The sequence below is a fragment of the Vagococcus xieshaowenii genome (genome assembly GCF_004792515.1).
GTDB lineage: Bacteria > Bacillota > Bacilli > Lactobacillales > Vagococcaceae > Vagococcus_A > Vagococcus_A xieshaowenii.
Genome location: NZ_CP038865.1, coordinates 843,914 through 959,256, shown reverse-complemented (window position 1 = coordinate 959,256; position 115,343 = coordinate 843,914). Strand labels below are relative to the sequence as shown.

Here is a 115,343-nt window from a genome sequence, read left to right as displayed (position 1 = left end):
TAATGTTATAGAATTAGTTAATGTCAGTTCACTATTGTACATGTAAGTTGCTCCTCTCAGTAGTATTAATTTATACCTTAACATTTCATAATTATTTTGTCAAAATAATTATAAGTGTTCAATAAGTTGCTTTAATTCACTACTAGATGTTATTTCATAATTGGCTTGTCGTAATTTTGACGTATCTAAACGATATTTGTTTAAGAAAACTGTTTTCCAACCAGCGCCACTTGCTCCCATCACGTCATTTTCAAAATTATCCCCTACTAAGCATAATTCACTAGCAGGTAAACCTATTTGTTTTTCAACGTAGTCAAAAATACGTCTATCTGGCTTATCATATCCGATGGCACCTGAAACAAAAATATGCTCTTTTTTAAACCATTTTTCTAAATTTAAATGTTTAATCTTTTTCCATTGGTGAAGATCTTCTCCGTTACTTAGTATTCCTATCGGTAACTGATTCATCACACATTCATCTAATACTTTAACCATTTCTTCGTCTAATTCAATGGTTTCTTGAAATCCTTGATAGGCTTCTTGAAAATCTAGCGCTTGTTTCTCTGTAATTTCAATTCCCATCGCTTCAAACGAGCGACATAAGCGGTAACTAAACATTTCTAATTTTGTTATCTCGCCTCTTGTAAACATTGAATACGCCTCGATACTAAACCCTTGACGATGCTCAAATAATTCGATTAAATCAATTGTTTGAAACTTTTCTTCATAAAAAACTTCTTCAAACGCTTGTCTAAATGGTGACATTTGGTCATACAGTGTGTCATCTAAATCAAAAAAAATCATTAGTTAAAAACTACCCTTCATCAAATATTTCTGAAAATAACATGAATCTCTAGTGAAAGTATACATTATTTTTCATAAACATAAAAGTAAACCGTTTAAGCTAGGAACCGCTCCTATTTTTTGCTATAATGAAGTGATTGTAGATTAATGAGGTGATCGTACTGAAGACAAGAAGAAAAAACAAAAGAAGTAAAACAGTCAAAGACAAACTGATTTTTGGTGGAATTATTTCAATGGAAGTCATTAAATCCACCTTGTATCTATTCCTTGGACTCCTTTTATTAGGTGGCTCTTTAGGTGCCGGTATTGTCTTAGGCTATTTTACTAACTTAACGGAACATACTAAAATACCTGAAAAGAAAGAATTGAAAAAAGCCATTAATAATATCGAACTAGTTTCACATATTAATTACGCTGATGGTCAAAAAATTGCCGATTTACGTTCAGATATCGTGCGAACGAGAGTAAGCAGCGATCAAATATCGCCATTAATAAAAAATGCGTTAATTGCCACTGAAGATGAGTATTTTAATATTCATAAAGGCATCGTTCCCAAAGCATTAATTCGTGCAATGATTTCTGACGTCACAGGTCTTGGTGGACAATCTGGCGGTTCAACGATTACCCAGCAGTTAGTTAAACAACAGCTATTAACGAATGAACTAAGTTTTTCACGTAAAGCTAATGAAATTTTATATGCGGTAAAAGTTGAAGAGGAATTAAGCAAAGAAGAAATTTTAACGGCTTATTTAAATGTCTCGCCTTTTGGCCGTAATAATAAGGGCGAAAATATTGCTGGCGTTGAAGAAGCATCAGAAGGTATATTTGGTGTTAAAGCTAGTGAGGTTAATCTGCCACAAGCTGCTTATATTGCTGGCTTACCTCAAAGTCCCATCGTTTATAGTCCTTACACAAATACCGGTGAATTAAAAGACGATAATACAATTGGAATAGACAGACAGCAACAAGTCTTAGCGAATATGTATCGTGAGAAATTAATCAGTAAAAAAGAATATGAAGAAGCAAAAGCTTATGACATTTCAAAAGATTTCCGTAAACAAGAAAAAAACATACAAGATGATAAAGGTTACTTATATTACTTAGTTGAATCAGAAGCTATTAAAACGTTAATGAAGATGTACTATACCGCAGATAAATTAACAGATGCAGATATAGAAAAAGACGATAATCTTTATTCTAAATATTATACGCTTGCCGAACGAGATATACGTCTTAAAGGCTATACAATAGAAACGACAATCGACAAAGATGTCTACTATGCCATGAACAATGCAGTCAAAAATAATGAATGGCTTATTAATGATTGGTCAGGTAATCAAATTCAAAATGGTAGTGTTCTGATGGAAAATAGTACCGGTAAAGTACTCGGGTTTGTTGGTGGTCTAGATTATTCAGAAAACCAAAATAACCACGCATTCCAAACAAAACGCTCACCAGGTTCTACTATGAAACCAATATTAGCCTATGCACCTGCAATTGATGTCGGCTTAATTGGAAGTGAAACAATGTTACCAGATTTCAAGCGTAACTATAAAGGTAATTCAAGTGATGTCGAATTAACAAACTATGGAAAAACTTCTAGTGAATCATTCATTTCCGTTAGAAATGCATTGAAAAAATCTGGAAATATCACGGTAGTTAACCTTTATCAAGAGCTACTCAATGTAACCAATCCTGAAAGCTATTTTGACAAAATGAAGATAGATATGGGATCTGATGAATTTTTAAGAGAATCTATTCCACTTGGTGCGATGGATTATGGGATGAGTGTTTTCGAACAAACAAATGCGTATCAAACGTTAGCAAATGGTGGTACCTACCAAGAAGGTCATGTTATTCAAAAAATTACTGATTCAGAAGGCAATGTAGTTTTTGAGCATAAAAATGAGCCTGTTCAAGTGTACAAAAAATCAACAGCTTCAATCATGAATAATTTAATGAGAGATGTTTTAACAAGCGGTACTGGAACAACTGCGAAGAATTATTTATACGGAGATGTTGCATATGCAGATTGGGTAGGAAAAACTGGGACATCTGAAAGCGATCGTGATTTTTGGTTTACAGCATCCACACCTGGTGTCACGTTAAGCTCATGGATTGGTAAGTCAAATACTGATAATCCGAACAATGTTAACATGCCACAAACCTTTGGACAAAACAACATGCAGCTATGGGCGGCTATAGCTAATGCTGCCTATCAAGTAAAACCTGATGCGTTTGAAACAAATAAAAAATTTACACTTGATAGTTCTGTTAAATCTTATCAAGTCTCTGATAAAACTGGGACAACTATCGGATCATTCCAATATAACTCTCGTAACTACTATACACCTGGTAAAAACGTTACAGCCTATTACGCTGAAGGTAACAGTCCATCGGCTCCAACTTATCAATTTGGTGTAGGAGGAACAACAGAAAATTATGATAAGTTTTGGAATCAAGTAGCAAAAGATAATCAAAAGAAGAAAAATAATACAACTACCAAAAAAACAAATCAAAAAACAGAAAAGAAAAACGAGAAAAAAGATAAAGATGATGACTAAAAAACACTTCCTTTCGGAAGTGTTTTTTAGTCATCATTAATAGTCAGAAATAAAATCCTTCGTCCTCTAAATAACTTTCTGCTGCTTCTTTAGTTTTAAAAATAGCTTCAATTGTTTCAGTTTGCATAACAACTGCCCATACTGGATTGACATAGCGTAAACGTAAGACATCTCCACGTTCATCTTGCCACTCTTCTTCATAACCTTCTTCAAACCCATCAACAGTCTTTTTAAGCTCTTCAATTCCTAATTGAATGAAGCGTCTTAATTCACTTTCAGAAGCATCTCTAACGGAAACATACCCATCATTTGTCTCATCTGCTGGCAAATAACCTGCATAAACAAATGCATTATGGCTTTTGGGATGTAAATATTTTACAACGACCGTATGATCAACTGCACTTTCTGGATAGTGATAATTAATTCTATTCATTGAAACAGGTTGTGCTTGAAGTTCAGCAAATTCCTCAATAATTTTTTTCTTTTCATCAAATGTAAGCATCTTTCGTTCCTTTCAAAAAAAGCAATGAACCAGAAAAGACTTATTTCTAGCCCATTGCTACACTTTTTATATCCAACCAACCATTTTTGCAAAAAGGATAACCGCGATGATTAGCCCTAAAGAAAAAATAATTTTCACTCGTTGACGATTTTCTTTATGTCCTAAAATAATCATGGCAAGGGCACCACCTAAGCCACCCCCGCATAAACCAATCGTCATCATTTGCCATTCAGATACTGGCCATTCTTTTTTTCCTGTTTTTTGTTGATAATAATCTAACCACATCAACAGAAAAACATATACATTTGCTACAATCAGATAAACTAGAATTCCAGTACTCATTTATTGATTAAGCCTTTTGTTCGTTTAATTTAATAATACCTACGATAACATCAGTCGCTTTTTGCATGCTTTCAACAGCGACAAATTCAAAACGTCCATGCATATTTTCGCCTCCAGCAAAAATATTAGGTGTAGGTAAGCCCATATATGAAATCTTAGAACCATCTGTTCCACCACGTACAGGCTCAACTTTTGGTTCAATCCCAGCTTCAACCATTGCTTCTTTAGCTAATTCAATAATACTCATATCTTTTTCAATAACTTCGCCCATATTGTAATATTGATCATACATGTCAATTACAATACGTTCTTCATCAAAACGTGCATTCATGTTTGTTTGAATTTCAGTTATTAACGCTTTACGAGCTTCAAACGCTTCACGTTTATGATCACGAATAATATAACCCATTTTTGCTTCTTCTTCATTACCTGATAATTCCATTAAGTGGAAGAAACCTTCGTAACCTTCTGTAAATTGTGGACGTTCTTTGGCTGGTAATTGATTATCAAATTCAATCGCTAAAGATAACGCATTAATCATCGTATTTTTAGCTGTTCCTGGATGAACATTTTTACCATGAATGGTAATATTGGCTTGAGCAGCACTAAATGTTTCATAGTTCAATTCGCCAACTGGACCCCCATCCATTGTATAAGCAAAATCAACATCGAAATCTTCAACATCAAAGCGATCAGCGCCGACACCAATTTCTTCATCTGGACCAAAGGCCACTTTGATTTTACCATGTTTAATATCAGGTTGACTAATTAAGATTTCCATTGCAGTCATAATTTCAGCAATACCAGATTTATCATCTGCGCCTAATAATGTTGTACCATCTGTTGTAATAAGTGTTTGACCTGCATAATTAGCTAAGTTAGGGAAATCTTTCACTGTTAATTTATATTGACTATCACCTAATGTAATGTCTGATTGCCCATCATAGTTCTCAACAAATTGAGGATTAACTCCAACGGCATTAAAATCAGCTGTATCCATATGAGCAATAAATCCAATGCTGCGAACGCCTTCTTTGTCAGTATTACTTGGCAACTCAGCTGTTACAAATCCATTTGCTTCATTGTATTTCACATCAGACATGCCTAGTTCTTTTAGTTCTTCCACTAACATATGAGCGAATTCTACTTGTGTTGGTGTTGATGGAACTGTTTGGCTAGAATGATCTGAGCGTGTTTCTTTCTTTACATAATTAATAAAACGTGGCACTAAATTTTTGTACATTTGACGACAACTCCTTTAATTTTAATAATAAGAAAATGGATTAGTATTTTCCATTGACTCAACAATCTCTATATCCCAATTATACGCCTTTTTCCATTCATTACATAGAGAAACTATTTTTTCTTTACATAAAGATTCGATGTAATGACCCGCATCAATGACAGAAAAATCATCGGCTATCATATCATGACCTGTATGATAATAAACATCACCAGTTATATAGACATCGGCTCCAGCTTTTTGGGCATCTCGGTAAAACTTTTCCCCGCTTCCGCCACATATAGCCACACGTTTCACTATGTTTTGTGGTGAACGGCTAATCAATCTTAGACCATCTAATTTAAATGTATCTTTTACCTGATAAACTAATTCTTCTAGTGTCATTGCTTGTTTAATATCACCAACCCGACCAATACCGTATGATTGATTATTTATTTCGTGTGTTTTGGTAATATAGGTTGTCTCTTCTATTCCTAATAATTCACAGAACCAGTCATTTAAGCCGTTTGGCACAATATCCATATTTGTGTGTGCCGCATACACAGCTATATCATGACGTAATAAATCTGCAAACATTTGTTGCTGTGGATGATCTGTAATTAAATCTTTAACTGGGCGAAAAATAGGGGGATGTTTGGCAATTAATAGATCTATTTTCTTCTCAATTGCTTCGGCCACAACTTCTGGTCTAACATCCAACGTAATCATCACGCGTTTGATTTCTTTATTTAATGTCCCAATATGTAAACCAACTGGGTCTCCTGGCTCAGCCAGTTCAAGTGGGAAATACTCTTCAAATCTTTCGATAAATGCTGATGCTAGCATTTACATCACCTCTTCAATCCAACTGATTTTTTCTTTCACTTCGATTAATTTATTTGGTTCAACATGTGTAGCCTGTTCCATACTAGATAAAATATAGTGGTATTTTTCTAATTGATACTGCCATTTTTTGATAAAAATCTCATCATGATTTTTTAGTAAAAACGGACCAAAAAATAAAGTCTTATCGTCATAGTCTGTTTTATTACCTGTTTTTTCAGCAACGATTATTTCATAAATTTTTTGATCTTCTTCTAGAATATCTTCTAAAAGAATTTCATAGCCCTCTTGTTGTAACCAACGTCTTAATGTAGGTTCACCAACATTCGGTTGCAAAATAAGACGCTCTGTCCCAACCAGGTGACCTTTATGTTTCCCACGAGATAAAATGTCTCTAATCAGTGAGCCACCCATTCCGCAAATAGTGATAGCTGTAACATTATCTTCTTTAGAAAGAACTTCCAACCCATCTGCTAATCTTACAGAAATTTTATCTTCTAGTCCTAAAGAAGCTACTAAAGACTTCGCCGAATTAAAAGGTCCCTCTACAACCTCTCCAGCAATCGCACGCGTAATTTTATTATTTAAATATAACCAAGCAGGTAAATAAGCATGATCTGATCCAATGTCTGCCACTACAGCATCTTTTGGTACAAAACTTGCCACTCTTTCTAACCGTTTGGATAATTTTTGTTCATTCATTTTTTCACTACTTTCTAAATAATCTAGTTTAATTATATCATAATAATGATTGGCGTCTTGTATTTTTTATCATTTAAATTGTGATAGCAACTCTTTAGCTTGTTCAATTGTCATCTGACCTGGTGCAGACAAAGCGTCTAGACTTACAAATGTTAGCCAGCTGTTAAGCTGCTTCGTTAACACACGAGTAACCTTACCTAGTTCCCCCATTGCAATCATAATCACTGTTTCTTCTTTGCCTACTTCATATGAAACAGACATCACATTTAAGACATCCTCAAAATCTCGTGGCATCTGGGCTAGTTTGTATACAGAAGATGGATAGTAATGTTGCATCTCTTTCAAAAGCTTCATCATCTCTTCTTTTGATAATGTCTTTGTAAAGTCATGATAACTAATAACAAGAATAATCTGTTGATGCTTCAGTAACGTCAACAACCCTTCATGATTTTTGACAGAATGAAATTGAATGTCAAGAAAATCTATGATTAAATGCGTTGCATATTGTTCAATCAATTGAACGTATAAGCTGTCTGAAATATCAGCTTTACCACCTTCTCTTTTTGTTCGTAAGGTTACTAACAGTGGAATATTATTAAGTTTAGGGGTTATTTTATTTACTAAATCAGTCATCAAATCAATCGTTTCAAAGTCATCAAAATAGTCAACGCGCCACTCAATAATGTCCGGCTTTGCGTTCACAAGTTTATCTACTTCAACTAACAAGTCCGCTTCATTTCTTGCCATTAAAGGTAAACAAATATTGCTATGCGTTTTAAATGGCTTATTTGCTCTTGTCATCATCTTAACAATACCTCCTCTACAAAAAAAGAGTGTAACGGAAAGTTCGTCACACTCTTATAATGGTTATGTTTATTCTAAGAAATCTTTTAATTGTTTAGAACGTGATGGATGACGTAATTTTCTCAATGCTTTAGCTTCAATCTGACGAATACGTTCACGAGTAACACCGAATACTTTTCCGACTTCTTCTAACGTGCGCGTACGACCATCATCTAGACCAAAACGTAAACGTAAAACATTCTCTTCACGATCTGTTAGTTGATCTAACACATTTTCTAATTGTTCTTTTAACATTTCGTATGCAGCATGTTCAGCTGGACTTGTTGCATCTTGATCCTCAATAAAGTCCCCAAGGTGCGAATCGTCCTCTTCACCAATTGGCGTTTCTAATGAAACAGGTTCTTGTGAGATTTTTAAGATTTCACGTACTTTTTCAGTTGGTAAATCCATTTCTGCACCAATTTCTTCAGGTGTTGGTTCGCGTCCTAAATCTTGTAATAATTGACGTTGAATACGAATCAATTTATTAATTGTTTCGACCATATGAACTGGAATACGAATCGTTCTTGCTTGATCGGCAATCGCACGCGTAATAGCTTGACGAATCCACCATGTTGCATAAGTAGAGAACTTGAAACCTTTTGTATGGTCAAATTTTTCAACAGCTTTCATTAATCCCATATTACCTTCTTGGATTAAATCTAGAAACTGCATTCCACGACCAACATAACGTTTAGCAATACTAACAACTAAACGTAAGTTAGCTTCAGCTAATTTTTGTTTAGCTTCTTGATCGCCATCTACAATACGTAAAGCCAAATCAATCTCTTCTTGTGCTGTTAATAAATCTACACGACCGATTTCTTTTAAATACATACGAACTGGGTCATTGATTTTAACTCCAGCTGGGGCAGACAAATCTTCATCTTTTTGATCAATTTCATCTTCTGTTTGTAAACTTCTTTTTGCTGGTTCACCATCTTCATCAACTACGCTGATTCCTTGATCTTCGACACGTTGAATCAAGCTATCCATCCCTTTATCACCTAATTCATAAGGTGTTGCGATTTTATCAGTTAATTCATCATATAAAATGGAACCTTTTACTTTGTGTTCTTTAATCAGTGCAGTAACTGCTTGATTATAAGTCACCTTATTTGTTTCTTTTTGGTTTGCCATGGACCATGCCCCCTAATATATTCTAATCCTTAAGTAACTTTTGGATATTAATTATCTCAATTGTTAATTGAAGTTCTAATTCTTTGTTTCCAATACGTGATGCTTCTTTTTGTTGCATCAATTTTTCTTGTTTCAATTGTTCAAGGTTAGCTTTATTAATTGTGCGAATGTAATCATTAATTTCTTGTTGACTACTTTCTTCTGACATATCTAAATAGCTAATTTGAATTAATTTATTTTTTAATCGTTCGTCTGTTAACGCATTTAAAAAATCTGCTTCTAAAAATTCATCATGCAACATCTTGTATTCAGAATATATCTGAAAGATTTCTTGATACTCTTCATGAATAAAGTTGAAGTCTGGAATATTTTTTATCATTGACGCCGTACTACTTTCATGCAATATGCGATACATTAACATTTGTTCTGTTTTTTCAGCTAGTGACATTTTGGAAACTTGTTGTACTTGTGGTATCACAATCTCTGGCTGATAAACATCACGACGTTTGGATTGTCGTTCTTGCGTTTGATTAGATAATCCTTTTTGAATTTCTGCTTGAATTGCTTCAACCGAGACATCAAAATTATCTGCTAGTTGTTTAATGTACACTTCACGTTCAATGACAGAATTGACCGATAATAATTCTGTTACCATCGTGTTCAAATAGTCAAAGCGGTCGTGTTCGTTTTCTAAATTTTTATTCTGCTTATAATAATCTAATTTAAAAGTAAACGGAGATTCACGTTGATTTCTCAATAGATGGATGAAACGTTCAGATCCATACTTTTGAATAAATTCATCTGGATCCATCTTTTCTGGTAATAAGACAAGGCTTATATCTAGTGCTGACTGCTCACTAATTGTTTTTAATGCGCGAAAGCTTGCTTCTTTACCGGCATTATCCCCATCATAACAAATTAATAGTTGACCTACCGTTCGTTGTAATGTATTGATTTGTTCTCCCGTTAAGCTCGTCCCCATTGAAGCAACACCATTGGTAATTCCTGCATTATGTGCCGCAATGACATCCATAAATCCTTCAAACAACACTAATTCATTTTCTTTACGTCCTGTTTTTCTAGCTTCATAGAAATTATACAATACTTGTCGTTTGTTAAAAATTTCAGTTTCAGGACTGTTTAAGTATTTCGGACTCTTCTTTTGATCCAATAAATATTGATCAAATAATCTTCCCGAAAAAGCGACTAGTTTCCCTTGATTATTGCGTATTGGAAACATGATACGTCCAAAAAAACGATCAACGAATTCACCATTGTCACGTAACGACATTAGGCCAGATGCTTCTAATAGTTCTTCACTATAACCTTCATTTTCAAATACTTTTCGTAACAAGCTATTTTCAGATGGTGCAAAACCTATACCAAAGTGCTCAATTTGTTCATCTGTTAAACCACGCTGATAAAGATATTCTAATGCAGGCTCACCTACTTTGGTTTTTAACAGAACGTGTTGAAATAAGGTTGCTGCTTTTTCATGCATTTCGATTAGTGTATCAATTTTTCTTTTTTGTCCTGTTTCATTAACAGACATCTCTGGTTGGAATTGATAATTAATCTCAACATGGCTTGTTTGTGCAACTTTTTCAACAGATTCTACAAAGGATAAGCCATCAACTTCTTGAAGAAATTGAAAAACATTCCCACCTTTGCCACAACCGAAGCAATGAAAAATCTGCTTATCTTCCGCAACTGAAAACGACGGGGATTTTTCATCATGGAATGGACATAATCCAAAGTAATTTTTTCCTGATTTTTTCAGTTGAACATATTGGCCAACAACATCGACGATATTCACTTGATGCCTTATGTCATCAAGAACTTCTTGTGGTATCCTGCTCAACTTTCATCACCCTTAGTCACTTATTAAAATTCATTCGATTAAAAATCGCCCTAAGCTACCCTAGCGCGAAGTTTTTCGAACATAAATTTACATAATCTATTATAGCACAATTCGTTGGTATAACAAAAGATTTCTATTCAAAAATGATATTTATCTAAAAAAGAGTGAGCCAAACTTTGGCTCACTCTTCTTCCTATTTAGTTCTTTAGTTTGCAATATCTTCTAAGCTGTCTTTTGTTTCAGGTAATTCCTTATCTAGCTCATCCTCTTGGTATTTGGGTACCTCAGATGCTTTACTTCCATCACTTATGCCGATTGAAACATGATAGTCTGTTGAAACAAATTCATTATATAAACTCATTTTGACCACTGTTCCTTTTGGCTCACTTGATGGTGTTCGGTATGTGGTATACGTAATATTTGCTCCTTTAGATTGATAATCATTAAAGAAACGTTCAGCTAAATCCCCCTCTAGCTCTCCTATATAGGAACGTAAATAAGGTTGTCCAACCGAGTACTCCACAGTAATAGTGGGAAGTGGCTCACCTTCATAATATTTTTTCCCAGCTTCAACTGATTGTGAAAGAAGCCCCCCAAACGACACGCTATCAGAAAACTTTTCGTTAACTTGCACTGTTAAACCAGTAATTTCTTCCACAGTATTCTTGTTATAAAGAGAAAAATCCGGCACAATAATTGGCTTGCCTTTAGAAATAGTAAAAGATAAACACTCACGTTTAGCTACCTTCACAGTTGGTTCCACACTCTGAGTGAGGACCTTCCCTTTTTCCTCATCAGAATCGACCCACTTAACTGTCGCTTTTATTTCATTGGCTTTCACCCATTCATCTAACTTGCCTTTATCTTTTTTCTTAAAATCAGGCATCGCAATATTTTTTTCAAATACTTCTTTTCCTTTTGAATAGGTTAAAATCATCTGGTCTTCACGTTTATATTTTTTCTTATCGAAATCTTTTTGAGAAAATTCTTGTTTGATTAATTTTTTAGCCGCTACTTTATCATTATACTCTTCAGAAATTGTAACGTTTTCTGCTTTATTACTTTCTATCCATTCTTGAGCTTGGGTAATGGTCATCTCTTCAAACGTTGGCAAAGCGATAAGCTCTTTGGGGTCAGGACCTAAACTTGTTTGCACGATCAATTTGTCTTTTTTCTTCATTCGCTTGCCCGCTGTTTGATTTTGTTTAACTACAGCATTAATTTTTTCATCAAAATCATATACTTGTTCTGGTGAAATCTTCACGCCGGAATCGACGCCCCATTCTCTTACTTCACTCACATTTTTACCCACAAAATCTGGTACCTTAACAGTAGAAAATTGATAATAAGCAAACAAACATCCCATCAACACAATAATGGCAGATACTGCTATCAGTAACTTTTTTCTTATTTGTTTTTTTCGATAAGTTGGATCTGTTATCGTCTGTGTGTCTTCATCAAATATAGGTTGACTAGAAGCGGACGTTTTATGTTGATCCTTTTTTTCAGTTGGGTTATTCAACTGAGATTTTTGTTCATTCTCTTTTCCATTTAATTCAACTGAATCATTTGTTCTTTCTTCCGTAGATGTTTCTTCTAGAGGAGATTTATCAGAATGACGTTCTTTTTTTCTCGGTTGTTTATTTCCATAATTATCATTGGTGAAGTTTGATAAAAAATCACTCATTAAACAGTAACCCTCCCTTACGAAGCGTAATTGATGCATCTGCTTGTTCCGCAATTTCGCCAGAATGGGTTACGACAATTACACATTTTCCATGCTTATGTGCTAACTCCTTAAAGATTTCAATAATCTCTTCTTCTTTTCCCTCATCTAAATTACCGGTGGGTTCATCGGCTAAAATGACATCAACGTTTGTAGAAAGTGAACGTGCAATCGCTACACGCTGTTGTTCTCCACCTGATAGCTGATTAACTTGACGATCAGCTTTTGCTTTATCTAGTCCTATGTAATCCAATAAATTATACGCAATCTCACGCTCATTACCTGGCAACTCATTGTCGGTAATAGACATATTAACTAATACATTTTCAACAGCTGTTAGATATGGAATTAAATTATAGCTTTGAAAAATAATACTAATATTATCTCTTCGGAACTGTTCATATCCAATTTCTTTGATATCTTTCCCTTCAAAATAAATCGTGCCTTCTTTAGGTGTTTCTAACGCACTTAATAACGAAAGAAAGGTTGTTTTTCCTGAACCAGATTGCCCCACAATCGCATAAAATTTACCTTTTTCAAAACTAATAGAAGTATCTTTTAAAATATATCTCATTTGATCGCCATCTTGATAATAGTAATTAATATTTTTCGCTTCTAGTATCGCCATTACTCTTCGCTCCTTACATTAGTATTTTCTTAGGATTTAGTCTGACAATGTACAATAACGGTACTAGGACCGATAATATAATCACACCTAAACCTGCAGCATAAAATAATCCAATAAATTTAGGTGTTAATTTCACCTCATACGCATCCAACACGTCCTCTTGACTAACGCTCTTGCCGCCCAAATATTGATATTCAAATTCTGATTTATAATCATCCTGTGCTGTTTCATTTTCTTTCTTAACATTGGCTGCAATCATTGAATTGGAGACTGATTTAGCCACAAAATTACCACTAACAACAGACGCGCTTAATGCGACAAAACCAATTAACATCACTTCAATTATTATTTGACCGATTACTTTGCGACGTTTCTCACCCATTGATAAGTAAACGCCTAATTCATGTTTACGATCACGCAAGAATAGCAACACAACTAAAGTAACAATGATAATTGAAGCACCAATTGCTACCCACAGTACAATATTAGCTAACTTCGACATTTGATTTAATGGTCCTGCAACTTCATTATACTGGTCAGTTGAAAGTAAGACTTTCTCGTATTTCGTTAACAATGCCTGTGCATCTTCTCTAAACGATTCGGCATCTTCTGGTGATTTCAACATATAAAACGGTTGACCAAATGAATACTCCTTTTCAATCTCATCAAGAGATAAATCTCCATACATATTGTCATAAAAAGATGGATTTGCTTTTTTGACTGCTTCAGCAATTTGACGTGTATTCTTGACGATCGTCTTATTGGGCATATACACGGTATTTTGTAACTCAATTTTTTGCATTTCTGAAGCAAATTTGTCTTCTTCATTATCAGATTTACTTGCTTCTTTTGACTTGTCAACTAAATCAAAAAAGCCAATTATCTCAATCGATAAATTAACTGTTACACTATTATCTTTAGTTAGTACTGGTTCTTCAACCATTCCTTCGCTCTCAGATTCAGCGCTATCATCAATCCAAGAAAAATCTTGTATTTGATCTATCACCATTTTATCCCCTATTTTCAGATGATTGGCTTTTGCCAATTCTGTAGAAATTAACCCCACTTGCTTCCCTTCATTAATATCACTTTCTGAAAAGACACGACCATCTTTTAGTTGGATGATTCCTTTTTTAATATCACTAATTTCGGGTTGGTTACCTCCCGAATAATTAAGACCTGACATACCACCCATATTATCAGACGTAATCGTTTTTATTTTTTTCGTTTGTTCATATGCGTTCATTGTGTAATCCATATATTCAACTTGAGGTAATTCACCAATCTGATTGACCACTTTAATATCTTGCGATTTCAAATCATTATAATCAAAATCTTCTGAAACCTTTTCTAATTTATCATAGTCAACCGTTAATGTAGCGGTTGCATTTAATGACTTTTTAATATTTTTTTCAACGTTCCCTGTGGCTTGCTGAATGGCAATAGCTCCTGCAATCACGTTTCCTAAAATAAAAATAACTGCAAATAAAATCAATGACTTGCCTTTCTTGCGTGCGACACTTGCCCAAGCTCTTTGTATGTAATTCATAAAATCCCCCCTTTATTCATTATAATATACCAATTAACGTTAAATAAATCTACTTTTAATATACAAATTGCGAAAAAAAAGTACGAATATTTAATTCGTACTTTTCATATTAGTTATTTATTAATTATTATGATCTACTTTGCTTCATTTTAAATGGCAGCTCACGATAAATAAGTAAATGAAATACAACATATATCAAAATCATTGACACTAGCATCATAGCGATCATGATAACTAGGGTGCTCATTTTTTCATAGATAATACCACCGTATAAATCCACTGAAAAAACACTGAAGAAAATATAAATCATCGCCGTTATTAAAACAGGTTTTTTCAAGAAATCAAAGGCTAAATATTGATGCGCATTATCTGTGCTTAATTGTTGGAACAACCAATAGCTCACACCGATACATCCCACTATAATGATAACCATGCTTATCCATTGTGATATTGGGACACTATTATTGCTATAGTCACTTACCCAATTGTCTAAGGAGTAACGCGTATAATCAATCCCAGTGCCATTTGTATAATCATCATACTCACCATTAAATATAATCATCCAATCAACTATACTACTTTTAAAATAATCTATCGATAAGAAAAAGGCCATCACGGTTGGAGCTGCAAATAACCATTGTCCCATAATAATACCTGCCAAAACTGATACGTAAAAGAAACATGCACCCAGCAACAAACACGCCACTACGCTTGGTATTAATTCTCCCACAGAAACAGCTAGATTTTCTTTGGGTATTGACTTAAATATACCCAGCAAGTAAATAATCGTTCCTATAATATGACTAGTAAAAAAAGCTAAGCTAAACATTCCTAATTTACTATTAAAAATTTGTTTCCTTGTAAAACGTGAAGAAAACAACGCTTGATTAAAGTTAGCATTATTATCATATAGAAAGACTGCTAACCCTAAGAAAATAGTTAATAACGAAACGAGAGTAAAAAAGTTACTACCATAGTAGTTTATACCATAATAATCTTGACTAAACACCTTGTTGTTTTCAATACTCTGTTCTTGATACTCTTTGAAATTATTAGTAAACTGCTCTTCTCCTTCATCCGTTATAGAAGACATTACGCCATCTATGCCAGCTTTTTTGTTTTCTTTCATTTCTTCATAAAAATTTTCTTTAAATACCTTCGAATGATAATAGTCATCCTGATCTTTCCAACTATTGTATTGAGATACAGTTGATTGTATATAACTTCCAATAATAACCGCTACTGCAACAAGTAAGATTAATTTATGGCGTTGCCAAATGATTTTTAGTAAAGAATTATTCATCAGCATTCCCTCCTTTTTTAGCTATTACTAACTCTGTATCATCTAAAACTTGTGATGCTACAACATCTTCAAGACTAACTGGTAATTCTTCAAATAATATAGGTTCATGGCTTGAAATTTCAGTTATTAATTCTGGCGAAAGTTGATGGAAAAGCGCTACTGTCACTTTACCACGAGATTCTAAAATAGTTGCATTTTCAGTTACTAACCGTGGCAACTCATTATTTGGGAATATCATTTGAATCTTCTTAATCGATTCCTTCACTTCGTTTAATTGATAATTTTTAACTAGGCGACCTTTTTTAATAATTAATGCTCGGTCTATAATGTACTCTAACTCCAGTAAATTATGTGAGCTAATCAGCAATGTTTTTTTAGCCTCGGCTACTTCTTCTAACATCAATTGTAGTGCTTGCTTCTTCACATAAAAATCTAACCCATCTAATGGCTCATCTAATAAAATATACGTTGCATTAGTACAAATAGCCAAAATAATAAGCAATAACCCTTGCATACCTTTTGAGTATGTTCGGTAAGATTTATTTATAGGCAATTGATAGGCATCAACTAATCCTAAAAAACGATGCGTATCAAACGATGGATATAGCTCTTGATACTGTTTAGCTATAGTCTTTGGTGTCATGCCACTTAAACTATGATACTGACTGTCTATATAAAAAATTTGGCTATAAAGCTCACGATGACGATCGATGTTTTCTTCATTAATAAATATATGTCCCTTTGTTTTGTTATAGTGATTAGCAATCAAGCGAAAAATAGTGGTTTTCCCTTCACCATTTCGACCAATCAGACCAACTATTTCTCCTTTTTTTAATTCAAAATTTACATCATCAATAATTAAACGTTGTTCTATTTCTTTACTTAAATGTTCAACTTTCATTTTTCATTCCTCCGTTTGACTTTACAGCTTCCTTAATCCAAGCCAATAATTCCCCTTCACCAACCTGTTGATAATTTGCTTCAACCACTAACTCAATTAGTTTTTCTTTAATTGCTTGAACTTTGCGTTCATCACGTGCTGTATTGACCTGTTCTGCCACGAAAGTTCCTTTCCCACGAATGGTCATAATAATCCCTTCCGATTCAAGTTGCTTATAAGCCTTACTGATTGTATTTGGATTAATCAACAATTGGCTAGCTAATTCTCTAACAGAAGGTAATTTTTCATTCACCTCAAGAATTCCTAACATAATATCTTGTTTTATTCCATAAACCACTTGCTCATAGAGCGGCTTGCGACTCCTTTTATCAAGTTGCAATGTTATTCCTCCTTCCATCTAACTGTTCTATGTGTACTATACTAACCAACACACTTAAGACTGTCAAGTAGAAAAAAATTTAAATAACTACTAACTATTTCCCCATAAAAAAAGAGCCCTATAAAAGGACTCTTACATTAACTGTTATTCTATGGGTAAATTCTGTGTAACATACGTGGGAATGGGCTAGCTTCACGGATATGTTCAATACCTGAAATCCATGTAACTGCACGTTCTAAACCTAAACCAAATCCTGAATGTGGAACTGGACCGTATTTATTTAAATCTAAATACCAACCGTATTCATCAAGGCTCAAGTTGTTTTCTTCTAAACGTTGTTTCATATTATCATAACCAATCGCACGTTCACTACCACCAATAATCTCACCGTAACCTTCTGGCGCAATTAAGTCTGCACAAATCACAACATCATCGCGATCTTCTGGTGATGGCATGTAGAATGGTTTGATACCTTTAGGATAGTTTGTAATAAACACTGGCTTGCTAAAATGGTTAGCAATAAATGTTTCATGAGGTGAACCAAAATCATCGCCCCATGTAATATCATCGAAATCATTTTCGTTTAATAATTTAATCGCATCATCATATGAAATGCGTGGGAATGGTAATTCTGTATAGATTTTTAATAACTCTTTGTCTCGACCTAAAACGTCTAACGCATAATCACAATTGTCTAATACTGATTGTACCAAGAATGCTACATACTGCTCTTGAACTTGTAAACTTTCTTCATGCTTAACAAATGCCATTTCTGGTTCAATCATCCAAAATTCAGTCAAATGACGACGTGTTTTAGATTTTTCAGCACGGAATGTTGGACCAAATGAGAATACTTTACCAAATGCCATTGCCGCTGCTTCAGCATACAACTGACCTGTTTGAGATAGATAAGCATCTTGACCAAAGTAATCAGTAGAAAATAACTCTGTTGTTCCTTCTGGTGCGCTACTTGTTAAGATTGGTGGATCAATCTTAGTAAATCCACGGCTGTTATAAAATTCATAAGTTGCACGAATAATTTCGTTACGAATTTGCATAATGGCATGTTGACGACTTGAACGTAACCACAAATGACGATTATCCATTAAGAAGTCAGTACCATGTTCTTTTGGTGTAATAGGGTAGTCATTACTTTCGCCTACTACTTCAATATTTTGAATACCAATTTCATAACCAAATTTTGAACGTGAATCTTCACGAATTTCACCGGTTACAATAACTGATGTTTCTTGACTTAACCCTTTTGCTGTATTAAATACCTCTTCCGGTACTTCTGTTTTTACGACTACACCTTGGAAAAAGGCTGAGCCATCACGTAATTGTAAAAAAGCGATTTTTCCGCTTGAACGTTTATTAGCAATCCAACCACCAATTTGAACGATTTCGCCTACGTGGTCTTTAGAATCAATAATACGAATTCTTTCCATCTCTTAAATCTCCCCTTCACTGTTTCATTAGCATTAATAATACTATATCGTTATTTCTGCTTTTTTTCAATAAAAGATGCAATTCTTTCCACACCTTTTTTGATTGTTTCAATATTTGTTGCATAACTAATACGAATGTGATCTTTTGTTCCAAACCCTTCACCACTTACAACTGCCACATGAGCTTCTTCTAATAAATCATCAACAAATGCTGTGACATTGTCATACCCACAAAGTGTCATAGTTTGTCTAACATTTGGATATAAATAAAAGGCACTTTTTGGTTTTTCAATTGAAACACCAGGCAAGGCTTCAACTAATGGATAAATGGTATTTAATCGTTCTTCAAATGACTTACGCATCGTTTCAACGGATACTTGAGGGCCACTCAGTGCTTCTACTGCAGCATATTGACTAACGGTTCCACAATTACTAATAGATTGACTATTAATCGTATTAATTGCTTTAATTACCTCTTTATCACCTAGTACATAGCCTATACGCCAACCTGTCATCGCGTAGCTTTTTGATACCCCATTAATAATAAATGTTTGCTTGCGAATAGCATCAGATAATTCAATCATTGACGTAAACTCATTGCCATTATAAATCAATTGACCGTATATTTCATCTGCTACTATAAAGACATTATGTTTAACTGCCCAATTACCAATTGCTTCTAATTCATGTTTTGAATAGAGCATACCCGTTGGATTAGATGGTGAATTAATAATCACAAGTTTGGTTTTGTCTGTTCTCGCATTTTCTAAATCTTCAACGGTCACTTTGAATTGGTTCGTCTCTTTTGCTTCAACAAAAATAGGTGTCCCATCTGCCAGTTTGACTTGTTCAGCATAACTAACCCAGTAAGGCACTGGGATAATCACTTCATCTTCTTTATCTAATAAAACTTGAAATAACGCATACAAACCAAATTTTGCCCCTTCACTCACCACTACCTCATCTAATGAATAGCGATAGCCGTGATCTGTTTCAATCCGATCAATAATCGCTTGACGTAATGGGTAAATACCATTAGATGGTGCATAAAAACTTGCCTCGCCATTTTCAATTGATAAAATAGCTGCTTGTTGAATATTAATTGGTGTGACAAAATCAGGTTGTCCTAACGTTAAACTAATAACATCAACACCGGTTTTTTTTAATTCCATTGCTTTTTGAGCAGTAGCAAGTGTGGCTGAAGGTGTTAATTGTCTTGCTCTTTGTGATAAATTCATCGTTGGTTCCTCCAATTTCTAAACATTTTCAATCATCGATGTCATTTTCCCTGATTCAAAATCAATTAAATAGTAAGTCAGACTTTCATCTTCATTTTGGACAACGACTTCCCATTGTGGAATATTTTTAATCATCCCTAAATTCATTTTTAAAATTTTATTAGGTTGATATTCTTTATGAATCAGTGACATCACTTGATCATAGTTAATGCCTTCTGATTGTTTCATCACCTTAATCTTATCGCCACTTTCAGGAATAAATACGACGATTTCACTTCCTTTAGAGGTTTTACCGACTAATGTAAAATTTGTTTCCTTACGATTAAACCAATAAAATTCATCTACCGTCTCAATATCCACATGTTTCTTTGCAAAAGAGATGGCCTCTTTCTCTGCTTGACGATAGGGTTGAATAGATTTAAAGAAAATCAACACACTTCCGGCTATTATCAACACTAACAATGCGACAATACCTGTCATTATTTTTTTATGCATTTTTGAACCTCCATTATTTACCTATTATTACTTTTCCCAATAAACTGAGATAATTCTTTCATTATAGCCTTTAATGGCTGTTCTTTTAAGACCAATCCTTCAGGTAATGCTTGCTGAATTTTTTTAGCATATTTGGCGGTACGAATACGTGGATCTAACATAACGATAGCACCGTGATCCTCATTACTACGAATTAACCGACCAATCCCTTGACGAAGACGTAAAATGGCTTTTGGTAAAGAATAGTGCTGAAAACCATCTAAACCACGCTCTTGATAGAGACGTAATTTTTCTTTCACATATGGTCTGTCTGGCGATTCAAAAGGCATTCTAACCACGACAATTAATTCTAATGCATCTCCGGGTAAATCCACGCCTTCCCAATAAGAATCTGCTCCTAACAGAACTTTTTGACCACCTTGCTTAGTGAATCGTTTGAGAATTCGTTCCCTAGATCCAGAAATCCCCTGTGCCAGTGTTTCTATGCTACGATCCATTAATGTCGGTTGTATCATATGATAAACATTTTTTAACATTTCAAGCGATGTGAAGAGAACCAGTACATTAACAGAATTGTCTTTAGCAATTTCTGTAATAGTTTGTGCCACATACTTTTCATAGTAAGTGGTCGAAAGATTGGTGAACTGTCTACTTTCTGTCGGCATGTAAAGTCTGGCTTGTTTGGCATAATCGAATGTCCCTTTAAATTTTACCATTGGAGTATATTCGATTCCTAAACTTTTAGCAAGAAAATTATCATGCTCTCCAGTTGATAGTGTGCCGCCTGTATATAATATTTTTCTGTAACGTTCAAACCAAGTCGTCTCTTCAATAAGAGATGCTCCGACGTCACTTTTATACAATGTTATTTGATATTTTTCCTTATCAATATATAACCATTTCACAACTTGTTCACTATCGTTTTGAATATAATCTGTCACAAATGACTGAATAGTCTCGAGTTCATCTTGATAATCTAACCATGCTTGAATACTTAATTGTTCGCTTGGCAACCATTTATCCCAATGTATTAAACAAAAATCACGACACTGATTAATTAGGGCGTTTAAATCTGTTAATAATCGAATCAAGCGATAAATATCTTGAATCACATAGATAGGTAGTTGTTCCAATTGTTCTTGTGACAACACAATTTCTTCATTCAAATTAAGTTTGGCATCTAATAGAGCTGTTTCAACAATATCAGATTCTAGATTATCGACTACTTGGCTAGCTTCTACTATAATTTGATCTACTAGCTGATGTTTAATCGGCCAATCTTTATCTTGTTTAATTTTAGCCCAATTGTCTCTAACTTCTTCAAAATGAGTTAACTTATGAAACACAAACTTTAATTTAGAAAAATCCAGCTGTTCTCGCCCCATTTTTTCGGCAATTTCTGGTAAATGATGGGCTTCGTCAATAATTAAGTAATCGCTAGATGGCAACCATGGAAACTCACGGAAATTTTCTTTGATCAGAAAGGCATGATTGACAATTAACACATTTGAATGATTCGCACGATTCTTCAAGTAGCGCCAAAAATCTTCTTCATAGAACGGAGAGTTTTTAGGCACAAAACGTTCCCCGAAATGCTTAACTTGTCTAAAGAATGGATGATCCAAATTAGCAAGATTTAATTCTGTCAAATCACCGGTTTGGGTTTCAAGTAACCAAATTAACACACTCATTTGATGTATAGCAAACTGTTTTTGCTTCGTTGGAAATTGAAGTGTCACATTAAATTTATTTAAGTCTATAAAATAACGAGAACTTTTTATCATCGTGCCAACCAAACTATTAGAATTAACCTGATTGACCAGTGGAATGGCTTCATTAATTAATTGTTGTTCTAATAAAATAGAGGTGGTACTAAGAACGACTGGATTATCAGTCGTTGCCAAGTAGCTCATAGGATACAAGTAGCCAAATGACTTTCCACTACCTGTTGGTGCTTCAATGGCAAAATTTTTATTCTCTTCTTCTCTTTCAGTAAAAAATTGATACACATCATCCATCATCTCGGATTGGCTTTCACGTACTTCTAACCATTCTCCATAAGCTTTTTGCTTTTCTTCTATCCCTAAAGGAAATTCTTTTACGTTTTTTTCAGGATATAATGCGCTAATATCAGGCTTTTTGTATAACGCCATACCATTAACAACATGGATATCCGGAGATAATGATCGATAGTTTTTCTTCAATACTTCTAACTGCATGACTAAATAATCAGAGGTTTCTTTTCCAAGAACACCACTTAAACTCACAATTTTTTCAAGTGTACAAATAGGTAGTGTTGATAGTTTATTTTCGATATAAATAAGTAGCTCACTTGTCACTAATGCGTCACTGTCAGCTTGATGAGGTCGGTCATGTTGATAATCTAAAAAGTCAGCAATATCTGATAAGCGATAACTTGCTAAAGTTGGCAAAAAAACTTGTGCTAACTCCACTGTGTCAACCCCTTCAAGGGTCAAGGGATCAAATCCAGCATTGACAAAAGCCTGACTTAAAAATTGATAGTCAAAATAAATATTATGCGCTACAAATACACAATTTGATAATTTTTGTGCTAATTCAGCTGCCACATCTTCAAAATAAGGAGCGCTAGCTAATTGTTCATTCGTTAAACCTGTTAACGATTCAATTTGTTTAGTTAATTTAATTCGAGGATTGATATCTTGACGATAGATGTCAATAACCTGACCATTTTGTACAAAAACACAGCCAATTTGAATAATTTTATCCTCTTTTGAATTGGTGCCTGTTGTTTCTAAATCGACAACAGCATACACGGAGTCGTGTTTCATCGACGCTCCTCCTTTCATTCTATGCTATTATACCTTATTTCTGTTGATTTCTTTAGCAATAGCTCCAATTTATTCAAAAAAATATAAAAGTTTCTTTCATATTTAAACACAAAAAACGCTATGCTTATTTGATTAAGCATAGCGTTTAATAATTAGTCGCCTAAGACTTCTCCGTTTGAGCTAATTACTTGTTTGTACCAATCAAATGATTTTTTCTTCGTACGTTTCAACGTACCGTTTCCTTCATTATCTCGATCAACATAAATAAACCCGTAACGTTTTTTCATTTCACCCGTTCCAGCTGATACTAAATCGATACATCCCCATGAAGTATAGCCCATCAACTCCACCCCATCAAGATCAATAGCATCTTTCATTGCTTTGATATGTTCACGCATATAGTCAATACGATAGTTATCGACTACATAACCATTTTCATCGGGCGTATCTACTGCACCTAGACCATTTTCAACAATAAATAATGGCTTTTGATAGCGATCATAAATTTGATTCATGGTACTTCTTAAACCAAGTGGATCAATTTGCCATCCCCATTCTGAAGCTTCTAAATACGGATTGGCTAGTGAGGCAAATATATTTCCTTCTGTTTCTTTATTTAATACTGGATCGGTTGAGACGGTACGAGATGAATAGTAAGAGAACGAAATAAAATCTACTGTATTTTCAGCTAGCAACTCTAAATCACCTGGTTCAATCGGTAGCTTGATACCTTTACGTTCCAACTCTTTAAGTGCATAATTAGGATATTTCCCGCGAGATTGAACATCAATAAAGAAATAATTCTCATGATCCTTTTGAATCGCTGAAAAGTAATCGTTAGGATTACATGAATAAGGATAATAATTACCCGCTGCCAACATGCACCCAATTTGATTATCTGGATTAATTTCTTTAGCGATTTTTGTAGCCGCGGCACTGGCTACTAATTCATGATGAGCTGCAGTAAAAATAACTTGTTCTTTATCTTCACCTTCTTCAAAAACAATCCCTGCCCCCATAAATGGCGCATGTAAAATCATATTAATTTCGTTAAAGGTTAACCAATACTTAACCAAATCTTTATAACGCGTAAATAATGCACGACAAAGGTTTTCGTAAAAACCAATCATCTTACGATTGCGCCAACCACCATACTCAGTAATTAAATGCATCGGGCAATCAAAATGGGTAATCGTAACTAATGGCTCAATCCCATGTTTATGACATTCTTTAAATAAATCTTCATAGAAAGCTAAACCTTCTTCATTTGGCTCGGTTTCATCACCTTTAGGGAAAATACGACTCCAAGCGATTGATAGTCGGTATACTTTGAAGCCCATTTCACCAAATAAGGCGATATCTTCTTTATAGCGATGATACATATCAATGGCCGCTTTTGCAGGGTAAAAATGCTCATCATCAAAGGCTAAATGCTTTTGAACACCGGCAATAATTGGAAAACGATCTTTACCAATTGGCACAACGTCAACGTTTGCTAATCCTCGACCACCTTCGTTATAACCTCCTTCACACTGATTCGCTGCTGTTGCGCCGCCCCATAAAAAATTAGTTGGAAATCCCATGTATCTTCACTCACTTTCTTATATTTTTATGATGGTTCCGATAAAAAGAAAAAGACCCAATGACAAGATTAGACACAGCAAAAAAGCGGTCTTACATCTCGGCATCAGGTCTAGCTTGTCATTTATAAACAATTACTATCCATCGGCATTCATAAATATTTATGTTATATATAAAATATATCAAACGCTTTCACTAATGTCAATCACTATTAAAAATACCCCTTATTTCCTCTTTAATAACTTGAGTTGTTGCTTAAGTTTTTTATTTGCCCAATCATAATGACTGGATGTAGCAGAAATCACATAACTGCCTAATGTCGTACTGCCTGTCCAACTATACTGCTGTTTCTCAAACAATTGTTCATTTGAGTATCGCTTAATGATAGCCATCATTTGTTGGTGACTTGTTGCTAACAATTCTTTCGCTTCAGATAAGGAAGTTTCTTGATGCTTAGTGACAAATTCAACATTCATTTGTGAATAATTTTTCCAATTATAAGGTTCAGGTAAAAACGGAATCGATTGACCTTGGCTATTAGCACTCTCCCATTTTAGAAAAAGTTGATGCCATTCATACAAATGAATCAAAACATCTCGTAGATTTCCATCACGGCGCCAGTGAGACTCTTTTTTAGTCATTAAAAAATCTTCGGTGAATCCAAATGGTTCTAATTGCTGTTCCAACGTCATTTGATTGATAGTATTTTGTAGTTTGTCAAAATTTTCTTCTGCTTGTTGCCATAACGATTCCTTTGATTTTGGACGTACCATTTTATCCCTCCTAGTTATCACTAACGTAACATTACATTATAAGAACCATTTATAAACGAATATTTTTTTATAAACGAGAGAAGCAATTGCCACTCTCGTTTAACTTTTATTCTAGTGAGGCTAAAGAATCTTCAAATGTCATAATGCTTATTTGCTGTTCTTCGATTGTAAAACCATCAAAGGTCAATTCAACCATCACTTCCGATAATAATCCAATATCGTCTGTTAATCCTTCTACTTGATAAGTAAATAATTCTTCAAACGGAATCAAATCAATTGGAAAAATTTCTTCTGTTTGAACGTCATATAGGAATGGACGCCAGTACCCTTCTTCATCCTCATCTTCCTCGTCGTCAAACTCTTGAATCAGTTTGACGATAGAGGATTCATTTATATCATCGCTAATAGACTGAATGCTATTAACAAAGCTCTTTAACTTATCCAAACGTTTCTGAGTCGATTCCTGCAAATTGAATCGTTCAACAGTTTCTTCAGAAATACTTACTAGCCTATCTTCATCTAATATTGACAATAGTGCTGTTTTAAAATTCATTTGTTCCCCCTATGTTACTTGTTTTCACTTATTATAGCATATTCTTTTTTTTTATGATTATTCTGCTAGTCCTTGTTTCCTTAACCAGTACATTTGAATTTCTCCTGATGAAGGTTCTCTTCCATGTTCCGTTCTAAAAGTTGCTGCAAACGCATCTCTTTCAGAAATAGGATCTACATTCGGACTGGAAGGTGTTTGAACAATAGACTGATTTTCTAGGTTGAGATTTTCCTGACTTCGGTAATCATTGAGCTCTTTCTTATAATTGCTTAACTCTTGTTCGATTTCAGAAAAATCTTTAGATATTTTTTTGACTTTCTCTTCCAAATCATTGTTTTTTGACTTTTCATTCATAAGTTTTTCTTCTAGTTCTTGATACTTTTTATCTCGAATATTAAACTTATCCGTTAGTTTTTGATAATCATTAGTCAACATCTTTAACTCCTGATGATAATGCTTAGAAAGATAAAAACTATATCCTGACACACCTAGCAATAATAATAGTATCAAATAATAGACAATACGCTGTTTTTTCATATAATCCTCCTGTATTTCCCAATAATCAAAGCTAGAAATATTATATAACATCCATTTTTATATTACTAATTATACAAAAAAGCCGTCCTTTCCTATGATTTAATCAAAGAAAAAAACGACTTATTAATCTATAACACAACAAAATATTTACTCGTACACTCGGGGTACCCTGAGTCCGACTGTTTGACATGGACATCTAACTTAATGAGTGGATAAAAAAAATATAAGGGCGGACAACCCCTTATATAGCAATACTTAAAGTTGAACTACGGTTATCTAATACCCAAAGCAATACGCGCATAACGGCTCATACGATCCGTTGTCCAAGCAGGATACCATACTAATTTCACCTCAGTGTTCTTCACTTCTTCCACATCTTTCAATGCTTCGTGAATTTCTTCTGTGATGACATCGGCTAAGGGACATCCCATAGTGGTTAAGGTCATCTTAACCAAACAATTACCGTCTGTACCAAATTCAACTTCATAAATTAAACCAAGATTGACGATATCAATACCTAATTCAGGATCGATTACTGTTTCAAGTGCTGCTAAAATACGTGATTTAATATCTTCGATTTGTTCCTCTGTCCAATTTTGTTCTGACATTGAAGTCCCTCTTTTCTATCATGTTATTTATCATTAGTTTTCACACTAGTAGTATACTATTCTGTTTGTCCTTTAGCTAATGCAAATGCTGCTTTTTGTTGTTCTTGTGTCCAAAATTCCCCTAAAACAACTTCGGTAGCTATAACATTTACAAAAGCATTTTCATCTACAGAATGCAGTAATTTTTCAATATCATATAATTCATATCGGTTAACGACTACCATTAATAAAGAACGATCCACGCCTGAATAGCCACCTTTACCAGGTAAAACAGTTACCCCACGAATAATATTTTTCTTAAATACATCTAATACTTCTTGTTCCTTACCTGTCACGATAAACACTGTTAACTTATGACCACTTGTATATATCTTATCTACAACAATACTCAACGCATAAATAGAAATAATTGTATAAATCGCTTGTTTCCAGTCATATAAAAAGCCAGCTCCAGCAATCACTAATAAGTTCATCATAAACATCATGCTACCCACAGATTTCCCGGTTACTTTTGAAATAATAACAGATAGCAAATCAAAACCACCTGTAGTAAAACCATATTTCAAGCAATAAGCTGAGCCAATCCCAATTAATATACCGCCAATAATCGAATTAAGTAACGGATCTTGAATGATTTCTTGAACTGGTATGATTAAAGCAAATAACGAAAAAGCTAATACTGAGAAAAAACTATAAATAGTCGCTTTAGCACCTAACTTTATCCAACCAATTAAAAATATTGGAATATTAAGTAAGAAAATCAAAATACCTGTATCGATAGAAAGATTAAAATTCATACTTAAAAAACCAGAAACTAATTGTGCCACCCCATTTACCCCTGCAGAAAAAACATTGGCCGGAATTAAAAACATATTTAAACCAATTGAACCAATAACTGATGACACAATAATAATCAAACTACGTGTAACAAATTCATGTTTGATACTAAATTCATGAAAACGATTCATAAAAACATCCCCCTATCTTACAACTTTACCTTCTTATCCTACAATAATTTTAGACAAAAAAACAGTCCAATAATTCGGAATAATCAAAAAATATTCGAGTTTTAGTAATTTCTAATGTGCGGTTAATAATAACTATTAATAATTTGTCTTTTTACTCTTTATTTATAAGACTAATAGATGAATTTAGCTACGGCTAAAGAATGATTTTTAATGTTAAACATATCAATGGCGAACATTAAATGATACACTTTTTCTAGAAGATTCAATTAAGGAGTGATTTAATGAGCTGTTTAGGTAATATTATCTGGTTTATATTTGGTGGATTCATTGGAGGTCTAGCTTGGTTAGCTGCAGGACTTTTATGGTGTCTTACAATTATTGGCATTCCGATTGGCTTGCAATGCTTTAAATTAGCGAGTCTGAGTTTTTGGCCTTTTGGAAAAGAAGTAATCGATACAGGTGGTGGTTTTAACTTTATTATCAACATCATTTGGCTGATTTTTAGTGGCCTTCCAATTGCCCTTGGACATTTAGTCAGTGGATTAATCTTAATGATTACCATTATAGGTATTCCATTCGCCAAACAATCTTTTAAATTAGCCGGTTTAGCGTTAATGCCATTTGGAAAGCAGGTTGTTAATAAGTATTAAAAAAGTGCGCCTCATGAGGCGCACTTTTTTATTTCGTCACACATAAACGATAAAATGCTTCGGCATACACCGTCATTGCTCGTTTCATGTCATTGAATGTCCAACATTCATCAATTTGATGGAATAGTTCCACCGTATCTTTAAACATTGCACCATAGGCTACGCAATTTGGCATAGTACGTGCATAGGTTGCCCCACCTGAAGCAATAGGTTGACTCTTCGTATCACCTGTCACATCGCGGTAAGCACTTAATAAGGTAGACACTAATTCAGAATCCTCCGGTACATATAAAGGAGCTAAATAATCATATTCTTCATAACTTAGATCAAATTTAGATGCTAACTCTTTTAATTTGCTAACCAGTTCTTCCTTTTCTAATGTTACAGGATAGCGAATATCTACACTAATTTTTGTTTCATCTGGTGATAGCGTCACTTTGGCAACATTCATTGTCATTAAGCCAGAGGGTTCGTCTTTTACTTCTCCAATTGCGCTAATACCATTTGCATCAGATTTAATCACATCTCCAAGTAATGACAAAGCTTTATTCTCAGGATATAGTGCGACCAATGCTTCAGCTAAACGTGTCACTGCATTTATACCAATAGGTGCATCTTTTGAATGACTTGCTTTTCCGTATACCTCAATACCTGTTTCTGTTTGTTTATAGTCATAGTGTAGTTCATCAAGTTTAGCGATGACTTGTTCAATTTGTGGACCAGTATAAATAGCTAATTCTGGTACTACATTTAAAGCTTTACCACCTTCTAGACCAAATTCTTCTTGTCCTTCACCAACTAAGTGAAATTGTAATAGTCCTTTTTCTGCAAAATTCAAAGGGAATTTAGAATCTGGTGCAAAGCCCATTTTGGCAACAGGTTGTTCGGCACAGTATTTATTCATACAACGCCATAAATTTTCTTCATCCGTCCCAAAAATAAAACGAACTTTTTGATTCAATTGATACCCTTGATCTAACACAGATTTCAAGCCATAGTATGATGCGACAGCAGGCCCTTTATTGTCTTGTGTTCCACGACCATAGATAGCTTCATTTTTAATCTCAGCTTTGAATGGATCAACGCTCCACTTAGAAACGTCACCCGCTGGTACCACGTCTAAATGACATAATACCGCAAACAAATCACCTTCACCCATCTCAGCATAACCATAGTAACCATCCGGATCTATATATGTTTCAAACCCTTCTTTTTCAAAAAATGCTAACGCTGCTTCTAAACAATCTTGTATGTCTTGTCCAAAAGGAGTCGCTGTTGCCTGTTCATCTAAAACCGATGGATATGAAATTAAAGTTGATAAAGTATTTAGTGCCTCGTTTAAATGTTCCTCAGTAACAAAATTTTTCAAAAAATCACGTATCCTTTCCATCCGTTAGTATATTAATCACAATTCAATTATAACAAACGATGTATCATTATTCATTAAATAATGTATAAGTTTAACAATGATTCGCATATTTCTTCGAACTTTTACACATAAATAAAGAAACGACATATAATTAAGTCATTATACATCGTTTCTTTATTTATTAACTAATTATTTTCTGTTTGATTATTTTTAGCATTGCTTGCTTTCACGTAATCAATTGCTACAACAAGCGCAACCATTACTTCTTCTAAACTGGGGTCTACAATATTAATTTCATAGCTATCACCGATACTTATCCATTTTTTACTAATGGCACCTACTTTTCGTCCATTCTTTATTAATGAAAAATTCATATCTAATAAATTACCTTTAATCGATAGCCCATTTCCTTTAATTTTGTAGTTAGATTTGATGATACTAATTTGTTTTTCGATTGTCATACTACCCTGACCTTCGACCATAACGTGAAATTTAGGTAAAATAGAGACTAGTTGTTTGCTAACTTTTCCAATTTTTTTCTTTTTATTATTATAAATAGTAAAAGTTTTAGGTACTTTGACTAAGCTACCTTCAACATAATATTTAGCTTTACCTTGCTCATCAGTAATCGTAAATTTTTCACCGATTGAAATAAGCTTTTGTTTCATGTATAAAGTTGTCATGATAGTTCTCCTATTCAGAAACATCTCCTGTATTAATCACTGGCTGTGTTCCTTTATCCGTAATAATCGATACAAGTAAATTATTAATTAATTGAACTTTGCGATCATCTGTGAAGTTGATTTCTTGCCCGTCTTGAATTTGTTCAAGTGCCATTTGTGTCATCGAAACAGCACCTTCTACAATTGTTTGACGCGCGGATAATATTGCTTTTGCTTGTTGACGTTGTAACATTGCACTGGCAATCTCAGTTGAATAAGCTAGATGGTTCAAGCGTGTTTCAATCACTTCAACACCCGCAACTGACAAACGTTCATCTAATTCTTGTTTCAATTCATTCGACACTTCGTTAGTATTACCTCTTAAGGTTAAATCACCTTCATTGAAGGTATCATATGGATATTGTGTAGCAATATGGCGGATTGCTGTTTCGCTTTGAATCTCAACAAAATTATTATAGCGATCAACATCAAATAGTGCTTTTGCCGTATCGACTACTCGATAAACAACCACTGCAGAAATTTCTACCGGATTGCCATCTGAATCATTGACCTTCAAAACCGAACTATTAAAGTTTTTTACTTTTAATGAAACATCAATTTTTTCAGTCAATGGGACCGTAATAAACAACCCACTCTCTTTAATCGTTCCTAAATATTGGCCGAAGAATAAAATTGCCTTGGCTTGATTTGGATGAATAATTGTAATAGAACTCAAAAATAATAGTGCAATAGCCCATAATATAATCGCTATTACAACACTAGAAAATTGATCATTCGATACTCCTTTAAAAAATAAAAAAATACCCAACAATAGAATTACAACTAAAGCCAGAATCCCAATATACCCATTAATATAAAATGGTTTTTTCTCTTTCATTTTATCCCCCTCTTTCTTACGAATAAGTGTATCATACTTAATTTTAAATCACAAAAAGAAGCACTGTCATCATTTTATTATCGGACAATTATTCATTTGATTTTAGCGCTTCAATCATGTTGATATGTTTTAATTTAATGTGTGTTACCCACATTACAATACTTGAAAAAACAGCCGTCATCAACGCAGAAATCAAATACCCATTTAGTTTAATGATAACAGGAAAGACCATCATATCTGATGATGCCATGGCTAAGATAAACCATGTCAATAATTTTCCTACACCAAAACCAACTAGTATACCAATGATAGTAAACACCATATTTTCTCTTATTATATGCATGGTTACTTCTTTATCATAAAAGCCTAACACCTTAATCGTAGCTAATTCACGTTCTCTTTCGGAAATATTGATATTGGTTAAATTATATAGAACAACAAAGGCTAGTGTGCCCGACAGAATAATAAAGATAGCGACAATCGCGCCTAAACTTTCTGAAGCAAGGTCTTGTTTTTCAATTTGGTCTGAGATGAAGGTCGTATTCAACACCTCGCCCGTCTCAATTAAGGCTTCAGCCAATCGTTGTTCTTGTTTTTTCGTTTGATGATTCGTTTGAACCAACAACGTATTAGGAGCTATCGATTCATTGACAACAGTTTGATAATACGCTTTAGATAAATAAATAGCATGGCCTAAATAATTTTCGATTATGCCAGCAACCTTTACTTTAACTGGTGTTCCTTCCGTTGTTTCAAGTGCCAAGGTATCACCCGTTGACACTTCATATGTTTTAGCAATCCTTGGACTAATAAGTGCCCCTTCTTTAGGTAATACAAGTTTTTTGTTCGTTTTTTCATCTCTTAACGTGACAAATTTTTCTAATTTTGCTTGGTCATCCGTAATCATCACACTAGTAAACTGAGCGGCTTTGTTTTTCTCACGAATGGTCATTTGTTCAGAGTAGATTGGCATGAACGTTTGAACGGTTACGTCTGTATCAAGCACCTCAATTGCTTTTTCAGGTTGCTCTGCATCAGTTAGCGATACAATGGATTGATAGTGAACTAGTTCGTTAAATTGCTTCTTCACAGGAGCTGCTATTGAATCATTCAATCCAAAACCTGCAATCATTAATCCTGTACAACCAGCAATCCCCATAATCGTTAAAATCATACGCGCTTTATATCGAAAAATATTACGATACGTTACTTTTTGGAAGAAATTTAATCGGTGCCAAATTGGTGTTATTCGTTCTAAAAAGACTCGCTTCCCTGCTTTTGGTGCTTTTGGCATCAAGAGGGCAGTTGGTTTTTCACGCAAATCTCTAGACAGCACAAGTAGCGCCGAACCTAAAGTAGAAGCCAATGCTGCTAAAACAGCAATTAGTATCGGCACCAGGAAAAATTCGCTTGTATAAACCGGAAAAATATTATTCGCTTGTTGCATATCAAACACAACTTGTGGTAACAATTTAGCCCCAACTAATACCCCAATGGTTGTCCCTATAAACGCTGCTAAAAGTGTATAAAGAATATACTTACTTGCTATTTCACCATTACGATAACCTAGCGCCTTTAATGTTCCAATTTCTTTGCGATTCTCTTCTACCATCCTCGTGATTGTCGTAAAGGTAATAAGAATCGCAATTAAAAAGAAGAACACAGGGAAGACGTTTGCAATCGCATCAATACGTTCTGATAAGCTTTGATATTCTGTATATCCCGGATTATTAGATTGAGGGTTTACTATAAAACGAGCAGGCTTCATCTTATCAAGTTCTTGTTGTGAATCAGCTAACTCTTGTTTTCCTTTGGTCAATGTCGCTTGTTGCTGATTCAATTCCGCTAATTGATCCGTTAGCTCTTGTTTTTTACTTTCTAGTTGTTTAATACTATCACCAAATTGAACGTTAGCTAACGCTTCACCTGTTTGCATACGCAATAGTTCAAACTTCTCTGTCAACTGATTGTACTGATCAGTTATAGTTTTCAAACCTTCTTTGACTTGTGTTATTCCTGAAGCTAGTTTGTCTTCATTATCCTCTAACTTCTGTCTATTTTCATTAATTTCTGTTTGTGCGTCTGATTTTATCTCATCTAATCGTGCGTTTTCTCTAGGTTTCAACGCTTGCTCAATAGCAGCTTGATGACGAAGCGTTTGTTTTTCGTAATCTTTTGAAAAACTACTTTTCTCTTGCATATCATCAAAAGAAACATACATCGTTGAAAATATTTCAGATGTAAAATTTTCTTCAGGCAAATAAACAAAACCTTTTAGCACGCCATCGCCAATGGTCGTCACCCCACGCTCATCAACATCCATGTATAATGGCGTTTGAACATAACCAACGATTTGATAATTCGTTTTAGATAGATCATCTGACTTAATCGTCAATTCCTCGCCGATTTTATAAGTATCCCGTAATTCATAATCGACCACAACTTGATTGTCTTCTTGAGGTAAATGCCCCGTCATCACTTCCAATTGATTTTGCTTATGACTTGCGTTATACCCATAGACTTGAAGAATGAGGTTATGTTTCTCATCAGCATAGGAAAAGTTCTTACTCATTTCAACTGAGCTACCTTTAACTTTCGAAACAAGTTGCTCATCTTCATCTGTCAACCCCAATGTTGAAACGATTTGAAAATCTGATAATCGCTGTTTGTCAAAATAATGATCCGCAGTTAACTCTAAATTAGGCCCAACTGATTTAATGCCTACAAATAATAGCACTCCCATCAATATAATGATAACAACAGCAATAAAGCGGCCCATAGAAGCTTTAATATCTTTAAACGTTGATTTTAAATATAATCCTGATTTCACGAGTTTCACCTCACCATTCAATTTGATCAACTGACGTTGGGGATTCGTTGAGTTCTATTTTTTTTACTTTAGCATCATTAATATGAATAACTTTATCAGCCATCTGTGCAATCGCAGCATTATGCGTAATAATCAGCACTGTTTTATTGAATTCTCGACTTAAATTTTGTAGTAATTGAAGTACTTGTTTTCCCGTCTCAAAATCTAACGCTCCAGTTGGTTCATCACATAGTAGCATCTTAGGGTTCTTTGCCACTGCACGAGCAATTGACACACGTTGTTGTTCACCACCTGACAATTGTGCTGGAAAATTTCCCATACGATGTCCTAATCCCACTTGATTTAACACCTCTTCAATATCCAAGGCATCTTCACATACAGCTGTCGCTAATTCAACATTTTCTTTAGCCGTTAAATTAGGCACTAAATTATAAAACTGAAAAACAAAACCAACATCCATACGACGGTATTCCGTTAGTTGACGATCCGTAAATGATGCAATATTAGCACCATCTACTATCATTTCACCAGACGTTGGTGTATCCATCCCACCTAACATATTTAAAACAGTCGATTTTCCAGCCCCACTAGGCCCTAAAATTACAGTTAATTCACCTTGCTCAATTGAGAAACTCACATCATTATTAGCAATGATCTCTGTTTCACCCATTTGATATTTTTTATACACATGTTTGACTTCAATAAAGCTCATTTGGTTTCCTCCGTCACTCCTAATTTATTACATATCATGATTATATCAAAGAAATACTTGAATAAGCGCCTGTTTAGAATAATTTTAATACTCTTTAATTATAAAAAAAAACGGTATGACATAAGTTTGTCACACCGCCTTCATCGACCACGCGTTGTACAGATTTATGATAATTACTAGGATAATCATTGCGTTAAAGACTAGTTGTATTTTTTGCTCTGAAAGAATACGACTCAATCTTGCGCCTAAAAGCCCACCTATAACCGCTGCTGGAATAATCCATAGTAAACGACTCATGTCAAATGTGGCCAAACCACTTCCTATTGTAATAGTTATAATTTTGGCTAATTGAGAGAATAGAATCGTTGCGATGGAATAAACGCCGGCTTGTTTAATAGGTAAATTAAATAGCAACATCAACAATGAAACATTAATTGGTCCCCCACCTATCCCTAACAGACTGGCCAAACATCCCAATATTAAGCCACATAAGAAATACCAGTGAACTTCACGCAATGACAAGTTTTTCAAGTCAAGATTATTATAGAATAAGGCAAACAATAGTGTGATAATCGTCAAACTAATTTGAACAAGTTTAACATGTTGATCATTAGAAAATGACATAAGCATCTCATCTAACAATTGATTACCAAATATACCACCGATAAGCGCCCCTAATGATAACCACGTAACGTTTCTTTTATCAAACGATATGCCATTTTGAAGTTGCCTTGTAGTTGAAACTAACGACATGGTAAAGACAGCTACGGATGAATAAAACGAAATAACCGCTACTGAATCAACACCTATAAAATCAAATATTGGCTTAATTAAGACGCCACCGCCCATACCAGAAATTGCTCCAAGCGTGTTGGCAATAATAATCGCAACAAAATAAATAATTCCTATCATCGTATCCCACCTTTATGTCTTTTATCCGTTTTTTAAAACAATAAAAAAGAAAAAACCCTTGCCTAAGCAAGGGTTAAAGAAATTATCTTCTGATTTCTTTAATACGTGCAGATTTACCACTACGTTCACGTAGGAAGTATAATTTAGCACGACGTACACGACCATGACGGACTACTTCGATTTGAGCAACACGTGGTGTGTGTACTGGGAAAGTACGTTCAACACCAACACCGTTAGAAATTTTACGAACAGTGTAAGTTTCGCTGATTCCAGCACCTTGGCGTTTGATACATACTCCTTCAAATAACTGGATACGTTCGCGTTCTCCCTCTACAACCTTAGCGTGGACACGTAAAGTATCACCAGCACGGAATTGTGGAATGTCTGAACGTAGTTGTTCACTTGTAATAGCTTCAATAATTGGATTCATATTATCCATCTCCTTATTCCCAAACATTCATATGAACACATTCAAAGCGGAATGTTGTAATATTATATGAGCTTTCACTCACCAAAACATTCTATCATAAATAAAAATTAGTGTAAAGTTTTTTTCTTACATTTAAACATAATATGACTATAATGACGCATATATTCGTATTATTTCATTTATTCGCTATAATATAACTAAGACTATATAAAGAGGTGATCTTATTGCAGCCCATCGCGGTGATTAAACATGCCTACCAAGATTTTTGGATTTACAAAAGAGACTATATCAAAGCAAGTGTTCTTTTTAATTTACTAAGAATTGCCATTATTTCTCCAATACTTGGCTTTCTAGGCAAACAAATTTTAAAAATCAATGGCTTTGATGGCATAACAGAGTCAACCATTTTCAGCTTATTTAAAAATCCAACATCATTAGCTCTTATTGCGTTAATTTTGTTAATTTTTATCTTTGCCATTTTCTTTGAATTTGGTCTTTATTTTTTATACGCTGATCATCATGACAAGTATCCATTAAAATTTCGACAATCGCTCATGAAATTATTGCGAAAATTGCGTTATTTCGTCAGTTTTCAAGCGGTATTATTTCTTATTTACTTTGTCTTAATGATTCCACTTGCCTCTATTGGACTAGAAGGCAGTTTTACGAGTGATTTATATATCCCTCATTTCATTACAGATGAATTAATGAAAACAACATCTGGAAAACTTTTATATGGCGCTTCACTAGCACTAATTTTTTATGTGAGCATGCGACTGATTTATAGTATTCCATATTTCGTCTTCAATGAGAAAAGTACGATTCTAGGAGGCATTAACTACAGCTGGCAATTTACGAAACGTACACTCATCACTACCCTCCTATCCCTAGGAGGTATTGTTGCGATTCATTCTGTGATAACATTGTTAGGCATTGGACTATTATTCTTACCTGTGATGTTTATTGAAACTGTTGCTCTGCCTGTTGCACCTTATGTTTCAGCTATTTGTTTAACCCTAATTGAAGTCCTTCTTTTTGTTTCATTTAGCATGCTACAAGCTTTATTTGCCGAAGCCATTGTCACTTTACTAAAAAATAGTGAAGAAATCGAACACCCAATTAGTAAAACTATTTATCCAACAAAACATACACGTATCGTCTACCCAGTTATTGGCATTGGGTTAGCTATTATGACTTTTTTCAATTATTCTTATCTAACCAATAACATTTACGCCCCTAGTACGATGATTATCAGCCACCGAGGTGTTACTACTGATGCTATTGAAAACACTAAATCAGCCATTATCGCCGCTAAAAAAGAGGGCGCTGATATGGTTGAAATTGATGTGCAACAGACAAAAGATCGTCAATTTGTCTTATTCCATGATGATACCTTGAGACGCCTAGGGAACTCTTCAAAAAAAATCAGTGAATTGACACTTGAAGAGGTCAAACAAATAACGCTTCAAGAAGGAAATTTAAAAGATAAAATTCCAACACTAGAAGATGTCTTGTCATTAACGGATGACTTAAACATGCGGTTACTAATTGAATTAAAGTTTGAAGAAGAAGCTGATGGACGTAATGAAGCTGAATTAATCAATATGCTATATGATCGTGACTTACTAAGTCGTCATTATGTACAAGGCTTAAATCAAACACAAATTGAAAGTTTTGAAATTGGAGCCCCAGAAGTTAATACCGGTTATATTGTCGCTTTTAATCTTGGCTCTTTACCCAAAACAAGTGCTGATTTTATGGTGATGGAAGAGTTCTCATTCAACCAAAATAATTTAGAAACTGCTCACAAACGGCAACAACAGTTGTTTGCTTGGACGATTAACAAACAGTCGCTCATGCGCAAATACATCAGTATGGGAGCAGACGCTATCATTACTGACCATCCGGAACAAGCTCAATTAATTAAGCAACAATTATCTGAAAACATGAGCTTTACCGATCGGATTAAAAAATATTTAGACTTAAGATAAGGAGTTCGTATGAAAATTGCAATTATTGGCTATAGTGGCAGTGGTAAATCTACTCTCGCTAAGGCCATCTCTCAGAAAATCAACATCCCCCTACTTCATTTAGACACTGTTCAATTTGAAGCAAATTGGCAGGAGCGAGACAATAAAGAAGCCAATACAATCGTCAAACAGTTCATGGCACAAAAAGATTGGATCATTGATGGTAATTATTCAAAATTTTTTAAAGAAGAACGATTAGAAAAAGCTGATACGATTATCATTTTAGCCTTCTCACGTTGGGCCTGCTTAAAACGCGTTATTAAACGCTATTTCAAGTATCGTAAAACCTCTCGACCCGATATGGCAGAAGGTTGTCGAGAAAAACTTGATGGAGAATTCATTTGGTGGGTTCTCTATCGTGGCAGAAAAAAACAACCTATGAAAGACTTCATTAAGATTCAACAAATTTATTCAGATAAAACAATCATCCTTCATAATCAGCAAGAATTAGATGATTATTATCAAAAACATGAACTAACTAATGAGATAAACACTTAATTATAAAAACTCCCAGACTAGGAAAATAATTACTTTTCCAGTCTGGGAGTTTTTAAATCCTGCTTAATGATAACCATTAGCTTGTGCAGTTAGACTTCACTTTTTAACTTACCCGCTATTGCATAATGCTCTTTCTTCATTTCTTGAATGACGACATGAATATTTTCCTTAGGTGCCCCTGATGTTCGAGAAATTGCCTCTGTCACCTCTTTAACCATTGCTTGTTTTTGTTCATTGGTACGTCCTTCAAGTAATTCGATATGTACAATTGGCATTTGCTATTCTCCTTTCAACTAAGTATTCTTTACTTTATTATAAACGACTATGACGGCTCAATAAATGGTTTTTAGGAATAAAAACAACAAAACTTGTCCCTTTATCGACTTGACTTTGTACATGTATTTTTCCGTCTAATTGTTCGACACAGTTTTTCACAATGCTCAGACCAAGACCTGTCCCACCTTTACGTCGATCACGTGATTGGCCTACTCGATAAAATTTTTCAAAAATACGATCTTGCTCCTCTTCAGCTATCCCAATTCCTTCATCGATTACTGTTAATACTAGCTCTTCCTTAGTTTCCTTCATAGAAATAACCACTGTACTATTAATAGGTGAATAGTGAATCGCGTTTTCTAGTAAGTTTTTAATAATTGGTTGTACATATTGCTCAGGGAGTTTTATTTGTGTAGATACCTGATAATCATGCTGAACTAGTATCTTTTTCTTCTTTAATAATGGTTCATAGACAGCTATTTCTGATGTAATAAGTTGATCAATCTCTTCCCATACTAACTGTTCTTCTGGCGTTTGATGTTCTGTCTTTAATAACTCTAAAATTTTATTAACTAACGTGTTTAATCGCTTACCTTCTTTGTCAATAATCTCAACAAATGCTTGTTGCGTTTCTAATGGCAGTTGCTCTTCTAAAAGCGTTTCGGCAAATCCCACAATGGACGTGATAGGGGTTTTGAGTTCATGAGCAACGTTACGAATAAGCGCTCCATGTGCGCGTTCAATCGTCTTTATCGGCGTTACATCGTATAAAACAATCACGATTTCTTTTGCAGATGCTAATTGAGGATTTAATTGATTCACTTTAGCCACTGCTTTAAAGACTTTGTATGAAGGCAAGGTCAAGGTGATTTCTTCCGTTAAATACGTTTTGTGTGACTGCTCCAATCTTTCTTGTAACTGATTGATGGCCTCTTTTAACCCATTCGGACGATAATAAAAAGTCGTCGCCATCTCATTAAGAAATTTTGTCTTGTCAGCTAAATTAATCGTGATAATACCCATCTCTAAACTATTCAATATATAATCTAACCGCTCCTCAGCACGCAACTGTCGAAAATATAGTTGTTGATTATTTTTCATAAGATGATTTAATTTTTCATACAGAAGTGACCATTCATTTTGTGTGACGATTAGTTCTTGCTGTTTTTCTGGATGCTCTAATGCTTCTTCCACAACTGATAGCGCATATTTAACTGGTTGATTGTTCCTACGATAATAGTAAACAATAAGACCTGCTAACATCACAGACAGACACACGATTAGACCTTTCACTATTACAGTAACTGGTCCTAGCGAATAAGGGTACTCGTGCAATGACTGTTCCAATTGGATAATTCCAATACGACCATTCTGATTAACGACTGCTTGAGAAACTAATAGTCTATCCTCTTCCACACTGCTCGCCAAGTTATTGCCACTTTTAATGATCAATGATGACGAACGATTCAATGACTCACCCGTTCGTTCAATTGAATCCCCAAGTGCATCTAAAAAAATAAGATGATTACTAATTAATCTGGGATGTTTCTTCCTAATATCTTGAAAGGTGCTTACTTGCCAATTGTCTTCTTGTTCTAATTCATAGTAACTCACTAAAGTAGAAATTTCTTCCGAAAGGTAGTAAGTTTGTTTAGAAATATCTCGTTGAGACATATAATGACTAAAAATCCCTATTATCAAACACGTTAACATCACGATTAATCCTAATAACACCAACAATCTACTTTGGGTAGTCGTTTTCTTCATATGATTACCTCTCCTGTTGCCAATCGAATTTATAACCAAAACCTCGAATGGTGTGTATATAGTTAGGATTTTTAGGATCTTTCTCTATTTTTTCCCTCAAATGACTAATATGAATATCTACTACACGAGATTGTGCATAGATTTCTTCATTCCAAATACTATGAAGTAATGTTTCTCTGTCAATAATACGCTTTGGGCGATTCATAAAATAGGCTAACAGTTCAAATTCTTTTTTAGTCAAATCCAACAACTCATGATCTTTATGTATCGTATACGCCGATAAATTCAACGTCAATTCACCAATAGTTATTTTCTCATCTGTTGCTACCTGTTGATTATTAACGGGTTGGCTACTACTAGCTGTTCGTCTCAAAATACCCTTGATACGTGCTGTTAATTCTCTAGGACTAAAGGGTTTGGTCATATAGTCATCTGCTCCAAATTCGATACCAATAATTTTATCGACCGTTTCATCTTTAGCAGTTAACAATAACACGGGTACATTAACTTGATGTTTTCGTAGTTCCTTTAATATCTCCATACCATCCATGTTTGGTAGCATCACATCTAATACAATGAAATCATACGGATGCTCCAAAGCCTCCACATACGCTTCATAGCCATCATGCATCATAACAGTTTCATAGCCTTCTTTTTGAAGATGATAATCAATTAACGTCGTAATTGAGACTTCATCATCCACAATCAATATTTTCAACAAACAACTCCCCCTTTGACTCAATCTCTATCTATTCATAGTATAACATCGAAGAGCACCACAGCGAATGAATTACTCGCTATTAGAACAAAATACTTACAAAAAAACACCCTCAGCTTGGTAAGCCAAAGGATGTTGGAATGACCTTACATTTTTTATACAGGTGTTACGTTCCCTTCAACGTCTCTATTGATTGTCATCTTTGTCATAGGAATATAGTTCAGTTGTTCTACCACATTTTTTTGTACATCATCTGATAAGCAATACTCAATAAATGTTTTGACATCTTCTGAGGCGTCCTTACTAATATACATATGCTCATACGCCCATATGGTCCAATCATTAGTTGTAACATTTTCGACAGTTGGTTCAACGCCATCAATTTTTAATGCTTTAAAAGTATCATCAAAATATGAAAACGCTAAATAGCTAATCGCCCCAGGTGTTTGAGTAATAATTTTTTTCACAGTACCTGATGAATCTTGTTCCTGAGTACCAATCGTTTTAGTCCCATCTAACCCCCATTTTTCAAAGGTAGCGCGTGTCCCACTTCCTTCGGCACGATTAACCACGACAATCTCCAAATCTTGTCCCCCAACTTCTTTCCAATTTTTTACTTTTCCTGTGAAAATATCAATCAATTGTTGGCGTGTTAAATTATCCACCTTCACTTCTTTATTAATAACAGGACCAATACCTACAACGGCAACCTTATTGTCGACTATCTTATCAGCGTCAATCCCATCCTTTTCCTCTGCAAAAACATCTGAATTACCAATATCAACGGCTCCACTTGATACTTGCGATAATCCTGTTCCACTACCGCCACCTTGTACCGATATATTATATTCAGGGAAGTCCGTTTGGTAAATGTCTTTAATCTTGTCTACCAACGGCTGTAACGCTGTTGACCCCACGGCAACAATTTCTGTTTGTTTTTTCCCTTCTTCTGATGTTTTTCCTGAAGTGGAACCACACCCGGTTAATAAAAAAACAAACGATACGCCCGCCATAATTAAAAGATTTTTTTTCATTTGATACACTCCTTATTTGCTTTATTTGATTTTACAATTAGAGTATATAAAGTGATTGTAAAATAATGACGATTTTTTTTGTAAATATTAAGTAAAGTTAGGTCTGAATAAATTGATTATGTTAACCTACTTAGCTATAAAAATACCACACGCTATTACGTGTGGTAGATATCACGGTTATTTAATTGTTGTAACGGTCGGTTGTTACTTTTAGTCGTTAACGTACTTTTTAATAAATTAAATCCTCTGGTTGATATCACACGACGATCATCAATCACTAGCCATGTGACTTGTCCAACAGTTGGGGGTGTAGTTAAAGACCCTTGATATCGGTAATACGTCGGTTGATGTTCGGTTAGCGGTGTGAAATCAAATTTTACAAATAGTTTATCATTTTCATATAACACTCTAGCTAATATTGCTTCTTTATCATCCGTTACATCAAAAAGAATCGCTAACACAAGTAATTCATCACGCTCATTACGATGAACGAAGTGAAATTCGATATCCGATGGTTGATCATCCAATACATGTTCACTAGGAATGTGAAAATGAAGATTTTTAAGAAAATAACGCTCTCCACGGTAAATTAAATAACTTTGATTTGTAATCGAATCTAACTGTAACGTATAGTTATCATGACGAAGCGTAAATTCATCCTCATGATAGTGAAATACTAGCTCATTGGGTGCCTTTTGCGTTACTATTTTCTTTGATAAGGCAATAGGTGATTGCCATTTATCTTCGGCCGCCACTGAAAATTCAGGACATAATTGATGCCAATTCTCTGGCCCTTTATCACTCTGACTATAATCCCAAATTTCTTTATTTTCATTTATGTACATATCCGCACCTCCGATAAATATTGTATAAAAAATCAAAGAAATTGACTAATCATACGTACTGTTATTAACTAGTTTATCTTCAAAACAACGATAAAATTTAAATTTTCTTAAAAATCAGCTATAGACACCTTCCATTTTTATTTATAAAATAAATCATGTTAAAAACCAATAAAGAGACTTTAGTTAAAAAAGAAAGGATTGATTCAGATGAATAAAACAGTAGTAATAGTTATCGTTTATTTATTCTTAGCCTTATCTCTTATTATTTTTGAGCCATTTTCAATGAAAATAAATAATATATTATTATTCATCCTAATCATTTGTTTAGCATTATTCAAGTATTTTAATAAACGTCAATAATCCCTTCAAAAAAATCCAATGATCATTATAATCATTGGATTTTTTGTTAGTTATTGATTAACCATTCTCTTGGATTTTTCTTCCATTCTTCTAATAATTCACGCTGGTTTTCTTCAATGCGCGCTGTTTCAATCGCACTTGTAATAAGTGTCGAATAATTAGTTAACGTAACAAATGGTACACCGGCTTCTCTAAAATTACGCAGACCATCTGCTAATTCATAGGTGAAAATAGCTGCTACTCCTAATACATTAGCCCCTTCATTTTCAGCCGCTTGAGCAGCTTCAAGAACACTACCACCAGTAGAAATCAAATCCTCAATGATGACCATTTTTTGTCCTTCATAAATCACGCCTTCAATTTGATTCCCTCGTCCATGTTTCTTAGCCGTGCTTCGAATATAGACCATTGGTAATTCAAGAATATCCGCTATCCAAGCCGCATGGGGAATACCCGCTGTTGCAGTACCCGCAATTACTTCAACTTCCGGATAATGCTCTTGGATTAATTTAGCTAAATGTGCTGCTACTTCTTTTCGAATCGAAGGATATCCCATAATGACACGATTATCACAGTAGATTGGGCTTTTAATACCACTTGCCCAAGTAAATGGTTCTGTTGGTTTCAAACTTACTGCACCAATTTCTAAAAGATGTTCTGCTGTTTGTTTTGCTATTGTCATTATATTTCACCGTTCCATTCCTGTTTTATTTCTTGATAAGCTTGATATGGATTATCTGCTTTTGTAATTGGTCGGCCGACGACGATGTAACTGGCACCTAATGCTCTCGCTCCTTCTGGTGTCACTACACGCTTTTGATCACCAACTGCTGCCCCCAACGGACGAATACCTGGTGTTAAGCACACAAAGTCATCAGAAGTTTGTTTCTTAATCGCCGTTGCTTCCAATGCCGAACAGACAACGCCATCAAGTCCGGACTTCTCAGCCATTTTTGCATAATGTAACACACTGTTTTCAAGAGACCTATCGATGCCTTGATCATGTTGCATCTCATCTTCAGACGTTGACGTTAATTGCGTAACTGCAATTAAAACAGGACGTTTTCCTTCAACTGTTCCCTCTTCTAATCCTTTCAAAGCACTGCTCATCATACGAACGCCACCCGCTGCATGAACGTTTGTCATCGCAACGCCTAATTTAGCTAAACCTCGCATGGCAGATTCCACCGTATTAGGAATATCATGTAGTTTCAAGTCAAGAAACACATCGTGTCCACAAGACTTCAGCCACGTTACAATCGTTGGACCTTCTTGGTAAAAAAGCTCCATTCCCACTTTGACATAAAGTGACTCCTTCTCTGGAAAATGCTGCAAAAATTTAGTAATCGCTTCACGATTAGGAAAATCTAAGGCGATAATTGGGCGTTTATCCATCTTAACGGGCCTCCTTCACTTCTTTAATTAATTGCGTTAAACTTTCAATACCTAGTTCATCCATACGTTTAGGTAATTCTGTAATTAATTTTGGACAAATCATTGGGTCTGTAAAATTAGCTGTACCAATTGCGACAGCACTTGCTCCCGCCATATACATTTCTAACACATCATCTACCGTGTAGACACCACCCATTCCAATAATAGGAATATCAACAACTTGAGAAACTTGTTTGATCATTCGAATCGCAACAGGTTTAATAGCTGGACCAGATAGACCACCTGTTTGATTGGCCAAAATAGGTTGGCGTGTTTTTAAATCAATCCTCATACCAAGTAAGGTGTTAATCATAGATAACCCATCTGCCCCTGCCTCTTCCACGGCTTTAGCAATAGGAACTATATCTGTTACGTTAGGTGAAAGTTTTACGTAAACAGGAACTTTCGCTACTTGCTTAACGCGATAGGTTAAATCCGCAGCTACCTCTTTATCAGTACCAAAAGTTATTCCACCTTGTTTAACATTCGGACACGAGATGTTTAACTCAATAGCTTTTACATTGGGAGCTTGACTAATACGTTCGCATACACGCGTATAATCATCAATCGTATAACCTGCAACATTTGCAATAATAGGAACATCGAATGCTTCTAACGCTGGTAATTTTTCTGACATAATCTCATCAATCCCAGGATTTTGTAAACCAATGGCATTTAACATACCACTTGGTGTTTCGGCAACTCTTGGTGTTGGGTTTCCATCCCTTGGTTCAAGCGTTGCGGCTTTAACCATGATGGCCCCTAACTGACTAATATCATAAAACTTAGCATACTCAGCACCAAATCCAAAGCAACCACTTGCTGGCATAATAGGATTTTTTAATGATAATCCTGGTAATTCTACGGCTAATCGATTCATATATTTACTACCCCCGTTGCAAAAACTGGTCCTTCATCACACACTTTTTTTAATTTCATTCTTTTAGTTTTCTTATCTTTTGTTTGGCAAACACAGGCTGCACAAGCACCTACGCCACATGCCATACGTTCTTCTAATGACACGTACGCGCGTGGATGTTCTTCAAAGTATTGATCAACTTTTGCTAAGAGTGGTGTTGGTCCACATGAATAAACAGCACTCGGCTCAATCAGTGGTAAAACCTCATCTAAGACAAGACCTAAGTGACCTTTTGTTCCATAGGAGCCATCATCTGTTGAAACGTGAACATCTCCTAACGCCTGAAATTCTTCTAAGTAAAACATTACCTCTTTTGAAGCAAATCCAAGAAAAGCGATGACTTTCGCCCCTCTTAAAACTGCTTGTTTAGCGACTTCGTAAAGCGGTGGGATGCCAATTCCCCCACCAATAACAATCACTAGCTCACCTTCTGAAATATCTTCAACAGGAAAACCATTACCAAGCGGCCCTAAAACATCTAGTGACTGATTAGCCGATAGCTGACTCATAGCGACTGTTCCTGCACCTTCAGCACGATAAATTAATTTACATTGACGGTTATCTAAATCAATGGATGAAATACTAATCGGACGACGTAATAATAAATCACTTCGATTAGGTGGCTGACAATGAAGAAACTGTCCTGGAACAAGCATTTCTTGGACCATTTCTCCTTCTAATGTCATCTCAAAGATGTTTGGTGCTAATGTTTTTTGCTCGATAACTTTCATGTTTTCTTGCTTCATCAATATTCCCCTTCTTAAATAGATTCTAGTAAAAATTGTTGTGATTCAATCACACTTAATACAGCACTTACTGTATCTAATGACGTGAACAATGGTACACCATGATCAACTGCTTCACGACGAATTAAGAACCCATCCGAATTTGTTTGTCTAGATTTATCCATAGTATTAACAACCACTTGGACGTCGCCTTCACGAATGATATCTAGAATATTCTTTTCTTTAGCCATGACTTTGTCGATACTTTCGATCGTTAAACCATGTTCATGATAATAACTAGCTGTTCCTGACGTCCCAACTAACTTGAAACCAATATTTTTGAAACGTTTCGCAATGGCTAAGCTTTCTTCTTTTGCTTCATCTGCAATCGTTAATAAAACCGTTCCATGACTTGGTATATTCATGTAGCTAGCCTCAAATGCTTTATACAAAGCTTTTTCTAATGTCGTATCTGACCCCATTACTTCGCCCGTAGACTTCATTTCAGGACCTAAGTAAGTATCGACACTTTGTAATTTAGCAAATGAAAAGACAGGTGCTTTGATATGAACTAATTCACTTTCTGGATGTAGACCGTCCTCATAACCTTGTTCTTCAAGCGATTGTCCTAAAATAATTTTTGTTGCTACTTGAGCCATTGGAATATCGGTTACTTTACTTAAAAATGGTACCGTACGGCTTGCACGTGGATTAACTTCAATTACATATACTTGATTATCGTGGATGACATACTGAATATTCATCATACCCATGCATTCTAAACCGATAGCTAAGCGTTTTGTATAATCGACAATCGTTGCTTTAATATCCTCTGATAATGTTTGTGGCGGATAGGCTGCCATCGAATCTCCTGAATGGACACCCGCACGTTCAATATGTTCCATAATTCCCGGAATTAACACACGTTCACCATCACAAATCGCATCGACTTCACATTCTTTACCCACTAAATATCTATCGACTAAAACCGGATGCTCTGGTGAAGCTTTTACTGCATGATTCATGTAATTAATTAAGTCAGCTTCATTCTCAACAATCTCCATAGCACGTCCACCTAAGACATAACTTGGACGGACCAGTACAGGATAACCAATTGTTTCAGCAATTGCGACAGCTTCTTCACTGCTAGTTGCCGTATCACCCGGTGGTTGCGGAATGCCTAAGGTGTTTAACGCTTGCTCAAATAAATCACGATTTTCAGCTGTATCTAACGCTTCAATGGTTGTTCCAATAATCGGAACACCTGCTTTATCTAAACTATCTGCTAAATTGATCGCTGTTTGGCCACCAAATTGTACAATAACTCCTTTAGGTTGTTCCAAATCAATTACATTCATTACATCTTCAAATGTCAATGGATCAAAATATAACTTATCTGAGATTGAGAAATCGGTTGAGACTGTTTCTGGGTTGTTATTAATAATAATTGCCTCATAACCTAACTGTTGGATAGCTTTTACTGAGTGCACAGTCGCATAGTCAAACTCCACTCCTTGACCGATACGGATAGGTCCTGATCCTAATACTAAGATAGATTCTTTTTCCGTACGTACACTTTCATTTGTAAAATCATATGAGCTGTAAAAGTAAGGTGTTTCTGACTCGAACTCTGCCGCACAGCTATCTACCATTTTATATACTGGAATTAAGCCTTCTGATTTACGGGTATTTCTAATGTTTTCTTCCGTTGTTTGCCATAACTCTGCAATTGTTACATCAGAAAAACCATATGTTTTAGCTTTTTTCAACGTTTCTAGACTTCCAATATTTGCAACAAGTTCTTGCTCGATTTCTACGACATGTAGTAAACAATCTAAGAAATATAAGTCAATTTTTGTCATATCATGTAAATCTTCGATTGAATACCCTCGTCTGATGGCTTCAACTAAATAGAAAATACGATCATCTTGAGCATTAACAATTTTGTTTGCCAGTTGATCTTCTGTGGCTTCAGTGGCTTCTGCAAGCGAAACATGAACAGTGCCTAATTCTAATGAACGAATAGCTTTTAATGTTGCTTCTTCAAGTGTACGACCAATGGCCATCACTTCCCCTGTAGCTTTCATCTGTGTTCCTAGGCGACGCTCGCCATTCTCAAACTTATCAAACGGCCATCTTGGTACTTTTGCTACCACATAATCCAATGTTGGTTCAAATACCGCAAACGTTGTTTTTGTGACAGGATTTTGAATCTCATCTAGTGTCAATCCGACTGCAATCTTAGCTGCTAGTTTTGCAATAGGATATCCCGTTGCTTTACTTGCTAAAGCTGATGAACGACTAACACGTGGATTAACTTCAATCACATAATAGTCAAAACTGTTAGGATCCAGCGCTAACTGGACGTTACAGCCTCCTTCAATTTTTAAGGCACGAATAATTTTTAATGAAGCATCTCGTAGCATTTGATGTTCAACATCTGTTAAAGTTTGACTTGGCGCATAAACAATCGAGTCTCCAGTATGAATACCTACTGGGTCAAAGTTTTCCATGTTACAAACAACGATGGCATTATCCGCAGAGTCACGCATTACTTCATACTCAATTTCTTTGTAGCCTGCAATACTTTTTTCGATTAAACATTGCGTTGCTGGTGAAAGCTTCAGACCGTTTGTAGTGATTTCAATTAATTCTTCCATGTTATCACACAAGCCACCGCCTGTTCCACCTAATGTGAAAGCAGGGCGAACAATCAACGGAAAACCAATTGTTTCAGCAAAATCTATCGCTTCTTCTACGGTGTTGGCAATCGTACTTTCTGGAATAGGTTGTTCTAATTCTTCCATTAATTGCTTAAATAAGTCGCGATCTTCGGCTTGGTCAATCGCTGATAATTTGGTTCCTAGTAGCTCCACGTTATATGCATCTAAAATGCCTGAATTAGCTAATGTCATGGCCATGTTTAATCCTGTTTGACCACCTAATGTTGGTAACAACGCATCAGGTTGTTCTTTACGGATAATACGTGAGACAAATTCTTCCGTAATCGGCTCGATATAAACTTTATCGGCTATTTCTTTATCCGTCATGATTGTTGCTGGATTTGAATTAACCAAAACAACTTCATAGCCCTCTTCTTTTAAGGCAAGACACGCTTGAGTTCCTGCATAATCAAATTCTGCTGCTTGTCCTATAACAATCGGTCCAGAACCAATCACCATAATTTTCTTAATATCCGTACGTTTCGCCATTAGTTTGACTCCTTCCATGCATCCATTAATTCAATAAATTCTTCTATAACGTGATGTGCATCATGTGGTCCTGGTGCAGCATCTGGGTGAAATTGAACTGAAAAAGCTGGATATAAGCGATGTTTTACCCCTTCAACTGTTTCATCATTCACTTCTACATGCGTCACAATCAAATCGGTTTCTTCTAGCGATTCTTTTGAAACAGCGTAACCGTGATTTTGTGAAGTGAAGTCAATTCGCCCTGTTGCAATTTCTCTTACAGGATGATTACTTCCACGATGACCAAATGGTAATTTATAGGTTTTTGCACCATTTGCTAATGAGAATAATTGGTGTCCCAAGCAAATCCCAAACAATGGTACCTTCCCTTGAATTTCTCTAATTAGCGTTAAGGCTTCAGGTACTTCTTCTGGATCTCCAGGTCCATTACTTAGCAAGACGCCATCAGGTGCCAAAGCTAAGACTTGTTCAGCAGTTGCATTATGAGGTAAGACCGTTACTTGACATTGATAACGACTTAATTCTCGTAAAATACTATGTTTTAAACCAAAATCAATCACCACAACATTTTTCCCTAAGCCAGGTGAAGGATAAGCTTTTGTCGTTGAAACTTCTGCTACTAATTTTTTAGGCATAACAGTGGCTCTTAATTGATCTAGTGAATGTTCAGCGTCTTTTTCACCATCAATTAGCGTCGCTTTGATTGCCCCACGTTCACGGATAATTTTAGTAAGTGCTCTCGTATCAATACCTGAAATACCTGGTATGCCTTTTTGAGCTAAAAACTCATCCAAACTCAAGTTATTACGCCAATTTGAAGCACGTCTTGCTAGTTCTCTAACCACAACACCCTTACAACTTGGCTCAATTGACTCAAAATCATCTCGGTTAATTCCTACATTTCCAATTAAGGGATAGGTAAACACAATAATTTGTCCGTTAAAACTTGGATCAGTGATGCCTTCTTGATAACCAGTCATTCCCGTTGTAAAAACTAATTCACCTACCGTTACTCTATCCGCACCGAATGCTTCACCGACAAATGTCGTACCATCTTCTAATAATAACGTTCTCTTCATATATGTTCTTAACCTTCCTTTGCCCAAACGATTTCTCCGTTTACAAAAGTATACAGAGTTTCTGCTAAAACTTTTTCACCGATAAATGGTGTATTGATTGATTTTGATTCAAAATCTGCTGGATTTATTTCAACTTCTTTATCCAATTGATAAATAGCGATATCAGCCGGACTACCTACATTTAACGTTCCGCAACTCAAACCAAAAACATCGGCTGGTTTAATCGTCATCCAATCAACCACTTGTTTTAACGTGAAGCGTCCTGTTTTCACAAAATGCGTATACATTAATGAAAAGGCGGTCTCACTTCCGACAATTCCAAATGGTGCTTCGGTCATTGAAACTGATTTTTCTTCAGTTGTATGTGGTGCATGATCAGTTGCTATACAATCGATTGTCCCATCTAACAATCCTTCAATTAAAGCCGCTTGATCATCCAGTGCTCTAAGCGGCGGATTCATTTTGTAATTAGCATCATCACAAGGAATATCTTCTTCTGATAAAATCAAATGATGAGGACAAACCTCACACGTCACGTGAATGCCCGCTTGTTTTGCTTCACGAATAATTCGTACACTTTCTTTGGTTGAAACATGACAGACATGGTAGTGAGCGCCTGTTTCTTCAGCAAGTAATAAGTCACGAGCAATTTGTGATGACTCTGTTGCACTAATAATTCCTGGTAAATTTAACTCTTTAGACTTCTTACCGTGATGCATACAGCCACCAAACAATAAGCTTTCATCTTCAGTGTGTGCCACAATAGGTAATCCTACTTTAGCTGCTTCTTTCATCGCGAGATACATAGTTCCTGCAGTTTGCACACCAACTCCGTCATTAGTTACAGCAAAAACGCCTGCTTCTTTAAGTGCTTTATAATCAACTAACTCTTCACTTCTTAACCCTTTAGTAATTGTTGCATATTGCAAAACATTGACTACTGCATCTTTTTCAATGATACGTTCCACTGCTTGCCAATTTTCGACTGTATCTGGTACTGGATCTAAATTAGGCATAGCACATACGGTTGTATATCCACCTCTTGCGGCGGATAAACTGCCTGTTTTTATCGTTTCTTTGTGAGTGAATCCTGGCTCTCTAAAATGAACATGAACATCGACTAATCCGGGAGTTAAAAGCGCACCTTTTGCATCGATAATTTGATCACTATCCAAATGAAGCATTTGTAATTGTTGACCTTTCATTTGGATGTTGCCGTTTTTAATGTAAATATCTGTTTGAATTAATTCGTTACGTTCGTTTAGCTCTTTTCCATTGATGATTAACGTTGTCTTCATTTGTTTACCCCTTTGCTTTTCCTTCAAGAATTGCTTCTAAAATGGCCATTCTCATGAACACCCCATTGCTCATTTGTGAAACAATACGCGATTGATAACTTTCAACCAGTTCATCTGCTAATTCAACTTCGCGATTAACTGGGGCTGGATGCATGATAATAGCCGTTGATTTCAATCGCTTGGCTCGTTCAGTAGTCAAACCATACGTCTGATGATAAACTTCCTTAGAAAATGACTCGCCTGAATCATGACGTTCATGTTGTACTCTTAATAGCATAACCACGTCAACTTCCTCTATTAATTCGTCAATGTCTTTATATTGCCCATACACATCAAACTGAGCGTCATACCACTGACTTGGCCCTGAAAAATACAGGTCTGCACCCAGACGATTTAACATTTGCATATTAGACTTTGCGACACGAGAATGACTTAGATCACCGATAATGGCTACTTTTAACCCTTCGAAATGACCAAATTCTTCATAAATCGTCATCAGGTCTAGTAAACATTGGGTAGGATGCTGACCGCTGCCATCTCCTCCATTTATAATCGAACATCGAATCGTTTTGCTTTGAATCAATTGATTATAGTAATTTTCTTCCCAATGTCTAATGACACATACATCAACACCAATTGCCGACATGGTTAACACCGTATCATACAAAGACTCGCCCTTACTTACTGAGCTTGTTTTACTATCAAAATCTAGCATCTTAATACCTAATCGATGCTCCGCCATTTCAAAACTCTTATGGGTACGTGTACTATTTTCAAAGAAAAGATTCGCTGCGTAGTATTCTTTCAAATGATCTGGAGTCAAAGCACCTTGCTTAAATTCTTGTGCACGTTTAATTAACCCCATTACTTCATTATCATGTAATGCTTCGATTGTTAATAAATGCTTTAAACTGACTTGTTCTCGATTAATGATCACTTGGTTTCCCCCTATAAGTGTTTATTTTTCGCTTGCTGCTTCTTTTGGAAGCACTAAGTTTAATACGATACCGAACAACGTTGCTAAAGCCATTCCTGAAAGCTCAAATGTTCCTGTTTTTAACACTAGATTACCGATTCCTACAACTAGAATAACTGAAGCAATGATTAAGTTTCGTTTTTTATCAAAATCAATTTTATTATCAATAACAATTTTCATCCCACTTGCAGCGATAACTCCGAACAAGATAAAGCTAATCCCTGAAATGACTGGTCCTGGAATACTATGAATAACCGCGCTTACTTTCCCTACAAAACTCATTACAATGGCTAAAACCGCTGCACCACCTAGTACAAATACACTATGAATTCGTGTAATAGCTAGTACCCCGATGTTTTCACCATAACTAGTAACTGGTGGTCCACCAACTAAACCAGCTGTAATTTGTGCCAACCCATCTCCTAGTAAAGTACGATCTAAACCTGGATCTTCAAAGTAATTACGTTTTGTTAATTTATTTAATACTGATACATGTCCCATATGCTCCGTCATTGTGACAAAAGCGATTGGTGCCATCATTAAGATTGCATTCCAATGAATGGTTGGTTGGTATTGAACAAATGGAATATGAATGTCCGGCATTGCTAACCATAAAGCATTTGTAATGACGTTCGTATCCACAATGCCCATTGCTAAAGCGACAAGATAACCACTTACGATTCCTAATAAAATTGGAATTAACCCTAGAAATCCTTTTAAAAACATATTGAAGAAAATCGTTAAAGCTAACGTGATTAACGCTACGATGATATATTTCACTTCATATTCACCTGCTGCGTTATACATGGCGTTGTTAGCCGCATTTGCAGCTAAACCTAATCCAATTACCATAACTACGGGCCCAACAACAACCGGTGGTAACACTTTATTAACCCAGTCAGAACCAATTTTTTTAATGATGAATGATACGATGATGTAAACAAGTCCTGTTGTGATTGCCCCTTGAGCGACCGCTCCGTATCCTGCATTTGGGTTATCCATTAATAATTTCATTGCTGGTATGAAGGCAAAACTACTTCCTAGATAAGCAGGAATTTTAGCTCCTGTGGTAAAAATGTAAACCAACGTGCCAATCCCTGAACTCATTAAGGCAACACTAGGATCAATTCCTACTAAAATTGGAACCAATACTGTCGCCCCAAACATTGTAAACAAATGTTGGAAACTCAAGCCTAATCCTTGAATAAAACTCGGTTTGTCATGTACATCTAATACTGCGTCTTTGTTTCTAAATTTTTCTGTCATATTTATTTTCTCCTTTAATTGTGCTAATAAAAAAACTTCCTGTGCCCTAGACACAAGAAGTTCGCCTAAATAAAGATAGTTTTAGTCCTATCTCTAGATTTAACCGCTCTTCTATGTCTCACGGGACATAATTAAAAAGCATTTATTTTATTTTTTAATGTAAATTCCTTCATCATTGTCATACTCTCTGATATGAACAATAATTTCTTCGTCAAGTGCCGTTGGAATGTTTTTTCCAACAAAATCTGCTCGAATTGGTAATTGTCGATGTCCTCTATCAACTAAAACGGCTACAGATACTTTTGCGGGACGGCCAAAATCCATTAGTGCATCCAAAGCTGCTCGAATCGTACGTCCAGTGAATAAAACATCATCACAAAGAATCACTTGTTTACCATTGATATCTACTGGAATATCTGATCCTTTTACTCTGGCTTCTTGCATTGATTGATCTGGTGTAACATCGTCACGATAAAGTGTAATATCTAATTCACCAACCGGTACTTCTTTACCTTCTAATTGTAACAAGCGTTGCGCAACACGTTGGGCAATATAAATCCCTCGTGTTTTAATTCCAACAAGGATGACATCTTCAATTGATTTGTTACGTTCAATAATCTCATACGTGATACGTGTAATCGCTCGTGTCATTGTCATTTCATCCACTACTTCTTTTTCCATTTTTTTCTACCCCTTTTCTATTGAAATAAAAAAACCTACCTCGTAATCCGCGAGATAGGTTGGAAATGTCCATGTATATACATAACTAGGGCTATAATATGCCTACTAAGTTTCTACTGGTATTTCCTTGTTAGCCTCACGGGACTATCCTTAAAGGAATTAACTATTTAATTCTTGTTAATCATAACGTTATTTATCATTGTTTGCAACTATTTTTTTAGTAAACCATTTAACGTATCTTGGAAGATAGCGGGAAGCGGTGCTTCGAATAGTAGTTCCTCACCAGTCTTAGGATGAACAAATCCCAACGTTGCAGCATGTAAGAATTGACCATTCCCTTTAAGCGTACCACTTGGTCCATATACAGGATCCCCTGCAATTGGGTAATCAATATACTTCATATGGACACGGATTTGGTGAGTACGACCTGTTTCAAGTTGACACTCTACTAGCGTGTATCCTTGGTATCTTTCTAATACAGTAAAATGAGTAATTGCTTTTTTTCCTTCTGGACGCACAGTATTAACTAAGCGATTGCTATGAGAACGACCAATCGGCGCATCGATTGTACCTGTTTCATGTTGGATTTCACCATGTACAAGTGCAACATATTTACGAATTACTGTTTTATCCATTAATTGCTCTTGTAACGCACGATGGGTTTCATCATTTTTTGCGACCATTAACAATCCACTTGTATCTTTATCGATACGATGAACAATTCCTGGTCTTATGACATCATTAATCCCTGATAAATCTTTACTATGAAACAATAAGGCATTTACCAAGGTGCCATCTGGATGACTTTTAGACGGATGAACGACCATTCCTTGTGGCTTATTAATCACCATGACATCATTATCTTCATACACAATATCAAGTGGGATATCTTGCGCTATTAACTCTAATTCAACTATTTCAGGACGCTCAATACGAATCACATCGCCTGATTTCACTTTATAATTGGCTGGTACAGCATCACCATTAGCAAAGACATGACCATTTTTAACCCAATTTTGAATCTGAGAACGTGAAAACTGTGTGAATTCAGCTGTTAAAACCTTATCTACTCGTCCTTTTTGACTATCAACTACTACTTCTAATATTTCGTTCATACATAACCCCTAATCTTCTTCTGCTACAAAAAACAGATAAATAAAAATACAGACAACACCAATCGATATACAGACATCTGCTATATTAAAAATTGGAAAATTAAAAAATTCGACTTGGAACATATCAATCACATATTTTAAATGCAGGCGATCAATAAAATTACCTATAGCTCCAGCTAAAACGGCTGTTAAACCAAGTGTTAGCCACTTTGAATCTTGACGGTTCTTATAAATCATGACACCTAATACACCAATCGCAATGATCGTAATAATATAGAAAAACCACATTTGCCCTTCCAACATACTCCATGCAGCGCCATCATTTTGTAAATAGGTTAAAGATATAATAGGATTGTGAAAGATTGTCTCTCCTAATGCAATGTTCTGGACTGTCCAGAATTTCACTGCTTGATCTATCGCGACTAGTGCGATAACCAATAATAAATAAATCATGTAGCTTCCTCTCTTACTTATAAAAATGACCAAACGCATCTCTTGGTCTGATAATACCTAGTAATTTCCCATTTGGATTACCATCTTTTGTGATTAATAATGCTTCTAGAGAAGATTCAGTCAAAAACAAATTGACGACTTCACTTAACGTTGCACTTTCCGTAACAAAACGGTAATTTTGACTCTTACGATCAGATATTAATACATCTTTCGCTGTTTGACGACTAATATCAATAGATGAGTTGTTTGCGTGTTGGGCTAACCATAATCCTAGACCATGTGCTGTAATTAAGCCTTGGCAAACACCTCTAGTATTATAAATAGGAAACTGTGAATAACCCTTCTGAGCAACAATCGTTAACAACTCTGCTAATGGTTTATCTTCATTAAATCCCGTCACATTTTTTTCAAATAAAGGAATGACTCTTTCAGGGTTTAATACAGCTTGTTCTATTTCAATTATTCGTTTAACGACCCACTCGTTTGGTTCAGCAATCACAAAATCAGGAGCAATTTGATCATGAATAATAGCATTTCTTAACTGCGCCATTTGAATTAAATCATCTGCATACTGATCTAATGGTAACTCTTTTCGTCTAGATAATTGACGAACCAATTGAGTAAAACCAATATTTGTTTTATCACCAAACTCTTGACGCATCCATTTTTCGATACGATTAAAAGTTGCTAAAAACTCTTCTGTGTTATTCATCTAATGGTACCTCATCAATTTTTTTAATCAAATAAAATCGGTTAGACATGACAATACCAAAAATCAAATAAAATACAATAATAAAAATTGCTAACAGCCACTGTTGAAATAAGATTGGGAAAATAAACAGTAAAGTAAAAATGGTGATATACGTACGCATAATATTGGGATTTGATGAAATTTCAAATGTTGCCCCTTCATCTTCTTCAGATAATGTCACTTCATTACTTTTTAAAAGTGAATATTTTGCACGTAATACATCACCAGCTTGATAGTCGATTTCTTTACTATCATTATGGGATAACTTAGTAAAAGAACGTTTATTCATTAGAATATCAAAGGGAGTTCCCATTGCAAAAAATCCTGTATTTCTCTTTAATTTAATTTTCATCACTAACATCCTCTCAATTACTAATCATCATTAATATCTCGCTAAGTTACATTATAGCGTATCTAAAGCTTTTTTGTTAAATAATCTTTCATTTTTTTTTGAAAAACATGTCTTTGATTGACCTTTATTAAAAATAACCCTATAATAAAAGCGTATACAAAAATTGAAAACTTGGAGGAATGTGAAATGGCTCAAGGTATCGTCAAATGGTTCGATGAAAAAAAGGGGTATGGCTTTATTTCTTATGATAATGAGGAAATTTTCGTACATTTTACAGGAATCCACCAAGAAGGTTTTAAAACACTAAAAGTCAATCAAGATGTAACATTTGATATCATGGAAAGTAAGCGTGGTCTTCAAGCCACAAATGTTCAAGTTATAGAAAAAAGTGAAGGTCAATAAACCTTCACTTTTTTAATACCTTTAAAACTGATAATAACTCCCGTTAACCTATTACTTAACCACTCTACCAACGATATCGCCTTGAAACGTCTGATGATTAGCTACAGTCTCCACAAACTCTTGAAGTGTCCTGTTTTTCATCATACAAACCATTTCCATTTTTTTACCCTGTTTACTTTCATGAAGAATTGTAAACCCATTGGAACCAATCGAGATTTTCTTAACTTCACTAATTGCTAAACTTTTATTTTTTTTAGGTATTCCTAATAAAAAAATTAATTCATGCTCCTGCACAACAATACGTCGTCTAAGGCCAAAATAAGTTAACAAGACACCTAATATCACCAAAACAACAGCTAGCCAAGAAAACGTAATTTTTTCTAATGTAATAATAGCTGCACCTAACAATAAACATAAAGCAAATGACCAATAAATAATGGTATGTGCTAAATCTGGTTGATAACGATATTTCTTCATTGCTTTATCTTTCCCCACATTGGTTATCTATCTATAAAATGATAAAATAATAGTATCATACTTTCTCTCATATATAAAAGCTATAGGAGTGATTTTTTGTTAAAAATTTATATTGACGCTTCAACAAAAGGAAATCCTGGACCGAGTGGCTTAGGAATTGTATTTGTTTCTAATCATTTACACCATCAAGTAGCGCTACCTGCTCCAATTATGAGTAATCATGAAGCAGAATTCCTAGCATTAGAAACAGCCTTAGAATACGCCATCGAACAAAACTGGCATCAGGAAACAACTTACATTTATTCTGATAGCAAAGTAGTTGTCGAAACAATGGATAAACAATACACGCATAACCCGTTATTTAAACCATATCTCAAACGAATTGAAATGTTATTCGAAGATTTCCCACTACTATTTCTACAATGGATTCCAGAATCAAAAAATAAAGGCGCAGACAATCTTGCTCGTCAAGGTCTCGCCCAAACACTTCGTCAAATGAAACTGTCTTAAGAAAGACAGTTTTTTTGGGTTTTATTTTTAAATGAAGTATGTTATAAATAGTATATAGTTTCGAAAACTAAATAAAGAGGTTATTATAATTAATGGAAAACGATTACTACCAAGAGATACTTGAAATTAAACTACCTAGATGGAATGAGTTACCTGAAATTGATTTATATATGGAACAAGTCATTCAACTTGTGGATCGTGCAACTTCACCTTTTAAAGTTAATGACAGTAAAAACAAGTTAATTACTTCAAGTATGGTTCATAACTACGTGAAGCACGACTATATTCTATCCCCAGTTAAAAAAAAATACGACCGTAGACATCTAGCCAGATTAATCATTATCACGATATTAAAACAGTCATTTGAATTACCTACTATTCACCAAGGTATTCTTAAACAAATTGACCAAGGAGATTATCGCCTAGCATACGACCACTTCTGTGAGCAACTTGAGGACACTATCAGAACCCTCGTAATCAGTTTAAATGATGGCAATATCACCATTAATCGCACCGATGATAAATATCTGACTGTCCAGATGGCCACTATCACACTTGCATCAAAACTAATCACTGAAAAAACATTGAAATAAAGGAGTACTTAAAATGTCAGAAAAAATTGCGCTACTAGTTGATTCAGGAATGGACGTTCCTACAACCGTTTTAAATAAAGATGGGGTCTATGTTGTTCCCTTAAATATTATTTACCCTGAAGGAACCTATATTGATAAAGTAACTATCACATCAAAAGAAATTTACGATCGTTTAAGCAATGAAATACCGTCTACCTCTCTACCTAATGGTGAATCAATTGATAAAATATTTAATCAAATTATTGAAGATGGCTACTCTCATTTAGTGATTGCGACTATTTCTAGTGGGTTAAGCGGTACTCATAATATTTTAAAACTAATGGCTAAAGACTACGATAACTTAATATGTGGATTTATAGATAGTTTAAGCATCGGTATTGGCGGTGGTTTACAAGGTGTCGCCATTAAAGAAATGATTGATAATGGGCAAAGCTTTGATACTATCGTCTCTCAAGCACAAGAAAACATCGAAAAATCTCGTGTCTTCTTCAGTATCCCTACACTTGAATACTTGAAAAAAGGTGGACGAATTGGTTTAGTTACATCTATACTAGGAACGGCACTTAACCTAAACCCTGTTATCTCTTGTAATAAAGAAGGTATCTATTATACCGTAACTAAGGCACGTGGCAGAAAAAAAAGTTTAGAGAAAATGGTACAAGAAGTAGAAAAATTCGTTGGCAACCATTCATCTTATGACTTAGCCGTCGCTTACGGTAACTGCGTTGAAGAAGCCAAAGCGTTAAAAGAAGCACTTGAACAAAGATTTCACCACATCAATCAAATCTTTATCGATGAAGTTAGCCCTGCTTTAGGCGTACATACGGGGCCAGGTGTACTTGGCATTGGTGTAATTAAACGATAAAAATCTCTATAACAAATAGGACTGATGAAGGATTTTTCCTTCTTCAGCCCTATTTTTGTATTTAATTTTTGTATTTAATTTTTGTATTTAATTTTTGTATTTAATTATTAAATTAAAACACCAATACTTAAAGCAATTAATGCCATTAAAACTAAAATAACTAGTAACTTGCTAACAAATTTTAACCACTTATCAAATCCCACATGGACAAGAGATAATGATACTAAGATTAGACCTGTTGGCGCGATTAAACCGATTGTTCCTTGTCCCCAGTTATAGGCACTGACAATCATACCACGATCAATTCCCACTACATCTGCAAGTGGTGCCATAATTGGCATAGATAATACCGCAAGACCTGAGGATGATTGAATAAAGAATCCTAATACTATATAAACAAAGTATAAGACACAGATAAATAATACGCTATTCATTCCTGAAATCAACTCACTGAACTTATACATCACGGTATCACTTACAAAACTACTCTCCATTACAATACTTACGGATCTAGCCACACCAACTGTTAATGCTACACCAAGTAAGTCACTAGCTCCCGAAACAAAGCTATTAACATATTCTTTTTCTCCCAGTCCGGCAATAAAAATTAAAATATAGACTAAAGCTAAGAAAACCATTGAAATCTCAGTAAAATACCAACCTAATTGTTGAACACCATAAATCATTACGACAAATCCTAAAACAAACGCTAATAATGTTAATTTTTTTCTCGTCGTAAATTCTATAACTTCGCCCTCTTGATGAGGTTTTAGGAACATCTTTTTTTGGCTTTCCATTTGGTCAGCAATTAAAGATTTTTCCGGATTTTTTCTAACTTTTTCAGCATATCTCATCGTATAAAGAATAGACACACCAACGCATAACACCCACATAATCATTCGCATAGGCATCGCGTCTCCAAAGTTAATTCCCGCTGAATTAGAGGCAATAACAACTGAAAACGGATTAGTTGTCGAAATCATGGAACCTACAGCACTACCTAGATAAATAGTGGCGATTGCTGTAATGGTATCATATCCAGACAACAGGAAAATTGGGACTAAAATTGGGTAAAAGGCAATCGTTTCTTCTGCTAACCCAAAAGTTGTTCCACCTAGTGCGATTAGCGTTGTAATAATCACAATTAACCATTTTTGCTTACCATTCATCTTCTCAGCAAGTTTCATCATTCCAGCGTCCATGGCACCTGTCGCATTGACTACTCCAATAACGCCACCTAAAATTAAAATAAAGACAATAATGTCTACACTATCAATAATACCATTAATTTGAGATTCTAAAAACTGCCTAATCGTACCGGTTACGCCACGTTTGGGCTTTACAATTTCCTGATAAGAATTTGGAACAGCTACAGGTTTATAAATCGTACCATCAGTAAATTTTTCTAGCTGAATTTTAATCCCGTATTTATCTAATGTTTCTTGTGTTGCTGGTTCTTTTTCTACTTGATCCTTAGCATCTGTAATGACAAAAGTATCATTAGCATCATTGTAGGATAGTGTACTGTATCGACCTGACGGGATAAAAAATGTTAACATTTGCACTAATAATAATACCACGATGATAACCGAATAAGCCGTGGGAAACTCCCTTTTTTTCTTTACATCTTTTACCATACTATCACTCCTTTTTTTAAGTACGTTAATTATACCACTCGATAAAATGTTAGAATATAGGATAGGAAGCTTTTCACTTTTTTCTAATTTATATTTAATTTAAAAAGCTGTTCCAACAAGTCCCTTGTTAGTAAACAAAAGGTTGCAATGTTAGAACAGCTTTTTAATCAATTTTAATTATGCTTCAATTTGATACGCAGAATAGTACATATTTTTTAAGAATGTTAATAGATAATTAGGATTTAAATCTTCTCCTGTTGCTTGTTTAATTAACCAATTTGGTTTCTTTGAAGCTCCATATTGGTGAATGTGATGCTTATTCCACTCAATAATAGCCGAATAATCGTCACTAGCTAGCGTCGTTTGAATATCAATTTCTTTATTCATTGCATGTTCTAGCTGAGCTGCATACATATAGCCTAATGCATATGATGGGAAGTAACCGAAGCTTCCACCTGACCAATGTGAATCTTGAAGAATTCCTTCTAAATCATTTTCTGGACGAATCCCCAAATACTCTTCATACTTGTCATTCCAAATAGTAGGCAAATCTTCCACTGCTACCTCTTCATTAAATATCATTTTTTCGATTTCATAACGAATAATAATATGTAACGGATAAGTTAAAGAGTCTGCCTCAATTCTAATTAAACTTGCTTGTGATTGTTTTAAGCCACGATAAAAGGTCTCAAAATCTATATCTTCAAAAGTTTCACCCGTAATATCTTGTAATACTGGGTATTGTCTCTTCCAAAAATTCTCGCTACCAGCGACTACTAACTCATTAAACAACGATTGCGACTCATGTATTCCCATCGATGCACCGCTTGCTAATGGCGTATAGGCAAATTCAGAATTAATATTCTGTTCATATAAGCCATGTCCCGCTTCATGAATCGTACCTAGGACAGCCATTTGAAAATCTTCTTCAGCCCAACGTGTGGTAATACGCACATCATTCTGATTCAACGTTAATTCGTACGGATGAATAGTGTCATCTAAACGACCACGGGATAAATCATAGCCTAAATCAGCTATCACCTTCTCAACGAATTGACGCTGCTGTTCTTTAGATACATGACGATATAAAAAATCCGTTCTAGGCACAACACCTTCTGAAGCTATTTTTTCTCTAATCTCCATGATTCCCGTTCTAAGCGTTTTGAAAACTTCATCTAGTTTTTCAACGGTCATTCCCGGCTCATATTGATTTAATAGAACATCATAAGGCGTTACTTCATCTTTTTTCCAAAGTGGAATAAATTGTTTAGTATATTGAATTAACTCACTTAATGACGCTTTAAAATCATTAAAATCTTTTGATTCACGAGACGTTACCCAATCACCATGCGCTTGCGTTAATGCTTTTTGAAATCCTAGATAACTTTCTTTATCTATCTTGTGATTTAAGTCAAACTCTTTCTTTGCGACTTCATAAGCCTGCTGAGCTAATACACTTAATTCATTCGTTCTGTCTTCAAAATAAGTCATTAAATCAGTCATCTTTTCACCAAAGTTTAACTCATAAGATAAGCCACTTAAGTAAGCTATCATCTCTCCACGTTGTTCATTCGCTTTATCAGGCATACCAGTAGTCATATCCCAATGCGCTAAACCAATCGTTTCGTTTAATAAAGAAATTTCTTTTAAATGTTCCAATAAGTCTTTTTCACTATACCCCATTTACGCCACTTCTTTCTGTTAATTAATTACGCCTCAATCACTGTTTCTCTAGGTTTTCTAGGTGGGCGTTTACCCCAAAATTGGAATAAGTCTGTACGAATAGCTCCGTTGTACAACTTACGTTTTTTTGTCGCACGTTCGCCGTAGTATTTTTCAAATTCTAAATCACTTGTTAAAATATATTTGCTCCATGTATCTAATGGTCGATAAACATCACCCATTTGTTTATATAACTTATGAACAGATGCTTCTTCACCCAAACGTTCACCGTATGGAGGATTTGCAATAATCACACCGTATTCTTTGTCCGTTGTAAAGTCACTTAATTGCATTTGTTTGAAAGTAATAGAATTCGCTAATCCGGCCTCTTGCGCATTTTTCTTAGCTACTTGAATCATACGGCCATCAATATCGCCACCTAAAATGTCAACTTCTACATCATAATTAGCCTTTTCTTCAGCTTCTGCTCTAACTTTGTCAAAGATTGCTGGATCAACCCATGCCCACTCTTCACAAGCAAAATCACGATTAAAACCAGGGGCAATATTATGAGCAATTAAGGCTGCTTCAATACAAATTGTTCCTGATCCACAAACCGGATCATAAAAAGGACGATCACCACGCCATTTTGATAACTTAATTAGCGCTGCTGCCATATTTTCTTTTAATGGTGCGCCACCTTTATCAATTCTGTAACCACGTTTGAATAGACTTGGTCCAGTTGTGTCTAATGTGATCGTTACTTTATCTTTCAATAAAGCAACTTCTAATTGATACAACGCACCTGTTTCAGGTAAACGACCATAACGACTATAATAATCACTTAATCGTTTAACAATCGCTTTTTTAGTAATTGCTTGACAGTCAGATACACTAAAAAGTTTTGACTTAATTGATTTACCTGCTACTGGGAAATTAGCATCCATTGGTAATAGCTCTTCCCACGCAATAGCGTTTGTTTGATCAAATAATTGTTCAAACGTTGTTGCTTCAAATTCTGCGACAATAATTTTAATACGGTCTGCGGTACGTAACCATAAATTTGCTGTCGCAATTGTTTCAATATCTCCGTGGAAAATAGCTCGGCCATTTTCTACTTCGCAATCAATACCTAAGTCACGAAGTTCCTGTCCAACTATGGCTTCAATACCACTAGCGGCTGTTGCCATTAATTTAAATTGTTTCATCTAATGTTACACTCCTAAATGTTTGTTTGGTTTTTTATAATGTTAAAAAAGCTTTCCATTGAAACCAACGGAAAGCTCATTGTCCTGTTTATTGTAGTTTTCTATAAGCCATGTTCTGTATTGGTTTTCCCAGGAACGAAAAACCAACGGTAATAATCTGTCTACAAAGATTACTTTGTTCCCTTTCTACGTTCAATTCCGTGAAAAGAATGCCCCGACCATAATTTGGGTTGCTCTCTCGAGGGGTTTACCCGTTCCACTGTTTGGATTTCTCCAAGCACTTCGTCACTGTGGCACTTTCAAACTTACTCAAGCATAGTCATAAGACCTTAGCTTTTTTAGTTGCCGTAACTCAAAAATGAGTCCCTTAGCTTATTTTTTCGCTAAGCACGAACACTACAAGCATCGCAGCTTGTGAGAGCATGGACTTTCCTCAACAGTCAAAAGACTGCTGTAATTACCCGAAAACTACAAGATAATAATCGTTAAACGATTAAAATTGTTTTGTTTGTTCTAAATCTTCTTCGACAGTTGATGTCAAAGGTGTTGTTTCAATTTTTGTTTCACTCACTTCTGGTTCGGAAACATCTGCTTCTTTCTCAGCAAGTTTTTTACCAAACACTTCTTTTTCTAAGTTAGATAAGCGTTTAATAATGTCAAAATTTGTTACTGTTGTTGTTTGTTTTGGAGATTCTTGACGAATACGAGATAATGTTTCGGTACTACGTGTTAATTGATCAACTTTTGCTACTAAGCGTTCATTCTCTTCACGTAATTCAATCAATTCACGATTGTATTGTTCATAATCTTTAATAATGCTATCCAAAAATTCGTCGACTTCAATTGGATCGTAGCCACGCATTTTTTGTTTAAATTCTTTTTGCAAAATTTCTTTAGCAGATAAATGATAATTTTCCATTTTTAGGCACCCCATTTATTTCTTGATGTCACAATATATGATAATTTAATTGATTAAATATGTTTTCTTTTATCATTGTAACGAAAATTCCTTAGAAAATCAAACAATTATTCGCTTTCTGAGGCATCTTGTAAGGAAAACATATCAATTAAATCTACTTGATAGTCCGATTCGTTCAAATAAGCATCTATTTCTTTTAATATGAACTCTGTCTTACCAGGATATTCCTTATCATAGACTAATAATGAACCGTCCGTATGATCTAGAATAAAGCGTGTATGATTTTTCAATTGACTAGGATGCTTATAAGGTTCAAAAGATACACTATTAACATAATCCGCCCACTGCTCAACCTCAGAAAATTTCAATTGGTTTGCTTCGTTCCAATTTCCAGAAAATTCAGCATATGGCGTAATCAAGCCTAATTTAATACTATAACCTTCTGACTTCAATTCATTAATCACCTGACTCGCCCAATATTCACTACCTAGATTACCACTAACAAGAAACCATTCTACTCCTAGTTCAATATAACTTATTAGATGCTTTTTCAATGCTTTTTTAATGATAGTTATTTTAGGATCTGTTTCTTTAAAAATACCTAATTCAAACGAGCGATAACCGGATATGTATAAAGTCTTCATGTTTCTCACGCCAATCTTTCCTTTCTAAAACTTTTTTTGTTATAATAACTCTAGGAGTGTGATAAAAATGGCAGTTAATTATCCAAATGGGCAACGTTATCAAGGTATGAAGAGTGCCGTAAAACGACCTCAAGTACGCCAGCAAACATTTGGAAATCGAGGGATGACATTTGAACAGATGATTAATGATAGCAATGACTATTATTTGTCTAAAGGTGTGGCCGTGATTCATAAGAAACCAACACCCATTCAAATTGTAAAAGTAGATTATCCTAAAAGAAGTGCAGCAACTATTAAAGAAGCCTACTTCAAACAAGCCTCTACCACAGATTATAATGGCGTATACCAAGGCAAGTACCTTGACTTTGAAGCAAAAGAAACGCAAAATAAAACCTCATTTCCTTTGTCTAATATACATCAACATCAAATTGATCATATGCAACAATGTCTTGCTCAACAAGGACTGGTCTTCCTTCTAGTTTATTTTAGCACACTAAAAGAATGCTACCTACTAGAAGCCAATGATTTATTAATGTGGTGGAATCAAAAAGATTTGGGTAAAAAATCCATTCCTTATAAATATTTCCAAGATCATGTCCATAAAGTACCAATCAAAATTGCCCCACGAATTGCGTATCTAGAAATAATCGATACCGTTTTTAGAATAGGAGAAAACGATGACAAACAATAAAAAAGAAACAAATAGAATGTCTAATCATCAAAGAAATAACTTCACTACCAAAAAAAGTAGTTCAACCAAAAAGAACCTATTAAAAGCTTTAGCGATTATTGCATTAATAGGCTGTTTAGGTATGCTTACTGGTCTAGCAATTTTTGTTAATTACGCCAGACAAGCCCCTGCTTTAGTTGACAAAGAATTGGAAGGCATCAAATCCTCAGATTTATATGATGTGAATAATGAAGTTTTTTATACTTTAGGTTCTATTAAACGTGAAGTCGCCTCAAGCGAGCGTATTCCAACTGAGTTAAAAAATGCCATAATCTCAATTGAAGATAAACGTTTTGAAAAGCACATTGGCGTTGATCCTATCCGTATATTTGGTGCTTTGGCATCAAATATTACAGGTACAAGCAGTGGTTTACAAGGTGGTAGTACCCTTACTCAGCAATTAATAAAATTATCTTTCTTTGATACTTCTGCCGCCAATCAAACCGTTAAGCGGAAAGCTCAAGAAGCATGGATGGCTGTTAGATTAGAACGTGAAAAATCAAAAGATCAAATTATTACTTATTATATTAATAAAGTATATATGTCTAATGGTATTTATGGCATGAAGACAGCCGCAAATTACTATTACAACAAAGACTTAAGTGAACTAAGCCTTGCTCAAACAGCACTATTTGCTGGATTACCTCAAGCTCCAAGTGAATATGATCCTTATCTTAACCCCGAAGGAGCAAAAAAACGTCGTGATTTAGTACTACAGCAAATGTATGAAGATAAAGTAATATCAAAAAAAGATTATAAAAAAGCTGTTGCTGAACCTATTGATAAAGATTTAGTTAAACAAAAAGATACCTCAGAAGAACAGAAAATAGTTGATAACTATGTCACAGAAGTTATCAATGAAGTAAAAGAAAAAACAGACCGTGACATTTATTCAGATGGCTTAGATGTCTATACAAATATCGATTTAGATGCACAAGAATATCTATACAACTTAGTGAATACTGATGAATACATCAATTTTGAAGATGATAAATTGCAAGTAGCTGTTACCGTAATAGATCCTAACAATGGAAATATTATAAGCCAAATTGGTAACCGTAAAGCACCTGAAGATGCACAATTAACACAAAATCTTGCAACAAGTAATGGCCGAGATTTTGCATCTGCTATGAAACCATTAAACGTATACGCACCTGCAATTGAATATCTAAACTATTCAACTGCACAATTCATTATCGATGGACCGTATAAATATCCTGGCACTGATCAAGATCTGATGAACTATGATAATCTGTACCGAGGCACCTTAACCATGAGAGAAGCCTTAATCGATTCACGTAATGTGCCTGCTGCTAAAACTATTCGTGAAGTTGGGTTTGACAACGTAGAGAAATTACAAAAGAAACTAAATATTTACAATGAAGATATCGGTGTTGTTGATTCAAGTGCCATCCATCAAGAAATCAGTTCCTTAAAAATGGCAGCCGCTTATTCAGCTTTTGCTAATGGTGGAAAGTATTATCAACCAAGTTACGTCCATCGTATCGTCTTTAACGATGGATCAGAACAGTTATACGAAGACAGAGGTACTCGTGTCATGAAAGATTCTACTGCGTACATGATTACGGATATGTTAAAAGACGTTATCAACCGCGGTACAGGGCAAAATGCACAAATATATGGCATCTATCAAGCTGGTAAAACTGGTACATCGAACTATGATGAAAGTGTTGAAGATAAAGTCAAAGGTGATGGGGTTCCAAATATCAGCTTTGTAGGTTATACAAAGGACTATGTCATTGCTGTCTGGATTGGTTATGAAGATTTCTTCCAAGCAATACCTAAGTCTCAACAGGGAATTGCAATGTCAATCTATCGAAATATGATGTCGCATTTAATGAGTAATATTAGTTCTACCGATTGGGAACAGCCTGAAACTGTCGTAAGATATGGTAGTGAATTATATGTCAAAGGGCATACGGTTACGCAACCTGTTACGCCTTCCTATTCAGCTCCAGTAAACACAACACCTAGCACTTCGGCGGAAAAGGAACCTGAAGAAGTTGAGGAACCTGATGAATCTGACGAGCCTGAAGCGTCTAAAGAATCAGAAGAATCAGAAGAATTAGAAGAATCTAAAGCGTCTGAAAAACCAGAAGAATCTAAAGAATCAGAAGAGTCTAAACCGAGTGAGCAACCTAGTACAGAACCAAGTGAACAACCTGATGAAAAGCCACAAAGTTCTGAAGAACCCGCTCCTCCTAGCTCAAGTCAAAGCGCTGAAAAACCAGAACCCGAACCAGCGCCATCTTCAGAAGCCAAGGTTTCTCAAAATAATCAACAAATAGCGATACCCGAAAGTTCATCTAGCAACTGATGACTATAGACACTAAAAGACGTTACCTACGATAAAATATCATAGGTAACGTCTTTTTATTGTTCTGTTTCTTTTTTGATTTCAGCTAATAACTTTTCCATTTGTGGTGTGAATTCGAGCATTTTTAACATCTCTGGTCGACGTAAATACGTACGACGTAGTGATTCTTTCAGACGCCATTCATCAATCAATTTATGATTGCCATTTGTCAACACTTCTGGTACTTTCATCCCTTTATAATCAGCAGGGCGTGTATAATGTGGATGTTCTAATAAGCCTGTTGAGTGAGAATCAGTCACAGCCGATTCATCATTACCTAGTACATCAGGTAACAATCTGACCGTGGCATCAATCATAACCATTGCGCCAAGCTCTCCGCCAGTCAATACATAATCACCTAGTGAAACTTCATCTGTCACTAGTGAACGAATTCTTTCATCATATCCTTCATAATGCCCACAAATAAACACTAAGTGTTCTTCTTCAGAAAATTCTTCCGCCACTTTTTGATTAAAAGGAATACCTGCCGGATCAAGTAAAATCACACGTTTCTTAGTTTCCGGTGACTGCTCATTAATATGAGCTAAGGCATCGTCGATTGGTTGAACTTTAAGTAACATACCCGCTCCACCACCATAAGGGTAATCGTCCACTTGTTGATGCTTGTTATCAGAAAAATCTCTGAAATTATGAACATTCACTTCTACCAAATCACGTTGTTTAGCCTTACCTAATATTGATTCGTTCATCGGACCATCAAACATTTTGGGAAATAACGTTAAAACATCTATTTTCATTTTAGTCAAGCAACCCTTCTGGAATTTCAACCTCAACACGTTGGTTTTTGATATCTACAAGTTTCACTACTGATTCAATATACGGAATTAAAGCATCTTTTTGACCTTTACGTTGTATAACCCATACATCGTTGGCACCTGGTTGTAAAATTTCTTTAATTTTACCTAGCAATACTTGATTTTCATCAAACACCTCGCATCCGATAATTTCATGGAAATAAAATTCATTTTTAGGTAATCGTTGTGCGTCTTCTTTTTTTATCTTTAAAATACCTTCACGATATTTTTCGACATCGTTAATATTAGGATGGTTTTCAAAACTCAAAATATCAAAGTTCTTATGTTGACGATGGCTTTTAACAATAAGTGTAATAGGTTCTTTATTTTCTTGGAATAGGAATAGTTGATTTCCTACTTTGTAGCGTTTTTTTGCAAAATCAGTTCTTGAAATCACTCGAACTTCCCCTTTAATACCTTGAGTGTTAACAATTTTTCCTACATTTAAAAATTCAGTCATTCTCTCACATCTTTCTTTTTTAGTCTTCAATATTGTAACATTACTTCTCAAAACTGACTACTTAAAAAAGTTTAGGAAGAATATCAAAGACATTCTTCCTAAACGTTATTTTAATTTTATTCGGTTTAGACTTAGGGAATTCAGCAATACACAAATTGAGCTAAAAGCCATCGCGCCTCCAGCAATAATTGGATTTAGTAAACCAAATGCTGCAAAAGGAATTCCTATGACATTATAAATAAACGCCCAAAACAGGTTTTGTTTAATTTTACGCAATGTTTTTTGTGATAACTCAATTAGTTGGTGTACTTTAGTTAAATCTCCTTTTACTATAGTGACATCCGCACTTTCCATTGCAATATCTGTCCCACTTCCCATTGCGATACCCAATGTAGCGTTCGCTAAAGCAGGGGCATCATTAATACCATCACCCACCATGCCAACAAATTTTCCATTAGCTTGTAACATGTTGATATAATTAGCTTTTTCTTCGGGTAACACTTGTGACATTATTTGATTAGTTGGAATATCAACTTGTTTAGCAATATGTTCAGCTGTTGCTTGATTGTCTCCCGTTAGCATATAGGTCTCAATTTGTTCGTTGTGTAGTTGTTTGATAGTATGAACGGCTGATTCTTTTACCTCATCAGCAATTGCCATCGCTCCAATCACTTCATTACTATCTGCTACATAAACCACTGTTTTCCCCATTGCTTCTATTGGTGCAATAAGTGACTCATATGGCTTAACATGAAAACCTTTTGATTGCATTAATTGAGCATTTCCTATCATATACACCTGATTGTTTATTTCACCAGTAATACCGAACCCGACTGTAGCATGAAAATTTGTAACAGACAATCGTTCCCCTTGATAATAAGAAACAATGGCTTGAGCTAATGGATGTTCTGAATGACTTTCTAATGAAGCACCTATTCTGATTAACTCAATGCCAGAATAATGATTAGAAAAAAGAATAGTCTCTGTTACCTTTGGTGTTCCTTTGGTTAAAGTACCAGTTTTATCAAATACTAGTGCGTTTATACTTGCTGCTTTCTCTAACGCCTCACCGTTTTTAATCAAGATACCATGTTTAGCACCCCGTCCTGTTCCAACCATAATAGCTGTGGGTGTTGCTAATCCTAAGGCACACGGACAAGCAATAACTAGCACTGACACACTATTAATTAGCGCTCGCTCAACATCTTTACTTAGCCAAAAAGTTAAAAGAAAGGTTATCAAAGCAACAACTAACACAACAGGTACAAAAATCGTTGAAATTTTATCAGCTATTGATTGAATCGGTGCTTTAGAACCTTGAGCGTTTTCAACCATTTGAATGATTTTTGATAATAATGTATTCTGGCTAGTTTGTTCAGCTTTAAAAATAAACATCCCTGTTGTATTTACTGTGCCACTATAAACATCATCGCCTATCTTTTTTTCTACCGGAACACTCTCACCTGTCAGCATGCTCTCATCAATAATTGAATGCCCCTCAATAATCTTTCCGTCTACGGGTATCCGACTACCTGGAATGATTTTCACATGATCTCCAACAATTACCTCTTCAACTGATACAGTTTGTTCCTTACCATCTCTAATAACGACCGCTTCATCTCCTGCGAGTGCCATTAACTGACGTATCGCGTCACTTGTTTTATTTTTCGCTTGATGTTCTAAATACTTTCCAAGCAAAATTAAGGTAATAATCATCGCACTTGATTCAAAGTATAAATGCGTTTTATCCCCACCAAAAAAACCATTATATAGACTAAGTAGGTAAGCCGCACTCGTCCCCAAAGCAACTAATACATCCATGTTTGGCGCTTTAGTTTTTAGAGAATGATACGCTCCTTTATAAAATCTAGCACCAATCAAAAATTGAACAGGTGTCGCTAGAACTAGCTGAACCCATGGCTTATGAACAAACATCACAAGAGGATGATGAACACCTAACATCATTAGAATCATGCCAATTAACATTGGAGCAGTTAGCAATATACTCCATAATAACTCTCGTTTCATCTTTCTAGTTTGCATTGCTTGCTCTTTAGCAATCTGAGCTTTATGAGCTTCATCATATAAAATAGCGCCGTAACCGATTGATTCAACAGCATGAATAATTTGGTTACTATTCACCGTTTCATCAAACGTCACGGTGGCTTTTTCGGTTGCCAAGTTGACATTCGCATTTATTACTCCGACTGTTTGTTTTAATTCTTTTTCAACCCGTGCAGAACAATTGGCACACGTCATTCCTGTGATTACAAACGTTTCTACTTTACTATTTTCCACTTGCTTCACCCCTTTTAAATCGACGCTGTAAAGCCTAGTTGATGAATCGTTGAAATAATGACTTCATCTGTAACACACTGCTCGTCAAACTTAACAATTGCTTCCGCTTTTTTTAAGTTAATCTTTATTTTTTTTACGCCATCTAAAGAACTCACTGCTTCTTCTATTCTTGAGACGCAATGTGCACAGCTCATTCCGTTAATAGTATATTTTTGTTTCATTCTACTTTCCTCCTTCTAAATGACACGTACATTGTCCTGGTATACAGTTACACGCGATGCTATCAGGTGCTGTTTGTTTTTTGTGTTCTAATAAGTCAAGTAGTTCTGTGATATCTGATTGCGTCATCTCTACTTGTTCTATTAAAGAATGTAATACCTCACCTTGTTTTTTAGCACATACTTGTGACATTAAATGTGATAATTTGTGCTTAATGGCTTCGTTTTCTGAAATAGTTGCTTGGTAAATAAACTTATTTCCCGATTTGTTTGCTACTAAATAATTTTTTTGAACCAAACGGCTCAATAACGTTTTGACTGTAGACGTTTTCCAGGATGTTTTCTTTGACAAAACAGACACAATCTCACTACTTGTTACTTGTCCATTCGCCCAAACAACACGTATAATTTCCCATTCTGCTTCACTAATTTCCATAATAACGCCTCCTTACAACTTAAGTCTACAACTGTAGACGTTTTATGTCAAATAAAAATAGAGTCAATACAGAATTCTCTCCTATTGACTCTATTTTCAACTAACTGATTATCTGTTACCTTTAAACCAACCTGTTTTACAGTTGATTTGAACAACATAAAAAGGTGTTTTGGCACCTGATTTTTTTAGCAATGGCGCATTGGCATCCGTTGCGTATAATTGATAATACCCTTCACCATTTTTCACGTCACCTCTACGTAATTCATAGCCTCCATCGACAATATAACCTCTACGATAACATTCGTTTAGAACAGCTTCTTGTACGCCTGGCGCCCATTGCCAAGGATCTGAAGATACTTGGCCTGTTTCTAAATCACTTAGAACCCCTGATTGTTCTGTTGTGTATTTATTTTGCCACTTATCCACTGTATCTTGTCCAAAAATATCTACCGTCACTTGTCTATTTTGTGCTAGTTTTGCTGCTAATTCTTGTTCTTGTTTTTCTTTTTCAGCTTTTTCAGCTGCTTCTTGGCGTTGAGTTAAAGCTTTTTGAGCATTCGTTAGTAATGCCATTTGTTGTTTCTTTAAGCTTTCATTTTTAATTTGATTAATGGCTTGTTTTGCAGCATTGATTTCTTTATCTGTTACTGCTTCAGCTAATTTATCTTTATCATCAAATAACGCATTTACCAGCTTATTTGCTGTTTGATTGTTTTTAATTTGAGATAAACCAATAGAGACTGCTTGATTGTATAGCTTACTATATTCATCGTTAGCTGTTTGGGCTACTAAGTCTGTTTCTTTTGTAGATTCTTTTACGATTGACGCTTTGTTCACTTTATTGTCTGCTAAGACAGGTGATTCAAATAAATCATTTAAGTGATTCGTCTGATGAAGCTGTTCTTTAGCTAGCGTTAAACGTTTCGATAGCTCGTCTTTAAACGATTGATCTGATAAATGATTAATTTTTTCAGCTACTTGATCAAAAGCTTCAGTAGAAATACCTGGCTTAAGCAACGTGTATTGACTATCAGTAAACAGTTTATCTAATTCAACTTTTGCCAATTCATAATTTTTTTTCTGTAGTTGTACTTGCTCAATACGTTGTCTTTCTTGAGCTTTTTCATAGTTATTTAGCGTGAGTGCCCCTGCTGCTAGAACAGCAATAGCACTTAATGTAATGAGAGCTTTTTTACGATTAAATAACGGTTTATTAGCATGTTTTACTACTTCTTGTGATGCTCGATTAGGGATCTTTTCAATGTCTACTGGTGGTACATATGTTTCTTTAGAAACTGATTCAACATGACTGTCGGTACTTTCTTTTTGCTGTGATAGACTACCTTCTTTTTCATTTAAATCAGTATCTTCGTTTAATTCTTCCTCTTTATCGTTAGATTCAGACGGAAGGATTGCTGTCTTTCCATCTTCTACAGATTCATTAGCTATTGCCCTATCAAAGACGGGTTCTTCCAGATCTACTTCTGTTGCCTCCTCTAAATTAGCGGATTTTTCCATTTCTTCAAGTTCTTCTGATAAATCTAGCTCTTCATAAGACTCATTAGAGGCGTCAGTTGTCAAATTGTTATCAGATAGTGAATCATCTAGTACTTCATTGACATTCAGCACTTCTTCCTCACTATCATCTTCATCATTTACGACTAAATCTACTTCTAATTCAAGAGTCTCATCTAAGGGTTTGCTATCTATTATAGCGTCATTAGAAGTCGCATATTCTTCTTGATTTTCAGCTTGGATTTCTTCTTCAAAATCAAGTATCATTTCTGTTTCGTTCACTTCATTATTTGTAATTGGGACTTCTAACTCTTTGGTCTCTTGTTGTTCAACAGATGATTCTGAAGTAACCTGCTCATCGTCTTGTTGCCTATCCAAATCAGATGTTTCTCCTATAAGTATTTCTAGATTATCGCCCTCATCTTCAGACACTAATGTTTCTTCAATCGCTTCTTCCATTGTTGTTTCAGTGATTGTCTCGACTGATTCTACACCTTCAACGGTATCAGTTGTTGAAATAAGCACTGTCGATTCAACCTCTTCCTCAGTTGACTCTTCAGATAGTTGTACGTGTTCTTTACTATCAACTAAAGCTACAAGTTGTTCTTCTTCACTTGTTTCTGACACTGGCTCATCCATATCCTTTATCTTTTCCATTTGATCAGGTATAAAAATATCAGTAAATTCAGCTACTTCTTCTGATAGTTCTTCTTGAGATACTTCCATTAATACAGACTCTTTTTCTGCTTTATCTTTTTGCTCTTTAATCGCATCATGAATAGCATTCTCCACTTCTTCAATCGATGTTTCTTCATCAATCTCTTTAAAAATTAAAGAATGATCGATTAAATCTTCTGGTTGCTCCTCTGATACTAATGGATCAGCTATCTCTGATTGTTTTTGTTGTTTTATTTCGTAAATAGTTTTTAATTTAAGACGAATTTGAGCATCTTTTTCCATTTCTTCTCGACGGACAATCATTTTTTCGCGTTGACTAGGTCCGTGATGAAATTGACGATTACTCCCCCCATATAAGTCACATTTGGGGCAAAAATCGGTATCTATCGCATAAATTTGACCACAATTTGGACATTTTTTTTGTTCTGACATATTCTCAACCTCTTTATCAGTATATTCTCTACAATTCTATCATACTTTCTCCACTATGGAAAACTCACAAAATCAACTTCTTAGTAATTGTTAAACTAGAAATTAACCCTTATAATGTGATACCATGCTAATGAGTCAGATAACATTCATTATTCAGATATACCTTAGAAAAATGAATGCTCAATTACTATATAAAGGAACGAGCTTATGATAAATAAATACATCTATTTAATTAAACGGCAATTTGACCGCTTTATCGCTAACAATGTAACGAGTATTCAAAAAATTGTCATCTACTACTTAGGATTTACGATCCTCGCATTTTTCTTACTGAAAATGCCGTGGTTTAGAAATCCTGGTGTTCATACGTCGTCATTTGATGACTTTTTTATGGCGTTGAGCACTGTGAGTGTAACAGGATTGTCCACCTATAACATTAATGAGGTCTTTAATTACCGAGGTATCATCTTACTAGAAATTCTTTTTCAAATAGGCGGCTTAGGTATTATGATGATATTGACCTTTTTCTTCATATTTTCTAAAAAGAAAATCAGTTTAACCCAACGTCAACTCATTATGACCGATATGAATCAACCTAAGTTAAGTGGAATTGTTAAATTGATTCGTATCAGCATGTCATTTTTAATTAAAGTACAACTATTTTTTGGTATTATTTTTTCTATTCATTTTTATTTTAACGAATCACATGCAACGATAAAAGAGTCGATTTTCTTTGGCTTCTATCAATCGATTTCAGCCGCAACTAACTCAGGGTTTGATGTCACAGGGGCATCCATCATTCCGTATAAACAGGATACTTTCTTTCTATTTTGTACAATGTTTTTAATCATGATTGGTGGTATAGGGTTCCCTGTCATTATGGAAATACGAGAACGTATTTTTTACAAGAAACAACATCGAAAGTTACCTTTTAGGTTCTCACTATTTGCCAAAATAGCGATGTTTACCTTCATCACGTTGCTCATTGGTGGTACCATTATGATTTACTTCTTAGAAAGACAACATTTATTTGCTGATATGAGCGAAGGTCAACGATGGTTGAACGCTATGTTCTACTCTGTTACCACTCGAAATGCTGGTTTACAAATGCATGACTTAAATGAATTCCAGCCAGCTACATTATTATTATTTTCTATTTTAATGTTCATAGGTTGTAGTCCTAGTTCAGTTGGAGGTGGCGTTCGTACGACAACCGTTGCCATTCTTTTCTTATACATGATGTCTTTCATTAAGAGTGAAGAAAACGTTAATATTTTTGGTCGTCGTATTTCAAGTGAAGACATAAAAAAATCTGTCGTGGTATTTAATTTATCATTAACTATGTGCTTTTTAGCTGTTATTGTTCTTTCTGCAACGGAATCTCACTCGTTGATAGCGATTATTGTAGAAGTCACTTCCGCATTTGGAACAACTGGCTTATCATTAGGAATCACTGATGACTTAACGTTATTTGGTAAAATTGTTATTGGTATCTTAATGTTTGTTGGTCGTGTTGGAATGTTATATACACTGATGATGTTCTTACCAAAAGAAAAACAAGACAAAGCATTCTTATACCCTACAGAAAAAATAATAATCGGTTAATCAACTAATCATTAATATTTTCCAAATAATTAAGAGAAGAGTCGCACGATTCTTCTCTTTTTTTTAGGTTTTATGGTATTATTAAGGATATTATGAGCAAGATATGTGCTTTGGGAGGAAAAAATAATGACATTTAAAAGTCGTTTAGCACTTTCCGTTGGGAAGTCAAGCCAATGGTTTTTACAAACATTTACAAAAGGTGGGAGTAGTTTACCCGGAAAAATCGCTTTAAAGATGGATCCTGATATTTTAAACGCAATTTCTGAAGAGTATGAAATCATCGTTGTTACAGGGACTAACGGTAAAACACTAACAACAGCCTTAACTGTTAATATTTTAAAACAACAATTTGGGGAAGTATTAACTAACACAACCGGTGCCAATATGTTGCAAGGAATTGTGTCTACTTTTCTTTCAGATAAACCTAAAAAAGGACAAAAAAAATTCGCAGTTCTCGAGATTGATGAAGCAAGTCTTTCTAAAGTAACTAAATATTTAAAACCTTCAGTCTTCTTATTTACAAATATTTTTAGAGACCAATTAGATCGTTACGGAGAAATATATACTACCTATCAAATGATTGTCGATGGTGCAGCAAATGCACCTGACGCAACCATTATTGCTAATGGTGATTTACCTTTATTCAATTCAAATGACAGCATTAACAAGCGACTATTTTATGGCTTTAATCATGAAGAAGATCATGATGTTGTCCCTTCTTCAAATACAGATGGTCTACTTTGCCCTCGTTGTCAACACATCTTACACTATAAGATGTTAACATATAGCAATCAAGGTAAATACTACTGTCCACATTGCGAATTCAAGCGCCCTGAATTAGCTTTTGAAGTAACCAGCATTAATAAAATGACAAATACTTATTCTGAGTTTGATATCAATGGTAGCCCACAACGTATTGAAGTGGGAGGCTTATATAACATCTATAATGCGCTTGCTGCTACTGCTGTAGCCAAACACTTTGGTGTCACTGACGCTAATATCGAAAAAGGTTTAACCTATGACCAAAAAGTCTTTGGACGTCAAGAAGTCATTAATATTGATGGTAAAGAATGTACCTTAGTGCTTGTAAAAAATCCCGTTGGACTTAATCAAGTCATTGACATGATTAACCTTGCACCTCAACCATTTAGTTTAGTTCAAATTCTAAATTCGAATTATGCAGATGGGATTGATGTTAGCTGGATTTGGGATGGTAATTATGAATCATTTGCCAATATGAACATTCCAAATGTCATTGCTGGGGGTGAACGTTCAAAAGATATCGCCTTACGCCTTAAAGTGGCAGGATTGGAAAAAAATAACTTCAAAGAAATCCCTGAAATGTCAAATATTATCAAAGAAATTAAAGCGATGGATACCGAACGCGTCTTTATATTAGCTACTTACACAGCGGTTCTACAATTGAGAAAAGAGCTTGCATCTCAAGGCTACATCGAAGGAGGTATGTAACATGGCGAACTATACTATTCATGCCTGTCATTTGTACGGGAATTTATTAAATACATACGGTGATATTGGGAATCTTTTAGTATTGGAATATTATGCAAAAAAAGCTGGAATTTCTCTTACTCACGAAGTCATTAGTATTGATGATGTTTTTGATGATACTAACTATGATTTTGTTTTATTCGGCGGTGGTCAAGACTTTGAACAAACCGTTGTCTCACAAGATATTCAACTAAAAAAAGAACCGCTTGTACGCTATATCGAAAATGATGGACCATTTTTGGCTATTTGCGGAGGTTATCAACTTCTTGGGCACTATTACATTGGTGCTAAAGGCGAACAAATTAAAGGTATTTCAGCTATTGATTATTATACTGAAAGTCAAATCAATAACCGCTTCATAGGAGACGTTGAAATCAAAAATGAAGAATATGATGAAATCTATATAGGTTTTGAAAACCACAACGGAGTTACTTACCTTGGTAAGAATGTCAAACCACTTGGAAAAGTACTCAAAGGTTACGGTAATAATGGACAAGATCAAACCGAAGGCGTTCATTATAAAAACACTTATGGTTCCTATTTCCACGGTCCTATTTTAGCTAGAAATACTAATTTAGCTAAACAAATTTTACGTTCAATTCTAGAACATAAGTACCAAGAAGATTTTTCATATATTATTGAATTAGACTAAAAAAGAAACCATAACGCTAAGCTAAGCGTTATGGTTTCTTTTTTAGTCTTTATAAATCGTCATCTGATATGATATTCGATTTTTGAATAACATAGACAACTATCATTAAAATTAAAATAGCTAATGACAAGTAAATCATTCTTAAAGCATCTCCATGAGCTAACAAAATTTCTCTTGCAATGGCTGTAATACTGATAATAATCAAATATTTGACAGGAACATGATGAATGTCTTTCAAATATTTTAATAACATCAAAATTATTTCTAAGAAAATGAAGAATGTTGCAACATCTTGTATCATAACTGTCAAACTATCCATTGTCCCAATAGTAATTGATGTCATAATAATGTTATACACCAACTCCACCATCCCGATTAACACAATAGCGATTAACACCATAATAATTAAATGAATCAATAAATCAATCATTTTTTCAAAATTTCTATATAACTGTTTCAATGTTTTTCCCCCAAAATTTAACCCACTTTTTATTACTTGTTCATTATACCTAATAGTTCGAAAAATTTCATCTGATTTACTCAAATCTCAGCAAAAAAAAAAGAGAGTTTTTACACCCTCTTTTCTGGTAATTCTACACTAAGTTAGAATGATTCTGTTAATTGCGGAACCACTTGTTTCTTACGAGAAACTACTCCTTTTAATAAGGCAGTGTTATTTTCTAATGTAACATTAAACGCTTTTTCAACATTTTCTTTTGGTTCTCCCACGACTAAAATAACTGAGTCACTATCTAAAATATTAGTGATAATCAATACAAATAAGTCATAGCCTTCTGTTTGATTTTGAGATGTCATTGCTGCTTCAACTGAGGCTTGGCGTGATAATACATCTTGTACGTCCACTGTATTCACTTGACCAATGCGTACAACTTTATCACCCATATTAAAGCTCTTAGCATCCATATTTAATAAATCTTCATCAGATTTTGTTCCTAAGTTAGTCCCTGCTTTTAACATATTCAATCCGTATACATTCATATCAACTTCAGCGATAGTTGCTAATTTTTCTGCAACATTAACATCTTCTGATGTACATGTTGGTGATTTAAATAACAATGTATCTGAAATAATAGCTGACAACATTAGGCCGGCTACTTCTTTAGGAATTGTTATCCCATGTTCTTGATACATTTTATATATGATGGTATTTGTACAACCAACCGGCTCTGCACGGTAATATAATGGATTAGCTGTTTCAAAATTAGCAATACGGTGATGATCTACTACTGCAAGTACTTCTACTTCTTTAATATCAGAAACACTTTGTTGCGCTTCATTATGATCCACTAACATAACCTGTGATGTTTCTGATTTAGCATGATCGATAATTCTTAAAGGCTCCACACCAAATTCATTCAAAGCGTACGCTGTTTCTTCATTCATTTCACCTAGAGCGACTGCTTCAGCGTCAACTCCTAATTGTTGTTGTAAATATGCCATTGAGATTGCTGATGCAATTGTATCAGTATCTGGATTTTGATGGCCGAAAACTAAAACTTTAGACATTTTCAATACCCCTATCTATAAATTAATTACGCCACTATTATAGCATATTTCTTTTATAAATTTGATAACTATACAGTAAATATTCTAATTTACTCTAACTTTCAAATTATCCAATACCTCATCTGGCACATTATAGTCTTTCGCTATTTCTTTAACAGTTCGACCAGAAGCTACAGATTCTTTAGCAATATCAGCTGCCCGAGCATAGCCAATTTTTTCAGCAAGTGGCGTAGCCATATAAGTACTTCTTTCTAAATTCTCACGACAACGATCTCTATCCGCTTCAATCCCCTTCACACAATTCTCATTAAATGTTTCTACCCCATGCGTTAAAACCTCAAATGATTCAATCAATTTGTAAAAAATTATTGGTTCAAATGCATTTAATTCTAATTGTCCGTGCTCTGCTGCCAATCCAATGGTCACGTTATTACCCATTACTAAAAATGAACATTGATTCATCACTTCTGGAATAACCGGATTAATCTTACCTGGCATGATTGATGAACCGTTTTGTTTCGCTGGGATTTTTATTTCGCCAATTCCCGTTTTAGGGCCTGAAGAAAGTAAACGGATATCGTTAGCAATTTTTGATAAACTTATAGCAATTGCTTTTAGTGCATCAGAAAGCACCACATAATTTTCAACATTTTGTGTAGCGTCAACTAGGTCATCAGATATTTCTAAGGGTTCTCCTGTTATATTGACCAATTTAGTCAATACCGTTTCTGATAATTTAGGATGTGCTGAAATCCCTGTACCAATAGCGGTTCCACCTAGATTAATAGATTCCATCTCTTTTTTTGCAGTTTCCAAACGTTTAATCCCTCTTTTTATAACAGAGTAATACGCATGAAATTCTTGTCCTAATGTAATAGGAACAGCATCTTGCAATTGTGTTCTACCTAATTTGATAACATCATCAAATTCTTTAGATTTTTCTAAAAAAGTATCCCTTAATAAGTATAATTGCTCCATTAATTTAGGGATTTTTTTTAACATAGTTAATTTACCCGCTGTTGGATAAATATCATTAGTAGACTGTCCTTTATTTACATCATCATTCGGATTAACTAAGTCATAATCCCCTTTTGTGCCTCCTAATAACTCAATCGCACGATTAGCAATTACCTCATTGATATTCATATTACTACTTGTTCCAGCACCACCTTGAATAGGATCCACTAATATTTCATCGTGCAGTTTACCTCCAATGATTTCTTCCGCACTTTTTGTAATCGCTGTCATTTTTTTCTCGGATAAAACACCAAGATCGTAATTAGCCTGAGCAAGTGCTTTTTTGACTTCTGCTAAACTAATAATAAAATCTTTATCTAACCTTCTGCCAGTAATATTAAAATTATGAACTGCTCGTTGTGTGTGAACACCATAATAACTTTCATCTGGTATTTCTAAATATCCAACACTATCTTTTTCTAATCTCATGACGCCATCCCCCTATAAGAAAACGTTTTATTTAACACATTTATTATAACGCGTTGACTCAATTAATAAATCATCTTTAAGGAAAATTCGCTGTATTCTTATGTATCCTTCATATATTTATAAGAAATCACTAATCAAAAAACTAGTCTAGCAAAAATAACGCTTCTTGCTAGACTAGTTTTTAATTTTTATAACCTGTATAGTCGGCACAATGAAGTAATTCTTGTGCATTTTTAACACGTTCTTGTGTTGGCGGATCAATTCCCTCTAAAGGATAATCAATACCTAATTCTTTCCATTTAAAAATCCCCATACGGTGATAAGGCAATACTTCAACCTTTTTAACATTGTTCAGCGTCTTAATAAAATCACCTAGACGGATTAAATACTCATCATAATCTGTACGTTGTGGTACTAACACGTGACGAATCCAAACAGGTTGGTCAATTTCAGATAAGTATTTTGCCATATCCAAAATATTATCATTAACATGCTGTGTTAATTCTCGGTGACCTTCACGATCAATATGTTTAATATCGAACAGAATCAAGTCAGTATACTCTAATAACTCGTTAAATTTACTAAACCAAGGCTCTCTTCTAGTAAATGGTTTACCACAGCTATCAATCGTTGTATGAATTCCCAGTTTTTTTGCTTTTTTGAATACTTCAAGTAAGAAATCTATTTGTAGTAAAGGTTCACCACCACTAATCGTAATGCCACCTTCTTCTCCCCAATAACTTTTATATTTTAAAGCCTCTTCAATTATTTCATCAGCAGTCACTTGTTTTCCCGCATGTAAATCCCAAGTATCAGGATTATGGCAAAATTGACAACGCATGTGACACCCTTGAGTGAAAACAACAAAACGTACACCTGGTCCATCTACAGTACCAAAATTTTCTGTAGAATGAATTCTACCTAAAACGGAGTTAGTCATAATTCTTCCTCTTTTCTGTTCTTTAATCTCTTTTTGTTATAAGAATAACAGAAAATATCAAAAAATAAAAACTGGGAAAATTTAAGATTCCCAGTTTTTATCTAATCTATCATCTTACATTCTGTCGTGTGAAGTTCTTGAGATAACATCTGCTTGTTGCTCTGGAGTTAAATCACGGAATTTAACAGCGTATCCTGATACACGAATAGTTAAGTTTGGATATTTTTCTGGATGTTTTTGAGCATCTAATAATAATTCGTTTGTAAATACGTTAACGTTTAAGTGGTAACCACCGTTGTTGAAGTAACCATCCATAACGTTACGTAAGTTATCGATACGCATTGTATCATCTTTACCTAAACCATTAGGGTTAATTGTTTGTGTATTTGAAATACCATCTAATGCATTAGTATATTCTAAACGAGCTGTTGAGTTTAATGATGCTAAAAGACCATTTTTCTCACCTAAGAATTTACCATCTTGATATGATGGGTTAGCACCTGGTGCTAAAGGTTTACCCGCACGACGACCATCAGGAGTATTACCAGTTGCTTTACCGTAAACAACATTTGATGTAATAGTTAATAATGATGTTGTTGGTTTAGCTCCACGGTAAGTGTGTTGACGTTTAATTTGAGTCATGAAGTATTCTAAAATCCAGTTAGCCATTGCATCAGCTTCTTCATTATCGTTACCGTAAGTTGGGAATTCGTTTTGTGGAACGTAATCAACTGCTAAACCATCTTCGTCACGAATAACTTTAACATTACCATGTTTAATTGCCATGATTGAGTCAGCCGCATGTGAAATACCTGCAATACCTGTTGCGAATGTACGTTTTAAGTCGCTATCCATAAACGCTAATTGTGGTGCTTCATAAGCGTATTTGTCATGCATGTAGTGAATAACATTTAATGTATTAACATATAATTCAGCTAACCAATCCATAATATCTTTGAAACGATCAATAAATTCATCGTAATCTAAGTTTTCTTCAGTCATTGGACGGAATTTAGGGCCTACTTGCATTTTAGTTTTTTCATCAACCCCACCGTTGATTGCATATAATACAGCTTTAGCTAAGTTAGCACGAGCTCCGAAGAATTGCATGTCTTTACCCATAACAGTTGCAGATACACAACATGCGATAGCACAATCATCTGAACCCCAATTTGCACGCAATAAATCATCATTTTCAAATTGGATTGAAGAACTTTCTTTAGCAATTTTAGCTGAATATGTTCTGAATCCTTTTGGTAAGTGTGATGAATATAATACAGTCAAGTTTGGTTCTGGAGAAGGTCCCATATTTGTTAATGTATGTAAAATACGGAAGTCATTTTTCGTTACTAATGAGCGACCATCGATTCCCATACCAGCGATTGATAATGTTGCCCAAATTGGATAACCAGAGAATAATTGGTTGTAATCTGGTGTACGAGCAAATTTAACCATACGCAGTTTCATGATTAAGTGATCAATCATTTCTTGTGCTTCAAATTCAGTGATGACACCTGCTTCTAAATCACGTTGGATGTAGATATCTAAGAATGCTGAAATACGTCCGATAGACATCGCAGCACCATTTTGAGATTTAATTGCAGCTAAGTAACCAAAGTATAACCATTGGATAGCTTCTTGTGCATTTGTTGCTGGTCCTGAAATATCAAAACCATATGAAGCAGCCATTTCTTTGATTTGACCTAATGAGCGGATTTGTTCTGAAATTTCTTCACGTAAACGAATCACATCATCAGTCATAACTGTTGTACCAGTATTATTTAAGTCTTTAACTTTTTGTTCAATTAAGAAGTCAATTCCGTATAATGCTAAACGACGGTAGTCACCAATAATACGTCCTCGTCCGTAAGCATCTGGTAAACCTGTAATAATTTTGTTTTTACGAGCTGAGCGCATTTCAGGTGTATACGCATCAAACACACCTTGGTTATGTGTTTTACGGTAGTCAGTAAAGATTTTTGTCATTTCTTCACTTACTTCATAACCATTAGAAGATAATGCGTTGTTCGCCATGTTAATACCACCAAAAGGCATGAATGCTTGTTTTAATGGTACGTCTGTTTGTAAACCAACGATTTTTTCTTCTTCTTTAATTAAGTAACCTGGTTCGTGTGAAGTGATAGTTGCTGGAATATCACTATCCATGTCATAAACACCATTTTTTTCATGTTGCACTTCAAATAACTCTTGTAGTTTAGTCCATAATTTGTCAGTTGATGGAGCGATTGGCTCTAAAAAGCTGTCGTCTCCTGTGTACTCAGTGTAGTTGTTTTGAATAAAATCTCTAACGTTTACAGTTTGTTTCCATAAATTACCTTTAAATCCGTCCCATTGTTTCATGTGAGTGGACCTCCTCTAAATTTATATAGGTTGATTGAAACAGCCTTACAAGAAAAGTATAACACATGATAAAAAAATCACAATACTTATTTGTGATTTTTTTATCTATTTTTGATAACCATTTCACAAAACAACCAAAAACCTTATAATAACAATGTTTTTGAAGTTTAAAATTTTATTATTCTATAAAAATAAGCTCGTGAATTCCAAATCAAACAAATACAATCTGTTATAAAACAGATTGCTCTGTTGTTATAATTATACAAACAGAAAACTCCTTATATTGGCTCACCAACCAAAAACCGTGCGATTCTTCTGTTTTTTCATGTATAATAGGGATATCATTTTTATTAAGGAGCTAAATAATGAAATTTTTACGTTCAGCAACAAATAGGATTGTACTTACGGCAATCCTTATATTAATCCAACTTGGGTTAATTTATATGATAGTCATGAAATTTCAAACAAGCGCGAACTTTTTTTATATGAGTTATTTGTTCGTTTCAGGTGTGACTGTTTTAGGAATTATTAATAGTAGACGGAATCCTGCTTATAAGATTGCTTGGTTAATACCCGTTATGCTGTTACCCTACCTTGGTGTCATGATTTATTTGATTTTTGGTCGACTTTATACGAAAAAAAGTTTCCAAACAAAAATGGATGACGTTCACAAAAAAGAAATTGATGCCATTCAAAAAACAGTTGATAGTCTGGATCCCCATGAAAGTTTACCTACTGAAGACGCAGCCATACACTCTACCTATCTCTATAATTACGGAGATTTCCCACTTTTTAAAAATAGTGCTAGCGAATATTTAAAAATTGGTGAAGAAATGTTTGAATCGATGAAAAAAGAACTCCGTAAAGCAGAACGGTATATCTTTATGGAATACTTTATTATTGAAGAAGGAAAAATGTGGAATGAAATCTTAGAAATTTTAGAAGAAAAAGTAGCAAAAGGCGTAGATGTTCGATTAATCTACGATGATTTTGGTTGCTTATTCAAACTTCCGTATAAATATAATGAAGTACTTGAGCAAAAAGGCATAAAAACATGTGTCTTTAACCCAATCGTGCCTGTCCTATCTTCTATTTTTAATAACCGTGATCACAGGAAAATCATGGTTATTGATGGTAAAGCTGCCTTCACAGGTGGGATTAATTTAGCAGATGAATACATTAATGAAGTAGAAAGATTTGGGCATTGGAAAGATACCGGTATATTAATGAAAGGTGATATTGCTTGGGGATTCACTATTATGTTTCTGTCCATGTGGGATTTTTTAAGAGGAGAAAAAAACGATTATACTTTTTATTATCCAGGTCGTAATCATGAGTTAGAACATACAAACGGCTTTTATCAACCTTTTTCAGACAACCCTTTTACGTCTGAGGCAATCAGTATGTCGGTCTATTCAAACTTAATTAATCGAGCAAAACGTTATATTTATATTACAACACCTTACTTAATCATTGATAATACACTGATGGATGCTTTGTGTAATGCAGCTAAATCGGGAATAGATGTCCGCATTCAAACCCCTCATATCCCAGATAAATGGTATGCACATTCTGTTACGCGTTCAAACTATGATCAATTATTAGAAGCTGGCGTTAAAATTTATGAATATACACCAGGTTTTATCCATTCTAAAAGCATTGTAGTGGATGATTTATATGCGGTAGTAGGTTCTATTAATCTTGATTTCAGAAGCCTCTACCTCCATTTAGAAAATGGTATTTGGATGTACGATACTGATTCCGTTAAAGAAATCTACCAAGATTTTGTACGTGTACAAAAAGTTTGTAGAGAAATTACGCTAGAAGATGCAAAAAGCGTTGGCTGGTGGCGTCATCTTGCTCGTGCGATTCTTAATGTTTTCGCACCTTTAATGTAAAAAAAGCTTTTCCTTGTAAAAGGAAAAGCTTTTTTATATTAAATCCATTTTCTTAAGCACTTCATCAACTTGTTGGATAAACATGGCTCTATCTTCTTTTGAATTGACAACATCCATTTCGTCCATATTTACAATTAATACTTCTGAGGCTTTATATTGTTCCATCACCCATTGATCATAGCCTTTCCAAAGCGCATAATAATAATCTCTTAATTCATCGTCTTGCTCAAAATCTCGTCCTCGTTCAGCAATACGACTCAGCACTGTTTCAAAAGAACCTTTTAAATAAATCATCAAATCTGGCGCTTTTTTAGGTAATTCATCTAACTCTTCCATCATGTTCTCAAGTAATTTCTCATACAACTTAAATTCAATATCTGAAATGCGGCCTAACTCATTGTTAACTTTTGCAAAATACCAATCTTCATAGATTGAACGATCCAACACATTATGCGGATGAACTAAAGCACGTTTGATATCTTTAAATCTGCTTTGTAAAAAATCTAATTGTAGCAAAAACGGATAACGTTTAGCTTCTTGCTCTTCTGGACTTGCCGTATAAAATAACGGTAATATATCATTACCCTCAACTTTTTCAAAAAATACATCTGATTTTAAATGTTCACCTAGTATCGTTGCAACACTTGTTTTTCCTAGACCAATCATTCCACCAACTACTATCATTACCATAAGTCTCCTCTCCAACCTCAACATTCAAGACTTATATTATCATACTAATATTTTTGATAAAAAGCCAAATATATCTTCTATAAAACGACATCAAAATTAGGTCATTTTTTGAAACTAAGCTACAACAACTTTATCTTTTTCAAAATGTAATAGATTACTAATAAAATGATCGCCATTATCCCTAATAAAATATAATAACCATTTGGATTTCTAAGCTCAGGCATATTAATAAAATTCATACCATATATACCTGTCAATACTGTGATAGGTGTTGCAAAAACAGTGAAAACCGTCAATTTATTAATTGTTTGGTTAGTTATAGTATTAATTGTACTATCATATATTTCTAGTAAATGCACCGCCATTTCGTACAGACTAACGCCATACTCATACACACGATTAATCCTAGAATCAATGTTTTGAATAGCTCCTAATTCAGAATTAGCTAATAATTTATTTTTATTTAACAATAGTCCATCACTTACATAAAGTAGCATTCTCATATATTTTTTCACTTTAAAACATTGATTTTTTAACGTAATAATAGTATCGATTTTAACATCCATTTGCATCTCAATAATATTATTTTCAATAGTTGTTAAATACTCCTCAAATTCATATAAACTTTCAAACATACGGCTCAAAGAAAAATCAATTATGTCTATGTATGTTTTATTAATGGTTGACACCTCAATCGTATCCATCAACTGATTGACGAATGAATCATGTAGCATCCCCTCTGCTTGAACTTCTAATACTAAATAATGTTGAGATAAGTATAAAGTGAATTTTTCAAATAGAAGCTCATTTTCACCTGGTAATTGATCAAAAAACAAATAACTAAAATAATTTGAGTGTGGTAATGATTCAAAACGAACTGGCAACTCCGTTTGTTTATCATGATGAACAGGTAGGGACAACGTTGTGATTTTTTCAAAAATTTCAGGTATTTGGTTACTCGTTGCTACAATGAAATAGTCTTTAGTTTTTTTTACTTGCCAATCTTTTATTTGATTGGCATTATTTATAAAATTAATCACATGCACGAAAAAAACCTCCGAACCTCTTTTCTTACTATTATTCTACATTCAATACAAATGTTCAACTTTTTATCTAAATAACTTATTAATTAATATTAGGTTCATCTTTCTATGATACACTTACTTCTAAAGGAGGTTATTCAATGCTTGAACTAAAAAACATTAGAAAAACTTATCAACTAGGCGGTCAAGAGACTGTTGCTTTAGAAGCGGTCAACTTATCTTTTAATAGAAATCAGTTTGTTTCCATATTAGGACAAAGTGGTAGTGGTAAAACTACCCTCTTAAATATTATTGGAGGATTAGATCAGTACACATCCGGAGATTTAATTGTTGAAGGAACCTCAACAAAAACATTTAAAGATAAAGATTGGGATAGTTACCGAAACACAACCATCGGCTTTGTATTTCAAAGTTATAATCTTATCTCACATCTTTCTGTCTTAGAAAACGTCAAAATGGCGTTGTCTTTAACTGGTGTTTCTGCTAAAGAGTCTGAAAAAAGAGCGCTAGAAGCACTAACCGATGTCGGACTAGCTGAACATGCAAGAAAAAGACCTAATCAACTATCAGGTGGGCAAATGCAACGTGTAGCTATTGCGAGGGCTTTGGTGAATAATCCTAAGATCTTATTAGCAGACGAACCAACAGGGGCACTTGATAGTAAAACAAGTATTCAAATTATGGAATTAATCAAAAAAATTAGTCATGACCGTTTAGTCATTATGGTTACACATAACCCAGAATTGGCTGAACAGTATAGCGATCGGATTATTCGGGTGGCGGATGGAAGTATTTTAGAAGACACCGCTCCAGTAATGGATCTCAACACTTCTAATGCTGCATTTACAAAATCAAAAACAGCCATGTCGTTCTTTTCAGCTATTAAATCTAGCATGAAAAACTTACTAACCAAAAAAACCAGAACAGCTCTTGTCACCTTAGCAGGTAGTATTGGTATTATTAGTATCGGATTAGTCTTAGCCTTATCCAATGGAATGAAGTCCTACATTGATGATTTACAACGTGAGACGTTATCCGGTATTCCCATCACCATTAGTCAAACAAGCGCTGGAAACTTTGAAGCAATGAGCGAAGCTTCCAACAAAGAAACGTCTAAAAAAGATCAAATAACCATTAAAGAACCCATCACTACTCACCAAAATATATATGATCAAGATGTCTTAGGTAAGGGTGAGAGCTTTATTCAATATTTAGAACGTGAGGCAAAGGGGAAATTTTCTAATTTAACATATGATACAGGCTACCAATTAAATGTTTTAACAACCAACCAAGCTGGAGATGTCCAACAAGTAAAGAAAAGCGATACGGATATGAATAATCCTGCTGCTATGTTTTCAATGGGCTCATTAATGACCAAATTACCCGAAAATGGTGATAATATCCTTTCTCAGTATGAAGTCATTGACTCAACAAATAATCGCTTTAGCTATCCAACAAAGCCAGATGAATTGGTTTTATTTGTTAATTATGATCAGTCCTTAAATAAAGATGTTGCTAAAGCGTTAGGATTATCCGATGATAACACCCAAAACATTAAAACATTACTAGGAAAAGAGTTACGTATTATTTCTAATGATGAATTTTATGAAAAAAGTCCTATGGGGAATTTCTTTATCAATCAACCCATCAACCAAACGATGTACGATAACGGTCTTAAAGGGACAATCGTAGCCATTATGAAGCCAAAAGAAGCGTCAGCTTCTCTAATCAACGCTTCTATTGGTTATACCGCCACACTTGAAGAACAAATGTTAGCAAAAGAATCATCATCTAATATCGTGAAGTTTATGAAAGAACATCCGACAGTAAATGCTCTGTCGCCTTCAAGTGACATGATCGATGAAGAAACAAACAAGACTATTATGCAAAAAATCGGTGGCAATACTTCACCAACAAATATTTCTATCTACCCTTCAACATTTGATGAGCGTGAAGCAATTACTAATATAATCAGTAATTATAACAACCAAGTTGCCAAAAAATTCGGTGAAAAATCTAAAGATTACACAAAATATATGATTGAATATACTGATATGGCAGAAATGATGACAGGTATGATGACCACTATGCTTGATACCATCACTGTTATTCTTACTGCTTTTGCTGCTATTTCTTTAATCGTTTCTTCAGTAATGATTGGTATTTTAACCTATGTTTCAGTTGTTGAACGAACTAAAGAAATAGGGATTATGAGAGCACTAGGCGCACGTAAGAAAGATATTACACGTATCTTTAATGCTGAAGCAGGCTTAATTGGCTTAATATCAGGTATACTCGGTGTTATAATCACCATACTATTAACGATTCCAATTAATGCTATCGTTGGAAAATTAATAGATATGGATGGATTTAAAGCATCACTTAAACCAGAATACGCTATAGCTTTAATCATTCTTTCTGTTATCCTAACACTTGTTGCAGGATTTATTCCTTCTAAAGGGGCTGCTAAAAAGGACCCTGTAGAAGCATTAAGAACGGAATAAAAACAATTAGGGTTGACTTTTTGTTGAGCAATCAGTAAGATGAAGTGTAGATAATTCAAACTTAATCGAGCACAGTAGTCATTTATCCCTGTTATATAGAGAGCTAAAGATTGGTGGAATTTAGCACAAATAAATGAACGAATTACACTCTATTTATTATTAAGTGGTTCCCTCCCATTATCGAGGTTTAAAGTGGTGTATTAATTTACACAATTTGGGTGGTACCACGGAATTAATGAGTCTATTTCGTCCCTGTAGAGCAATGCTCTGCAGGGACTTTTTTTATCCCAATAATGAAAGGAAGAAATTACATGAATATTATTGATGAACTAACATGGCGAGATGCCATTAACCAACAAACAGATGCTGAAGGATTAAGAGACTATGTAGAAAACAATAAAATCTCTTTATATTGTGGCGTTGACCCAACAGGAGATAGTATGCATATTGGTCACCTTATCCCTTTTATGATGCTAAAAAGATTCCAAATGTTCGGTCATCATCCTTATATTTTAATTGGTGGTGCTACTGGTTCAATTGGTGATCCAAGCGGACGTACAAGTGAACGTCAATTACAGACAATGGAACAAGTTCAGCATAATGTCACTAAATTGACCCATCAAATGGAAAAACTATTTTTTAGTAAAGATAACGAACAAGATTTAACATTAGTCAACAACTATGACTGGACAAGTAATTTAACACTTTTAGACTTTTTACGTGACTATGGTAAGAACTTTAATGTCAATACAATGTTAGCAAAAGACATCGTCGCAAGTCGTCTAGAAACAGGTATTTCATTCACTGAATTTACTTACCAAATTCTACAATCTATGGACTTTTTACACTTACACCAAAACCATAACGTTAGTTTACAAGTTGGAGGCGCTGATCAGTGGGGAAATATTACTGCTGGTTTAGAATTGATTCGCAAACAAGTAGGACCTGAAGCAAAAGCATTTGGTCTAACTATCCCCCTAATGTTAAAAGCTGACGGAACGAAGTTTGGTAAAACAGCCGGTGGTGCAGTCTGGTTAGATCCAGAAAAAACTTCACCTTACGAATTTTACCAATTTTGGTTAAATCAAGATGACCGTGACGTAGTAAAATACTTGAAATTCTTCACGTTCTTAACTAAAGAAGAAATAGAAAGCTTAGCTGTAAAAGTTGAAACAGAGCCGCACAGACGTGAAGCCCAAAAAACATTAGCTAAAGAAATGACATTATTTGTTCATGGTGAAGAGGCATTAAATGATGCGTTAACGATTACTGATGCACTCTTCTCAGGTGATGTAAAACAACTTTCTGCTCGTCAAATCGAAGAAGGCTTTAAAAATATGCCAACAGCTTCAATTGGTAAAGAAGACATGAACATTATTGACTGGTTGATTGCAACCAAAATAGAACCATCAAAACGTCAAGCGCGTGAAGACGTGACAAATGGCGCTATCTCAATTAATGGAGAAAAAGTTCGTGACGTTGAATTTATTATTTCTAAAGAAAACTCTTTTGAAGAAAAATTTATTATTGTCCGTAAAGGTAAGAAAAAGTATACACTAATTAAGTTGGTTTAATTTTCTTATATGATTAAATACCAAAAAAGGAATCCTTATATAGGATTCCTTTTTTGGTATTTAATATTTAATATTAGTAAAACCAGCTGCTTTAAACGTGTTACCATTTTCTAAATCACCATATGTGTACCCACGTTTGAACCATTCCATACGTTGGGCAGATGTTCCATGAGTAAAACTATCAGGAACAGCATAGCCTTGTGCTTGTTTTTGTAATGTATCATCGCCAATAGCGTGAGCAGCTTCAATGGCTTCTTCAACATCACCCATTTCTAAAATCGGCTGTCCTTCAAACGTTTTGCCACTCAAATATTTAGTAAATGCACCCGCAAAGTAATCTGCCTGTAATTCTAACTGAACACTGTATTTATTGTAATCTTTTTCAGATACACGTTGACGGACATAGTTTAATTGATCCGTGATACCTAGTTGTTGTTGAATATGATGTCCAACTTCATGAGCTAATACATAAGCCATGGCATAATCTCCTTTTGCACCATAGCGCTGAGCTAATTCGTCACCAAAACTAAGGTCAAGATATACCTTTTGATCTCCTGGACAGTAGAAAGGTCCTACTTGTGCAGTAGCTGTCCCACATGCAGAATTAACACTTCCAGAGAACAACACTAATTGTGGTTCTGTGTATTTCCCTTTAGACGCTGGATAGGCTTCATTCCAGTAATCTTCTAGATGAGCAAACACAACAGCAGCGAACTCTTTTTGTTCGTTGTATTCTTGACTATCTACATTAACCGTTTCATAACTTGCAGGCTGAATACCTGAAGTAAAGACATCAACCAAACTCCCCAAATTACCAGTAAAGAAAAATGAAATCAATGCTATTAAAATTGCTCCGATTCCACCACCAGCAGCTAACTTCGTCATTCCACCGCCACTACTTGTTCTATCTTCAATATTTGTACTTTTCTTTCCACCCTTAAAAATCATCGTTTCTCCTCCACTCCACTATTTCAATAAACGGATCAACGCCCATTAATCAAAAAGCTACCAATACTTTATAGCTTAATTTTATAACAAGTGACTTGTTAAAAGCAAATAGTTGGCGTTATGAAATAAAAAGGAGCTGTGACAAAAAATTGTCATAGCTCCTTAATTACGAATAAACGGTGTTACGAAGGTTGCTTCTTCAGATTAATCCAAAACATTCCAAAAAATTGACGGGCAATCTTTATAGATTACTCTTCTTCTTTTTGATAATGAGATTCAATCATCTTCATAGCATCAATTAACTTGCCTTTGTACGGGCTTGTTAAAATTTCAATGTCTTCTTCCAGTACATCCAAGTACTGATAATATAATTGTTTTGCAGCTTCTCTACCTTTAGGTGTCAATGATAAATAAAACAAACGTTTGTCTTCAAATGATTGCTCTTTTTCAATAAATTCTAAATCTGCTAAATTTTTTAGAATACGACTCATATAGCTCTTATCTAAATCTAATCGTTCTTCAATATCTCGTGCTGTTAGATTTTCTGATTCATAAAGCTCTAACATTACTTTTATCTCGTTAAACGTCAATTGTTCATTAGACATTTTCTTTTCTATCGTATTTAAATAATTTGAGAAAATACGGATAAACGAGCTGATTTGTTTAGCATCTTGCTCATCTGACATGTCCATCACCTCTATTTATAGATACTGTGATTCTTTATTCCCTAATTCTATAATACGAAATAACGCGACTAAAAACAATCCAATTTACTTGTTTTTTTTATTTTAGTGGAGATATTTACGTTTTCAGGTCGTTTTCGAACATTTGTATAACAAAAAACGACTTCCTTTAGAGATAGTCTCTCTAAAGGAAGTCGTCAGCCATTCATTATTTAGTGAATTTAGCTTCGTGATGTTTTTTCATAACGCCTTCTTTAGAAAGGATGTTACGAACTGTATCTGAAGGTTGCGCACCTTTAGATAACCAGTCTAAAACTAAGTCTTCTTTGATTGTTACTTCAGCAGGGTTTTTAGTTGGAGCGTAAGTTCCTACTACCTCGATGAAACGTCCATCACGTGGAGAACGAGAATCTGCTACTACAATACGATAAAATGGGTTTCTTTTAGAACCCATACGTTTTAAACGAATTTTAACTGCCATTATTAGGTCACCTCTAAATTTTCTATTATGTTACTCACAAACAATAGTTTAACATGTTTCAAAAATGATGTAAAGTGTTTTTTCTTTACACCTTTATTTTTTCTATCTATATCCGTTTAAATTAGTAAAAAGGTAGATAGTCCAACGCTATCCACCTTTTATCGTTTATTTTTTCTTTTTCTTTGCTTTTTTCAATGCTTTTTTCTTGGCATTTTGTTGTTTACGGGCCATTGAGTTGAAGGCCATTTTACCCATTTTACCTTTAATACCTGAACCAAACATTTGATCCATACCAGCAGGCATATTGCCATTTGTCATTTGTTGCATCATTTTTTTGCTTTCATTGAATTGTTTAATCATACGATTGACTTCAACGACACTATTACCTGAACCCGCAGCAATACGACGACGACGGCTTGGGTTTAGTAACTCAGGATTCTCGCGTTCTGCAGGTGTCATTGACATAACAATCGCACGTTTACGCGCCACATCTTTAGGATCCACTTTAAATTGATCTAAACCTGGTACTTCACTCATTCCTGGAATCATTTTTAGTAAATCTTCAATAGGTCCCATACCCATTACTTGATCTAATTGTTCGATAAAATCATTGAAATCAAATGAATTTTCTTTCATTTTTAAGGCTAATTCTTCAGCTTTTTGCTCATCAAAATCAGCTTGTGCCTTTTCAATTAACGTTAGCAAATCACCCATACCCAAGATACGACTTGACATACGATCTGGATGGAAAACTTCTAAGTCTGTTAATTTTTCACCAGTTCCGGCAAATTTGATTGGTTTACCTGTGACAGCACGAATAGATAACGCTGCACCACCACGTGTATCACCATCTAATTTTGTTACTACTACCCCAGTGATATCTAGTTGCTCATTGAAGCTTTCTGCTACATTAACAGCATCTTGTCCCGTCATTGCATCAACAACTAATAAAATTTCATCTGGATTAGCTAATGCTTTGATTTCTTTCAATTCATTCATCAAAACATCGTCAATATGTAAACGACCTGCTGTATCAATAAAGACGTAATCATTTTTTTGTTGCTCAGCTAAAGCTAAACCTTGTCTAACGATTTCAACAGGGCTAACCTCTGTTCCCATTTCAAAGACAGGAATATCTAATTGTTCACCGATTACTTTTAGTTGTTCGATCGCCGCTGGACGGTATACGTCACCAGCAATTAATAACGGACGAGCGTTATCTTGTTTTTTTAATTGTCCAGCCAATTTACCTACAAACGTTGTTTTACCTGCCCCTTGAAGACCTGACATCATGACAATCGTTGGTATTTTAGGTGATTTATTAAGTGGGACTGTTTCTCCACCTAAAGTAGCGGTTAGCTCTTCATCAACGATTTTGACAATTTGTTGTGCAGATGTTAAGGTATCTAATACTTCTTCCCCCACTGCTCGTTCACTGACACGCTTTGTAAAGTCTTTTACTACTTTAAAGTTTACGTCGGCTTCTAATAATGCTAAACGAATCTCGCGCATCATTTCTTTTACGTCAGCTTCAGTAATCTTTCCTTTACGACGTAATTTTTTCATTGCTCCTTGCAAACGCTCTGTTAAACTTTCAAAAGCCATTATTTACCTACCCCTTAATCTTCTATTTCTTGAATTTGTTTTATTATTTCATTTAACTCAGTATCTTCCGGATAATTTGTGTTCACTTTATCTTTGATTTTTTCTAACAGTTCTTTTCTAACTATATAGTTAGAATATAAGTGTAAATTCTTTTCATATTTTTCGAGAATCTTCTCTGTTCGCTTGATATTATCATAAACAGCTTGGCGACTAACATCAAATTCTTCAGCAATTTCACCTAATGAAAAATCATCTGCATAATAAAGTTCAATATAATTCATTTGTTTCTCAGTCAAAAGGGTTGAATAGAATTCAAATAAGGCATTCATACGATTTGTTTTTTCTATATCCATTCCTATCCCTCCTTTTTTGCATAGATACACAAACTCTTTTATATTATAGCATAAACTCACAACGTTGCTAGTTATTTTGTAGTAGCTTTTAACAAATTTATGTGCTATGATACTCTTATGCGATGAGGCGACAGAACTCGATTTTGGAGTTCACCCTTACCAAAAGACATAGTGGACGATGTCGGTAAGGTCGGATAAAAAAGAGGTATGACAATGTCATACCTCTTTTTGCATATAAACTATTCATCGATTAGGTAAATATTAGTTATCTAAATGCCGCTACAATATACGTTACTCCTGTAATCATGAAGTAAGCTCCGACTAAAAATGCAAGAGTAAATGCTGAAGTGATAGGATTAAACAATAATAAGATACCTAAAATAATACCTAAAATATTTGATATAATACTAAACCAATACATTGGTGGATTAATGTCTTTATATACATTAGCAAAAAGTAAATCATGGATTGAATCTACTAAAAACCAACATGCAAAAACATATGGTAATATGGCTAAACTTATACCAAGATTAAATAACATCAAGCAACCTATCACAATATCTATTATACCAACCCAAATTGGTAAATTAGTTCCCACACCCGTTAAAGAAGGTATAGTCTTACGATTAAACAATTCAAAACAACCCTTAGCAACAGCCCCAAAACCAACATACATTACGATTGCTAACAAATTAGTTTCTGGATTGTTTAGCGACATAAAGGAAACCACTAAAAAAAGTACCCCAATAATTAAATAGCCCCAATTAAATTTTTTTGTTTCATTCATTACTATCACACCTTTCTATATATTAATTGTACCTTTTGTATAAAATTATGTGTAATATTTTGACCTGTCTTTTATAAAAAATAAAACAGCTGAAAACGAGTCAATTCATCTCTTCTCCAGCTGTTAGCTTAGTTATCTCATTATATGTAGCACCTGCAATGGTCTCTATCAATCGAATCCCATCATTAAAGCTCTTATTGCCTTCTGTCAATACGGCAATTGAATAATTAGCCTGTGGATCATTAATTTTTCCAATACTATTAACTAACCATGTTTGACCGTCTAGCGACAACCAACCATTTTTCAAGTAAACATCCGTGGCATTTTTTGAGACACCCCAACGCTGTTCTTTATCGACATTAGCCATTAATTGTTTAATATAGCTAACATCTTCAGAACGATTATAAGGTTGCTGACTAAAAATTGCATTAATTAATTTCACTTGATCAAGTGCATCCGTTTGAATCAGACCCCATGTTTCTTTATTGGCTTTGGTATCTTCCATACCTAAAGAATCAAATAGGTGGTCAATCTCCAGGTAGCTACCTAAACGCTGTTTTACAAATTGGTGGGTTACCTCATTATTACTTTTAGTTATCATTAAATTAGCATTGTTTTTCTCTTGTACGCTTAATCCTGACACACCCTTTTCATCTAAAGCCAACACTTCCATCAAAACTCCGACTTTTGCAATACTGGCTGTGTAGAAATGAGGTACTTCTTTATTGCTGAATGTCACATAATTATGTGTTTTCTCATCATAAATAGCAACATCAAATTTAGTTGTTTCGTCTTCTAATAATGCTTGCCACATTTTCATCATTTGATTGGTAAAGTGTTCATCTTGCTGCTTTTTAGCTAAATTTATGATTATCTGCTCCATATCAACGAGTTGTTTCACTTCACTAATCGTCTCATCTACTTCTATACCACCTGGCTCATGAGTGGGAGAATGCGTCTTGAAAATAATCATAAACCAACTGCTCATCATTATGATTCCAAGTAATAGCACTTTACTATTGATTATTTTATTGTTCAAATAATCACCTTTCTAACTTATCTAACCGTTATAACGACATTTTCAACAAAAAAAGAACTGCGTTATAAAAACACAGCTCCCCTATTGTACAATAAATTATTTTAAATAACAAACACCTTGAAAGTGTTCTTAATTCCCTTGATCATTGACATAAGGAATAGCTTCTTGATAGACACGCACAACGGCACCCTCTTGTTTCTCATCAAATAGGAACGAACCATTTGACATTCTATCATTAATCGGATAAGACTTAGCGTCTAAAGAATACGTATTGCCTTTATCTGTTATAACGTCTAATGTTGTAGACTCTGTTGATTCAACTACTTTCATTACTCGATGTGCATGGTTCTTCAATTCTCTTAAAACCATAATCCCTCGTTTAGCACGACTTAACGCGTTAATTTCTTGGGCTAGCATTCGTTTGACTGCACCTCGTTGAGTCACAATCGTAATAGGTGTGTCTCCTTCAGACCAAACAAGTAAACCATTAACAACTTGATCTTCATCTTTAAGATTCATTGAAATGACGCCTGCTGCTTTAGCCCCCACAATATTAACTTCACTTAATGGAAATCTCAAACCAAATCCTCGATAGCTTACTAAGAAAACATCTAACGGTTGTCCTTCATCTACTAAATAAGCATTGACAACTTCATCATCGCCCTTTAATTTCATACAAACTGTGGCTTTACTCTTGTATCTTCCCCAAGCTGCAAATTCTTTCATCGCTGTTTGTTTAATCATACCATTCTTAGAAATCAGCACAAATAATTTGTTTTCCTCTATCTGATTATAAGTATAGACCGAAATAATTTGTTCATCTTTTTCAAAATTAGTAATAGTTTGAGATAAATGTTCACCAACATCTTTCCATCTGATATCTGCTAACTCATGGACTGGGCGATAAATCATGTTCCCTTTATTCGTAATTAGAAGCAAGTGTTGCAACGTATGTAATTGCTCTGCAAACACTAAATAATCCGTTTCCTTCAAGCCAATTTCATCGGCCGAAGAGGCACTAAATGAGCGTAAGCTACTACGTTTAATGTAACCTTCTTTCGAAACAGTCACCATCACGTCTTCTTGTGTTACCAAGACCTCTGTATTAACGACAAGTTCTTCAATCTCTTGTTGAATAAACGTTCTACGTGGCGATTCGTATTGCTTCTTCACTTCTCTTAATTCTTTTTTCATTAACTTCATTAATTCTTTGTCGTTTCCTAAAATAGAATTTAAGAATGTAATATTATCAGCTAGTTCGTTAGCTTCTTTTTCAAGAGCGGTAATATCCGTATTGGTTAAGCGATAAAGTTGTAGTGATACAATCGCTTCTGCTTGCGCTTCAGTAAAATCAAATGCTTTCACTAAATTTTGTTTTGCATCTTTTTTGTCTTTACTCTTACGAATCGTCGCAATTACTTGATCTAAAATCGACAATGCTTTCATTAAGCCTTCTACGATATGTTGACGTTTCAAGGAACGATTCAATTCAAAACGACTTCTACGTTGAATAACATCACGACGATGGTCAATATACGCTTGTAAAATACGAATTAAACCAACTTGTTTCGGACGTTGCTCATCAATTGCCACCATATTAAAGTTGTAGTTCACTTGTAAATCAGTATTCTTAAATAAATAATTTAAAATACCTTGTGCATTAGCGTCTTTCTTTAAATCGATGACAATTTGTAAACCCGTACGGTCTGTTTCATCTCGAACTTCTGCAATACCATCAATTTTCTTCATCAAACGAATTTCATCAATCTTCTTCACAAGATTCGCCTTATTTACTTCGTACGGAACTTCAGAAATAACAATTTGTTCGCGACCTGCTTTCATAGGTTTAATCGCTGTTTTCGAACGTAATACAACGCGTCCTTTACCTTTAGTATAGGCTTTTTTTATTTCCTCTGTCCCTTGTAAAATTCCCCCAGTCGGAAAATCTGGACCAGGGATAAAGGTCATCAATTTTTCTAATGTTGCATTAGGATGATCAATCAAATGAATAGTTCCTTCAATGATTTCCCCTAAATTATGTGTAGGAATTTCCGTTGCATAACCTGCCGAAATACCTGTTGAACCATTCACTAAGAGATTTGGGTAGCGAGCAGGTAGAACGGTGGGTTCCTTTTCAGTATCATCAAAGTTCCACACTAAATCAACGGTTTCTTTTTCAATATCTGCTAACATTTCACTGCTTAATTTTGATAAACGTGCTTCAGTATAACGCATGGCAGCAGGTGGATCACCATCCATACTACCGTTATTACCGTGCATTTCAATTAATGTTTCGCGTAGTTTCCAATCTTGGCTCATGCGAACCATTGCATCATATATACTGCTGTCTCCATGGGGATGATAATTACCCATGATATTACCGACACCTTTTGCAGATTTTCTAAACGCTTTTTCATGTGTGTTGCCATCTTCATTCATCGCAAATAAAATACGACGTTGAACCGGTTTTAACCCGTCACGAATATCCGGTAAGGCACGTTCTTGAATAATGTACTTAGAATAACGCCCAAAGCGATCTCCCATGACATCTTTCAGAGGTATCTCTTGAATATCATTTCGATGTTGCACAATCTTTCACTTCCTTATCTTATAAATCTGCAAATAAATCTATTTCTTTAAACACTTCGTCTTCTTTTAGGTCTTGTTGTTGTTCTAATATTTCTTCGACCATTTCTTCATGCTCACTATCATCCGTTGGGTCATCGTCTAATAAATTGCCCTCATCTTCAAGCGTAAAGGCCACATTATTTTCAATCCAGTGACGACGTTTATCTACTTTGTCTCCCATTAAGGTCGATACAATTTTTTCATTACTTCCCGATTCACCATCTTCTTCTTCAAGCGTCACACGAATTAACGTACGTGTTTCTGGGTTCATTGTTGTCTCCCATAACTGGTCGGCGTTCATTTCACCTAGTCCTTTGTATCGTTGGAGCATATAGCCTTTCCCTAATTTCTGAGTGATTCTTTCCAATTCATCATCAGTCCAAGCGTATTCAAGTACTCCTTTTTTACCAGATCCTTTGGTCACTTTGTATAACGGTGGCATCGCAATATAAACTTTTCCAGCTTCAACAAGTGGTGTCATAAAGCGGTAAAAGAACGTTAATAGCAAGGTTTGAATATGTGCACCATCTGTATCCGCATCGGTCATAATAATAACTTTGTCATAATTACAATCTTCAAGTGCAAACTCTGAACCATAACCAGCACCAATTGTATAGATCATGGTATTGATTTCTTCATTCTTCAAGATATCTTCTAGCTTCGCTTTTTCTGTATTTAACACCTTACCACGCAACGGCAAGATGGCTTGGAATTTACGATCACGCCCCTGTTTAGCCGAACCTCCGGCAGAATCACCCTCGACTAAATAAAGCTCGTTTCTTTTAGGGTTTTTACTTTGAGCTGGGGTTAGTTTGCCTGAAAGTAAAGAGTCACGTTTCTTTTTCTTTTTCCCATTACGACTATCTTCGCGTGCTTTCCGTGCCGCTTCTCGGGCTTCTCTAGCTTTCAAAGCTTTACGTATTAGCATCTGACTGATGTCATTATTTTCTTGTAAATAAAAGCCTAAATGTTCAGAAATAAGTGTTTCAACAGCTGTTCTAGCCGGAACGGTTACTAATTTCACTTTCGTTTGACTCTCAAATTGCAAAATACTTTCGGAAATACGCACAGAAATAATCGCAGTTAACCCTTCTCTTATATCTGTCCCATCAAGATTTTTATCTTTTTCTTTTAATAAACCAACTTTTCTTGCGTAATCATTGAAACTCTTCGTTAAAGCTGTACGCATGCCTGTTTCATGAGAACCGCCATCTTTAGTACGAACATTATTTACAAAAGATAAAACATTTTCTGAATAACCATCATTGTACTGAAAAGAAAACTCCATCTCAATATCATCTTTTTCACCTGAAAAATAAACAACAGGTGTTAAGTCATCTTTTTCTTCATTCAAATACCCAACGAACTCTTTAATTCCTTCCTCATAGTGGAAGATTTCTTCTACTGCTTCAGATGGACGTTCATCTCGGATAGTTATTTTAAAGCCTTTTAATAGAAAGGCCGATTCACGTAAACGTTCTGCAAGTGTTTGAAAAGAGAAGTTAGTAGTTGTAAATATATCCTTATCTGGTAAAAACTGGATAAACGTACCGTTTTTCTTTTTTGTAGGCTTCCCTGTTTTTTTTAGTGTTCCATCAGGTTTTCCACCATTGATAAAACGTTGTTCATATTCAACACCCTCTCGCACGGTGCGTACAATTAGCCACTTTGATAACGCATTAACCACACTGGCACCTACACCATGTAAGCCACCAGATGTTTTGTAGCCACCATTTTGACCAAATTTACCTCCTGCATGTAAGACGGTAAAGATAACTTGTACTGTTGGTACACCTGATTGATGCATACCAATCGGCATTCCGCGACCAAAGTCTTCCACACCAATACTTCCATCTTCAAAAATAGTGACATTAATTTCAGATCCATGACCTGCTAACGCTTCATCGACTGAATTATCCACAATTTCATATACTAAATGATGCAACCCTTTACTATCATTTGATCCAATGTACATACCTGGACGCTTTCTAACCGCGTCAAGACCTTCAAGTACCTGGATAGATGAATCGTTATATTCATTATTAACTTTTTTTACCATTACTGAATTAACTCCTTATCTATCGAACAAAATCCTATTCTCTGTCTTTTCTTAGAGGAACAGCTTTACTATTATACCATTTATCCACCTACTGAAACATTAATTTTTTCAATAAAACCTTTTTATCAAGCGTTTATTCATAAAAAAAGAACATTTTTGACAACTTATGTAAGCCTTTACCGTTGACACTGGTGTCAGTTCATGGTAATTTAATGACACAAATGTCATTGTTAAATGGAGGTAATCGTTTGAACGAAAATAAAAACGAAACCATGAAAAGGGAAAAACGTGCCATGATCCTTGATACAGCAAGAGGTATTTTTGGCCAAAAAGGTTACGCTAATGTGACCATGGCTGATATTGTATCGGCTTGTGGCATTAGCCGAGGTGGCTTGTACTTATACTTCCCTTCTATTGAGGAATTATTTCAAGAAGTCGTGATTGATCAATCTAAGCAAAAATTCGCCATTATTAATCAACGAGTTGCAAATCAAGAACCTTTCGAAGAAATCTTCACACAATATTTAGACTTACAAAAAACACGGTTACTAAATATTGATGATTCTATTTTGGTGGCTACTTATGAATACTACAACTCCCATCAAGAAACAGAACAAATTGCCTTTCAAAAAAGTTATGTTGACTACCTAACTGAAACCATACGAGAGCTCTTGATGCTAGGAAAAGCACAAGGAATTATTCTGAATGATAATATCCCACAGTTAGCCGATATGTTTATTATGTTATTAGAAGGCATTAGCATCTTCAAAACGTTTAATCAAATTGATGAAGAGCAAATCAATCAACAATTATCATTACTCAAACAGCAACTTATTTATGCATATTAATCTTAGGAGGAGATTCACATTAAACATTCAAAAACTAAAGATCTAGTACTACTGTCTATTTTTACAGCGATTATATTTGTCCTAAGTTTTACGCCTATTGGCTATATTCAGCTAGGTCTTATTAAAGCGACAATTATTCATGTACCGGTCATTATCGCTTCAATTCTTTTAGGACCAAAAAAAGGTGCTATTTTAGGTGCTGTATTCGGATTAACAAGTTTCATTAGTAATACGACGGCTCCTGTTGTTAGTTCATTCGTCTTCACGCCTTTTGCTAATTTACCAGGTGAAACTCACGGTTCCGTTCTATCGCTGATTACCTGTTTTCTACCAAGAATTTTAGTTGGCGTTATACCATATTATATCTATCAATTTTCATCACGATTTGTTAAAGAGCAAAAGATGGTAAATTATGCTATCAGTGGTATTGCAGGTTCCTTAACGAACACTCTACTCGTACTAGGAAGCATTTTATTACTATTTAAAGATGCCTATGCCAAAATTAATGAAGTAAACACAACAGACTTATACAAAATTATCGGTGGGATTATTTTTACAAACGGCATACTCGAAGCTGTCGTAGCAGGTATCATTGTCAGCCTGGTTTGTCGCTCGTTAATGAGTAACAAAAAAATCGAAAAAATGATTAAGGACCTAAACTAACTGACCAAAAGGAGAAAACAATTATGAGGATATTAGTCACAGCAGGTGGGACAAAAGAAAAAATTGATGACGTTCGCTACATCGCCAATCATTCAACAGGAAGATTAGGCTCAATCATCGCTGATAGTTTTGCGCAAGATGAAAACAATCATGTTACCTATATTCATGGATACGGCGCTATTTTACCGCAACATAAAAACATTAAAGTTGTTCCAATTTTTACAAGTCAAGAATTAGAAATAGCATTAAAAAAAGAATTAGAAACTTACGCTTATGATATCGTCATTCATAGTATGGCGGTAAGTGACTATACAATGGACAATGCTTTTAGCCAAGATGACTTACTAAACAGTCTGTCTGACGCTCTTTTTAATAACTCTAACGAAATTACAAAGGAATCTTTTGAACAACTATCAGCTAACGTATTATCTAAATTAGGCAAAGAAAATGAGGATAAAAAACTTTCGTCTTCCAATGAACATTTAATTCTTCGTCTGAAGAAAACACCAAAAATTATTAAAATGATTAAAGAAATCCAACCTAATACAACATTGGTCGGATTTAAACTTCTTGTTGATGTGAGTGAGGAACATTTATTAACCATTGCCCATCAACTACTAGAGAAAAATGATTGTGATTACGTTCTAGCAAACGATTTAACTTCAATCGAAGGAGATCAGCATACAGGGTATTTAGTTGCACCAGATAAACAACTGCGTGTTGCTCATACGAAGCCTGAGATTGCTAAATTAATTAAACAAACTCTATCATATAATGACTAGGAGGTCATACAATGGCTAATATTTTAATGGGAGTTTCTGGTAGCATATCTGCCTATAAAGCAGCAGATATTGTCAGCTCGTTATCGAAACAACATCATCACATAAATGTGATGATGACTAAAAGCAGCACAGAATTTATCACCCCACTAACATTACAATCATTATCAAAAAATTATGTTTATACGAATGTTATGGAAGAACAACACCCTGAAGTCATCAGTCATATTGAACTTGCAAAACAAGCCGATGTTTTTATCATTGCACCAGCAACAGCGAATATTATTGGAAAACTAGCTAACGGTATAGCCGATGATATAGTAACAGCCACCGCCTTGGCTTTACCTAATAACGCTACCCCAAAATTTATCGCACCAGCTATGAACACAAACATGTATCTACATCCAGCTGTACAAAAAAATCTTCAAACTTTAGTAAGCTATGGCTATCAAATAATAGAACCTAAAGAAAGCTTATTAGCTTGTGGTGATTACGGAAAAGGTGCATTAGCTGACGTGCAAGATATCGTTGAGGCTATCAATCAAATAATTGCTTAAAAAAAACGTGTTCTCGTAACGAGAACACGTTTTTTTTGATTAGAATAAGTTGAATACTAATACCGCAATAATTGCTCCTATGATTGGTCCAACGATTGGCACGATGGCATAACCCCAATCAGATCCGCCTTTATTTTTCATTGGTAAAATGGCATGTGCAATTCTAGGTCCTAAGTCACGAGCAGGGTTAATAGCATAACCAGTTGGTCCACCTAATGATAAACCGACTGCTAAAATAACTGCACCTACCGCGAATACATTGTTACCAAATTGTAAATCATTTTTACCAAAAGCTAATAATGCAAGAACTAATACAAATGTTCCAATTGCTTCTGTGATAATATTTGCAGGAATATTACGAATAGCTGGTGCTGTAGCAAATGTTCCTAAAATAGCATCTTTATCTTCTGTTACATCAAAATGTGGTAAATAAGCTAACCATACTAAGATAGCCCCTACGATTGCTCCTAATAATTGAGCAATAATAAATGGTACAACTTGACTCCACTCAATCGCTCCTGTCATTGCCATTGCAACTGTTACTGCCGGATTTAAGTGAGCAGGTCCCATAAATCCTGAAATAAATACCGCAATTGTCACAGCCATAGCCCAACCCATAGCAATAACAATCCATCCACCGTTTTGAGCCTTACTTTTATCTAGGTTACACGCTGCACAAACACCGCCACCTAATAAAATTAAAATCATTGTTCCTATAAATTCTCCCAATACTGCTTGCATAAATTATTACTCCTCTTCCTTCAAATGTTTAAGATCAGACTCTGCTAAAATTGTAGCAAATTCTTCTATTTGTTGCACTTTTTCTGTTTCATCCCAATTAAAGTAGTTAGCCATAGCATTGATTACTGGCTCAGTAATGGCATCTAAACCATCACGTTTAAATAAGACATGATTCGTACGACGAACCAAGTAATCTGCAGGCGTCAAGACCATTTCCTCTTCTAAAGCATACGTTAATCTAGCTGATTCCGCTAAAGAAAGACCTTCAAACGGCTTGATTTCTTTTGCAATGGCAAAAATCTTTAATGAATTCATACCATAATAATCAGCGATATAGGTTGCCTCTTCTTTACTTAATCCAGACTCAATCCCTACCTTAGCGTTAGCTTCTACAGTTTCTTCAACTTTAGACGCATCAAACTCGCCACCTGATAAAGCATATTCTTTAGAATTAACTTGTTCAAAATTCAAATCATAACCTGTTGATAACGTCTCTAATATTAAGTTCATTGCTCCCTCAGCCATTTTACGATAGTCAGTAATTTTACCACCTGACAATGTGATTAAACCATCTTCTTCACGTTCTAAATGACTACCTCTTGAAACCGATGAAGGACTTGTTGTTTTTTCTTCTAAACTACTTTCTAGATTATTTAGTACTTCTTCAACATCTAGACGATCCACTTTGTTTTCTTTATAATTCGTTACTACTTCGATTACTTTATTAAAGCTTAAATCAGAAATTTTACCATTGTCTCCACCATTATAATCAGAACCTGCATTACCCGATAATAATGGACGTAAACCAGCCCAGCTAGACTCAATATCAGCTAAGGTGATATTAGCATTTGGATAACGATAATTAATAACTTCTAATAAATAATCAACATCTTCTTGTGTTACTCTTGGTTCTGTGAACTCACCTTGATAATCCGTATCTGTGGTTCCAAAATATGTCTTATCTTCACGAGGAATGGCAAATACCATACGACCATCATGTTTTCCTGTATCAAAGTAAGTAGGTTGTGGAACTGGTAATTTCTTAGCATCAACAACTAAATGAACCCCTTTAGTTGGACGCATTTGAGGAACAACTGCTCGTTTAAAGTTTAAGTTACGAACTTTATCTACCCATGGTCCTGCAGTATTAATAACTAATTTAGCTTTAATTTCAAATACTTCATCTGTTAGTAAATCACGAGCTTTAACCCCAATGATTTGATTATTCTCGTTATATAAGAAACCAACAGCTTTTACTTTACTTGCTAATAATGCGCCGTCTTCATGAGCTTTTTTGATATTGTCAATAACCAAACGTGCATCATTATTTCTAAAATCTAAATATACCCCAGCTCCTTTTAAGCCATCAGCTTTCAAGAATGGCTCGCGTTCAAGGACTTCTTCAGGTGTTAATGTATAATTAGCATATTTAGTTCCTGTTACACCAGCTAATTGATCATATAAATCCATTGCCACTTTTACAGAGAACATATCGAAGGTTGTCGCGCCTTCGCCTTCATAAATAGGTAGTAACATTGGATCAGGTTTGGGAATATGAGGCGCAATATTTTGAACAACTGCTCGTTCAGTGACTGTATCAGCAACTACTTCCACATCGAAGTTTTTTAAATAACGGATACCTCCATGTACTAGCTTAGTTGAACGAGAAGAAGTTCCTTCAGAAAAGTCTTGCATTTCGATTAAACCAGTTTTTAGACCAGTAGCTGCTGCTTGAATAGCAACACCTGCACCTGTAATTCCTCCACCGATAATTAATAAATCTAGTTCTTCTGATTGTAATTTACCAATTGTTTCTTGACGTGTTTTGATTGAAAAGACCATCTATATTACTTCCCTTCTATTGCTCGTTTGGTTTAAACATGCGTGTTGCAGCTACAGCTTGTTTCCAGCCGCCATATAAGTAAGCACGTCTTTCGTCAGCCATTTCTGGTTCAAACATTTTTCCTGCTTCATAAAATTCACGAATTTCATCGATATCTTTCCAGTATCCAACAGCTAATCCAGCTAAGAAAGCAGCACCTAGAGCCGTTGTCTCAAGGTTAGATGCACGTTGGATTGGTGCACCAATAATATCTGATTGGAATTGCATTAAGTATTCATTATTTGCAGCACCACCATCTACTTTAAGAACTGGAATTTTAATACCTGTATCATCTTGCATCGTATCAATAACATCTCTTACTTGATAAGCAATAGATTGTAGTGTTGCTTTAACAATATCGTCTTTTGTTGTTCCACGAGTTAAACCAAACATAGAACCACGAGCATCTTGATCCCAATAAGGAGCGCCCAATCCTACAAAAGCAGGTACTACATAAACTTCGTCATCATTTTCAGAACGTTTTGCCATTTCTTCTGATTCACTTGCTTTTTCCATCATTTTTAGTCCATCACGCAACCATTGAATAGATGAACCTGCCACAAAAATACTACCTTCTAGTGCGTAATAAACTTTTCCATTGATACCATAGCCAATAGTCGTTAATAAATTGTTTTTTGATAATTGTGGTTTCTCTCCTGTGTTCATCACGATAAATGAACCAGTACCATAAGTATTTTTCACCATTCCTGGTTCGAAAGCCATTTGTCCGAATAACGCTGCTTGCTGATCTCCTGCCATACCTGAGATAGGTACTTCGCTACCAAAAAAATGGTACCCTTGAGTGTGACCATAAACTTCAGAGTTTGATGTTGCTTTAGGTAACATTGAACGTGGAATGTTCATGATTTCTAAAATTTCATCATCCCAATCTAGCTCATGAATATTGAACATCATTGTACGACTTGCGTTAGAATAATCCGTTACATGTGCTCCACCATCTGTTAACTTCCAAGTTAACCATGTGTCGATAGTTCCGAATAATAATTCTCCCCTATCCGCACGCTCTTGTGCCCCTGGTACATTATCTAAAATCCAACGTACTTTAGTCGCTGAAAAATAAGAATCAATAATTAATCCTGTTTTACTATGGAATAATTCACTATAGCCATTTTCTTTTAATTGATCTGCTATGCCTGAAGATTGACGTGATTGCCAAACAATCGCATTATAAATAGGTTTTCCAGATTTTTTATCCCAAACAACTGTCGTTTCACGTTGGTTAGTAATCCCAATTCCTGCAATTTGTTGTGGTTTAACACCGCTTTCAATAAATACGCCAGCAATAACTGATTGGACAGAATTCCAGATTTCATTTGGATCATGTTCTACCCATCCGTCATTTGGAAAGTATTGTGTAAACTCTTTTTGAGAACTTGCAAGTTGTTGTCCTTTTTTATTATAAATAATAGCTCTTGAACTAGTTGTTCCTTGGTCAATCGCCATAATAAAGTTGTCAGTTGTCATGAAATATCCCCCTATGTAATCGTTTTCTATAACTTACTATTTCACTATATCATAACAAAAAAATAATTTGAACTATTTTGTATAAATATTTTAATTTTTTTCACAAAAAAACAAAGAAAACATCCATTTTACAGATATCCTCTTTGTTTCATTCACTTATTTCTTTGTTACTGCACTTGTATAATCAAGCATTAATGGGCGTAAATAGCCAACGGTACTTGCCAATGGCACAACCTCTTCAGACAGTTGAACCCCTAACTCTTCTTCTATGTATACACGACGATTTATCACTCGCTTCCAAAAGTCAGGATAAGTATTTTGCAACTCTTTTCTTAATGTTTCATCAGCGATTGCAATGGTACTTTCAGCCGATACGCCATGATGATAAGTTTGTGAAGGAATAAAGTCAATTTGAAAAATCATCCCATTTTTGACCGTTGCTTTAGAACCAAAAAAGAAAGGTGATGATAACCATTCTTCGTCAGCAACTAAATGTCCTGGGCACAAATGCCAGCCATACGTTTCTTTTGAATAATTAGCGTCAAATGTTTGATAAAAATCATGACCGTTCGTGCCTATTTTAATCATTTCTAACCACATGAAATAAGCATTCATATACGGCTTTACTACTTCATCCAAATAACCGGGATCTGTTTCTTCTAATTCCTCAAGTGAGTGAACAGCATACCCACATCGACTACTCAAACCACCTTTATAAGCGACCGTTAACGCCACTTTATCACCACTGCTCAATTTACGCTCTGTTGGATATAAATTCGCCTTCTCAAAACGTTCCCCAAATGCAGAAATCGTCACAATCGTCGGGTACTGCCCTTTTGATTGTAATAAATGTCCAACTTCAAACTCACTCATCCCTACTGCCAAATGATTCATGGCATTTAATAGATTGTCCGATGCTAGTGAGGCACCGTATTCGTAATGAACCAGTTCATTGGCGTTATTAGTCGTTCTAACACCGTACGCTGGGTCGATCATTAAACCTGTTGCATTTATCATACGTTGATTGCCTACAATAGCTTGTAGTGCCTCCACTATCATAAACGGTACATCAAATGTCTGTTGCATTGATGCCGGAAGCAACTTCCATCCAACTAAACCAACTTTGCCTTCTGTATTCCATGTTGCCTCTTCTAGATAGTCCGTTAAGACTTTATCTTGTGCCATCGGTTGATTGGGTAATGAAAAAACTGGACATTTAATTCCCTTACCAGTTAATCGAGCTTTACTTGCCTTATTAGCATTTTCATTTCCTAAAACATACGAAATATGCCCTTCAATTGTCATAATTAACAAAGCTTCTTCAAATCTCGGGATAAAACCAGCTAAATATTCAAAGTTACTCCCATGCTCTTTATCAGCATAAATAACTAAAGTGCTAATATTTTGACGATTCATCGCTATCAAAACTTTTTGCTTTCGCTCTTGTAATGTTTCATCCGTTAGCATTGTCTTTTTATGTGGATTATCTAAACTAGGTTGTTTAATAGTATCAATTCTTAATGTCATATGATTACCTCAATTTTATAAGTTGCTTCCTATTTTACTAAACTAATGACCTAAAAGCCATCTTGTTGTTATTTTAATAAAAAAATACTCACCAATTATGGCAAGTATTTCTAGTGACTAATTAAACATGCCCACAGCAAATGTTACTACTTGAACGAACGAACCAATAGCTAAAATTTTTACTGCACATATAAACGTTTGTGACTTAATTTGAACCGCCATTAATTTTTTCGTTTCTTTCACAACAAAAGGTACTATCGCTAATGTTAACAACATTGTCCATGGTGCAACCCCCATTAACACGGCAACAATAATGGCTAAAAAGGCAAGAATATTTAACGTAACAAATAACTTCTTTGCTCCGTCACGTTTTATATAATGAACCAACGTGAAACGATTATTCTTTTCATCTTCATCTAAATCGCACAAGTTATTAGCAAGCATTAAATTAGCAATCCACAATGTATTTGGTAATGAAATAATGGCAATCGCGCCAATAGTTGCCCAATTCCAAGTGAATGTTTCGTATGTATTTAAGTAAACACAAATTAAAGATATCATGAATCCCATAGTAAACCCTGAAAAGACTTCGCCTAATGGCAAACTAGATAATGGTTTAGGACCTGACGAATAAAAAATACCAACAAAATAACAAAACATGCCCATCCATAATAATGGCCATCCAACTTTAGTTGCTAACATAATCCCCATAATCGCTGATACAACAATCATTACCGTCATCCATTTTAAAACTAATTTATCATCTAAATTCTCACGACCAATAATATTAGTTTTTTCTTTGTAATCATGAACATCTGTTGCTTTATGATAATCATTATAATTATCCAGCATATCTACTGCCATGTTAAAAATAAACATCGCAATGAAATAAATAATGACATAACCAATATTCAATGAGCCATAATTATACCAACTAAAACATAATCCAATTAAAAATGGCAACACACTCGCTGTTTTGGCTTTTATTTCTACTAACTCTAAAAATACTTTTAAAGACACATCAATTCTCTCCTTTATTCTACATGTTTATTATCTTAACACATTTTATTCTTTCAGTATA

General features: G+C 34.8%; 104 protein-coding genes, 1 other RNA gene and 1 other annotated feature. Of the genes, 20 read left to right on the top strand and 85 right to left on the bottom strand.

The features are described from left to right. Positions 1-108: 108 nt before the first annotated feature. Positions 109-804, bottom strand: a complete 696-nt coding sequence (locus E4Z98_RS04635; RefSeq protein WP_135254760.1) for an HAD family hydrolase — start codon at positions 802-804, stop codon at positions 109-111. Between the two features lie 152 nt (positions 805-956). Between E4Z98_RS04635 and E4Z98_RS04630 the strand changes: the two genes are divergently transcribed. Continuing rightward, a complete protein-coding gene (locus E4Z98_RS04630; protein ID WP_135254761.1) occupies positions 957-3,368 on the top strand; it encodes a transglycosylase domain-containing protein in 2,412 nt (803 codons plus the stop codon). Positions 3,369-3,411: 43 nt separating this feature from the next. Here the strand turns inward: E4Z98_RS04630 and E4Z98_RS04625 are convergent, their stop codons facing one another. The 24 genes from E4Z98_RS04625 to E4Z98_RS04510 form a co-directional block, all read right to left on the bottom strand. Continuing rightward, the gene (locus E4Z98_RS04625; RefSeq protein WP_135254762.1) at positions 3,412-3,870 is read right to left on the bottom strand and encodes a hypothetical protein; all 459 of its coding nucleotides are present in this window, start codon (positions 3,868-3,870) and stop codon (positions 3,412-3,414) included. 66 nt (positions 3,871-3,936) lie between these two features. Then, complete coding sequence (locus tag E4Z98_RS04620) at positions 3,937-4,212, bottom strand: DUF1294 domain-containing protein (protein ID WP_135254763.1); 276 nt, start codon at positions 4,210-4,212, stop codon at positions 3,937-3,939. 7 nt (positions 4,213-4,219) lie between these two features. Further along, positions 4,220-5,455 carry a peptidase T gene (gene pepT, locus E4Z98_RS04615; RefSeq protein ID WP_135254764.1) on the bottom strand — a complete coding sequence of 412 codons (1,236 nt, stop codon included), beginning with the start codon at positions 5,453-5,455 and terminating at the stop codon, positions 4,220-4,222. Between the two features lie 21 nt (positions 5,456-5,476). Continuing rightward, a complete protein-coding gene (locus E4Z98_RS04610) occupies positions 5,477-6,280 on the bottom strand; it encodes a Nif3-like dinuclear metal center hexameric protein (RefSeq protein WP_135254765.1) in 804 nt (267 codons plus the stop codon). Beyond that, a complete protein-coding gene (locus E4Z98_RS04605; RefSeq protein ID WP_135254766.1) occupies positions 6,281-6,979 on the bottom strand; it encodes a tRNA (adenine(22)-N(1))-methyltransferase in 699 nt (232 codons plus the stop codon). A 69-nt stretch (positions 6,980-7,048) separates the two neighbouring features. Beyond that, positions 7,049-7,783, bottom strand: coding sequence for a type I 3-dehydroquinate dehydratase (gene aroD, locus E4Z98_RS04600; RefSeq protein WP_135254767.1), 735 nt, complete (start codon positions 7,781-7,783; stop codon positions 7,049-7,051). A gap of 69 nt (positions 7,784-7,852) precedes the next feature. Next, complete coding sequence (gene rpoD, locus E4Z98_RS04595) at positions 7,853-8,962, bottom strand: RNA polymerase sigma factor RpoD (RefSeq protein WP_135254768.1); 1,110 nt, start codon at positions 8,960-8,962, stop codon at positions 7,853-7,855. Positions 8,963-8,984: 22 nt separating this feature from the next. Beyond that, positions 8,985-10,823: a DNA primase gene (gene dnaG, locus E4Z98_RS04590; protein WP_135254769.1), complete on the bottom strand. Its 1,839-nt coding sequence runs from the start codon at positions 10,821-10,823 to the stop codon at positions 8,985-8,987. A gap of 205 nt (positions 10,824-11,028) precedes the next feature. Then, the gene (locus E4Z98_RS04585; protein ID WP_167790937.1) at positions 11,029-12,510 is read right to left on the bottom strand and encodes a PASTA domain-containing protein; all 1,482 of its coding nucleotides are present in this window, start codon (positions 12,508-12,510) and stop codon (positions 11,029-11,031) included. After that, positions 12,503-13,177: an ABC transporter ATP-binding protein gene (locus E4Z98_RS04580; protein ID WP_135254771.1), complete on the bottom strand. Its 675-nt coding sequence runs from the start codon at positions 13,175-13,177 to the stop codon at positions 12,503-12,505. The genes E4Z98_RS04585 and E4Z98_RS04580 overlap by 8 nt, the downstream gene beginning before the upstream one ends. A 13-nt stretch (positions 13,178-13,190) precedes the next feature. Further along, the gene (locus tag E4Z98_RS04575; protein WP_135254772.1) at positions 13,191-14,726 is read right to left on the bottom strand and encodes an ABC transporter permease; all 1,536 of its coding nucleotides are present in this window, start codon (positions 14,724-14,726) and stop codon (positions 13,191-13,193) included. Between the two features lie 127 nt (positions 14,727-14,853). Then, positions 14,854-16,029, bottom strand: a complete 1,176-nt coding sequence (locus E4Z98_RS04570) for a hypothetical protein (RefSeq protein ID WP_135254773.1) — start codon at positions 16,027-16,029, stop codon at positions 14,854-14,856. Further along, on the bottom strand, positions 16,022-16,930 hold the full coding sequence (locus E4Z98_RS04565) for an ATP-binding cassette domain-containing protein (protein ID WP_135254774.1): 909 nt from the start codon (positions 16,928-16,930) through the stop codon (positions 16,022-16,024). Before E4Z98_RS04565 ends, E4Z98_RS04570 begins: the two co-directional genes overlap by 8 nt. Further along, positions 16,920-17,309: a GntR family transcriptional regulator gene (locus E4Z98_RS04560; protein ID WP_241856729.1), complete on the bottom strand. Its 390-nt coding sequence runs from the start codon at positions 17,307-17,309 to the stop codon at positions 16,920-16,922. The genes E4Z98_RS04565 and E4Z98_RS04560 overlap by 11 nt, the downstream gene beginning before the upstream one ends. Before the next feature lie 149 nt (positions 17,310-17,458). Then, the gene (asnS, locus tag E4Z98_RS04555; RefSeq protein ID WP_135254776.1) at positions 17,459-18,757 is read right to left on the bottom strand and encodes an asparagine--tRNA ligase; all 1,299 of its coding nucleotides are present in this window, start codon (positions 18,755-18,757) and stop codon (positions 17,459-17,461) included. 50 nt (positions 18,758-18,807) lie between these two features. Continuing rightward, entirely contained in the window at positions 18,808-19,995 is a 1,188-nt protein-coding gene (locus E4Z98_RS04550) for a pyridoxal phosphate-dependent aminotransferase (RefSeq protein WP_135254777.1), read from the bottom strand. A gap of 18 nt (positions 19,996-20,013) precedes the next feature. Beyond that, positions 20,014-20,490, bottom strand: coding sequence for a cell wall elongation regulator TseB-like domain-containing protein (locus tag E4Z98_RS04545; RefSeq protein ID WP_135254778.1), 477 nt, complete (start codon positions 20,488-20,490; stop codon positions 20,014-20,016). Between the two features lie 17 nt (positions 20,491-20,507). After that, entirely contained in the window at positions 20,508-23,300 is a 2,793-nt protein-coding gene (locus E4Z98_RS04540) for a helicase C-terminal domain-containing protein (protein ID WP_167790938.1), read from the bottom strand. Positions 23,301-23,452: 152 nt separating this feature from the next. After that, positions 23,453-24,883: a 6-phospho-beta-glucosidase gene (locus E4Z98_RS04535; RefSeq protein ID WP_135254780.1), complete on the bottom strand. Its 1,431-nt coding sequence runs from the start codon at positions 24,881-24,883 to the stop codon at positions 23,453-23,455. Positions 24,884-25,105: 222 nt separating this feature from the next. After that, positions 25,106-25,654: a ClbS/DfsB family four-helix bundle protein gene (locus tag E4Z98_RS04530; RefSeq protein WP_135254781.1), complete on the bottom strand. Its 549-nt coding sequence runs from the start codon at positions 25,652-25,654 to the stop codon at positions 25,106-25,108. A gap of 106 nt (positions 25,655-25,760) precedes the next feature. Further along, positions 25,761-26,207 (bottom strand): hypothetical protein, encoded by a 447-nt coding sequence (locus tag E4Z98_RS04525; RefSeq protein ID WP_135254782.1) that lies wholly within the window; start codon positions 26,205-26,207, stop codon positions 25,761-25,763. Positions 26,208-26,264: 57 nt separating this feature from the next. Then, positions 26,265-26,744: a hypothetical protein gene (locus tag E4Z98_RS04520; RefSeq protein WP_135254783.1), complete on the bottom strand. Its 480-nt coding sequence runs from the start codon at positions 26,742-26,744 to the stop codon at positions 26,265-26,267. 272 nt (positions 26,745-27,016) lie between these two features. Further along, positions 27,017-27,352, bottom strand: coding sequence for a metal-sulfur cluster assembly factor (locus E4Z98_RS04515; protein ID WP_135254784.1), 336 nt, complete (start codon positions 27,350-27,352; stop codon positions 27,017-27,019). Between the two features lie 56 nt (positions 27,353-27,408). Continuing rightward, positions 27,409-28,320: a YitT family protein gene (locus E4Z98_RS04510; RefSeq protein ID WP_135254785.1), complete on the bottom strand. Its 912-nt coding sequence runs from the start codon at positions 28,318-28,320 to the stop codon at positions 27,409-27,411. Positions 28,321-28,601: 281 nt separating this feature from the next. On the opposite strand from E4Z98_RS04510, the gene E4Z98_RS04505 reads away from it, so the two are divergent. Further along, entirely contained in the window at positions 28,602-28,970 is a 369-nt protein-coding gene (locus E4Z98_RS04505) for a YccF domain-containing protein (RefSeq protein ID WP_135254786.1), read from the top strand. A 28-nt stretch (positions 28,971-28,998) separates the two neighbouring features. On the opposite strand, the gene E4Z98_RS04500 is transcribed toward E4Z98_RS04505, so the two are convergent. From E4Z98_RS04500 to rplS, 7 genes are all read right to left on the bottom strand, one after another. After that, positions 28,999-30,339: a M20 family metallopeptidase gene (locus E4Z98_RS04500; RefSeq protein WP_167790939.1), complete on the bottom strand. Its 1,341-nt coding sequence runs from the start codon at positions 30,337-30,339 to the stop codon at positions 28,999-29,001. A 185-nt stretch (positions 30,340-30,524) separates the two neighbouring features. Next, the gene (locus E4Z98_RS04495) at positions 30,525-31,022 is read right to left on the bottom strand and encodes an LURP-one-related/scramblase family protein (RefSeq protein WP_167790940.1); all 498 of its coding nucleotides are present in this window, start codon (positions 31,020-31,022) and stop codon (positions 30,525-30,527) included. Between the two features lie 10 nt (positions 31,023-31,032). Then, entirely contained in the window at positions 31,033-31,899 is an 867-nt protein-coding gene (locus E4Z98_RS04490; protein WP_135254789.1) for an SPFH domain-containing protein, read from the bottom strand. Between the two features lie 88 nt (positions 31,900-31,987). Beyond that, positions 31,988-34,729, bottom strand: coding sequence for an ABC transporter permease (locus tag E4Z98_RS04485; RefSeq protein ID WP_135254790.1), 2,742 nt, complete (start codon positions 34,727-34,729; stop codon positions 31,988-31,990). 10 nt (positions 34,730-34,739) lie between these two features. Further along, positions 34,740-35,441 (bottom strand): ABC transporter ATP-binding protein, encoded by a 702-nt coding sequence (locus tag E4Z98_RS04480; protein ID WP_135254791.1) that lies wholly within the window; start codon positions 35,439-35,441, stop codon positions 34,740-34,742. 129 nt (positions 35,442-35,570) lie between these two features. Beyond that, the gene (locus tag E4Z98_RS04475) at positions 35,571-36,353 is read right to left on the bottom strand and encodes a sulfite exporter TauE/SafE family protein (RefSeq protein ID WP_135254792.1); all 783 of its coding nucleotides are present in this window, start codon (positions 36,351-36,353) and stop codon (positions 35,571-35,573) included. Positions 36,354-36,435: 82 nt separating this feature from the next. Then, on the bottom strand, positions 36,436-36,783 hold the full coding sequence (gene rplS, locus E4Z98_RS04470; protein ID WP_135254793.1) for a 50S ribosomal protein L19: 348 nt from the start codon (positions 36,781-36,783) through the stop codon (positions 36,436-36,438). Between the two features lie 224 nt (positions 36,784-37,007). Here rplS and E4Z98_RS04465 point away from each other — a divergent pair, with 224 nt between their 5' ends. Together E4Z98_RS04465 and E4Z98_RS04460 are read left to right on the top strand one after the other, a co-directional pair. Then, positions 37,008-38,774 carry a glycerophosphoryl diester phosphodiesterase membrane domain-containing protein gene (locus E4Z98_RS04465; RefSeq protein ID WP_167790941.1) on the top strand — a complete coding sequence of 589 codons (1,767 nt, stop codon included), beginning with the start codon at positions 37,008-37,010 and terminating at the stop codon, positions 38,772-38,774. Between the two features lie 9 nt (positions 38,775-38,783). Continuing rightward, positions 38,784-39,311 (top strand): DNA topology modulation protein, encoded by a 528-nt coding sequence (locus E4Z98_RS04460; RefSeq protein ID WP_135254795.1) that lies wholly within the window; start codon positions 38,784-38,786, stop codon positions 39,309-39,311. Between the two features lie 89 nt (positions 39,312-39,400). Here E4Z98_RS04460 and E4Z98_RS04455 read toward each other — a convergent pair whose 3' ends face one another. The 19 genes from E4Z98_RS04455 to E4Z98_RS04365 form a co-directional block, all read right to left on the bottom strand. Further along, positions 39,401-39,586 carry a 2-hydroxymuconate tautomerase gene (locus E4Z98_RS04455; protein WP_135254796.1) on the bottom strand — a complete coding sequence of 62 codons (186 nt, stop codon included), beginning with the start codon at positions 39,584-39,586 and terminating at the stop codon, positions 39,401-39,403. 37 nt (positions 39,587-39,623) lie between these two features. After that, positions 39,624-41,354, bottom strand: coding sequence for a sensor histidine kinase (locus E4Z98_RS04450; RefSeq protein ID WP_135254797.1), 1,731 nt, complete (start codon positions 41,352-41,354; stop codon positions 39,624-39,626). A 4-nt stretch (positions 41,355-41,358) separates the two neighbouring features. Continuing rightward, entirely contained in the window at positions 41,359-42,075 is a 717-nt protein-coding gene (locus E4Z98_RS04445; RefSeq protein WP_135254798.1) for a response regulator transcription factor, read from the bottom strand. A gap of 152 nt (positions 42,076-42,227) precedes the next feature. After that, positions 42,228-43,106 (bottom strand): phosphate ABC transporter substrate-binding protein PstS family protein, encoded by an 879-nt coding sequence (locus E4Z98_RS04440; protein WP_135254799.1) that lies wholly within the window; start codon positions 43,104-43,106, stop codon positions 42,228-42,230. 155 nt (positions 43,107-43,261) lie between these two features. Beyond that, the gene (locus tag E4Z98_RS04435; RefSeq protein ID WP_135254800.1) at positions 43,262-43,951 is read right to left on the bottom strand and encodes a carbonic anhydrase family protein; all 690 of its coding nucleotides are present in this window, start codon (positions 43,949-43,951) and stop codon (positions 43,262-43,264) included. Between the two features lie 406 nt (positions 43,952-44,357). Next, the gene (gene pyrE / locus E4Z98_RS04430) at positions 44,358-44,993 is read right to left on the bottom strand and encodes an orotate phosphoribosyltransferase (RefSeq protein ID WP_135254801.1); all 636 of its coding nucleotides are present in this window, start codon (positions 44,991-44,993) and stop codon (positions 44,358-44,360) included. Further along, positions 44,993-45,706 (bottom strand): orotidine-5'-phosphate decarboxylase, encoded by a 714-nt coding sequence (gene pyrF, locus E4Z98_RS04425; RefSeq protein WP_135254802.1) that lies wholly within the window; start codon positions 45,704-45,706, stop codon positions 44,993-44,995. The genes pyrE and pyrF overlap by 1 nt, the downstream gene beginning before the upstream one ends. Position 45,707: 1 nt before the next feature. Next, positions 45,708-46,625 (bottom strand): dihydroorotate dehydrogenase, encoded by a 918-nt coding sequence (locus tag E4Z98_RS04420; protein ID WP_135254803.1) that lies wholly within the window; start codon positions 46,623-46,625, stop codon positions 45,708-45,710. Beyond that, on the bottom strand, positions 46,622-47,410 hold the full coding sequence (locus E4Z98_RS04415; RefSeq protein WP_135254804.1) for a dihydroorotate dehydrogenase electron transfer subunit: 789 nt from the start codon (positions 47,408-47,410) through the stop codon (positions 46,622-46,624). Before E4Z98_RS04415 ends, E4Z98_RS04420 begins: the two co-directional genes overlap by 4 nt. 14 nt (positions 47,411-47,424) lie before the next feature. Further along, positions 47,425-50,601, bottom strand: coding sequence for a carbamoyl-phosphate synthase large subunit (gene carB, locus E4Z98_RS04410; protein ID WP_135254805.1), 3,177 nt, complete (start codon positions 50,599-50,601; stop codon positions 47,425-47,427). Then, positions 50,601-51,680, bottom strand: coding sequence for a carbamoyl phosphate synthase small subunit (locus E4Z98_RS04405; protein WP_135254806.1), 1,080 nt, complete (start codon positions 51,678-51,680; stop codon positions 50,601-50,603). Before E4Z98_RS04405 ends, carB begins: the two co-directional genes overlap by 1 nt. 8 nt (positions 51,681-51,688) lie before the next feature. Then, the gene (locus E4Z98_RS04400) at positions 51,689-52,978 is read right to left on the bottom strand and encodes a dihydroorotase (protein ID WP_135254807.1); all 1,290 of its coding nucleotides are present in this window, start codon (positions 52,976-52,978) and stop codon (positions 51,689-51,691) included. Between the two features lie 4 nt (positions 52,979-52,982). Then, on the bottom strand, positions 52,983-53,915 hold the full coding sequence (locus tag E4Z98_RS04395; RefSeq protein ID WP_135254808.1) for an aspartate carbamoyltransferase catalytic subunit: 933 nt from the start codon (positions 53,913-53,915) through the stop codon (positions 52,983-52,985). Positions 53,916-53,936: 21 nt separating this feature from the next. Continuing rightward, complete coding sequence (locus E4Z98_RS04390) at positions 53,937-55,220, bottom strand: solute carrier family 23 protein (protein WP_135961172.1); 1,284 nt, start codon at positions 55,218-55,220, stop codon at positions 53,937-53,939. Positions 55,221-55,367: 147 nt separating this feature from the next. After that, on the bottom strand, positions 55,368-55,901 hold the full coding sequence (pyrR, locus tag E4Z98_RS04385; protein ID WP_135254810.1) for a bifunctional pyr operon transcriptional regulator/uracil phosphoribosyltransferase PyrR: 534 nt from the start codon (positions 55,899-55,901) through the stop codon (positions 55,368-55,370). A 209-nt stretch (positions 55,902-56,110) separates the two neighbouring features. Continuing rightward, entirely contained in the window at positions 56,111-57,016 is a 906-nt protein-coding gene (locus tag E4Z98_RS04380) for an RluA family pseudouridine synthase (RefSeq protein ID WP_135254811.1), read from the bottom strand. 9 nt (positions 57,017-57,025) lie between these two features. Beyond that, positions 57,026-57,469 carry a signal peptidase II gene (lspA, locus tag E4Z98_RS04375; protein WP_135254812.1) on the bottom strand — a complete coding sequence of 148 codons (444 nt, stop codon included), beginning with the start codon at positions 57,467-57,469 and terminating at the stop codon, positions 57,026-57,028. Positions 57,470-57,482: 13 nt separating this feature from the next. Continuing rightward, a complete protein-coding gene (locus E4Z98_RS04370; protein WP_135254813.1) occupies positions 57,483-58,181 on the bottom strand; it encodes a CBS domain-containing protein in 699 nt (232 codons plus the stop codon). Beyond that, the gene (locus E4Z98_RS04365; protein ID WP_135254814.1) at positions 58,174-58,572 is read right to left on the bottom strand and encodes a hypothetical protein; all 399 of its coding nucleotides are present in this window, start codon (positions 58,570-58,572) and stop codon (positions 58,174-58,176) included. Before E4Z98_RS04365 ends, E4Z98_RS04370 begins: the two co-directional genes overlap by 8 nt. Before the next feature lie 186 nt (positions 58,573-58,758). Here E4Z98_RS04365 and E4Z98_RS04360 point away from each other — a divergent pair, with 186 nt between their 5' ends. After that, complete coding sequence (locus E4Z98_RS04360) at positions 58,759-58,974, top strand: cold-shock protein (protein ID WP_135254815.1); 216 nt, start codon at positions 58,759-58,761, stop codon at positions 58,972-58,974. Between the two features lie 51 nt (positions 58,975-59,025). Here E4Z98_RS04360 and E4Z98_RS04355 read toward each other — a convergent pair whose 3' ends face one another. Further along, entirely contained in the window at positions 59,026-59,451 is a 426-nt protein-coding gene (locus E4Z98_RS04355; protein ID WP_135254816.1) for an EbsA family protein, read from the bottom strand. Between the two features lie 96 nt (positions 59,452-59,547). On the opposite strand from E4Z98_RS04355, the gene E4Z98_RS04350 reads away from it, so the two are divergent. The 3 genes from E4Z98_RS04350 to E4Z98_RS04340 all read left to right on the top strand — a co-directional run bounded on the left by E4Z98_RS04350 (position 59,548) and on the right by E4Z98_RS04340 (position 61,419). Beyond that, positions 59,548-59,961, top strand: coding sequence for a ribonuclease HI family protein (locus E4Z98_RS04350; RefSeq protein ID WP_135254817.1), 414 nt, complete (start codon positions 59,548-59,550; stop codon positions 59,959-59,961). A gap of 92 nt (positions 59,962-60,053) precedes the next feature. After that, positions 60,054-60,554, top strand: a complete 501-nt coding sequence (locus E4Z98_RS04345) for a DUF1836 domain-containing protein (protein ID WP_135254818.1) — start codon at positions 60,054-60,056, stop codon at positions 60,552-60,554. 13 nt (positions 60,555-60,567) lie between these two features. Beyond that, positions 60,568-61,419, top strand: coding sequence for a DegV family protein (locus tag E4Z98_RS04340; RefSeq protein WP_135254819.1), 852 nt, complete (start codon positions 60,568-60,570; stop codon positions 61,417-61,419). A gap of 107 nt (positions 61,420-61,526) precedes the next feature. Here E4Z98_RS04340 and E4Z98_RS04335 read toward each other — a convergent pair whose 3' ends face one another. The 6 genes from E4Z98_RS04335 to E4Z98_RS04310 all read right to left on the bottom strand — a co-directional run bounded on the left by E4Z98_RS04335 (position 61,527) and on the right by E4Z98_RS04310 (position 67,498). Continuing rightward, positions 61,527-63,056, bottom strand: a complete 1,530-nt coding sequence (locus E4Z98_RS04335) for a YfcC family protein (RefSeq protein ID WP_135254820.1) — start codon at positions 63,054-63,056, stop codon at positions 61,527-61,529. A gap of 177 nt (positions 63,057-63,233) precedes the next feature. Then, positions 63,234-64,739, bottom strand: a complete 1,506-nt coding sequence (locus tag E4Z98_RS04330) for a carboxypeptidase M32 (protein WP_135254821.1) — start codon at positions 64,737-64,739, stop codon at positions 63,234-63,236. A 26-nt stretch (positions 64,740-64,765) separates the two neighbouring features. Then, positions 64,766-65,926, bottom strand: coding sequence for a THUMP domain-containing class I SAM-dependent RNA methyltransferase (locus tag E4Z98_RS04325; RefSeq protein WP_135254822.1), 1,161 nt, complete (start codon positions 65,924-65,926; stop codon positions 64,766-64,768). Positions 65,927-66,025: 99 nt separating this feature from the next. Further along, an RNA gene (rnpB, locus tag E4Z98_RS04320) (RNase P RNA component class B) lies at positions 66,026-66,395 on the bottom strand. Between the two features lie 24 nt (positions 66,396-66,419). Next, entirely contained in the window at positions 66,420-66,845 is a 426-nt protein-coding gene (gene gpsB / locus E4Z98_RS04315; RefSeq protein WP_135254823.1) for a cell division regulator GpsB, read from the bottom strand. Between the two features lie 107 nt (positions 66,846-66,952). Beyond that, positions 66,953-67,498 carry an SLOG family protein gene (locus E4Z98_RS04310; protein ID WP_135254824.1) on the bottom strand — a complete coding sequence of 182 codons (546 nt, stop codon included), beginning with the start codon at positions 67,496-67,498 and terminating at the stop codon, positions 66,953-66,955. A gap of 58 nt (positions 67,499-67,556) precedes the next feature. On the opposite strand from E4Z98_RS04310, the gene recU reads away from it, so the two are divergent. Both recU and E4Z98_RS04300 read left to right on the top strand, forming a co-directional pair. Beyond that, on the top strand, positions 67,557-68,180 hold the full coding sequence (recU, locus tag E4Z98_RS04305) for a Holliday junction resolvase RecU (protein WP_135254825.1): 624 nt from the start codon (positions 67,557-67,559) through the stop codon (positions 68,178-68,180). Further along, positions 68,167-70,557 carry a PBP1A family penicillin-binding protein gene (locus E4Z98_RS04300; protein WP_135254826.1) on the top strand — a complete coding sequence of 797 codons (2,391 nt, stop codon included), beginning with the start codon at positions 68,167-68,169 and terminating at the stop codon, positions 70,555-70,557. The genes recU and E4Z98_RS04300 overlap by 14 nt, the downstream gene beginning before the upstream one ends. A gap of 56 nt (positions 70,558-70,613) precedes the next feature. Here the strand turns inward: E4Z98_RS04300 and trmD are convergent, their stop codons facing one another. The 6 genes from trmD to E4Z98_RS04270 all read right to left on the bottom strand — a co-directional run bounded on the left by trmD (position 70,614) and on the right by E4Z98_RS04270 (position 77,448). Further along, entirely contained in the window at positions 70,614-71,354 is a 741-nt protein-coding gene (gene trmD, locus E4Z98_RS04295) for a tRNA (guanosine(37)-N1)-methyltransferase TrmD (RefSeq protein WP_135254875.1), read from the bottom strand. A 1-nt stretch (position 71,355) separates the two neighbouring features. Beyond that, complete coding sequence (gene rimM, locus E4Z98_RS04290; RefSeq protein WP_135254827.1) at positions 71,356-71,871, bottom strand: ribosome maturation factor RimM; 516 nt, start codon at positions 71,869-71,871, stop codon at positions 71,356-71,358. 105 nt (positions 71,872-71,976) lie between these two features. Then, entirely contained in the window at positions 71,977-74,130 is a 2,154-nt protein-coding gene (locus E4Z98_RS04285) for a heavy metal translocating P-type ATPase (protein WP_135254876.1), read from the bottom strand. Between the two features lie 53 nt (positions 74,131-74,183). Next, complete coding sequence (gene copZ / locus E4Z98_RS04280) at positions 74,184-74,390, bottom strand: copper chaperone CopZ (protein ID WP_135254828.1); 207 nt, start codon at positions 74,388-74,390, stop codon at positions 74,184-74,186. Between the two features lies 1 nt (position 74,391). Then, on the bottom strand, positions 74,392-74,823 hold the full coding sequence (locus E4Z98_RS04275) for a CopY/TcrY family copper transport repressor (protein ID WP_135254829.1): 432 nt from the start codon (positions 74,821-74,823) through the stop codon (positions 74,392-74,394). 108 nt (positions 74,824-74,931) lie between these two features. Beyond that, positions 74,932-77,448, bottom strand: coding sequence for a cell division site-positioning protein MapZ family protein (locus E4Z98_RS04270; RefSeq protein WP_135254830.1), 2,517 nt, complete (start codon positions 77,446-77,448; stop codon positions 74,932-74,934). 207 nt (positions 77,449-77,655) lie between these two features. On the opposite strand from E4Z98_RS04270, the gene E4Z98_RS04265 reads away from it, so the two are divergent. From E4Z98_RS04265 to E4Z98_RS04255, 3 genes are all read left to right on the top strand, one after another. Continuing rightward, positions 77,656-79,053, top strand: a complete 1,398-nt coding sequence (locus E4Z98_RS04265) for a TrkH family potassium uptake protein (protein WP_135254831.1) — start codon at positions 77,656-77,658, stop codon at positions 79,051-79,053. A gap of 126 nt (positions 79,054-79,179) precedes the next feature. Next, positions 79,180-80,523, top strand: a complete 1,344-nt coding sequence (locus tag E4Z98_RS04260; protein WP_135254832.1) for a Mur ligase family protein — start codon at positions 79,180-79,182, stop codon at positions 80,521-80,523. Between the two features lies 1 nt (position 80,524). Next, on the top strand, positions 80,525-81,214 hold the full coding sequence (locus E4Z98_RS04255) for a type 1 glutamine amidotransferase (protein WP_135254833.1): 690 nt from the start codon (positions 80,525-80,527) through the stop codon (positions 81,212-81,214). 49 nt (positions 81,215-81,263) lie between these two features. Here the strand turns inward: E4Z98_RS04255 and E4Z98_RS04250 are convergent, their stop codons facing one another. From E4Z98_RS04250 to pflB, 5 genes are all read right to left on the bottom strand, one after another. Beyond that, positions 81,264-81,674: a phosphate-starvation-inducible PsiE family protein gene (locus E4Z98_RS04250; RefSeq protein ID WP_135254834.1), complete on the bottom strand. Its 411-nt coding sequence runs from the start codon at positions 81,672-81,674 to the stop codon at positions 81,264-81,266. 143 nt (positions 81,675-81,817) lie between these two features. Further along, on the bottom strand, positions 81,818-82,741 hold the full coding sequence (locus E4Z98_RS04245; protein WP_135254835.1) for a manganese-dependent inorganic pyrophosphatase: 924 nt from the start codon (positions 82,739-82,741) through the stop codon (positions 81,818-81,820). Between the two features lie 84 nt (positions 82,742-82,825). Further along, a complete protein-coding gene (locus E4Z98_RS04240; RefSeq protein WP_135254836.1) occupies positions 82,826-84,187 on the bottom strand; it encodes an aspartate ammonia-lyase in 1,362 nt (453 codons plus the stop codon). A 181-nt stretch (positions 84,188-84,368) separates the two neighbouring features. Then, the gene (gene pflA / locus E4Z98_RS04235) at positions 84,369-85,127 is read right to left on the bottom strand and encodes a pyruvate formate-lyase-activating protein (RefSeq protein WP_135254837.1); all 759 of its coding nucleotides are present in this window, start codon (positions 85,125-85,127) and stop codon (positions 84,369-84,371) included. Between the two features lie 114 nt (positions 85,128-85,241). Beyond that, on the bottom strand, positions 85,242-87,488 hold the full coding sequence (pflB, locus tag E4Z98_RS04230) for a formate C-acetyltransferase (RefSeq protein WP_135254838.1): 2,247 nt from the start codon (positions 87,486-87,488) through the stop codon (positions 85,242-85,244). 365 nt (positions 87,489-87,853) lie between these two features. Here pflB and cls point away from each other — a divergent pair, with 365 nt between their 5' ends. Further along, positions 87,854-89,386 (top strand): cardiolipin synthase, encoded by a 1,533-nt coding sequence (cls, locus tag E4Z98_RS04225; protein ID WP_135254839.1) that lies wholly within the window; start codon positions 87,854-87,856, stop codon positions 89,384-89,386. Between the two features lie 33 nt (positions 89,387-89,419). Here the strand turns inward: cls and E4Z98_RS04220 are convergent, their stop codons facing one another. Beyond that, on the bottom strand, positions 89,420-90,076 hold the full coding sequence (locus E4Z98_RS04220; RefSeq protein WP_135254840.1) for a deoxynucleoside kinase: 657 nt from the start codon (positions 90,074-90,076) through the stop codon (positions 89,420-89,422). Positions 90,077-90,195: 119 nt separating this feature from the next. Beyond that, entirely contained in the window at positions 90,196-91,122 is a 927-nt protein-coding gene (locus tag E4Z98_RS04215) for a magnesium transporter CorA family protein (protein WP_135254841.1), read from the bottom strand. Between the two features lie 137 nt (positions 91,123-91,259). On the opposite strand from E4Z98_RS04215, the gene E4Z98_RS04210 reads away from it, so the two are divergent. Next, on the top strand, positions 91,260-93,623 hold the full coding sequence (locus E4Z98_RS04210) for an ABC transporter ATP-binding protein/permease (protein WP_135254842.1): 2,364 nt from the start codon (positions 91,260-91,262) through the stop codon (positions 93,621-93,623). Between the two features lie 58 nt (positions 93,624-93,681). After that, positions 93,682-93,880 (top strand) — a binding site (T-box leader). A 54-nt stretch (positions 93,881-93,934) separates the two neighbouring features. Beyond that, complete coding sequence (gene tyrS, locus E4Z98_RS04205; protein WP_135254843.1) at positions 93,935-95,197, top strand: tyrosine--tRNA ligase; 1,263 nt, start codon at positions 93,935-93,937, stop codon at positions 95,195-95,197. 60 nt (positions 95,198-95,257) lie between these two features. Here the strand turns inward: tyrS and ypfJ are convergent, their stop codons facing one another. The 9 genes from ypfJ to parE all read right to left on the bottom strand — a co-directional run bounded on the left by ypfJ (position 95,258) and on the right by parE (position 105,780). Then, on the bottom strand, positions 95,258-96,145 hold the full coding sequence (gene ypfJ / locus E4Z98_RS04200) for a KPN_02809 family neutral zinc metallopeptidase (RefSeq protein ID WP_135254844.1): 888 nt from the start codon (positions 96,143-96,145) through the stop codon (positions 95,258-95,260). 248 nt (positions 96,146-96,393) lie between these two features. Then, positions 96,394-96,831, bottom strand: coding sequence for a MarR family winged helix-turn-helix transcriptional regulator (locus tag E4Z98_RS04195; RefSeq protein ID WP_167790943.1), 438 nt, complete (start codon positions 96,829-96,831; stop codon positions 96,394-96,396). Positions 96,832-97,036: 205 nt separating this feature from the next. After that, positions 97,037-97,309 (bottom strand): 30S ribosomal protein S16, encoded by a 273-nt coding sequence (gene rpsP, locus E4Z98_RS04190; RefSeq protein ID WP_135254846.1) that lies wholly within the window; start codon positions 97,307-97,309, stop codon positions 97,037-97,039. Between the two features lie 165 nt (positions 97,310-97,474). Further along, positions 97,475-98,914: a signal recognition particle protein gene (ffh, locus tag E4Z98_RS04185; protein ID WP_135254847.1), complete on the bottom strand. Its 1,440-nt coding sequence runs from the start codon at positions 98,912-98,914 to the stop codon at positions 97,475-97,477. Positions 98,915-98,928: 14 nt separating this feature from the next. Then, positions 98,929-99,267: a putative DNA-binding protein gene (locus tag E4Z98_RS04180; protein WP_135254848.1), complete on the bottom strand. Its 339-nt coding sequence runs from the start codon at positions 99,265-99,267 to the stop codon at positions 98,929-98,931. Positions 99,268-99,532: 265 nt separating this feature from the next. Next, entirely contained in the window at positions 99,533-100,054 is a 522-nt protein-coding gene (locus E4Z98_RS04175; protein ID WP_135254849.1) for an HdeD family acid-resistance protein, read from the bottom strand. A gap of 100 nt (positions 100,055-100,154) precedes the next feature. Further along, positions 100,155-101,093: a hypothetical protein gene (locus E4Z98_RS04170; RefSeq protein WP_135254850.1), complete on the bottom strand. Its 939-nt coding sequence runs from the start codon at positions 101,091-101,093 to the stop codon at positions 100,155-100,157. Positions 101,094-101,222: 129 nt separating this feature from the next. Next, positions 101,223-103,682, bottom strand: coding sequence for a DNA topoisomerase IV subunit A (gene parC, locus E4Z98_RS04165; protein WP_135254851.1), 2,460 nt, complete (start codon positions 103,680-103,682; stop codon positions 101,223-101,225). Between the two features lie 19 nt (positions 103,683-103,701). After that, complete coding sequence (parE, locus tag E4Z98_RS04160) at positions 103,702-105,780, bottom strand: DNA topoisomerase IV subunit B (protein ID WP_135254852.1); 2,079 nt, start codon at positions 105,778-105,780, stop codon at positions 103,702-103,704. A gap of 248 nt (positions 105,781-106,028) precedes the next feature. Here parE and E4Z98_RS04155 point away from each other — a divergent pair, with 248 nt between their 5' ends. Genes E4Z98_RS04155 through coaC form a run of 4 tightly spaced genes read left to right on the top strand, consistent with a single transcriptional unit; the run spans position 106,029 to position 108,627 of the window. Further along, on the top strand, positions 106,029-106,628 hold the full coding sequence (locus tag E4Z98_RS04155) for a TetR/AcrR family transcriptional regulator (RefSeq protein ID WP_167790944.1): 600 nt from the start codon (positions 106,029-106,031) through the stop codon (positions 106,626-106,628). Between the two features lie 12 nt (positions 106,629-106,640). Beyond that, positions 106,641-107,291, top strand: a complete 651-nt coding sequence (locus E4Z98_RS04150) for an ECF transporter S component (protein WP_209316311.1) — start codon at positions 106,641-106,643, stop codon at positions 107,289-107,291. Between the two features lie 23 nt (positions 107,292-107,314). Next, the gene (gene coaB / locus E4Z98_RS04145; protein ID WP_135254855.1) at positions 107,315-108,073 is read left to right on the top strand and encodes a phosphopantothenate--cysteine ligase; all 759 of its coding nucleotides are present in this window, start codon (positions 107,315-107,317) and stop codon (positions 108,071-108,073) included. An 11-nt stretch (positions 108,074-108,084) separates the two neighbouring features. Continuing rightward, positions 108,085-108,627 (top strand): phosphopantothenoylcysteine decarboxylase, encoded by a 543-nt coding sequence (gene coaC / locus E4Z98_RS04140; protein ID WP_135254856.1) that lies wholly within the window; start codon positions 108,085-108,087, stop codon positions 108,625-108,627. Between the two features lie 39 nt (positions 108,628-108,666). On the opposite strand, the gene E4Z98_RS04135 is transcribed toward coaC, so the two are convergent. The 5 genes from E4Z98_RS04135 to E4Z98_RS04115 all read right to left on the bottom strand — a co-directional run bounded on the left by E4Z98_RS04135 (position 108,667) and on the right by E4Z98_RS04115 (position 115,282). Next, a complete protein-coding gene (locus E4Z98_RS04135; protein ID WP_135254857.1) occupies positions 108,667-109,368 on the bottom strand; it encodes an MIP/aquaporin family protein in 702 nt (233 codons plus the stop codon). Between the two features lie 6 nt (positions 109,369-109,374). Then, a complete protein-coding gene (gene glpO, locus E4Z98_RS04130; protein WP_135254858.1) occupies positions 109,375-111,210 on the bottom strand; it encodes a type 1 glycerol-3-phosphate oxidase in 1,836 nt (611 codons plus the stop codon). Between the two features lie 16 nt (positions 111,211-111,226). Then, complete coding sequence (glpK, locus tag E4Z98_RS04125) at positions 111,227-112,735, bottom strand: glycerol kinase GlpK (protein ID WP_135254859.1); 1,509 nt, start codon at positions 112,733-112,735, stop codon at positions 111,227-111,229. 156 nt (positions 112,736-112,891) lie between these two features. Next, a complete protein-coding gene (locus E4Z98_RS04120) occupies positions 112,892-114,262 on the bottom strand; it encodes a M24 family metallopeptidase (protein WP_135254860.1) in 1,371 nt (456 codons plus the stop codon). Positions 114,263-114,379: 117 nt separating this feature from the next. Further along, on the bottom strand, positions 114,380-115,282 hold the full coding sequence (locus E4Z98_RS04115) for a prenyltransferase (RefSeq protein ID WP_135254861.1): 903 nt from the start codon (positions 115,280-115,282) through the stop codon (positions 114,380-114,382). Positions 115,283-115,343 lie beyond the last annotated feature (61 nt).

Bases quoted from the DNA above. Each gene is read 5' to 3' on its own strand.
- E4Z98_RS04530 (WP_135254781.1), bottom strand. From the start codon at position 25,654: ATGGTACGTCCAAAATCAAAGGAATCGTTATGGCAACAAGCAGAAGAA.
- coaB (WP_135254855.1), top strand. From the start codon at position 107,315: ATGAGGATATTAGTCACAGCAGGTGGGACAAAAGAAAAAATTGATGAC.
- E4Z98_RS04360 (WP_135254815.1), top strand. From the start codon at position 58,759: ATGGCTCAAGGTATCGTCAAATGGTTCGATGAAAAAAAGGGGTATGGC.
- E4Z98_RS04405 (WP_135254806.1), bottom strand. From the start codon at position 51,680: ATGAAGAGAACGTTATTATTAGAAGATGGTACGACATTTGTCGGTGAA.
- E4Z98_RS04435 (WP_135254800.1), bottom strand. From the start codon at position 43,951: ATGTACATAAATGAAAATAAAGAAATTTGGGATTATAGTCAGAGTGAT.
- E4Z98_RS04535 (WP_135254780.1), bottom strand. From the start codon at position 24,883: ATGGGATTTCCAACTAATTTTTTATGGGGCGGCGCAACAGCAGCGAAT.
- aroD (WP_135254767.1), bottom strand. From the start codon at position 7,783: ATGATGACAAGAGCAAATAAGCCATTTAAAACGCATAGCAATATTTGT.
- E4Z98_RS04270 (WP_135254830.1), bottom strand. From the start codon at position 77,448: ATGTCAGAACAAAAAAAATGTCCAAATTGTGGTCAAATTTATGCGATA.
- pyrF (WP_135254802.1), bottom strand. From the start codon at position 45,706: ATGGATAAACGCCCAATTATCGCCTTAGATTTTCCTAATCGTGAAGCG.
- E4Z98_RS04345 (WP_135254818.1), top strand. From the start codon at position 60,054: ATGGAAAACGATTACTACCAAGAGATACTTGAAATTAAACTACCTAGA.
- ypfJ (WP_135254844.1), bottom strand. From the start codon at position 96,145: ATGATTTTTAAGGGTGGAAAGAAAAGTACAAATATTGAAGATAGAACA.
- tyrS (WP_135254843.1), top strand. From the start codon at position 93,935: ATGAATATTATTGATGAACTAACATGGCGAGATGCCATTAACCAACAA.
- E4Z98_RS04450 (WP_135254797.1), bottom strand. From the start codon at position 41,354: ATGAAGAAAACGACTACCCAAAGTAGATTGTTGGTGTTATTAGGATTA.
- E4Z98_RS04455 (WP_135254796.1), bottom strand. From the start codon at position 39,586: ATGCCAATTGTACATATCGAATTACTTGAAGGACGTACCAATGAACAA.
- cls (WP_135254839.1), top strand. From the start codon at position 87,854: ATGAAATTTTTACGTTCAGCAACAAATAGGATTGTACTTACGGCAATC.
- rplS (WP_135254793.1), bottom strand. From the start codon at position 36,783: ATGAATCCAATTATTGAAGCTATTACAAGTGAACAACTACGTTCAGAC.
- copZ (WP_135254828.1), bottom strand. From the start codon at position 74,390: ATGAAACAAAAATATACTATTAACGGAATGAGCTGTGCACATTGCGTC.
- E4Z98_RS04540 (WP_167790938.1), bottom strand. From the start codon at position 23,300: ATGAAACACGACTCCGTGTATGCTGTTGTCGATTTAGAAACAACAGGC.
- E4Z98_RS04355 (WP_135254816.1), bottom strand. From the start codon at position 59,451: ATGAAGAAATATCGTTATCAACCAGATTTAGCACATACCATTATTTAT.
- E4Z98_RS04370 (WP_135254813.1), bottom strand. From the start codon at position 58,181: ATGAATAACACAGAAGAGTTTTTAGCAACTTTTAATCGTATCGAAAAA.
- asnS (WP_135254776.1), bottom strand. From the start codon at position 18,757: ATGGAAAGAATTCGTATTATTGATTCTAAAGACCACGTAGGCGAAATC.
- rpsP (WP_135254846.1), bottom strand. From the start codon at position 97,309: ATGGCAGTTAAAATTCGTTTAAAACGTATGGGTTCTAAAAGAAACCCA.
- E4Z98_RS04325 (WP_135254822.1), bottom strand. From the start codon at position 65,926: ATGAAACAATTTAAATTAATGGCAACAGCCGCTAGTGGTATTGAAGCC.
- E4Z98_RS04390 (WP_135961172.1), bottom strand. From the start codon at position 55,220: ATGACAGAAAAATTTAGAAACAAAGACGCAGTATTAGATGTACATGAC.
- lspA (WP_135254812.1), bottom strand. From the start codon at position 57,469: ATGATTTATTTATTATTGGTTATCGCACTAGTCGCGATAGATCAAGCA.
- E4Z98_RS04480 (WP_135254791.1), bottom strand. From the start codon at position 35,441: ATGAGCTTTATTGAAGTCAAACATGTGTATAAAAAATATCAAATGGGT.
- E4Z98_RS04460 (WP_135254795.1), top strand. From the start codon at position 38,784: ATGAAAATTGCAATTATTGGCTATAGTGGCAGTGGTAAATCTACTCTC.
- E4Z98_RS04570 (WP_135254773.1), bottom strand. From the start codon at position 16,029: ATGAATAATTCTTTACTAAAAATCATTTGGCAACGCCATAAATTAATC.
- E4Z98_RS04545 (WP_135254778.1), bottom strand. From the start codon at position 20,490: ATGCATAAAAAAATAATGACAGGTATTGTCGCATTGTTAGTGTTGATA.
- carB (WP_135254805.1), bottom strand. From the start codon at position 50,601: ATGGCGAAACGTACGGATATTAAGAAAATTATGGTGATTGGTTCTGGA.
- glpK (WP_135254859.1), bottom strand. From the start codon at position 112,735: ATGACAACTGACAACTTTATTATGGCGATTGACCAAGGAACAACTAGT.
- E4Z98_RS04220 (WP_135254840.1), bottom strand. From the start codon at position 90,076: ATGGTAATGATAGTAGTTGGTGGAATGATTGGTCTAGGAAAAACAAGT.
- E4Z98_RS04505 (WP_135254786.1), top strand. From the start codon at position 28,602: ATGAGCTGTTTAGGTAATATTATCTGGTTTATATTTGGTGGATTCATT.
- E4Z98_RS04610 (WP_135254765.1), bottom strand. From the start codon at position 6,280: ATGCTAGCATCAGCATTTATCGAAAGATTTGAAGAGTATTTCCCACTT.
- E4Z98_RS04210 (WP_135254842.1), top strand. From the start codon at position 91,260: ATGCTTGAACTAAAAAACATTAGAAAAACTTATCAACTAGGCGGTCAA.
- E4Z98_RS04475 (WP_135254792.1), bottom strand. From the start codon at position 36,353: ATGATAGGAATTATTTATTTTGTTGCGATTATTATTGCCAACACGCTT.
- pyrE (WP_135254801.1), bottom strand. From the start codon at position 44,993: ATGACAATAGCAAAACAAACAGCAGAACATCTTTTAGAAATTGGTGCA.
- E4Z98_RS04335 (WP_135254820.1), bottom strand. From the start codon at position 63,056: ATGGTAAAAGATGTAAAGAAAAAAAGGGAGTTTCCCACGGCTTATTCG.
- E4Z98_RS04520 (WP_135254783.1), bottom strand. From the start codon at position 26,744: ATGAAAAAACAGCGTATTGTCTATTATTTGATACTATTATTATTGCTA.
- pflB (WP_135254838.1), bottom strand. From the start codon at position 87,488: ATGAAACAATGGGACGGATTTAAAGGTAATTTATGGAAACAAACTGTA.
- E4Z98_RS04300 (WP_135254826.1), top strand. From the start codon at position 68,167: ATGACAAACAATAAAAAAGAAACAAATAGAATGTCTAATCATCAAAGA.
- gpsB (WP_135254823.1), bottom strand. From the start codon at position 66,845: ATGGAAAATTATCATTTATCTGCTAAAGAAATTTTGCAAAAAGAATTT.
- E4Z98_RS04175 (WP_135254849.1), bottom strand. From the start codon at position 100,054: ATGAATGAAACAAAAAAATTTAATTGGGGCTATTTAATTATTGGGGTA.
- E4Z98_RS04265 (WP_135254831.1), top strand. From the start codon at position 77,656: ATGATAAATAAATACATCTATTTAATTAAACGGCAATTTGACCGCTTT.
- E4Z98_RS04585 (WP_167790937.1), bottom strand. From the start codon at position 12,510: ATGAGTGATTTTTTATCAAACTTCACCAATGATAATTATGGAAATAAA.
- parE (WP_135254852.1), bottom strand. From the start codon at position 105,780: ATGGTAAAAAAAGTTAATAATGAATATAACGATTCATCTATCCAGGTA.
- E4Z98_RS04365 (WP_135254814.1), bottom strand. From the start codon at position 58,572: ATGAAAATTAAATTAAAGAGAAATACAGGATTTTTTGCAATGGGAACT.
- E4Z98_RS04565 (WP_135254774.1), bottom strand. From the start codon at position 16,930: ATGAAAGTTGAACATTTAAGTAAAGAAATAGAACAACGTTTAATTATT.
- E4Z98_RS04625 (WP_135254762.1), bottom strand. From the start codon at position 3,870: ATGCTTACATTTGATGAAAAGAAAAAAATTATTGAGGAATTTGCTGAA.
- E4Z98_RS04285 (WP_135254876.1), bottom strand. From the start codon at position 74,130: ATGACGTGTGCCAATTGTTCTGCACGGGTTGAAAAAGAATTAAAACAA.
- pepT (WP_135254764.1), bottom strand. From the start codon at position 5,455: ATGTACAAAAATTTAGTGCCACGTTTTATTAATTATGTAAAGAAAGAA.
- coaC (WP_135254856.1), top strand. From the start codon at position 108,085: ATGGCTAATATTTTAATGGGAGTTTCTGGTAGCATATCTGCCTATAAA.
- E4Z98_RS04120 (WP_135254860.1), bottom strand. From the start codon at position 114,262: ATGACATTAAGAATTGATACTATTAAACAACCTAGTTTAGATAATCCA.
- rpoD (WP_135254768.1), bottom strand. From the start codon at position 8,962: ATGGCAAACCAAAAAGAAACAAATAAGGTGACTTATAATCAAGCAGTT.
- E4Z98_RS04420 (WP_135254803.1), bottom strand. From the start codon at position 46,625: ATGAATCGATTAGCCGTAGAATTACCAGGATTATCATTAAAAAATCCT.
- E4Z98_RS04340 (WP_135254819.1), top strand. From the start codon at position 60,568: ATGTCAGAAAAAATTGCGCTACTAGTTGATTCAGGAATGGACGTTCCT.
- E4Z98_RS04495 (WP_167790940.1), bottom strand. From the start codon at position 31,022: ATGACAACTTTATACATGAAACAAAAGCTTATTTCAATCGGTGAAAAA.
- E4Z98_RS04440 (WP_135254799.1), bottom strand. From the start codon at position 43,106: ATGAAAAAAAATCTTTTAATTATGGCGGGCGTATCGTTTGTTTTTTTA.
- E4Z98_RS04180 (WP_135254848.1), bottom strand. From the start codon at position 99,267: ATGGATATAGAAAAAACAAATCGTATGAATGCCTTATTTGAATTCTAT.
- E4Z98_RS04605 (WP_135254766.1), bottom strand. From the start codon at position 6,979: ATGAATGAACAAAAATTATCCAAACGGTTAGAAAGAGTGGCAAGTTTT.
- E4Z98_RS04400 (WP_135254807.1), bottom strand. From the start codon at position 52,978: ATGAAGACAACGTTAATCATCAATGGAAAAGAGCTAAACGAACGTAAC.
- E4Z98_RS04380 (WP_135254811.1), bottom strand. From the start codon at position 57,016: ATGAACGAAATATTAGAAGTAGTAGTTGATAGTCAAAAAGGACGAGTA.
- E4Z98_RS04255 (WP_135254833.1), top strand. From the start codon at position 80,525: ATGGCGAACTATACTATTCATGCCTGTCATTTGTACGGGAATTTATTA.
- pflA (WP_135254837.1), bottom strand. From the start codon at position 85,127: ATGACTAACTCCGTTTTAGGTAGAATTCATTCTACAGAAAATTTTGGT.
- ffh (WP_135254847.1), bottom strand. From the start codon at position 98,914: ATGGCTTTTGAAAGTTTAACAGAGCGTTTGCAAGGAGCAATGAAAAAA.
- E4Z98_RS04525 (WP_135254782.1), bottom strand. From the start codon at position 26,207: ATGAATTTTAAAACAGCACTATTGTCAATATTAGATGAAGATAGGCTA.
- E4Z98_RS04135 (WP_135254857.1), bottom strand. From the start codon at position 109,368: ATGCAAGCAGTATTGGGAGAATTTATAGGAACAATGATTTTAATTTTA.
- rimM (WP_135254827.1), bottom strand. From the start codon at position 71,871: ATGACTGAATTTTTAAATGTAGGAAAAATTGTTAACACTCAAGGTATT.
- E4Z98_RS04635 (WP_135254760.1), bottom strand. From the start codon at position 804: ATGATTTTTTTTGATTTAGATGACACACTGTATGACCAAATGTCACCA.
- E4Z98_RS04620 (WP_135254763.1), bottom strand. From the start codon at position 4,212: ATGAGTACTGGAATTCTAGTTTATCTGATTGTAGCAAATGTATATGTT.
- E4Z98_RS04580 (WP_135254771.1), bottom strand. From the start codon at position 13,177: ATGGCGATACTAGAAGCGAAAAATATTAATTACTATTATCAAGATGGC.
- E4Z98_RS04490 (WP_135254789.1), bottom strand. From the start codon at position 31,899: ATGAAAGAGAAAAAACCATTTTATATTAATGGGTATATTGGGATTCTG.
- E4Z98_RS04275 (WP_135254829.1), bottom strand. From the start codon at position 74,823: ATGGAAATTAGTGAAGCAGAATGGGAAATTATACGTGTTGTTTGGGCG.
- E4Z98_RS04510 (WP_135254785.1), bottom strand. From the start codon at position 28,320: ATGAATCGTTTTCATGAATTTAGTATCAAACATGAATTTGTTACACGT.
- pyrR (WP_135254810.1), bottom strand. From the start codon at position 55,901: ATGGAAAAAGAAGTAGTGGATGAAATGACAATGACACGAGCGATTACA.
- glpO (WP_135254858.1), bottom strand. From the start codon at position 111,210: ATGGTCTTTTCAATCAAAACACGTCAAGAAACAATTGGTAAATTACAA.
- E4Z98_RS04245 (WP_135254835.1), bottom strand. From the start codon at position 82,741: ATGTCTAAAGTTTTAGTTTTCGGCCATCAAAATCCAGATACTGATACA.
- E4Z98_RS04415 (WP_135254804.1), bottom strand. From the start codon at position 47,410: ATGAAGCAAGAAAACATGAAAGTTATCGAGCAAAAAACATTAGCACCA.
- E4Z98_RS04575 (WP_135254772.1), bottom strand. From the start codon at position 14,726: ATGAATTACATACAAAGAGCTTGGGCAAGTGTCGCACGCAAGAAAGGC.
- recU (WP_135254825.1), top strand. From the start codon at position 67,557: ATGGCAGTTAATTATCCAAATGGGCAACGTTATCAAGGTATGAAGAGT.
- E4Z98_RS04195 (WP_167790943.1), bottom strand. From the start codon at position 96,831: ATGTCAGATGAGCAAGATGCTAAACAAATCAGCTCGTTTATCCGTATT.
- trmD (WP_135254875.1), bottom strand. From the start codon at position 71,354: ATGAAAATAGATGTTTTAACGTTATTTCCCAAAATGTTTGATGGTCCG.
- E4Z98_RS04240 (WP_135254836.1), bottom strand. From the start codon at position 84,187: ATGAGATTAGAAAAAGATAGTGTTGGATATTTAGAAATACCAGATGAA.
- E4Z98_RS04550 (WP_135254777.1), bottom strand. From the start codon at position 19,995: ATGAATTTATCACAAAGAGCAAGACAATTAACACCTTCAGCCACACTT.
- E4Z98_RS04330 (WP_135254821.1), bottom strand. From the start codon at position 64,739: ATGGGGTATAGTGAAAAAGACTTATTGGAACATTTAAAAGAAATTTCT.
- E4Z98_RS04515 (WP_135254784.1), bottom strand. From the start codon at position 27,352: ATGTCAGAACAAAATTGGACAGAGGAACAAATCGAAGATATTAAATCA.
- E4Z98_RS04260 (WP_135254832.1), top strand. From the start codon at position 79,180: ATGACATTTAAAAGTCGTTTAGCACTTTCCGTTGGGAAGTCAAGCCAA.